This is a genomic window from Burkholderia sp. BE17 (assembly GCF_009362305.1).
Lineage (GTDB): Bacteria > Pseudomonadota > Gammaproteobacteria > Burkholderiales > Burkholderiaceae > Burkholderia > Burkholderia pyrrocinia_C.
Map to the genome: position 1 here is coordinate 1 of NZ_WHNU01000032.1, position 113,884 is coordinate 113,884.

89 protein-coding genes and 4 pseudogenes are annotated in these 113,884 nt (G+C 63.9%); 32 read left to right on the forward strand and 61 right to left on the reverse strand.

The genetic code is table 11. The features are described 5' to 3' along the window. Both GD429_RS25330 and GD429_RS40615 read right to left on the reverse strand, forming a co-directional pair. Nucleotides 1-132: pseudogene (locus tag GD429_RS25330) on the reverse strand (IS256 family transposase); the annotation flags it as partial. Nucleotides 133-230: 98 nt separating this feature from the next. After that, the gene (locus tag GD429_RS40615; protein ID WP_193727191.1) at nt 231-371 is read right to left on the reverse strand and encodes a hypothetical protein; all 141 of its coding nucleotides are present in this window, start codon (nt 369-371) and stop codon (nt 231-233) included. A gap of 222 nt (nt 372-593) precedes the next feature. Between GD429_RS40615 and GD429_RS42115 the strand changes: the two genes are divergently transcribed. After that, nucleotides 594-827 carry a chloramphenicol phosphotransferase CPT family protein gene (locus GD429_RS42115; RefSeq protein ID WP_227791745.1) on the forward strand — a complete coding sequence of 78 codons (234 nt, stop codon included), beginning with the start codon at nt 594-596 and terminating at the stop codon, nt 825-827. Nucleotides 828-904: 77 nt separating this feature from the next. Here GD429_RS42115 and GD429_RS25345 read toward each other — a convergent pair whose 3' ends face one another. Together GD429_RS25345 and GD429_RS25350 are read right to left on the reverse strand one after the other, a co-directional pair. Next, entirely contained in the window at nt 905-1,201 is a 297-nt protein-coding gene (locus GD429_RS25345; RefSeq protein ID WP_152860947.1) for a cupin domain-containing protein, read from the reverse strand. A gap of 104 nt (nt 1,202-1,305) precedes the next feature. Further along, the gene (locus GD429_RS25350; RefSeq protein ID WP_152860949.1) at nt 1,306-2,133 is read right to left on the reverse strand and encodes an SDR family NAD(P)-dependent oxidoreductase; all 828 of its coding nucleotides are present in this window, start codon (nt 2,131-2,133) and stop codon (nt 1,306-1,308) included. Between the two features lie 99 nt (nt 2,134-2,232). Here GD429_RS25350 and GD429_RS25355 point away from each other — a divergent pair, with 99 nt between their 5' ends. Then, complete coding sequence (locus GD429_RS25355) at nt 2,233-2,607, forward strand: heavy metal-responsive transcriptional regulator (RefSeq protein WP_152860951.1); 375 nt, start codon at nt 2,233-2,235, stop codon at nt 2,605-2,607. A 220-nt stretch (nt 2,608-2,827) separates the two neighbouring features. Here GD429_RS25355 and speB read toward each other — a convergent pair whose 3' ends face one another. Further along, entirely contained in the window at nt 2,828-3,796 is a 969-nt protein-coding gene (gene speB, locus GD429_RS25360; protein ID WP_152860953.1) for an agmatinase, read from the reverse strand. A 410-nt stretch (nt 3,797-4,206) separates the two neighbouring features. Here speB and GD429_RS25365 point away from each other — a divergent pair, with 410 nt between their 5' ends. The 5 genes from GD429_RS25365 (at nt 4,207) to GD429_RS25385 (ending at nt 9,492) form a co-directional block, all read left to right on the forward strand. Continuing rightward, a complete protein-coding gene (locus tag GD429_RS25365; protein ID WP_152860955.1) occupies nt 4,207-4,878 on the forward strand; it encodes a lysoplasmalogenase in 672 nt (223 codons plus the stop codon). A 246-nt stretch (nt 4,879-5,124) separates the two neighbouring features. Further along, nucleotides 5,125-6,717: a flavin-containing monooxygenase gene (locus GD429_RS25370; protein ID WP_152860957.1), complete on the forward strand. Its 1,593-nt coding sequence runs from the start codon at nt 5,125-5,127 to the stop codon at nt 6,715-6,717. 21 nt (nt 6,718-6,738) lie between these two features. Then, the gene (locus GD429_RS25375; protein WP_152860959.1) at nt 6,739-7,674 is read left to right on the forward strand and encodes an SDR family NAD(P)-dependent oxidoreductase; all 936 of its coding nucleotides are present in this window, start codon (nt 6,739-6,741) and stop codon (nt 7,672-7,674) included. Continuing rightward, nucleotides 7,671-8,576 (forward strand): metal-dependent hydrolase, encoded by a 906-nt coding sequence (locus GD429_RS25380; RefSeq protein ID WP_152860961.1) that lies wholly within the window; start codon nt 7,671-7,673, stop codon nt 8,574-8,576. The genes GD429_RS25375 and GD429_RS25380 overlap by 4 nt, the downstream gene beginning before the upstream one ends. A gap of 4 nt (nt 8,577-8,580) precedes the next feature. Then, nucleotides 8,581-9,492 carry an alpha/beta fold hydrolase gene (locus GD429_RS25385; RefSeq protein WP_152860963.1) on the forward strand — a complete coding sequence of 304 codons (912 nt, stop codon included), beginning with the start codon at nt 8,581-8,583 and terminating at the stop codon, nt 9,490-9,492. Here GD429_RS25385 and GD429_RS25390 read toward each other — a convergent pair. Continuing rightward, on the reverse strand, nt 9,447-10,007 hold the full coding sequence (locus GD429_RS25390; RefSeq protein ID WP_152860965.1) for a putative glycolipid-binding domain-containing protein: 561 nt from the start codon (nt 10,005-10,007) through the stop codon (nt 9,447-9,449). The genes GD429_RS25385 and GD429_RS25390 overlap by 46 nt on opposite strands. Nucleotides 10,008-10,095: 88 nt before the next feature. Continuing rightward, complete coding sequence (locus GD429_RS25395; RefSeq protein ID WP_152860967.1) at nt 10,096-11,640, reverse strand: Fic family protein; 1,545 nt, start codon at nt 11,638-11,640, stop codon at nt 10,096-10,098. 284 nt (nt 11,641-11,924) lie between these two features. On the opposite strand from GD429_RS25395, the gene GD429_RS25400 reads away from it, so the two are divergent. The 5 genes from GD429_RS25400 to GD429_RS25420 all read left to right on the forward strand — a co-directional run bounded on the left by GD429_RS25400 (nt 11,925) and on the right by GD429_RS25420 (nt 19,132). Next, on the forward strand, nt 11,925-12,818 hold the full coding sequence (locus GD429_RS25400) for an urea transporter (protein ID WP_152860969.1): 894 nt from the start codon (nt 11,925-11,927) through the stop codon (nt 12,816-12,818). Then, nucleotides 12,793-13,569 carry a class II aldolase/adducin family protein gene (locus tag GD429_RS25405; protein ID WP_152860971.1) on the forward strand — a complete coding sequence of 259 codons (777 nt, stop codon included), beginning with the start codon at nt 12,793-12,795 and terminating at the stop codon, nt 13,567-13,569. Before GD429_RS25400 ends, GD429_RS25405 begins: the two co-directional genes overlap by 26 nt. A 60-nt stretch (nt 13,570-13,629) precedes the next feature. Beyond that, nucleotides 13,630-13,818, forward strand: coding sequence for a 4-oxalocrotonate tautomerase (locus GD429_RS25410; protein WP_105392471.1), 189 nt, complete (start codon nt 13,630-13,632; stop codon nt 13,816-13,818). 106 nt (nt 13,819-13,924) lie between these two features. Beyond that, entirely contained in the window at nt 13,925-14,146 is a 222-nt protein-coding gene (locus GD429_RS25415) for a hypothetical protein (protein ID WP_152860974.1), read from the forward strand. Nucleotides 14,147-14,290: 144 nt separating this feature from the next. Continuing rightward, nucleotides 14,291-19,132 (forward strand): NAD-glutamate dehydrogenase, encoded by a 4,842-nt coding sequence (locus tag GD429_RS25420; protein WP_152860976.1) that lies wholly within the window; start codon nt 14,291-14,293, stop codon nt 19,130-19,132. 14 nt (nt 19,133-19,146) lie between these two features. Here the strand turns inward: GD429_RS25420 and GD429_RS25425 are convergent, their stop codons facing one another. The 6 genes from GD429_RS25425 to GD429_RS25455 form a co-directional block, all read right to left on the reverse strand. After that, nucleotides 19,147-20,007: a class I SAM-dependent methyltransferase gene (locus GD429_RS25425; protein ID WP_152860978.1), complete on the reverse strand. Its 861-nt coding sequence runs from the start codon at nt 20,005-20,007 to the stop codon at nt 19,147-19,149. Nucleotides 20,008-20,014: 7 nt separating this feature from the next. After that, entirely contained in the window at nt 20,015-20,365 is a 351-nt protein-coding gene (locus GD429_RS25430) for a VOC family protein (RefSeq protein ID WP_152860980.1), read from the reverse strand. 1 nt (nt 20,366) lies between these two features. Continuing rightward, nucleotides 20,367-20,543, reverse strand: coding sequence for a ribbon-helix-helix domain-containing protein (locus GD429_RS25435; protein ID WP_152860982.1), 177 nt, complete (start codon nt 20,541-20,543; stop codon nt 20,367-20,369). A gap of 119 nt (nt 20,544-20,662) precedes the next feature. After that, on the reverse strand, nt 20,663-21,493 hold the full coding sequence (locus GD429_RS25440; protein WP_152860984.1) for an arylamine N-acetyltransferase family protein: 831 nt from the start codon (nt 21,491-21,493) through the stop codon (nt 20,663-20,665). Between the two features lie 123 nt (nt 21,494-21,616). Next, the gene (locus GD429_RS25445) at nt 21,617-22,303 is read right to left on the reverse strand and encodes a hypothetical protein (RefSeq protein WP_152860985.1); all 687 of its coding nucleotides are present in this window, start codon (nt 22,301-22,303) and stop codon (nt 21,617-21,619) included. A gap of 273 nt (nt 22,304-22,576) precedes the next feature. Beyond that, nucleotides 22,577-24,061 carry an amidase gene (locus GD429_RS25455; protein ID WP_152860989.1) on the reverse strand — a complete coding sequence of 495 codons (1,485 nt, stop codon included), beginning with the start codon at nt 24,059-24,061 and terminating at the stop codon, nt 22,577-22,579. Nucleotides 24,062-24,430: 369 nt separating this feature from the next. Between GD429_RS25455 and GD429_RS25460 the strand changes: the two genes are divergently transcribed. Beyond that, a complete protein-coding gene (locus tag GD429_RS25460) occupies nt 24,431-24,865 on the forward strand; it encodes a universal stress protein (RefSeq protein WP_152860991.1) in 435 nt (144 codons plus the stop codon). Between the two features lie 622 nt (nt 24,866-25,487). Further along, complete coding sequence (locus tag GD429_RS25465; RefSeq protein WP_034180352.1) at nt 25,488-25,736, forward strand: hypothetical protein; 249 nt, start codon at nt 25,488-25,490, stop codon at nt 25,734-25,736. Between the two features lie 33 nt (nt 25,737-25,769). Here GD429_RS25465 and GD429_RS25470 read toward each other — a convergent pair whose 3' ends face one another. Further along, nucleotides 25,770-26,114 (reverse strand): hypothetical protein, encoded by a 345-nt coding sequence (locus GD429_RS25470; RefSeq protein ID WP_152860993.1) that lies wholly within the window; start codon nt 26,112-26,114, stop codon nt 25,770-25,772. A gap of 99 nt (nt 26,115-26,213) precedes the next feature. Between GD429_RS25470 and GD429_RS25475 the strand changes: the two genes are divergently transcribed. Both GD429_RS25475 and acnB read left to right on the forward strand, forming a co-directional pair. After that, nucleotides 26,214-26,687, forward strand: coding sequence for a nuclear transport factor 2 family protein (locus GD429_RS25475; protein ID WP_152860995.1), 474 nt, complete (start codon nt 26,214-26,216; stop codon nt 26,685-26,687). Nucleotides 26,688-27,442: 755 nt separating this feature from the next. Beyond that, entirely contained in the window at nt 27,443-30,028 is a 2,586-nt protein-coding gene (acnB, locus tag GD429_RS25485; RefSeq protein ID WP_152860997.1) for a bifunctional aconitate hydratase 2/2-methylisocitrate dehydratase, read from the forward strand. A 104-nt stretch (nt 30,029-30,132) separates the two neighbouring features. Here the strand turns inward: acnB and GD429_RS25490 are convergent, their stop codons facing one another. The 18 genes from GD429_RS25490 to GD429_RS25575 form a co-directional block, all read right to left on the reverse strand. Further along, a complete protein-coding gene (locus tag GD429_RS25490) occupies nt 30,133-30,546 on the reverse strand; it encodes a PPC domain-containing DNA-binding protein (protein ID WP_152860999.1) in 414 nt (137 codons plus the stop codon). Between the two features lie 128 nt (nt 30,547-30,674). After that, nucleotides 30,675-31,697, reverse strand: a complete 1,023-nt coding sequence (locus GD429_RS25495) for a 2Fe-2S iron-sulfur cluster-binding protein (RefSeq protein ID WP_152861001.1) — start codon at nt 31,695-31,697, stop codon at nt 30,675-30,677. A 13-nt stretch (nt 31,698-31,710) separates the two neighbouring features. Continuing rightward, nucleotides 31,711-33,378 (reverse strand): hydroxylamine reductase, encoded by a 1,668-nt coding sequence (gene hcp / locus GD429_RS25500; protein WP_321574865.1) that lies wholly within the window; start codon nt 33,376-33,378, stop codon nt 31,711-31,713. Between the two features lie 196 nt (nt 33,379-33,574). Beyond that, a complete protein-coding gene (locus GD429_RS25505; RefSeq protein WP_152861003.1) occupies nt 33,575-33,793 on the reverse strand; it encodes a DUF3079 domain-containing protein in 219 nt (72 codons plus the stop codon). A 200-nt stretch (nt 33,794-33,993) separates the two neighbouring features. Beyond that, nucleotides 33,994-35,394, reverse strand: coding sequence for an MFS transporter (locus GD429_RS25510; protein WP_111019989.1), 1,401 nt, complete (start codon nt 35,392-35,394; stop codon nt 33,994-33,996). Nucleotides 35,395-35,424: 30 nt separating this feature from the next. Then, nucleotides 35,425-36,669, reverse strand: a complete 1,245-nt coding sequence (locus GD429_RS25515; RefSeq protein WP_152861005.1) for an NAD(P)/FAD-dependent oxidoreductase — start codon at nt 36,667-36,669, stop codon at nt 35,425-35,427. Continuing rightward, complete coding sequence (locus GD429_RS25520; RefSeq protein ID WP_152861007.1) at nt 36,666-37,628, reverse strand: VOC family protein; 963 nt, start codon at nt 37,626-37,628, stop codon at nt 36,666-36,668. The genes GD429_RS25515 and GD429_RS25520 overlap by 4 nt, the downstream gene beginning before the upstream one ends. 18 nt (nt 37,629-37,646) lie before the next feature. After that, nucleotides 37,647-39,137 carry an aldehyde dehydrogenase gene (locus tag GD429_RS25525; RefSeq protein WP_105392105.1) on the reverse strand — a complete coding sequence of 497 codons (1,491 nt, stop codon included), beginning with the start codon at nt 39,135-39,137 and terminating at the stop codon, nt 37,647-37,649. Between the two features lie 89 nt (nt 39,138-39,226). Beyond that, entirely contained in the window at nt 39,227-40,042 is an 816-nt protein-coding gene (locus tag GD429_RS25530; RefSeq protein ID WP_152861009.1) for an aspartate dehydrogenase, read from the reverse strand. After that, complete coding sequence (locus GD429_RS25535; RefSeq protein ID WP_152861011.1) at nt 40,035-41,702, reverse strand: thiamine pyrophosphate-binding protein; 1,668 nt, start codon at nt 41,700-41,702, stop codon at nt 40,035-40,037. The genes GD429_RS25530 and GD429_RS25535 overlap by 8 nt, the downstream gene beginning before the upstream one ends. Continuing rightward, nucleotides 41,695-42,492, reverse strand: coding sequence for an SDR family oxidoreductase (locus tag GD429_RS25540; RefSeq protein WP_152861013.1), 798 nt, complete (start codon nt 42,490-42,492; stop codon nt 41,695-41,697). Before GD429_RS25540 ends, GD429_RS25535 begins: the two co-directional genes overlap by 8 nt. Nucleotides 42,493-42,568: 76 nt before the next feature. Further along, nucleotides 42,569-43,423 carry an IclR family transcriptional regulator gene (locus tag GD429_RS25545; protein WP_152861015.1) on the reverse strand — a complete coding sequence of 285 codons (855 nt, stop codon included), beginning with the start codon at nt 43,421-43,423 and terminating at the stop codon, nt 42,569-42,571. 79 nt (nt 43,424-43,502) lie between these two features. Next, nucleotides 43,503-44,399, reverse strand: a complete 897-nt coding sequence (locus GD429_RS25550) for an alpha/beta fold hydrolase (RefSeq protein WP_152861017.1) — start codon at nt 44,397-44,399, stop codon at nt 43,503-43,505. Nucleotides 44,400-44,417: 18 nt separating this feature from the next. After that, nucleotides 44,418-44,945: a cupin domain-containing protein gene (locus GD429_RS25555; RefSeq protein WP_152861019.1), complete on the reverse strand. Its 528-nt coding sequence runs from the start codon at nt 44,943-44,945 to the stop codon at nt 44,418-44,420. Between the two features lie 29 nt (nt 44,946-44,974). Further along, entirely contained in the window at nt 44,975-45,745 is a 771-nt protein-coding gene (locus tag GD429_RS25560) for an SDR family oxidoreductase (RefSeq protein WP_152861021.1), read from the reverse strand. Continuing rightward, the gene (locus tag GD429_RS25565) at nt 45,738-46,808 is read right to left on the reverse strand and encodes an aromatic ring-hydroxylating oxygenase subunit alpha (protein WP_152861023.1); all 1,071 of its coding nucleotides are present in this window, start codon (nt 46,806-46,808) and stop codon (nt 45,738-45,740) included. Before GD429_RS25565 ends, GD429_RS25560 begins: the two co-directional genes overlap by 8 nt. A 55-nt stretch (nt 46,809-46,863) precedes the next feature. Continuing rightward, nucleotides 46,864-47,175: a recombinase-like helix-turn-helix domain-containing protein gene (locus GD429_RS25570; protein ID WP_152861025.1), complete on the reverse strand. Its 312-nt coding sequence runs from the start codon at nt 47,173-47,175 to the stop codon at nt 46,864-46,866. 1 nt (nt 47,176) lies between these two features. Next, nucleotides 47,177-47,494 (reverse strand): non-heme iron oxygenase ferredoxin subunit, encoded by a 318-nt coding sequence (locus GD429_RS25575; RefSeq protein WP_006489883.1) that lies wholly within the window; start codon nt 47,492-47,494, stop codon nt 47,177-47,179. Between the two features lie 447 nt (nt 47,495-47,941). Between GD429_RS25575 and GD429_RS25580 the strand changes: the two genes are divergently transcribed. Beyond that, on the forward strand, nt 47,942-49,021 hold the full coding sequence (locus GD429_RS25580; RefSeq protein ID WP_152861027.1) for a porin: 1,080 nt from the start codon (nt 47,942-47,944) through the stop codon (nt 49,019-49,021). A 93-nt stretch (nt 49,022-49,114) separates the two neighbouring features. Here the strand turns inward: GD429_RS25580 and GD429_RS25585 are convergent, their stop codons facing one another. The 4 genes from GD429_RS25585 to GD429_RS25605 all read right to left on the reverse strand — a co-directional run bounded on the left by GD429_RS25585 (nt 49,115) and on the right by GD429_RS25605 (nt 52,398). Beyond that, nucleotides 49,115-50,008, reverse strand: a complete 894-nt coding sequence (locus tag GD429_RS25585; protein ID WP_152861029.1) for an IclR family transcriptional regulator — start codon at nt 50,006-50,008, stop codon at nt 49,115-49,117. A gap of 288 nt (nt 50,009-50,296) precedes the next feature. Continuing rightward, nucleotides 50,297-50,833, reverse strand: coding sequence for a type 6 secretion system effector deamidase TecA (gene tecA, locus GD429_RS25590; protein WP_227791742.1), 537 nt, complete (start codon nt 50,831-50,833; stop codon nt 50,297-50,299). A 410-nt stretch (nt 50,834-51,243) separates the two neighbouring features. Continuing rightward, a complete protein-coding gene (locus GD429_RS25600; RefSeq protein WP_034180396.1) occupies nt 51,244-51,450 on the reverse strand; it encodes a hypothetical protein in 207 nt (68 codons plus the stop codon). Nucleotides 51,451-51,792: 342 nt separating this feature from the next. Further along, nucleotides 51,793-52,398 (reverse strand): alpha-ketoglutarate-dependent dioxygenase AlkB family protein, encoded by a 606-nt coding sequence (locus GD429_RS25605; protein WP_152861030.1) that lies wholly within the window; start codon nt 52,396-52,398, stop codon nt 51,793-51,795. 222 nt (nt 52,399-52,620) lie between these two features. Here GD429_RS25605 and GD429_RS25610 point away from each other — a divergent pair, with 222 nt between their 5' ends. Next, the gene (locus GD429_RS25610) at nt 52,621-53,208 is read left to right on the forward strand and encodes a malonic semialdehyde reductase (protein WP_152861032.1); all 588 of its coding nucleotides are present in this window, start codon (nt 52,621-52,623) and stop codon (nt 53,206-53,208) included. 7 nt (nt 53,209-53,215) lie between these two features. Here the strand turns inward: GD429_RS25610 and GD429_RS25615 are convergent, their stop codons facing one another. Next, nucleotides 53,216-54,364: a metallophosphoesterase gene (locus GD429_RS25615; protein WP_152861034.1), complete on the reverse strand. Its 1,149-nt coding sequence runs from the start codon at nt 54,362-54,364 to the stop codon at nt 53,216-53,218. Between the two features lie 508 nt (nt 54,365-54,872). On the opposite strand from GD429_RS25615, the gene GD429_RS25625 reads away from it, so the two are divergent. From GD429_RS25625 to GD429_RS25650, 5 genes and pseudogenes are all read left to right on the forward strand, one after another. Further along, nucleotides 54,873-55,166 (forward strand): hypothetical protein, encoded by a 294-nt coding sequence (locus tag GD429_RS25625; RefSeq protein WP_152861037.1) that lies wholly within the window; start codon nt 54,873-54,875, stop codon nt 55,164-55,166. Next, nucleotides 55,163-56,212 (forward strand): multidrug transporter subunit MdtN, encoded by a 1,050-nt coding sequence (gene mdtN, locus GD429_RS25630; protein ID WP_152861039.1) that lies wholly within the window; start codon nt 55,163-55,165, stop codon nt 56,210-56,212. The genes GD429_RS25625 and mdtN overlap by 4 nt, the downstream gene beginning before the upstream one ends. Further along, a pseudogene (locus GD429_RS25635) lies at nt 56,193-58,276 on the forward strand (FUSC family protein). The gene mdtN and the pseudogene GD429_RS25635 overlap by 20 nt, the downstream one beginning before the upstream one ends. Beyond that, on the forward strand, nt 58,263-59,807 hold the full coding sequence (locus tag GD429_RS25640; RefSeq protein WP_152861041.1) for a TolC family protein: 1,545 nt from the start codon (nt 58,263-58,265) through the stop codon (nt 59,805-59,807). The pseudogene GD429_RS25635 and the gene GD429_RS25640 overlap by 14 nt, the downstream one beginning before the upstream one ends. Before the next feature lie 307 nt (nt 59,808-60,114). Beyond that, nucleotides 60,115-60,822 carry an MgtC/SapB family protein gene (locus GD429_RS25650; RefSeq protein WP_152861043.1) on the forward strand — a complete coding sequence of 236 codons (708 nt, stop codon included), beginning with the start codon at nt 60,115-60,117 and terminating at the stop codon, nt 60,820-60,822. Between the two features lie 42 nt (nt 60,823-60,864). Here GD429_RS25650 and GD429_RS25655 read toward each other — a convergent pair whose 3' ends face one another. Then, nucleotides 60,865-61,584, reverse strand: coding sequence for an autoinducer binding domain-containing protein (locus tag GD429_RS25655; protein ID WP_152861045.1), 720 nt, complete (start codon nt 61,582-61,584; stop codon nt 60,865-60,867). Between the two features lie 73 nt (nt 61,585-61,657). Here GD429_RS25655 and GD429_RS25660 point away from each other — a divergent pair, with 73 nt between their 5' ends. The 3 genes from GD429_RS25660 (at nt 61,658) to GD429_RS25670 (ending at nt 63,736) form a co-directional block, all read left to right on the forward strand. Continuing rightward, nucleotides 61,658-62,101 carry a DUF4902 domain-containing protein gene (locus GD429_RS25660; RefSeq protein WP_152861047.1) on the forward strand — a complete coding sequence of 148 codons (444 nt, stop codon included), beginning with the start codon at nt 61,658-61,660 and terminating at the stop codon, nt 62,099-62,101. A gap of 210 nt (nt 62,102-62,311) precedes the next feature. After that, a complete protein-coding gene (locus GD429_RS25665) occupies nt 62,312-62,920 on the forward strand; it encodes an acyl-homoserine-lactone synthase (protein ID WP_047902891.1) in 609 nt (202 codons plus the stop codon). Nucleotides 62,921-62,971: 51 nt separating this feature from the next. Beyond that, on the forward strand, nt 62,972-63,736 hold the full coding sequence (locus tag GD429_RS25670) for a hypothetical protein (protein ID WP_321574867.1): 765 nt from the start codon (nt 62,972-62,974) through the stop codon (nt 63,734-63,736). A gap of 199 nt (nt 63,737-63,935) precedes the next feature. Here the strand turns inward: GD429_RS25670 and GD429_RS25675 are convergent, their stop codons facing one another. The 3 genes from GD429_RS25675 to GD429_RS25685 form a co-directional block, all read right to left on the reverse strand. Next, nucleotides 63,936-64,226, reverse strand: a complete 291-nt coding sequence (locus tag GD429_RS25675) for a hypothetical protein (RefSeq protein ID WP_152861049.1) — start codon at nt 64,224-64,226, stop codon at nt 63,936-63,938. A gap of 245 nt (nt 64,227-64,471) precedes the next feature. Next, nucleotides 64,472-65,038 (reverse strand): GNAT family N-acetyltransferase, encoded by a 567-nt coding sequence (locus tag GD429_RS25680; RefSeq protein WP_152861051.1) that lies wholly within the window; start codon nt 65,036-65,038, stop codon nt 64,472-64,474. A 583-nt stretch (nt 65,039-65,621) separates the two neighbouring features. Continuing rightward, nucleotides 65,622-66,455: a hypothetical protein gene (locus GD429_RS25685; RefSeq protein ID WP_152861053.1), complete on the reverse strand. Its 834-nt coding sequence runs from the start codon at nt 66,453-66,455 to the stop codon at nt 65,622-65,624. Between the two features lie 499 nt (nt 66,456-66,954). Between GD429_RS25685 and GD429_RS25690 the strand changes: the two genes are divergently transcribed. After that, nucleotides 66,955-73,353 (forward strand): hypothetical protein, encoded by a 6,399-nt coding sequence (locus tag GD429_RS25690; protein ID WP_152861055.1) that lies wholly within the window; start codon nt 66,955-66,957, stop codon nt 73,351-73,353. Continuing rightward, nucleotides 73,350-77,654, forward strand: a complete 4,305-nt coding sequence (locus GD429_RS25695) for a hypothetical protein (RefSeq protein ID WP_152861057.1) — start codon at nt 73,350-73,352, stop codon at nt 77,652-77,654. The genes GD429_RS25690 and GD429_RS25695 overlap by 4 nt, the downstream gene beginning before the upstream one ends. A gap of 56 nt (nt 77,655-77,710) precedes the next feature. Here GD429_RS25695 and GD429_RS25700 read toward each other — a convergent pair. The 8 genes and pseudogenes from GD429_RS25700 to GD429_RS42120 all read right to left on the reverse strand — a co-directional run. Next, nucleotides 77,711-77,776: pseudogene (locus GD429_RS25700) on the reverse strand (H-NS family nucleoid-associated regulatory protein); the annotation flags it as partial. A gap of 833 nt (nt 77,777-78,609) precedes the next feature. Continuing rightward, complete coding sequence (locus GD429_RS25705) at nt 78,610-80,565, reverse strand: DUF3732 domain-containing protein (protein WP_152861059.1); 1,956 nt, start codon at nt 80,563-80,565, stop codon at nt 78,610-78,612. Then, nucleotides 80,565-81,074, reverse strand: a complete 510-nt coding sequence (locus GD429_RS25710) for a three component ABC system middle component (RefSeq protein ID WP_321574868.1) — start codon at nt 81,072-81,074, stop codon at nt 80,565-80,567. Before GD429_RS25710 ends, GD429_RS25705 begins: the two co-directional genes overlap by 1 nt. After that, complete coding sequence (locus GD429_RS25715; protein ID WP_152861061.1) at nt 81,071-82,234, reverse strand: ABC-three component system protein; 1,164 nt, start codon at nt 82,232-82,234, stop codon at nt 81,071-81,073. Before GD429_RS25715 ends, GD429_RS25710 begins: the two co-directional genes overlap by 4 nt. A gap of 401 nt (nt 82,235-82,635) precedes the next feature. Beyond that, nucleotides 82,636-83,313, reverse strand: a complete 678-nt coding sequence (locus GD429_RS25720) for an RES family NAD+ phosphorylase (protein WP_193727192.1) — start codon at nt 83,311-83,313, stop codon at nt 82,636-82,638. Between the two features lie 54 nt (nt 83,314-83,367). Continuing rightward, entirely contained in the window at nt 83,368-84,036 is a 669-nt protein-coding gene (locus GD429_RS25725) for a hypothetical protein (protein WP_152861065.1), read from the reverse strand. 11 nt (nt 84,037-84,047) lie between these two features. Further along, nucleotides 84,048-84,446, reverse strand: a complete 399-nt coding sequence (locus GD429_RS25730; protein ID WP_152861067.1) for a hypothetical protein — start codon at nt 84,444-84,446, stop codon at nt 84,048-84,050. Between the two features lie 262 nt (nt 84,447-84,708). Then, a complete protein-coding gene (locus tag GD429_RS42120) occupies nt 84,709-85,350 on the reverse strand; it encodes an NAD(P)/FAD-dependent oxidoreductase (RefSeq protein WP_415748956.1) in 642 nt (213 codons plus the stop codon). A gap of 204 nt (nt 85,351-85,554) precedes the next feature. On the opposite strand from GD429_RS42120, the gene GD429_RS42125 reads away from it, so the two are divergent. After that, entirely contained in the window at nt 85,555-85,809 is a 255-nt protein-coding gene (locus GD429_RS42125) for a helix-turn-helix transcriptional regulator (RefSeq protein WP_152861069.1), read from the forward strand. 562 nt (nt 85,810-86,371) lie between these two features. Here the strand turns inward: GD429_RS42125 and GD429_RS25745 are convergent. The 5 genes and pseudogenes from GD429_RS25745 to GD429_RS41270 all read right to left on the reverse strand — a co-directional run. Continuing rightward, nucleotides 86,372-87,017: pseudogene (locus GD429_RS25745) on the reverse strand (IS5 family transposase); the annotation flags it as partial. A gap of 86 nt (nt 87,018-87,103) precedes the next feature. Next, the gene (locus tag GD429_RS25750) at nt 87,104-88,153 is read right to left on the reverse strand and encodes an alpha/beta fold hydrolase (RefSeq protein WP_152861071.1); all 1,050 of its coding nucleotides are present in this window, start codon (nt 88,151-88,153) and stop codon (nt 87,104-87,106) included. Nucleotides 88,154-88,257: 104 nt separating this feature from the next. Continuing rightward, nucleotides 88,258-90,831, reverse strand: a complete 2,574-nt coding sequence (locus tag GD429_RS25755; protein WP_152861072.1) for a YadA family autotransporter adhesin — start codon at nt 90,829-90,831, stop codon at nt 88,258-88,260. A gap of 849 nt (nt 90,832-91,680) precedes the next feature. Then, complete coding sequence (locus tag GD429_RS25760) at nt 91,681-92,280, reverse strand: hypothetical protein (protein WP_152861074.1); 600 nt, start codon at nt 92,278-92,280, stop codon at nt 91,681-91,683. 2 nt (nt 92,281-92,282) lie between these two features. Then, nucleotides 92,283-92,678 (reverse strand): hypothetical protein, encoded by a 396-nt coding sequence (locus tag GD429_RS41270; RefSeq protein WP_227791748.1) that lies wholly within the window; start codon nt 92,676-92,678, stop codon nt 92,283-92,285. A gap of 21 nt (nt 92,679-92,699) precedes the next feature. On the opposite strand from GD429_RS41270, the gene GD429_RS41275 reads away from it, so the two are divergent. Then, nucleotides 92,700-92,858 carry a hypothetical protein gene (locus GD429_RS41275; protein WP_265334689.1) on the forward strand — a complete coding sequence of 53 codons (159 nt, stop codon included), beginning with the start codon at nt 92,700-92,702 and terminating at the stop codon, nt 92,856-92,858. 407 nt (nt 92,859-93,265) lie between these two features. On the opposite strand, the gene GD429_RS25775 is transcribed toward GD429_RS41275, so the two are convergent. From GD429_RS25775 to GD429_RS25785, 3 genes are all read right to left on the reverse strand, one after another. Then, nucleotides 93,266-93,940, reverse strand: coding sequence for an OmpA family protein (locus tag GD429_RS25775; RefSeq protein WP_321574869.1), 675 nt, complete (start codon nt 93,938-93,940; stop codon nt 93,266-93,268). A gap of 121 nt (nt 93,941-94,061) precedes the next feature. Further along, a complete protein-coding gene (locus GD429_RS25780) occupies nt 94,062-97,025 on the reverse strand; it encodes a YadA family autotransporter adhesin (protein ID WP_193727193.1) in 2,964 nt (987 codons plus the stop codon). 648 nt (nt 97,026-97,673) lie between these two features. Then, nucleotides 97,674-97,925 (reverse strand): IS110 family transposase, encoded by a 252-nt coding sequence (locus tag GD429_RS25785; RefSeq protein ID WP_227791743.1) that lies wholly within the window; start codon nt 97,923-97,925, stop codon nt 97,674-97,676. 1,247 nt (nt 97,926-99,172) lie between these two features. Here GD429_RS25785 and GD429_RS25795 point away from each other — a divergent pair. Together GD429_RS25795 and GD429_RS25800 are read left to right on the forward strand one after the other, a co-directional pair. Then, on the forward strand, nt 99,173-99,811 hold the full coding sequence (locus GD429_RS25795) for a response regulator transcription factor (protein ID WP_152861080.1): 639 nt from the start codon (nt 99,173-99,175) through the stop codon (nt 99,809-99,811). Between the two features lie 159 nt (nt 99,812-99,970). Then, nucleotides 99,971-103,585, forward strand: a complete 3,615-nt coding sequence (locus GD429_RS25800) for an ATP-binding protein (RefSeq protein WP_227791744.1) — start codon at nt 99,971-99,973, stop codon at nt 103,583-103,585. 67 nt (nt 103,586-103,652) lie between these two features. On the opposite strand, the gene GD429_RS25805 is transcribed toward GD429_RS25800, so the two are convergent. The 4 genes from GD429_RS25805 to GD429_RS25820 all read right to left on the reverse strand — a co-directional run bounded on the left by GD429_RS25805 (nt 103,653) and on the right by GD429_RS25820 (nt 113,428). Continuing rightward, entirely contained in the window at nt 103,653-105,338 is a 1,686-nt protein-coding gene (locus GD429_RS25805) for a S8 family peptidase (protein WP_152861082.1), read from the reverse strand. Between the two features lie 37 nt (nt 105,339-105,375). Further along, nucleotides 105,376-106,119 (reverse strand): response regulator transcription factor, encoded by a 744-nt coding sequence (locus GD429_RS25810; RefSeq protein ID WP_152861084.1) that lies wholly within the window; start codon nt 106,117-106,119, stop codon nt 105,376-105,378. 345 nt (nt 106,120-106,464) lie between these two features. Further along, nucleotides 106,465-107,202, reverse strand: a complete 738-nt coding sequence (locus tag GD429_RS40620; RefSeq protein ID WP_193727194.1) for a hypothetical protein — start codon at nt 107,200-107,202, stop codon at nt 106,465-106,467. Between the two features lie 313 nt (nt 107,203-107,515). Next, nucleotides 107,516-113,428, reverse strand: a complete 5,913-nt coding sequence (locus GD429_RS25820; RefSeq protein WP_321574870.1) for a YadA-like family protein — start codon at nt 113,426-113,428, stop codon at nt 107,516-107,518. Nucleotides 113,429-113,884 lie beyond the last annotated feature (456 nt).

The following is a 113,884-nucleotide window of genomic DNA, read 5'->3' on the forward strand; positions in this document are numbered from 1 at the left end:
CAGCATCAGATCCTGAACCTCGGTCGGCGTCATCGGCCCCTTGACCAACTGGTCCAGCAGTTCCTTGGGCAACTCAGGCAGCGGCCCGCGGGCCGCTGCCTGACGCGCTACGGTTTGCCTCTTCTTCTTCATCGGCATATCCATGACTTTTATACCTCATGATATGCCCCGCCCACGAAATGACGGATAGGTCCATGCGACGCCGACGATTTGCCTGGACAACGTCATCCTCAGCGCTTTTTTTGCCCTTCCGCAGAACTAAACCGCACGCTGGGCTGGACCGATTTGGAAGGTGACAAAACGGGCGGTGGCTTCTTCTGCTGCTTCGGTTTCTTTGCTTCGCGATTGCTGCGCAACTGACCTTTTGCCATCACACTACTCCAGTGGTATTAGTGCTCGACAGAAAGCTCGAGTACACAAGCAGTATGCGCTGATTTCAGCCCGCCGTCGCGAAGCGTGTTCACCGATCTGTCCGTAGCACAGCCCCGTTTTCGACTGACAAAACTATTCCGAGGCAAAAATGCTGGAGCCCGCCGAGCTTGCCGAGAAATTCCTCGGCGTACCCTATGAAGCGTTGGATGAACGCGCGAAGAATGTTTTTTTGTGCGCTCGAAGTTCTGATCGAGCGCGAACAGACCCACGGTGACCGCAGGATCGGACTGGCCGAGTCTCAATTTCACTCGATTCACGCTAACCGACACTACGACTACGTTGTGGACTCATCATCTTCGAACAGTGTTGAATGCGGTCAGCTGGTTCCGGAGTGGTTACCAACCCAACCGACACCTGCTGCATTCACGAAGATGCACCAGCAGGTTTTCCAGTAACTCAGATGGACAGGTGTGGGCCAGATGCCGTCAGTCGGCTGGGCCGCTTCGAAGCGGCCGTTCGTCCGTGCTTCCTCTCAAGCGCTGCCTTGGCGAATCTCCACCTCGATGAATACCACCTCGCGGTCGGTCGCGTTGACGACGTTATGTTCCACCCCCTTCAACCCAGCGTAACTTTGCCCAGCGCGCAGTTGCGACTCCCGGTTGCCGTGCGCTGTCTCGAGGAGAAGTTCGCCGTCCGTTTGCGGCACCACGACATAGTCATGCCCGTGAACATGCCAGCCGGTCTCGGCGCCGGGTGCGAATCGCCACTCAGTGACTATCACGCGTTCATTGAATACCTGCTGCGTTGGAACTGCCTGCGGACGATCCATGCGCGTTTCCTCTGCGAAGTGGGCAACGAGGTTAGTCGGGTATCCGCCGAAGACGATCTGCGGATCGCAACGTCGAGAGACTAGCATGTGGAAACAGCGCAACCCTACGCATTGGTATCTGTTGCCGCGAGAACCTGAACATCTCTTGGGCGAAGGATTCTTTCAACGAGCCGAGCCGACATCTGGCGGTTCAGTAGTCTCGGCAAATTCGCAAGCAGTCGATTTCGCGCCCCCACGACCCGACAGCTCAGATTGCGATCGAGCGCCCGCAACGCATCCTGCACCACGTTCGAGACCGGCATCGGCACGCCGACTGCAGCCTCCTTCGCGCCAACAACGTCGAAAAAGGCCGTTTGCGTCGCGCCAGGACATAGCGCGACGACCCGGATGCCCCGATGCCGGTTCTCGGCCCAAACAGCTTCCGAGAATGACAGGAGAAAGGCCTTCGTCGCGCCGTAGACGGCCATATACGGATCGGGCTGGAATGCCGCGGTTGACGCGACGTTGATGACTGCGCCATCGGATCGCGCTTGCATCCCCGGCAGCAGAAGATGAGTCAGCTCGATCGCGGCGATGCAGTTCACCAGAACTTCATCGCGCTGGCGCGTCAACGGAATCGTTTCGAAGCGCCCGTAAGCTGCGAAGCCCGCATTGTTGATCAGCACATCGACGAACGTGCCGGTCCCCTTCAGATGACGATCGATCGTGTTGACCGCGTCGGCCGCGCTCAGGTCGACCGTCAGAAAATCGGCGTCGCACGCATAGTCGCGTCGCAGTTCTGCGGCCAGATCGCGCAGCTTGTCGTGAGAGCGCGCGACCAGCAGGAGTCTCGCACCGCGTTCGGCCAACGCATAGGCAAACGCGCGCCCGATACCCGACGATGCACCCGTGACGAGTGCTGTTTTTCCGCCAAAATCGAAAGATTTGCTCATGGCTTGCTGATGAAGTGGAACCGGAGTTGCACTCTAAACCGTTGACTATAGGCAACGGTCAAGCGTAAATGACGCTCCACGACATTGATTGGAGAAAGCATGCGCATCGGCGAGCTATGCAAGCGGGCGGGTGTATCGCGCGACACCGTCCGTTACTACGAGCGCATGGGTCTGCTGGACAAAGCAACGCAACCTAACGCGACGAACACTTACAAGCGCTATTCAGAACTTTCGTTACAGCGGATTAGGCTGATCGTCCACGCGAAGGCGTTGGGCTTCACGCTGGCGGAAATTGGCGACGTTGTCCACGTATGGGAAAGTCCAGCGTTCGGTGTTGAGCAGAAGGTCGCGTGCCTGCAAGCAAAGCTCGCCGAACTCGATGCGAAGAGTCTCGCGTTGATCACGCTGCGAACAGGGTTGCTGAATGCGTTGGCCAAAGTTGGCGGCGATTGTGTCGAAGAAGAAATAGCGTGATGAGTCGCCGCCGTGCAAGTGTGGTGCTGCCTCGAACAGGAGCGTCAATGGCCGCCTTGATCGCGCGAGAGTCCGTTCGGGGTCGGACAGAGCCAACCACTGCAATCCGCGAAGCGCCCTGTTCTGCCGGCCCCACGAAACGTCACGCGCGGCGCATGAAAATAGGCCGGCGGGCACCCTGCCCGCCGGCCTTCTGCATTACGTGACCGCGCGCGCCGCCCTACTTCAACGCTCCCGCCACCTTCTTCTGCCGCCACAGACACAGCAAATCGCACGCAACATGCGCAGCGGCGATCGCAGTAATGTCCGCATGATCGTAAGCGGGCGCCACCTCGACAACATCCGCCCCAACCAGATTCACCGCCCCGAGCGCACGCACGATCGCGAGCGCCTGCGCGGACGACAACCCGCCCGCGACCGGCGTGCCCGTGCCGGGCGCGAACGCCGGATCGAGGCAGTCGATGTCGAACGTCAGGTACGCGGGCCGCGCGCCGACGATGTCGACGATCCGCTCGACCGCCGCGCGCGAACCATGATCGTGCACCCACGCGGCATCGAGCCGCTCGATCCCGAGAAAATCGTCGTTCCACGTGCGGATGCCGACCTGCACCGACGTTGCGGGATCGATCAGCCCTTCCTTCACGGCCTTGTAGAACATCGTGCCGTGATTGAGACTGTCCGGATCGTCGTCGGCCCACGTATCGCAGTGCGCGTCGAAATGGATCAGCGACAGCGGCTTGCCATAGCGCTCCGCGTGCGCGACCAGCAGCGGATATGTGATGTAGTGATCGCCGCCGAGCGTCAGCATCTTCGCACCCGAACGCAGGATCGTGCGCGCGTGCTCGACGATCGCGGGCTTGATCGACAGCGGGTTGTGCGCATCGAACCAGCAGTCGCCGTAGTCGACGGCCGCGAGATCGTCGAACGGATCGAAGCCCCACGGATACGGATTGAGCTCCGCGAGCTGCACGCTCGCCGCACGGATCGCGGCCGGTCCGAGCCGCGCGCCCGAGCGATAGGTGGTCGCAAGGTCGAGCGGCACGCCGGAAATCGCGACATCGACGCCGTCGAGCCCGCGTGAATAATTACGGCGCATGAACGACAGCACGCCCGCATAGGTGTTTTCGATCGAGGAGCCGTACGGCGTGGTGCGACGGATCGCGCCGTCGCCGTGGAGTAGTTCGGTCATGGTCGGACCTGTGTTCGTGGGGAACCGGCTCCGCCCCGCGCTGCATGGGCGCGCGGGCCGGACACGGCATGGATTCATCGGGCACGCACCGACTTGCGCATCCAGTCGCGCGGCCGGGCGGGACAACGACAACGGCAATGTCGCGGCGATCATAACAAGCCGAACTGAAGTCGTTGCCCCGGTTCAGCGGGGGCAACGTGTTGAAAAAATCCGGCGGCAACGCGCGCGCATCGTCACCCGGCAGCATCGGATCGCGGCGGCGGCGGGCACACACCTGCACGTGCCATCCCGACCGCGTCCTAGAAGGATTCGCCGGTTTTCGCGCGCCCTTTCTTCCGGATAATGGCCGCAGCCGCGCCCTCGACGGCACGCCGTCCACCGCAGACAACAACAAACTGGAGACACCCGCCTTGATCGCCACGCTTCCCGCCACCTACCGCCGGCTCTGGCCGCTCGCCGTCGCCGCCGCGCTGCTGTACGGGCTGTCGCTCGCCGCCGCGCCCTATCCGGGCCAGGCCGCCGCGAAAGCCGCGATGGGCATCCTGCTGCTCGCGGCGGGCAGCACCTGCGGCGCGGTGCGCGAACGCGCGTGGTTGTGCGCGGCGCTCGCGACGGCCGTGCTCGGCGACGTGCTGCTCGCGCTGCCCGACTGGCCGCTGTCGTTCGTCCTCGGCCTCGGCGCGTTCCTGCTCACGCATCTGTGCTATTGCGCGATTTTCTTCCGCTGGCGCGCGCGGCCGCACGGCTGGCGCATCGCCGCGCTGGTCGGGCTGTGGATTGCCGCGCCGGCGTTCTACCTCGCCTTCCTGCCGCACCTCGGCGAGCTGCTGGCGCCGGTCGCCGTCTACATGCTCGTGCTATGCGCGATGGCAAGCTTCGCGCTCGCCGCCCGCACGCATGGTGCGCAGGTGGCCGTCGGCAGCCTGATCTTCGTCGGCTCCGATACGCTGATCGGTGTCGGCCGGTTCCTCGGCGCTTTTCCGGGCATCGATTACCTGATCTGGGGCCTCTACGCGCTCGCGCAGGTCACGATCGTGGCCGGGGTTTTCCATGAGATAGCCGCCCGCCCGATCCGCCCCTGATTCCGTTTCAAACAGACCGCCGCATGCCGGCGGTCTCGTCCACCGCTGCTCTTGCCCCATCGACGGGCCTTTCCGCGAATTCCGCAATGCGGAAAACGGCCCGTTCCAAACCCCGCTCAGCCTTTTCCCGCCTGGTTTCCGGCCCTTAGAGCGCCGCTTCTAGCCTCTTGCGGTTTCCGGGCTCACCCACTATCGTTACATCAACCAATGTAACATTAAAAAATGAGCCAAATCGGAGACACCCGGATGAATGCTCGCACGTTGCCTTTCGGTCCGCCCGGCCACGACGGCCTGGACGAAACCATCGACATCGCCATCATCGGCACCGGCTTCGCCGGTCTCGGAATGGCGATCCGCCTGCGGCAAACAGGCGTGACCGACTTCGTCGTCCTTGAGAAGGCCGCGTCGGTCGGCGGCACGTGGCGCGACAATCATTACCCCGGGTGTGCATGCGACGTGCAATCGCACGTCTATTCGTTCTCGTTCGCGCCGAACCCGCGCTGGACGCGCATGTTCGCGCCGCAGCCGGAGATCCGCGCGTATCTGGAAGACTGCGTGCAGCGCTTCGGAATCGGCCCGCACCTGCGCCTGAACCACGAGCTGCAGCGCGCCGAGTACGACGAAGCCGCGCAACGCTGGCGCCTCACGTTCGCGAACGGCAAGCGGCTGTGTGCGCGCGTGCTGGTGTCGGGGATGGGCGGCCTGTCGCGCGCCGCGCTGCCGGCGATTCCGGGCGTCGAGAATTTCAAGGGCCGCGCGTTCCATTCGCAGCAGTGGGATCACGACTACGCGCTCGAAGGCAAGCGCGTCGCGGTGATCGGCACCGGCGCGAGCGCGATCCAGTTCGTGCCGCAGATCGCGCCGCGCGTGAAGGAACTCGCGCTGTTCCAGCGCACGCCGCCGTGGATCATGCCGAAGCCCGACCGCAACCTGACCGGGTTCGAGAAATGGCTGTTCCGCACGCTGCCGTTCACGCAGAAGGCCGTGCGCAGCGGCATCTACTGGATGCTCGAGTCGCGCGTGCTCGGTTTCGCTATCCATCCGTCGCTGATGAAGAACGTGCAGAAGCTCGCGCTGCGCCATATCCGCAAGCAGATTCCCGATCCGGAGCTGCGCAAGGCCGTCACGCCGAATTACACGCTCGGCTGCAAGCGCGTGCTGATCTCGAACGACTACTACCCGGCGCTGTCGCGCAAGAACGTCGACGTGATCACGACCGGCATCGACCATATCGAAGCCGACGCGGTCGTGACGACCGACGGCCGCCGCCATGAAGTCGACTGCCTGATCTACGGCACCGGCTTCCAGGTCGCCGATCCGTATCCGCGCGGCGCGATCGTCGGCCGCGGCGGCCTCGACATCGTCGACGCATGGCGCGACGGCGCGCACGCGTATCTCGGCTCGACGCTGCCCGGCTACCCGAACTTCTTCATGATCGTCGGCCCGAACACGGGCCTCGGCCACAACTCGATGGTGTTCATGATCGAGTCGCAGATCGAATACATCCTCGGCGCGCTGCAGGCGATGCACCGCGAGCGCGCGGATGCGATCGAGGTGCGCCCGCTCGTCGAGGCGCAGTTCAACAGCGACCTGCAGGGCAAGCTGAAGAAGGCGATCTGGTCGACGGGCGGCTGCAAGAGCTGGTATCTCGATCCGCGCACGGGCAAGAACACGACGCTGTGGCCGGGCTTCACGTGGCGCTTCCGCCAGGCAACCGCGCACTTCTCGATCGCCGATTACCACGCGTATCGCGCACCGCACGACACGATCGTGCGGCCCGTCGCCGCGCCCGCCGCTTCCGCTTCCGCTTCCGCTTCCGCATCCGCCGAAGCGGCCTGAGCCAGACAAGGAGCCAACGACATGAGAGATTTCGCCAACAAGGTCGCCGCGATCACGGGTGCCGGCTCGGGCATGGGCCGCTCGCTCGCGATCCAGCTCGCGCAGGCCGGCTGCCACGTGTCGCTCGCCGACAAGAACGGCGTCGGCCTCGCGGAAACCGAACGAATCGTCCGCGCGATCGCGCCGAACGTGCGCGTGTCGACGCGCGTGCTCGACGTCGGCGAGCGCGACGCGATGTTCGCGTGGGCCGACGACACCGCGAAGGAACACGGCAAGGTCAACCTGATCTTCAACAACGCGGGCGTCGCGCTGTCGAGCACGATCGAAGGGATGGAATACAGCGATCTCGAGTGGATCGTGAACATCAATTTCTGGGGCGTCGTGCACGGCACGAAGGCGTTCCTGCCGCACCTGAAGGCATCCGGCGACGGCCACGTGATCAACACGTCGAGCCTGTTCGGGATCTTCGCGCAGCCGGGCATGAGCGGCTACAACGCGACCAAGTTCGCGGTGCGCGGCTTTACCGAATCGCTGCGCCAGGAGCTCGACATGATGAAGTGCGGCGTGTCGGCAACCTGCGTGCATCCGGGCGGCATCCGCACGAACATCGCGCAGGCCAGCCGCGTGTCGAAGAACATGGTCGGCTTCATGGTCGCGAGCGAGCAGCAAGGCCGGGACACGTTCGAGAAGTTCTTCATCACGACCGCCGACGACGCCGCGCGCACGATCCTCGCCGGCGTGCGCCGCAACAAGCGCCGTGTGCTGATCGGCCGCGATGCGAAGGCCGGCGACTGGATGGCGCGCATCCTGCCGTCCGCGTACCAGGCGCTCGTCGTGCTCGCGACGCGCCGCGAGGCCGCCAGGGCCCGCCGCGACGCCGCCCGCGGCACGCCGGCGCCCGCACCGCTGCACGCAACCTACAACAATGCAGGTAATCAGGGAGGAGAACAATCATGACGACCCCGAACATGATGCCCGTGCGGCGCGACATCCGTTTCGCGCTGCCGCCCGAACGCGCGCGCGACTGGCACGTGCAGGGCGTGCCGGTCACGCACTTCATGAACGCGCTGTCGCTGCTGTTCCCGGCCGGCGAACGCTTCTTCATGGATTCGGTGCGCAACTACCGCGACCGGATCGAGGACCCCGAGCTGAAGAAGCAGGTGCTCGGCTTCATCGGCCAGGAAGCGATGCATACGCGCGAGCACATCGAGTACAACGACCTGCTGCAGGCGTCGGGCCTGCCCGCGCACAAGCTCGACAAGCGCCTGTGGACGATCCTCGGCTGGTTCAAGAAGGCGCTGCCGCATTCGATGCAGCTCGCGATCACGATCGCGCTCGAGCACTACACGGCGATCCTCGCGAACCAGTTGCTGTCGGGCCACGAGCACCGCATCGACGGATCGGTCGAAGGCTACCAGCAGATGTGGATGTGGCATGCGATGGAGGAAACCGAGCACAAGGCGGTGTCGTACGACGTATGGACCACCGTGATGAAGCCGGGCCTCGGCAGCTACCTGCTGCGCACGGGCACGATGCTGACGACGACCGTGTTCTTCTGGACGATCGTGTTCGACTTCCACGTGCGCCTGATGCGCGCACACCGTCGCGAACACGGCAAGTTCGGCGGCATGTGGTGCCTCGTGAAGTACCTGTACGGCCCGAAGCACGGCGTGTTCCCGAGCATCGCGCGCGAATGGCTCGACTACTTCCGCCCGGGCTTCCACCCGTGGGACCACGACAACCACCAGTACCTGCAGGGGCTCGACACGCTGCTCGAGAACATCGACGCGACCAACGCGCGCTACGCGGCGCAGGCCGCCCCGCGCCGCGTGCCGCTGCACCCGGTTGCGCAGGCATGACGCCATGGCGCGCGCGCACGAGATGCTGACCGTCCAGTCCGGCGACGTGAAACTCGCCGTCTACGTGAGCGGATCGCGTCGCGCGCCGCCGCTGATCCTCGTGCACGGCTACCCCGATTCGGCAGTCGTGTGGGCGCCGATCCGCGCACGGCTCGCGAAGCGCTACCGCGTGATCGCGTACGACGTGCGCGGCGCCGGCGCATCCGATGCGCCGCGCCGCCGTGCCGACTACACGCTCGCACGGCTTGCCGACGACCTGAAGGCGGTAGCCAACGCGACCTGCGGCGGCCGGCCGTTCCATCTCGTCGGCCACGACTGGGGCTCGATCCAGTGCTGGGAGGCCGTGACCGACCCCGCGTTCCGCGGCCGGATCGCGTCGTATACGTCGATCTCGGGCCCATGCCTCGATCACGTATTCCGCGCGAAGCTGCGGCTCAAGCAGAGCCTGAAATCGTGGTACATCGCGTTCTTCCACCTGCCGCTCGTGCCGTCGCTGGTGTGGCGGCTCGGCGGCGCGGCGCTGTGGCCGCGCTGGCTGCAGCTCACCGAACGCGTGCGCGCCGAGCGCGATCCCGTGCAACTGAAGAATGCGCTGAACGGCCTGCACCTTTATCGCGCGAACTTTCTCGCACGGGCACGCAAGCCGCGCGAACGGTACGCACAGGCGCCCGTGCAGATCCTGGTGCCCGTGCGCGACCGCTACGTGACGCCCGAGATGTCGATCGACCTCGACCGCTGGCTCGGCGACCACGTGCGCGAGGAGATCGACGGCACGCACTGGATCGTGCTGCGCCACCCGGACATGATCGCGTCGCGGATCGACCGCTTCGCGTCCGCGCAGGAGCGGCCGGCGGTCACGAACGCCGCGGTTCAGCGCACCGCCGGCGTCGGCAGGCGCCTGAACAGCGTCTCGTAGTCGACGACGAGCCCGTCGTCGTCGATGTCCATCTCGGCCGTGAAATTGCGGAAGATGCCTTCGTAGCGGTAGCGCCGGCCCGGCTCGATGCACGCGTAGGCCTGCTTGACCGGCGTGACCTTCAGGTCCGGCGTCGAGATATACGCGACGTCGATCGGCCGCCGCTCGCCGCGCGCGAGCCCGAGGCGGCCGATCGGCAGCGAATTCGTGAACGGTGTTGCCGCGATGTCGATGTCGACGCAGCCGTCGAGCGCCGGCAGCGCGCGGCCCGCGCCGTCGTGCCAGTGTCCTGCGCCGTCGCCGCGCAGTTCGAGCGTGCCGCCGCCCATCACCTTGAGCACCGCATACGTCACGCGCCAGTGCGGATCGCACTCGACGCGATACGCGAGCCCGTATGCGCGGCCGTACCGCTGGCCCACCACCGCGCTTTCGACGACGATTCCGCCGCCGCTCCGGTCGAACGTCAGATGTTCGACCCCGTCGCCTTCGAGCGACGCCCAACGCACTTCGCGCATCGTTCCGCCTCCCGGTTTACTCAATGCGGAGGATCGTCGCATACATCCTGACCATCCGGAATTTCATTGTCGGTAAATCCAATGCGCGTCATTCGTTGTCGAAGTTCATGTCCCTGCCTTCAAACGAGGACCGGATAGCTTCCACGACTCGCGACGCCCTGCGCTCATTCTCCAGCTGCGGATACTGCTGCTTCAGCTTGCCGGAGATTTGCCAGCCGTTTTCCTTGACAGAGCGGATGATACGGTCCGCATCCGGGCCCGGCATCTCGACGACCTCCTTGAGCCGCTCCTGGGCAAGCTGAAAGATCGTCAGCGTCCTGGCTTCATCGGCCATCTCCGTGCGAATCGTGTGCTCGACAACTCGCGCGGTATACAGGACGTGAGCCGTCAGATCCGGATAACGCCAGACGAAGCGCGCATCTTCGTAGTTGTCGAACACGAAGTTGCTCAGCGTCCCGTCCTCATAGGTCACCAGTTCTCCGAAACGATAGGACGTTGCATAGCGACGCATGAAGCAGCGAGAAAACACTTCGAGCGTGCGATCGTAACCGGCACGGAACTCCGTCGAACTCGTGATGGTTGCCGAGATCGGCAATATCACGCCATCCGGCACCGCCTTGTCCCGCACCAGAGAATCGTTGATCAGGAAGCGATGAATCCGGCCGTTGCCGTCACGCATAGGGTGGATATAAACGAAGCCGAACGCCAACGCAGCGGCACGTGCCAGCGGCTCTGCGCCTCGAGTCGCGGCCTCGAATTCACCGAGGCCCTCCAGCATCGCCGCCACGTCCTCGAACGCTGGGGCAATGTAATGCACGATGTTCTCGCGCATCGTCGCCTGCCCCACAAAGACCGGCGAACGCCGCAACCCCAAACCGAACGCATCGTGGCCCAGAATGCCGGCTTGCAGAGTATGCAGGCTACGGTCGCTTAGTGGAGCGTCGATACGGCCGCAGTATTGCGCGATGACATGTGCAAACCGCTGGATGCGGTCGGCCTGATCAGCCTCTTTCTCAATGAGAAAGCTCGCCCGCGACTCCTTGAACGTCAACCAGCTGGCTGTCCGCATCAGGATGTCAGCCCCGAAGACGCGATCCAACTCTCTCAATGCGGTGCCCAAATCGAACTGCAGCGCTGCCTGCACCGCCGCGGTTCGCCGAACCAGCGGGCAGAACGCGGGCGTGCCCGGCAAGTTGTCGTGCACGCGCCAACGGCGAACCCGAAGCGACTCCGTGCGGGTAAGGTATTCAGTCGGAGAAACGGCGTTGACATAGCCGCCGTTGGTCACGTCAGGCACATCCAGGCGCCTGCCTGTCAGCCACTCGTACAGGAAACCCGTGCGTCGGGCGTATTGGCCAAAGGGGGCGTTTCGGCACCACATTTCGATCGGTTCCGGTCCCACGGCTGCAAACAGGCGTGCAAAAAACTCGAAGTGAAGCTCTTCGTACTTGAGTCCGAATTCAAAATGGCCGGCGAAGTCGTCGGTGGGTCGATAGCTGGGCGGATACCGGTTTTCTACCAGCTCATCGGTCTCCCGGCTAGCACGCCCGGCGCCGATGACCGAATCGACACGCAGAGGTTGTGCGAGCGTAATACCGTAGCGAGCAGCCAGAGCCTTGAAGCCGACTTGCATGGAAAAATCTCCTACCGAGGCCGCGAAAATACTACCAATTCCCGGATCCTACCCGAAAACGCTAACGCGTTAGCATGCGCACGGAAACTCTAACGACGGCAAAAATTTGCTACCAAAATAGAGAAACCCCAAAAAAACGCTAATGCGCCTGACAAACGCATCTTGGACAACGCTTTCCGCCCCAATTCGGGGCGCCACCGACAAATCCTGACTATCCAGGATTCCCTATTCCGGTGCATGAAATTGTGTCCTATGCTCGCGGCTCGTCCTGTCCCGCCGCCATCATGCCTACCGCCCGCCCCGCCTCGCCGTCGATCGACCTGCGCATCCTGCTGCGCGGCATCGGGCAGATCGTGCTGCAGGCGAATGCGTTCACCGGCGCGCTGCTGCTCGCCGCGCTGGCGTTGACCGACGCGCGGCTCGCGTGCGCGGCGCTGGTCGGCTCGGCCGCCGCGAGCATGACCGCCGTGCTGTCCGGCGCCGAGCGCCGCGCCGTCGAACAGGGGCTGCACGGCTTCAACGGCGCGCTCGCCGCGCTGATCGCCGTGCTGATCGCGCCCCATCCGCTCGCCGCGCTCGCGCTGGTGCCGCTGGTCGCCATCGGCGCGGCACTCGTGCAGCGCGCGATGCGCGCCCCGCTCGCCCGCTGGCGGCAGTGCCCGTATTCGAGCCCGTGCCTGGCCGTTACCGCGCTGTGGCTGCCGTTTGTCGCGCCGCAGCATGCGAGCGACGCGACGGTCGGCGCGACACTGACGCTGTCTTCCGTCGCCGACGCGCTGCTCTCGGGCGTCGCGCAGACCACCTTCGCGCAAGGCGCGTGGGCCGGCGCACTGATCGTCGCCGGCATCGCAGCCGCGTCGCGTCGCGCGGCCGCGCTCGCGCTGGGCGGCGCCATCGTGTCGACCGTGCTGCTGCTCGCGCTCGGCGCGAACGGCGTGTTGTTTGCCGACGGCCAGCTCGGCTTCAACGGCGCGCTCGCCGCGCTCGCGTTGGCGCCGCGCGGCCCGCGCGCGGCGTTCGCGGCCGCCGCACTCGCCGCGCTGATCCAGTGGCTCGCGACGCGCGCGGGCATCCCCGCGTTCACGGCGCCGTTCGCGCTCGCGTCGTGGGTCACGGTGGCCGTCGCGCGCCGCTTCACCCTCGGAGAACCCGATGTCGTCATTCGCACACCGTCCTGATGCCGTGAAACCCGGCGGCCCGATCTCGGACGCCGAACGCCGGCTGCGCGTCGATCTCGCCGCCGCGTATCGGCTCGTCGCGCTGAACAGCTGGGACGACCTGATCTACACGCACCTTTCCGCGACCGTGCCCGGCGAGCCCGGCCACTTCCTGATCAACCCGTTCGGCCTCGCGTTCGACGAGGTCCGCGCATCGAACCTCGTGAAGATCGACCTGGCCGGCAACCGGATCGGCGACGGCGAACACGCGGTCAACGTAACAGGCTTCGCGCTGCATGCGGCCGTGCACGCCGCGCGCGCCGACGCCGTGTGCGTGATGCATCTGCACAATACGGCCGGCATTGCCGTGTCGATCCAGCGCGACGGGCTGTTGCCCGCATCGCAGCACGCGCTGCGCTTTCATGGCGACCTCGCGTACCACGACTACGAGGTGCTCGCGTTCTCGCCGGCCGAAGGCGCGCGGCTTACTTCAAGCCTCGGCGCGAAATCCGCGATGCTGCTGCGCAATCACGGCACGCTGACGGTCGGCCGCACCGTTGCCGAAGCCTATGTGCTGATGGATACGCTGATCAAGGCGTGCGACATCCAGATCCGCGCACAGGCAGGCGGCGGGCCGCTCGTGCTGCCCGCCCCGGCCGCCGCCGACCGCACCGCCGAACAACTGCGCGACGGCGGCGCAATCGAAGGCGAACTCGAATGGCCGGCGCTGCTGCGCCGGCTCGACCGGATCGATCCTTCGTATCGCGACTGACGTTGCAACCATGGCCGCCACCCGCGGCCGAATCGTTCAAACCCAACCGGAGCACCTGTCATGCCGACTTTCAATATCCAGCTGTTCGAAGGCCGCACCGTCGAACAGAAGCGCGAATTCGTCGAAGCAATCACGCGCGTCACGTGCGAGACGCTCGGCTGCGCGCCGGGCTCGGTCGACATTATTCTCACCGACGTGAAGAAGGAGAACTGGGCGACGGCCGGGAAACTGTGGAGCGACGAGGGCTGACAAGCGTCACCTCGGCGGACGGCGGAACCTGCCGGGCGATATGTGCTCGAACTGCGGTGACACCCGAACGAACGCACCGCACAAAACGGCACTCGATGGAGACCGCATGATCGAAGACAAACACATCGCCACGACGCTGAACGAAATGATCATGTCGATGGGCGCGACACTGGATCGATCGCTCCATCAGGTCAAAGAGACGTGCCCCGAGCACGAATTCGTCGCCTACCGCGAATTCGTGTCGCAGGTGCTGACCACGATGCTGGCCGACTTCATGAATCCGCTCTACGCAAGGCATCCCGACCTGAAGCCGCCGGAGCTGACCTGACCCGCCTCTGCAGCGCCCTGCGACGGGCGCTGCCCGCGGGCCTTCTCCCGCCTCTCCCGTTGTGCGCCCGCACATCGCTTTGTCACGCAATCGGCGCATAATGCCGGACAGACGCAGCAGCCAATGGCCACCCGGGAGACCGCCATGGAAGCGAAGAACGAGGAAGTCGTCGCACACCTGCTCTCCGACGTCGTCGAATTCGCGCGCGGGCGCCTGCCCGAAGCCACATTCCGGATCGTCGAACCTTTCCTGCGTCATTACTACGATTTCGTCGACGCCGACGATATCGAGAACCGCGGCATCGCCGATCTGTACGGCGCCGCGATGGCGCACTGGCAAACCGCCCAGAAATACGTGCCCGGCAGCGAGCGGCTGCGCGTGTACAACCCGATCCTCGAACAGCACGGCTGGCACTCCGACCACACGGTCATCGAGATCGTCAACGACGACATGCCGTTCCTCGTCGACTCGGTGACGATGGCCGTCAACCGCCTCGGGCTCGCGCTGCATTCGGCGCTGCATCCCGTGTTCCGCCTCTGGCGCGGCGCCAACGGCGGCATCGAGCGCGTCGACGCGGGCGGCGCGACGCCCGGCGACGGCCAGTCGCAACTCGCGTCGTTCATCCATTTCGAAGTCGATCGCTGCGGCGACGCGGCACTGCTCGACACGCTGCGCGAGGACATCGCGCGCGTGCTCGGCGACGTGCGCGCATCGGTCGAGGATTGGCCGAAGATCGTCGAGATCGCGCGCGCGACGATCAAGGACATGAAGGCGCGCGAATCGACCGCGGAAGACATCGAGGCGCGCGCGTTCGTCGAATGGATGGCCGCCGATCACTTCACGTTCCTCGGCCACCGCGACTACGCGCTGGTGTCGGATGGCACGGGCTTCGGCCTGCGCGGCATCGAGGGCACGGGCCTCGGCATCCTGCGCGAATCGCTGCGCACGTCGGGCGCGTCCGACGTGACGCCGCTGCCGCCGGCCGCCGCCGACATCATCACCGGCTCCTGGCCGATCTTCCTGACCAAGGCGAATTCGCGCGCGACCGTGCACCGGCCCGGCTATCTCGACTACGTGGGCGTGAAGCTCGTCGGCGCCGACGGCAAGATCACCGGCGAGCGTCGTTTCATCGGGCTCTACACGTCGACCGCATACATGGTGTCGAGCGCCGAGATCCCGATCGTGCGCCGCAAGTGCGCGAACATCGTGCGGCGCGCGGGCTTCCTGCCGAAGGGACATCTCGGCAAGACGCTCGTGACGGTGCTCGAAACCTATCCGCGCGACGAGTTGTTCCAGGCCGACGAAGACCAGCTCTACGACATCGCGCTCGGCATCCTGCGGCTGCAGGAGCACCAGCGCACGCGCCTGTTCGTGCGCCGCGACCGGTTCGACCGCTTCGTGTCGTGCCTCGTGTTCGTGCCGCGCGACAAGTACAACACCGACCTGCGCCGCCGCATCGCGAAGCTGCTCGTCGACGCGTACAACGGCGTGAACGTCGAATTCACGCCGCTGCTGTCGGAATCGGCGATCGCACGCATTCATTTCGTCGTGCATGCGGAGCCGGGCACGATGCCCGACGTCGATACGCGCGAGCTCGAGACGCGGCTCGTGCAGGTGGCGCGCCGCTGGCAGGACGATCTCGCCGACGCGCTGCTCGACGCGTTCGGCGAAGAGCAAGGCAACCGCCTGCTGCAACGCTATGCCGATTCGTTCCCGGCCGGCTATCGCGACGACTATCCGGCGCGCACGGCCGTGCGCGACATCGAGCTGATCGAGCGCGTGAAGGATTCGGGCCAGCTCGCGATGAACCTGTACCGGCCGATCGAGGCCGAGGCGCGCGCGTTCCGCTTCAAGGTCTATCGCTCGGGCGACCCGATCGCGCTGTCGCGCAGCCTGCCGATGCTCGAGCATCTCGGCGTGCGCGTCGACGAGGAGCGGCCGTACCGGATCCAGACGCAGGACGGCGCGCATGCGTGGGTGCACGACTTCGGGCTCGAACTCGCCGACGATACCGAGTTCGACATCGAGCGCGTGAAAGGCCTGTTCGAGGATGCGTTCGACCGGATCTGGAACGGCCGGATCGAGAACGACGACTTCAACCGCCTCGTGCTGCGCGCGCACCTGAACGCACGCGAAGTGACGATCCTGCGCGCGTATGCGAAATACCTGCGGCAAGTCGGCTCGACCTTCAGCGACGCGTACATCGAACGCGCGCTGACCGGCAATCCTGCGATCGCGCGCCAGCTCGTCGAGCTGTTCCTGCTGCGCTTCGACCCGCGCACCGGCGACGCGCGCGACGTGCAGGCCGAACGGCTGCTGAAGGCGATCGAGGGCGCGCTCGACCAGGTGCCGAACCTCGACGAGGACCGCATCCTGCGCCAGTTCCTCGGCGTGATCAACGCGACCGAGCGCACCAACTACTTCCTGCTCGACGCGAACGGCGAATCGAAACCCTACCTGTCGTTCAAGTTCAATCCGGCGAAAGTGCCGGGCCTGCCCGAACCGAAGCCGATGTTCGAGATCTGGGTGTATTCGCCGCGTGTCGAGGGCGTGCACCTGCGCGGCGGGCGCGTCGCGCGCGGCGGCCTGCGCTGGTCGGATCGCCGCGAGGATTTCCGCACCGAGGTGCTCGGGCTGATGAAGGCGCAGATGGTGAAGAACGTCGTGATCGTGCCGGTCGGCTCGAAAGGCGGCTTCGTCGTGAAGAACCCGCCGCCGCCGAGCGATCGCGAGGCGTGGATGCGCGAAGGCATCGCGTGCTACCAGACATTCCTGCGCGGCCTGCTCGACCTGACCGACAACCTGGTCGGCAACGCGATCGTGCCGCCGCCCGACGTCGTGCGCCACGACCCCGACGATCCGTATCTGGTCGTCGCCGCCGACAAGGGCACGGCCACCTTCTCCGACTACGCGAACGCGATCTCGCACGAATACGGCTTCTGGCTCGACGACGCGTTCGCGTCCGGCGGCTCGGTCGGCTACGACCACAAGAAGATGGCGATCACCGCGCGCGGCGCCTGGGAATCGGTGAAGCGGCACTTCCGCGAGATGGGCATCGATACGCAGACGACCGACTTCACGGTGGTCGGCGTCGGCGACATGTCGGGCGACGTGTTCGGCAACGGGATGCTGCTGTCGCCGCATATCCGGCTCGTCGCCGCGTTCGATCACCGGCACGTGTTCCTCGACCCGAACCCCGATCCGGCGGTCAGCTTCGCGGAGCGCCAGCGCATGTTCGCGCTCGAACGGTCGAGCTGGGCCGACTACGATCCGGCCGCGATTTCGGCAGGCGGCGGCGTCTATCCGCGCACCGCGAAGACGATCCCGCTGTCGCCGGCCGTGCAGGCCGCGCTCGGCATCGACGCGCAAGCGCTGCCGCCGACCGAGCTGATCCGCGCGATCCTGCAGGCGCCGGTCGACCTGCTGTACAACGGCGGCATCGGCACCTACGTGAAGGCCGCGCGCGAAACCCACCTGCAGGTCGGCGACCGCGCAAACGACGCGGTGCGCGTGAACGGTTCGGACCTGCGCTGCAAGGTGGTCGGCGAAGGCGGCAACCTCGGCTGCACGCAGTTCGGCCGCATCGAGTTCGCGCAGCGCGGCGGCCGCATCAACACCGATGCGATCGACAACTCGGCCGGCGTCGATTGTTCGGATCACGAAGTCAACATCAAGATCCTGCTCGGGCTCGTCGTCTCCGACGGCGAGATGACCGAGAAGCAGCGCAACGCGCTGCTCGCGGAGATGACCGACGAGGTCGGGCTGCTCGTGCTGCGCGACAACTACTACCAGACGCAGGCGCTGTCGATCGCGGGCCGCTACGGCGTCGAGCAGCTCGACGCCGAGGCGCGCCTGATGCGCTGGCTCGAACGCGCGGGCCGCCTGAACCGCGTGATCGAATTCCTGCCGACCGACGACGAAGTCGCCGAACGGCAAGCCGCGAAACTCGGCCTCACGTCGCCGGAGCGTGCGGTGCTGCTCGCGTACAGCAAGATGTGGCTCTACGACGCGCTGCTCGAATCCGACGTGCCCGAGGATCCGCTGGTCGCCGCGATGCTCGTCGACTACTTCCCGACACCGCTGCAGCAGCGCTTCAGCGAGCCGATGCGCCGCCATCCGCTGCGCCGCGAGATACTCGCGACGCACCTGACCAATGCGCTCGTCAATCGCGTCGGCTGCGCGTTCGTGCATCGGCTGATGGAGGAAACCGACGCGAAGCCCGGCGACATCGTGCGTGCGTGCATCATGGCGCGCGACGTGTTCGACCTCGATGCGGTATGGCGCGACATCGACGCGCTCGACAACCGCGTCGCCGACGACGTGCAGGCGCGCATGTTCGTCGATGTCGCGCGGCTGCTGGAACGCGCGGCGCTGTGGTTCCTGCGGCACCTGCAGTCCGGCGCGGTGGCCGATGGCGGCGTTGCCGAGCTGATCGCGCGCTGCCGCGACGCGGCGCAGCGGCTCGCGCCGCAACTGCCGTCGCTGCTGCCGGCCGACGCGCTCGAAGCGCTGTCCGAGCGGCAGCGCGTGCTCGTTGAAGCCGGTGTCGACAGCGCGCTCGCGGTGCGTGTCGCGAGCGGCGACATCTCGGCCGCGCTGCTCGACATCGCCGAAGTGGCCGCGACCTGCAATCGCAGCCTCGAACTCGTCGCGGGCGTCTATTTCTCGCTCGGCACGCTGCTCAATTACGGATGGATCGGCGAACGCGCGGCGACGCTGCCGACGCCGACGCACTGGGACATGCTCGCGCGCGCAGCCGCGCTCGCGGAAGTCGCGCGGCTGAAGCGCACGCTCGCGACGAGCGCGCTCGCCGAATCGCCGGATTCGACCACGCCGGAGACGATCGTCGGCGCATGGCACGAGCGCCGCGACGCCGCGCTCGCCCGCTACGAGCACCTGCTCGCTGACCTGCGCGCGTCGGGCGGCGCCAGCCTCGCGGTGCTGCTCGTGATCGTGCGGGAGATGGCCGTGCTCGAACGCGCATAACGGTTCGGGCAGGGTCAGACCGTCGCGACCAGCAGCTCTTCCGCGTTGTTCGGTGGCCGCAGGCCGTCCGTGCGATCGGCGAAATAGCGACGCGCCAGTTCCGCGGCCGATACGTGCGCGGCAGTCGCGAAGCCGGCCTCCAGCGCGAGCGCCTGGATCTGCGCCGGCATGAAGAAGCTGATGAACGGCGTGCCGCTCGCGCGCGCACCCTTTGCAGCCATTTCCAGCCCCGGGCGCACGTCCGGATCCGCGTTCTCCAGCGGCAGCAGGAACGTCATCGCGAGCGTCGAACCCGGCGCGAGCGACGCGACTTCGCGCAGCGCGGCCGCGTTCGCTTCGCGCGTCAGGTACATGCTGACGCCGGTGGATACCACGACCGCCGGCTTGCCGGCATCGAAGCCCGCGCCGACGAGCGCATCGCGCCATGACTGCTTCGCCTCGAAATCGACCGGCACGAAACGCAGCCAGTCGGGCACGCCGAAGCCGAGTTCGGTCAGGCGGCGCTGCTTCCATGCCTGCGGCGCCGGCGGATCGACCTCGAAGACGGTCAAGCGCGACGCCATCTCGGGCCGGCGCTGCACGAAACTGTCGAGGCCCGCGCCGAGAATCACGTACTGGCTCACGCCGCGCGCGGCCTGCTCGACCACGAGATCCTCGATGAAGCGGGCCCGCGCGACGATCGATGCGCGAAACGGCCGCGTGAACTGCGGATCCATATCGCCGCGCTGCTGCCAGCCCGGCGCCGGCGCGAGCAGTCGAAGCCCGACTTCGTCGGCGAGCACGTGCGGCGGCGCGTCGAGTTCGACGTGCAGCGCGCGCCACAGCGCGACGCGCGCGGCGGTGCTGTCGGGCGCGTCTTCGCGGGTATCAATCATAGCGGCCTCACGCGCGCTGCTTGCACGGCGCCTGCAGCCGCCATACGCGGCCGTCCGGGTCGCGCACGGTCATGTCGCGCGTGCCCCAGTGCGTGTCCTCGAACGGCGTGACGACATCGACGATCGGCTGCGACCGCACCGCCTGCTCGTCGGGCACCTTGAGCACGACCTGCATGTCCGGCGTCTCGCCCGGCGGCACTTCGGCGATGAACAGAAATGGGCCGTCGCCGTTGCGAAGCTGGCCCGAGTGGTGATCGGTTTCGAACTCCAGCGTGAAACCCAGCGCCTGGAAGAATTTCGCCGACTTGCCCCAGTTGTGCGTCGTCAGGTACACGGCTTCGATTCGCTCGGATGACATGTCACTTCTCCTTGGTGGAAGGTCCCGCGCCCGGCTGCGGCGCGGCCAGGTATGCGCGCAACGCGTCGGCCACCAGCGCGGACAGCGACTGCTCCGTTTCGATGGCGCGATGCTTGACCTGCCGGATCAGGCTGAGCGGCAGGTACACGTTGAATTGCTTCACTTCTTCGTCAGTCATGGAAGCTAGTATGCTAGCAAAATAGCAAATGTCAAATGCGGGCCGTGGAAAGCGGGATTCCTTGATCGGGCGCGGCCCGCCGCGCGGGCCGCCGGCTCGAACACCGTGGGTTCGCGTCGTTACTTCGCGGCGCGCGCCGCCAGCCGCGCAAACAGCGCGTCGAGATCGAACCCCGCCGTATCGATACCGATCGTGTCGCGCAGGCACGCGCCCCACGCGGCCGCGTCGTCGAACGTGACGGTGCGCCCTGCCCCCGCCGCGTCGCGCAGCGTCAGCGCGGTGTTGAGCAGCGCCGCACGGCCGTCCGGCAGCACGCGGCACGCGATCAGGTCGTTCACGAAGATCGATTCGGGATACGTCGACGTGAACCAGTTCGCGGCGTCGTAATCGATCCACTCGGCCGGCTTCAGCGAGAAACGGTAGGTGGTCTGCCAGCCGTCGGGGATCTCGAACTGCATGTCGAATTCGCCGTCGACCGGCGCGTCGATCACGCGAAACGCGCCGTGCGGCGTCAGTTGCCGCTCGCCCGGCACGAAGTGCAGCGGCGCGGTCAGCGTCGCGCTGCCGAAGCCGATGTCCGCGAGCCAGACCGCGCCGTCGAGATCGATGCGCAGCAGCATGTGCGTCTGCGCGGTGACGATCTCCGGCGGCCGCATCCAGCGCACGCGCGCGATCAGCGGCGTCACGCGAAAACCGATCGTCGTGAGCGCGGTGTAGAACAGCTTGTTGAGTTCGAAGCAGTAGCCGCCGCGGCGGCGCCCGATCACCTTGTCGACGATCGCGGGCAGGTCGAGCGCGACGCGCGCGCCGGTCAGCGGATTGAGGTTTTCGAACGGAATCGCCTGCGGGTGCAGCAGATGCAGCCGGCGCAGCACGTCGAGCGTCGGCTCGGCCGGGCCGTCGTAGCCGATGCGGGAGAAATAGCGCGAGAGGTCGAACGAGTCAGTCATGAACCTGCACCGATAAAAGGGACACGCCACGATAGCATCGTGCGAAATCCCCATGTTGTGCAGGGCGATTGTCCGTCGTCGCGCGCGATGCCGGCACCGCACCGCGCGCAGCACCGCGCAACGTTACGGCAGCAGCTTCAACGCGGACGACGCGACCGACGGCACCGAAATGCCCTGGCTCGTCGCGAACTGCACGGCCTGGCTGAGCGTCGCCGCGAGCGACTGCAACTGGCCCGGCGCGCTTTGCGCGATATACGACGCGGCCTGCATGTTCTGCGGATTCAGGCCCGACTGCAGCAGCGACGCGGCACTGGTCGAACCCAGATTTCCGAGCCCCGACTGCAGTTGCGAATACTGCGTGAGCCCCTGGCCGAGCGACGCGAGGCCGTTGCTGAACGCCTGCTTGTCGATCGGGCCGTGCGACGCGCCACCGCTCGCGAAAGCCTGGCCGAGCGCCTGCGACACCGACTGCTGCGCGCCGCCCATCTGCGACAGCGCGGCCGGCGTCAGCGCGTTGCCGCCGGCCAGTTGGCTCGCGGCCTGCTGCGCCTGCCCGGCCGCGCCGGTGAGCCCCATCGCCGACGCGAGCGACGACTGGCCGGACAGCACCTGCTGGTTCGCACCGACATACGCCTGCAGCAGTTGCGCGATGCCGCCCTGGGCGGGCGCCGCCTGTTGCTGGCCGCCGCCGAGCAGCGATGCGCCGAGCGACTGCAGATCGAGCTGCGCGTGCGCGGCGCCGCTCATCAGGATGCCGAACGCGATGCCTGCCGAGGCCAGATACCTGCCCGTCGCGCGAATGTGCTTCATGTGTTTCCCTCGTGCCGGAATGATTGAGGCCGATATTGTCGAAGCGCGCCGCGCGCCGCCGCAACGACTGAAACACATCGAAACGAAATCACGCCGCACGCCCGCTTGCAATTCCGCGATCGACGGACACGGTCGGACGGATTCATCCGCGTTTGCTGCGCGGTATCACGCATGTGCCGGAATTCGTTCTTCGGTTGCATCAATGACTGTGGGTTCCGGGCTCTGCGAGCGGTGCCGCAAAACGCATCGCAGCCGGGAAACGGCCGCGAAACGTTACGCAGCCATCCACGCCGGCAGCCGCCAGCCGACCCAGTCGGCCGCCTGCTCGTAGCCGCGCGCGAGCTGCAGCACGGCGAGATCGGCGCGCGGGCGCCCGATCAGCTGCATCCCCATCGGCAGCCCCGCGTCGTTGAAGCCGACCGGCACGTTGATCACCGGGCAGCCGGCCAGCGTCCAGGGCACGACCGTTTCCATCCAGCGGTGGTAGGTGTCCATCGCGCGGCCCGCGATCTCCTTCGGCCAGCGCTGGTCGACGTCGAACGGGAACACCTGCGCGGTCGGCGCCGCGATGAAGTCGTAGCGATCGAAGAAGCTCAGCACGGCCTGATGCCATGCGGTGCGCTCGACGCTCGCGTCGAACACGGCCGCGCCCTGCATCGCGAGCAGCCCTTCCACCTCGTAGATCGCCTCGGGCTTCAGCAGCGCGCGGCGCGCCGGGTCGCGATAGTGCGCCAGCAGCCCGCCGCCGGACAGCAGGTGCCGGTGCGCGAGCCACAGGCGCCAGATCCGCTCGGGCGCGAACGCCGGCAGCGCGGCATCGACGTCGCAGCCGATCTCGCGCAGCGTTGCCAGCCCTTGTTCGCACTGCGCGAGCACGCCGGCCTCGGTCGCGAGATATCCGTCCCAGTCGCCGACCCACGCGATGCGCTTGCCGCGCAGGTCCGCGTCGAGCGGCTGCGCGAACACGGCCGGATCTTCCGCAAGCGACAGCGGATCGTTGCGGTCGTAGCCGGCCTGGATCGCGAGCAGTTGCGCGACGTCGCCGACCGTGCGGCCCATCGGCCCTTCGATGCCGAGCTGCTGCACGAACACGTCGACGGCCGGCCAGCGCGGCACGCGCCCCTGCGACGGGCGAAAGCCGTAGATATTGCAGAACGCGGCCGGATTGCGCAGCGAGCCGCCGAAATCGCTGCCGTCCGCCACCGGCAGCATCCGCGACGCGAGCGCCGCCGCCGTGCCGCCGCTGCTGCCGCCCGCGCTCTTCGTCAGGTCGTACGGATTGCGCGTCGCACCATAAACCTCGTTGTACGTGTGCGACCCGAGCCCGAATTCCGGCGTATTGGTCTTGCCGATGAAGATCGCGCCGGCCGCGCGCATCCGCGCGACGCCGACGGAATCCGCCTGCGGCACGTTCTCGCGGAAGATCGGCGAGCCGTAGGTCGTTCGCAGCCCCTTCGTCATCGCCAGATCCTTCGGCGCCTGCGGCATCCCGTGCATCCAGCCGTGGTACTCGCCGCGCGCCAGCGCTGCATCCTTTTCCGCGGCTTCGGCGAGCAGCGCATCGCGCTCGCGCAGCGCTACGATCGCGTTGACCGCGCCGTTCACGCGCTCGACGTGGTCGAGATACGCGCGCATCGTCTCGACGCACGAAACCGCCTTGCCGCGGATCGCCGACGCGAGCTCGCCGGCCGACAGGCGCACGATCGGGTCGACGGGGATGGAAGCGGGAGCGAGAGGCTGCGGGGCGCCGTGCGGCATGCGAGGTCTCCTGGAATCGGATGGAATGGCAGGCCGCGTGTCAGCGGCGGTCGCTCCCGAACCGGCCGAGAGGGGCCGCGCCGCGGCCGATGCTTTACTCTACGCGACGCCGATTCGGCGACCTTCGATATTATCCGCCGCGATTCATTGCGGATCCGACTGAATCGGGGCAACGTGCACCGGGCCGCCCACGCAGGCCCGATCGATGAAATCGTTTATGCGCATAAACTAAAATTTCTTATATTTCTAATAGGCGCGACACGAGACGGCGCGCGTTAACGACATTTTTACGCGACCGCCCGATCTCTTTAGATTGCTCGTTCCGGCTGCGCGCTACGCTGGAAGCATCTCGCTTCCTGGACATCGTTCATGCTCAAGCTGCTGGTTCCGGTCGGTCACTCGCCCCGCTCGCTGCAGGCGGTTCGCCACGCGACATTCCTGTATCGCGAGCGGTGCGCGTCGGAGATCGTGCTGATCAACGTTCAGGCGCCGCTCGAATCGACGCGGCTCGAGGCCTATCACCCGCTGTCGCGGCTACGCTCGATCGAGGAGAAGTTCGCGTCCGACGACCTGGCCGCGGCGGAGCGGATTCTGCGGGAAGCCGGCGTCAAGTACAGCGTCGTGATGAAGGTCGGCCCGGTGGCCGATACGATCGCGGCCGTGGCGGCCGAGACCGGATGCGACGAGATCGTGGTCGTCGCGCCGAGGCACGATCCGCTCCATGCGCTGATGTCGGTGTTTCGCCGCAGCGTGATGGGCCGGCTGGTGCGGATTTCGAATGTGCCGGTGACGGCCGTGCAATGACAGCGTTGATGCGCGGCGACAGTCTCCAGACTGGCTGCACCGGCGATGGACGAATGAGCGGCGCGGTACGTGTGCGCGTTGCGCGCCGCACGCGCACCGCCCGTCACGCAGCACTTATTTGATGACCTTGCGCCAGAACACGAAATAGGCGGCCGCCGAGGACGCAACCAGCAGGATTGCCCACATCGGAGCGAGACTGATCAGCACGGAAGAGACGTTAAGCATTTGGATTCCTCACTATTTCGACAGCAATGTTCAACACGCACCTGCTTGCCGGAACCGATGCATTCACCAGTCATCACGCTCCGTCAAATCATGCATTCATGCTATCGCTTTGAGCGGCAGCGCGACCGTCCCCTCCCGCCCGTACCCTGACATTCGTCAAACTCGCGCGAATCACGCGCCTGTCGTGCCGAAATCCGTCGCGCGATCGCCGCGCTGCGTGCCCATCCTCGTCTGCCGGCCGCCAGCCTGAAAGTCCCTTCCTTTTGCACGCGAAACCACGAAAAACGTGACGGGATCACGCCGCCTGGCCACCGATTCAGCAGACGTTTACCGGGGGAACCCCCAAGTGCTTCGCCGAACGTGTCCGCGTTACGCTTGAGCGACGAGGAGACGAACCATGAGACGAGCCGTACATATCGCTGTTTTCGCGCTGCTGGCCTATCTCATTGCCGATCGCGCGATCCTGCATGCGCAGGGCCGCGACGCCAGCCCGCTTGCATGCGAACAGGGCGCCGCGCAGGTGAAGGCCGACGCGCTCGGCCGCGGCTTCGGCGAGGCGGCCGCCGGCAGCCAGAGCGAGGCGTTCATGTCGGGTTGCCTCGTGACCGGGCGAGGCAACCGGGACGTCGCGATGGCGAACCGTTGACGCGAATCCGGTGACGTTCCGGGCTCGTTCGAGTCAATTCCCGCTGTTTACCGTCATTTTCTCGATCGATGTCGCAACGGATGTCACGCTCCGGACGCCGTTCACGCTGAACGTCTGCTCGTGGCCCGTGTCGTCGCGGGGAAGACGCATCGACATCTGCGCCATCAGGCCATCCTTGCCGTAAGCGCCGAACCAGTCGACCAGCCTGCTGATGTAGCACGTGCCGTCGACATGAACCGGCATGTCGCGGACAATCTCGTACGCGTAGTGGCCGGGCCTATAGCTCATGTACTCGCTGCGATCGTCGCCTTGCACCGAAGGCGGAACCGGACACAGCGGCGTGTCGGAGCCGGCATCGCGCGCGCTGCTGTCGCTCACGTTGCGCAACGCCTGTTCGATTTCCGATACAGTAGCTCGCCCGCTATCGGGCCATCGCGTCGAGACGCCGCTTCATCTACAACAACAGTCAATCAAAAGATGAGTCACCCCAACACCGATTTGATCCAGCGTTTTTACACGGCCTTTCAGCAGCGCGACATCGACGCGATGCTCGCCTGCTATGCCGACGATATCGTCTTCGGCGACCCCGCGTTCGGCGAGCTGCGCGGCGAGCTCGCGCGCGACATGTGGCGCATGCTGGTCGCGCGTGCGCAGGAATTTTCGTTGACGTTCGGCGAGGTCGACGCGGACGAACAGACCGGGCGCGCGCAGTGGGTCGCGCACTACCGGTTCGGCGCGACCGGCCGCATGGTGGTGAACCGGATCGACTCGCGTTTCCGGTTCCGCGACGGGCTCATCGCCGAGCATCGCGACAGTTTCGACCTGTGGCGCTGGGCGCGTCAGGCGCTTGGGCTGAAGGGAACCCTGCTCGGCTGGACGCCATTCGTGCAACGCGCGATCCGCGCGCAGGCGCGGAAGAATCTCGACGCGTATCGGGCAAAGCGGAAATAGGACACGCGCCGCCATCGCTTCATCGTGGCGTCGATCAGGTCGCAGGCCATGTGCGGCCGAATGCCGGTCGGGTTCGTGAGACGGCACTGGCAATTCCAGCTTTCATCGGCTTCGGGATGCGGGCCGACGAGCCCGACTCGCCCTTTGCCGTAGCGGTATGTCGCTCGCGGCCGCGATATCGAGGTTCGGATAGGTCGCCAGCACGACACCTCCGGAACCGGCCCGAACGACCGGGAGCATCGCGCCGTCCTGGAAGTAGATCCAGCGCTTTTCGCCACGCCATACGACCGGCGTCGCCGTGTCCGCGATACCGTGAATCGTCGAGCCCGGAATCGAGACCAAGGGCGTCCTTGGCCGGGCACATGCCGTCATCCAGCGCAGCCCCGCACGGCCAGCCTCTGTTCCGCATAACGAAAACCGGCCCCGACAGGACCGATCTACCGCCAGCGGACGCCCCCAAACCGCAGCCGGGCAGCCCACCGCAGATCGCCTCCCCTCCAGCCTGCAGCCGCAAGAACCACACGAAATACCTTGCCCGCAAAGGCTCCCAGGCCACCCTCCGGAGCACGCACTGAAACGCCGACTCCCCCGTGCCGCCACGCTCCCCCGCGTCTTGCCCGCCAACTCTTATATAAGACATAAGACATTTGACGTTAAAGATCATTGAGATTAGAATCCCGCTCAAAGCAGTGCCTGGAACAGCCCCGGAGTGCCGGAACGGCCTTCCCCTCAAACGCCTATCAGCAGGTCTCCCCATGCTTGAAAACTTTCGTGCTCACGTGGCCGCCCGCGCCGCGCTCGGTATTCCTCCCCTGCCGCTGACGGCTCAGCAAACCGCCGAACTGGTGGAACTGCTGACGAACCCGCCCGCCGGCGAAGAGCAGACGCTGCTCGAACTGATCACCTACCGCGTGCCGGCCGGCGTCGACGAAGCCGCTCGCGTGAAGGCCGGCTTCCTGGCGGCCGTGGCCAAGGGCGAGACCGTCTGCCCGCTGATCTCGCGCGAACGCGCCACCGAACTGCTCGGCACGATGCTGGGCGGCTACAACATCCAGCCGCTGATCGAACTGCTGTCCGACGACGCAGTCGCGGCCGTCGCCGCCGACGCGCTGAAGAAAACCCTGCTGATGTTCGACCAGTTCCATGACGTGAAGGAACTCGCCGACAAGGGCAACGCGCACGCGAAGGCCGTGCTGCAAAGCTGGGCCGACGCCGAATGGTTCACGAGCCGTCCGGAAGTGCCGCAAAGCCTGACCATCACCGTCTTCAAGGTGACGGGCGAAACCAACACCGACGACCTGTCGCCGGCGCCCGACGCCACCACCCGCCCGGACATCCCGATGCACGCGCTGGCGATGCTGAAGAACGCGCGCCCGGGCATCACGCCGGAAGAAGACGGCAAGCGCGGCCCGGTCAAGTTCATCGAGTCGCTGAAGGAAAAGGGTCATCTGGTCGCGTACGTGGGCGACGTGGTCGGCACCGGCTCCTCGCGCAAGTCGGCCACCAACTCGGTGCTGTGGTTCACCGGCGAAGACATCCCGTTCGTGCCGAACAAGCGTTTCGGCGGCGTGTGCCTCGGCGGCAAGATCGCCCCGATCTTCTACAACACGATGGAAGATGCAGGCGCGCTGCCGATCGAACTCGACGTGTCGCAGATGGAAATGGGCGACGTGGTCGAACTGCGCCCGTATGACGGCAAGGCGCTGAAGAACGGCGAAGTGATCGCCGAATTCCAGGTCAAGTCCGACGTGCTGTTCGATGAAGTGCGCGCCGGCGGCCGCATTCCGCTGATCATCGGCCGCGGCCTGACCGCGAAGGCACGCGAAGCGCTGGGCCTCGCGCCGTCGACGCTGTTCCGCCTGCCGCACCAGCCGGCCGACAGCGGCAAGGGCTTCTCGCTCGCGCAGAAGATGGTTGGCCGTGCATGCGGTTTGCCGGAAGGCCGGGGTGTCCGTCCGGGCACGTACTGCGAACCGAAGATGACCTCGGTCGGCTCGCAGGACACGACGGGCCCGATGACCCGCGACGAACTGAAGGATCTCGCCTGCCTCGGCTTCTCGGCCGACCTCGTGATGCAGTCGTTCTGCCACACCGCCGCTTATCCGAAGCCGGTCGACGTGAAGACGCACCAGACGCTGCCGAACTTCATCAGCACGCGCGGCGGTATCGCGCTGCGCCCGGGCGACGGCGTGATCCACTCGTGGCTGAACCGCATGCTGCTGCCCGACACCGTCGGCACCGGCGGCGATTCGCACACGCGCTTCCCGATCGGCATCAGCTTCCCGGCAGGCTCGGGCCTGGTGGCCTTCGCGGCCGCCACCGGCACGATGCCGCTGGACATGCCGGAATCGGTGCTGGTCCGCTTCAAGGGCAAGATGCAGCCGGGCGTCACGCTGCGTGACCTCGTCAACGCGATTCCGCTGTACGCGATCAAGCAAGGCATGCTGACGGTCGCCAAGCAAGGCAAGAAGAACATCTTCTCGGGCCGCATTCTCGAAATCGAAGGCCTGCCCGACCTGAAGGTCGAGCAAGCGTTCGAGCTGTCGGATGCGTCCGCCGAGCGTTCGGCCGCCGGTTGCACGGTCCACCTGAACAAGGAACCGATCATCGAATACCTGAACAGCAACGTCACGCTGCTGAAGTGGATGATCGCGCAGGGCTACCAGGATCCGCGCAGCCTGCAGCGCCGTATCGCGGCGATGGAGCAATGGCTGGCCGACCCGCAACTGCTGTCGCCGGATGCCGACGCCGACTACGCGGCCGTCATCGAGATCGATCTCGCCGACATCCATGAGCCGATCGTCGCATGCCCGAACGACCCGGACGACGTGAAGACGCTGTCCGACGTGGCCGGCGCGAAAATCGACGAAGTGTTCATCGGCTCGTGCATGACCAACATCGGCCACTTCCGTGCGGCGTCGAAGCTGCTCGAAGGCAAGCGCGACATCCCGGTCAAGCTGTGGGTTGCCCCGCCGACCAAGATGGACCAGAAGCAACTGACCGAAGAAGGTCACTACGGCGTGTTCGGCACGGCCGGTGCGCGTACCGAAATGCCGGGCTGCTCGCTGTGCATGGGTAACCAGGCACAGGTGCGCGAAGGCGCGACGGTCATGTCGACGTCGACCCGCAACTTCCCGAACCGTCTCGGCAAGAACACGAACGTGTACCTCGGCTCGGCGGAACTGGCGGCAATCTGCTCGCGCCTGGGCAAGATCCCGACCAAGGACGAGTACATGACCGACATGGGCGTGCTCAGCGCCAACGGCGACAAGATCTACAAGTACATGAACTTCGACCAGATCGAAGACTTCAAGGAAGTGGCCGACACCGTGCAGATGTAAGCACGCTGCCGGGCTGCGGCGGGTCTTTCCCGTCGCAGCGACATGCAATGGCGCCGCAGGCTGAATGCTTGCGGCGCCATTTTTTTATGCGGCTCCGGCGACGCTCACACGGCATCGCCGCCCGGCTCGCGACGGATCACCAGCTCGTTGAAGCCGGTACCCGCATCGGGTTCGCGAGAGAAACGATGCTCGGGAAGCAGCGCGAGCAGGATCTCGGCGGTCGTGCGCACCACGCAGCCGCTCGCCACATGGCCGCCCGACACGCGGCCGCCCGCATCGGAAACGGACATGTGCAGGTGCGCGCCGTCCGGCGATACCGAACCGGCCAGCGTCAGGATTTCGAGGTCCCCGCGCAGCTCGGTCGGCAAGTCGGCGCCGGCAAAGCGCAACTGCGCGACGCTCAGGCTGCCGATGCCCTGGATCACGAATGCCGCGTGCGCACCGTGCGAACGCAACGCTTCCTCGACGGACGCGCGCAGATCGTCGCCGGGGGAAAGACGCAGAGGATGGGCTTGCATGGTCGATAACCCGCTGGTGGATCGTGGTGTCGACAAAGAGTACGTTCGGCCCGTGAATCCGGCAAGTCACCCACGCTCGGCAAAGCCGCCCTCGCGTCGCGACAACGCGCAGGCCTCCCCCGCCGGCGTCACCCGGTAAAACGCTCGCTCGCAAACTGCGCATCCGGCACGCCTGCCGCAACGGCCACGTCCCGCACACCCTGCACGAGCGGCGGCGGCCCGCACACGTAGATATCCGGCAGCGCTCCGGCTTGCGCAAGTGCCGCACGCAACGCGTCGACCGGCGTGCCTCGCAACCCGGCCCACTCCCCGCCGGGCCGCCATACGCAGAGATCGACCTGCAACTGCGGCAGGTCGGCCTGCAATCGCGTCAGCTCGTCGAGCATGAACAGTTCGCTTTCCTGATTGACGCCGAAGAACAGCCGCGCATCGGCCATCTCCTGATACTCGGCCATGCGCCGCAGCATCGACAGGATCGGCGCGAGCCCCGTGCCGCCCGCGACGAACCAGCGCGGCCGCAGGCTGTCGGCGAACAGCCCGAAGCCGCCCATCGGAACGCGCACGGTCAGCGGATCGCCCGGCCGTGCGCGCTCGCGCAGGTAGGTCGAGAACCAGCCGTCCGGCCGCAGCCGGATCAGGAACTCGAGGCGGCCGTCCCAGTTGCTCGTGTTCGCGAGCGAATACGGCCGGCGCAAGCCGCTGCCCGGCACCTCCAGCTCGGCGAACTGGCCGGGCTCGAACTCGACGGCCGAGCCGAATGCGTCGTCGGGTTCGACTTGCAACTCGACGCGCATCGTGTCGGCCGCGATTGCATCGAGCGCCGCGATCCGCGCGGTGCGCACGGGCACCGGATGCAGCAGCACCTTGGTCCGGTCGTATGGCGCGGCGACCCGAAGATCGCCGCGCGGCGTGGTCCGGCACAGCAGGACCGCGCCGCGCTGGCCGGCAGGCAGCACGCCTGCGCTGTCGGCCTGCATCTCGTACGCGCCGTCGACGACGGTCGCCTGGCACGCGCCGCAGCTTCCGCGCCGGCATTGCGACGGCAGCGTGATGCCGGCGTCCGCCGCTGCGGTGAGCAGATCCTGTTCGGCGTCGCATCCGAAGCCGAACTGCTCACCGTCGCGCGTCGTGATCTCGATTCGATAGGTCATCGAACGATCCCGTTCAAGCGGCCTTGCGCGCCAGCGAAGCGGCAAGATCTGCACCGGCGTCGCCGATCGGCTGGATGCCGAATTGCTCGACCAGCACCGCGAGCACGCCCGGCGTGACGAACGCCGGCAGCGTCGGTCCGAGGCGGATGTTGCGCAAGCCGAGCGCGAGCAGCGTCAGCAGCACGGCCGCCGCCTTCTGCTCGAACCACGAGATCACGAGCGACAGCGGCAAATCGTTCACGCCGCAATCGAACGCGTCGGCGAGCGCCGTTGCGATCCGGATCGCCGAATAGCTGTCGTTGCACTGCCCGACATCGAGCAGGCGCGGAATGCCGCCGATATCGCCGAACGCATGCCGGTTGAACCGGTACTTGTTGCAACCCAGCGTCATCACGACCGTATCGTCGGGTACCTGCTCCGCGAACTCCGTGTAGTAGTTGCGGCCCGGCGCCGCGCCGTCGCAGCCGCCGATCAGGAAGAAGTGGCGAATCTGTCCGGCCTTGACCGCGTCGATGACCTTGTCCGCGACGCCGAGCACTGCATGGCGGCCGAACCCGACCGTGATCGTCTCCTCCGGCGCCGTGGCAGGGAAACCGGGCAGCGCCTGCGCGGCGCGGATCAGCGTCGAGAAATCGTGATGCTCAAGATGGCGCACGCCCGGCCAGCCGACCGGCCCCGTCGTGAAGATCCGCTGCCGGTATTGCGGCATCGGCTCGATGATGCAGTTGGACGTCATCAGGATCGGCCCGGGGAAATGCGCGAAGTCGCTCTGCTGGTCCTGCCACGCGCCGCCATAGTTGCCGACGAGATGGGGAAATGCCTTGAGCACCGGGTACGCGTGGGCCGGCAGCATTTCGCCGTGCGTGTACACATGGATGCCCGTGCCGGCCGTCTGTTCGAGCAGCGCGTGCAGATCGCCGAGATCGTGGCCCGACACGAGGATCGCCTTGCCCGCCACCGGCGACACGCGCACGGCGGTCGGCTGCTGCGCGCCGAAGCGGCCGGTGTTCGCGCTGTCGAGCAGTTCCATCACCGTCAGGTTCAGCCGACCGAGTTCGAGCGCCTGCGCGAGCAGCGCGTCGACGTCGTCGGGGTCGCGCGCGAGAAACGCGAGCGCCGCTTCGACGCCCTCGTAGATGTCGTCGCGCTCGTAGCCGAGCACCCTCGCATGATGCGCGTAAGCGCACACGCCTTTCAGCCCGTACAGCACCAGCGCACGCAGGCCGACGATATCCGCGCCCACCTTGTCGAGCCCCGAGTCGATGCCGACGGCGGCGGCCTGTTCCAGCAGGCCGGCGAGATCGCCTGACGGCTGCCACATCGCGGGCCCGTGCAGCACGGGGATGACCGCTCCCATGGCCCGCGCCTTCGCTTCGCATACGGCCTTCAGGCGGTCGCGCGTCTGCGCCGCGTCGCGCAGCAACGCGACGAAGCGCGCCGCATGGAAGTTCACGTTGGTCAGCGTCGTGAACATCGCGTACAGCACGAACCGGTCGGCGTCGCGATCGGGGGCGCCCAGTGCGCGCGCGACCGCGCCGTATTGCGCAATGCCCTTTACCGCATGGACCAGCAGGTCCTGCAGGTCGGCCGTCGTTGCATCCTTGCCGCAGTTGCCTTTCGCCGATGCGCAGCCGGGCCGCGCGCCGGTCCGGTCGGTCTGTTCGCATTGATAGCAAAACACGGTGCTCTCCTTTGTCGATCATGGGGGCGCGGGTCGGCGCGAACGGCGGCGGAACGCGGGTTCCTTGTCGCCGGGCATCCCGCCCGCTTCAAGATGCGTTTCTTATGCATCTTTTTCATGATGTTTCGGCACGCGTTTCGCCACCGTGATGCAGATCAAGAAACGGGACGCTCGCCGGTGAGGCAACTTGTCGCTGTCACTGCTCGCCGGCTTCGGTCGTGTGTTCGTTTTCGGTATCCGCGCATTCGATGCCCCAGTCGCCGTATCGATACCAGTCGTCGCCGAGCAGTTCGCTCGGGTGCTGCGTGCGGCTGGAACCGTTGCCGCAACGCATCGCGTGCGCCGCGCAGTAGTTGTCGCAGCCCCAGCAGATCCTCTCCGGATGCACGGGGTGCAGCGGAAATTTCCTGGCCATCGCGCGTTGTCCTCCCGGTGTCGTTTCGTTCGCTACCGATCGACTCTAGTTCATCGATGCACACCGGCAATGCGGCATTCTTTCGCAGTGGCGATCGTGCGTCGGCTAGGCACGCCGCGCAACGCAATTGGATCGCCTCAAACAAAAATGCCCGGACATCGTCCGGGCATTTGCACATCGTCCGTTACCGCCGGCCGCGCTTACGCTTCGAGCGCCTCCAACACCTTCCCCTTCGTCTCGATCCCGACGAAGTGCACGGTCACCGCCGCGATCAGCGGCACGATGCCGATCAGGTAGAACGCGGGTGCGAGGTTCCCGCCGATGATCGCGTGCGGCACGACCATCGGTGCGACGAACGACGCGATCTTCAGCCATGCGCTGCCGAGCCCGCAGCCCGACGCGCGGATGCTCGTCGGATACTGTTCGGGCGTATAGACGTACGCGGTAATGAACCCCGACGCCATCAACCCGAGCGACAGCGAGCAGAAGACCGCGACGACATACACCGACGATGCGTGATAGATGCCCGCGAACGCCAGCGACAGCGCGCACAGCACGAACGACCACACGATCACCGGCTTGCGGCCGAGCTTGTCGACGAGCAGCGCCGACGCCAGCGACCCGAGCACGCCCATCACCGAACCGATCACCGCGAGGTTCAGCGCGAGTTGCAGCGGCGCGTGATAGAAGTTCTTGTAGATCGTCGGCAGCCACGTCGACAGCCCGTACTGGATGAACCCGCAGGTCGCCCACAGCGTCGCCACCGCGAGCGTGCGCTTGCGATACGCGGCGCTGAACAGGTCGCTCATCTTGCGCTTCGGATGCTGGCGCACCATCTCGTCGAACGCAGCCGCCTGCGTGACCGGCGGCAGCTCGCCGCGCACCGACGCCTCGAACACGCCGACCGCGCGCCCGGCTTCCGCGAGCCGCCCGCGCGATGCGAGCCAGCGCGGCGATTCCGGTACGAGGCGCGTGAGCACGAACGACAGGATCAGCGGCAGCCCGCCGACGAAGTACATGATCTCCCAGCCGAACCGCGGCACGAGCCACGCGCCGAGCGCCATCGACACCAGCAGGCCGATCGGGAACACGATCTCGTACAGCAGCACGAAACGGCCGCGGCCATGCGCGCGCGTGATCTCGTTGATGTACGTCGCGGCAACCGGCAGCTCGCCGCCGAGCCCGAGCCCCTGCAGGATCCGCAGCAGCACGAACACCTCGAAGGTCGGCGCGAAACCGCACGCGATGCTCGTGATGCCGATCACGGCCGAGCTCCACGCAATCGCCTTCACGCGGCCGTGCTTCTCGGCCAGCGCGGGAAACAGAAATGCGCCGATCAGCTGGCCGATCGCGCCGGACGCGATCAGCATGCCGATCTGCGTCGGCGACAGCCCCCATTTGTGAATCAGCAGCGGCAGCGTCGCCGCGATCGTGATCACGTCGAAGCCGTCGAAGAACGTCGCGGTGCCGATCAGCACGCGTGCGCGGATCTGCATCGCGTTGCCGGGAAGCCGCTCGAGCCGCGCGATGATCGCGCCGGGCGTGGAGGCGGCAGCTTCCATCGTGGCGCGACCGGCCACGACGTTGTCGAAAGTGCTCATGCGGGGTGTCTCCGTAGTCTCTCTGCCGGGTCAGGCAAGCGCTTTGGTCGTGTCTGCCAGGGCTTCCGTATCCACTGCCCGGCCCTGGTTCATCCACTTGCGCGCGAGCTTCAGCTCACGTGCGTTGTTCACGGCGATGACACCTCTCACATGCCCGTCGCCAAGGAAAAACAGCGTCGCGCGGCGCGCGGCGAGATCGCCGCGCACGACGAGCTGCGCATCGGCCGGCAGATCGCCGAGGATCTGCAGGTTCACGTCGTACTGATCGGACCAGAACCACGGAATCTCCGCGTACGGCGCGCGCACGCCGAGCACGGCCTTCGCGGCCGCGATCGCCTGGTTCTGCGCGTTGGCCCACGATTCGAGCCGCACGCGCCGCTTCAGCCAGCCGTTGTGATGGTTCGCGACGTCGCCGCACGCGAAGATCGCCGGGTCGCTCGTCGCGCCGAATTCGTCGACGACGATGCCGTCGTCGACGGCCAGCCCCGCATCGCTCGCGAGCGACGCGTTCAGCGCGAGACCGATGCCGGCCACCGCGAAATCGGCGTCGATCGTCGTGCCGTCTGCGAGCGTCGCGCGCACCTTCGATGCGTCGCCAGGCTGCGCATCGAGCGACGCGAGCGCCGCGCCGACACGCACGTCGACGCCGTTCGCGCGATGAAGGTCGAGCAGGAAATCCGACACGATCTGCGGCACCGAGCGGCCGCACAGGCGCGGCGCGCCTTCGACCACGACCGCCTCGACGCCGAGCTTGCGCGCGGTCGCCGCGACTTCGAGGCCGATCCAGCCGCCGCCGATCACGAGCACACGTTGGCTCGCGCGCAGCTTCTCGCCGAGCGCGGCCGCTTCGTCGAGCGTGCGCAGGTAGTGCAGGTTCGGCGTCCTCACGATTTCGTCCGGCAGGCGGCGCGACGTGCCGCCGGTCGCAATCACGAGCCGGTCGTATTCGATCTCGCGGCCGCTGGCGGTCGTCACCACGCGGCGCGCGCGGTCGATCGACGCCGCGCGTTCCGGCTGCCATGCTTCGATATCGAGCGCGTCGAATTCGTCCGGGCGCACGACGCGTACGGTTTCGATATCGGCGTCGCCGGCCAGCACGGCCTTCGACAGCGGCGGCCGTTCGTACGGCAGGTGCGGCTCGTCGGCGATCATCACGAGGCGGCCCGTGTAACCTTCCGCGCGCAGCGTCTTCAGCACCCAGCCGGCAGCCTGGCCGCCGCCGATCACGACGACCGTGCCGGGCGCGGGCTGCGCCTGCGTATTCGCTTCGGTCATGATTTCCGCTCCGTCATGAACTTGCCTTCCGGCGCCTTCGCGTTCTTCTGCCGGCGCGTGTTGCCGTCGAGGCCGCCGTCGACGGCCCATTCTGCAAACACGGTCGGGCCCGGTTCGAACTCGCGCGGCTGCCATTCGGGCGTCAGCACGTCCTCGTCCGCGTAGTACTCGATCAGGCCGCCGGCCGGATTCTGGAAGTACCAGAAGTACGCGGACGACACCGGGTGTCGGCCCGGGCCGAGTTGCGTTTCCCAGCCGCAGCGGTCGATATGCATGCCGCCGCCGAACACTTCGTGGATGTCGCGCACGGTGAACGCGACGTGGTTCAGGCCGCGCTTGCCATTCGGCAATGCGAGCAGGAACAGATCGTGGTGGCCGCCATGCGGCGCGCAGCGCATGAACGCGCCGCGGCCCGGGTAGCGATCGGACGTCTCGAAGCCGAGCAGCTCGTGATAGAACTTCACCTGTTCGTCGAGGCAGTTCGTGAAGAACACGACATGCCCGACCTCGACCGGCACCGCGCGTGCATAGATCGGGCTCGGCCGGTCGACGCGCAGCGTCTGGCCCCACACGTTCGACGGCGAGCCGGTGATGTCGAGTTCGCGCTTGCGCGTGACTTCGACGCGGATCGCCATTCCGTTCGGGTCGATACAGCCGACCGCATCGTCGTGCGAGTAATAACCGGGCTGGCCGGCGAGCTTCGTGCGCAGCGCGTCGAGTTCGCCCTGCGTCGCGACGCCCCACGTCACTTCGCGCAGCGTCGGGCCCGCTTCGAACGCGGGCGGCAGCGCCGGATCATCGGCGTTGACGGCCAGCACGGTGCAGCCGTTCATCGTCTCGAAGCGCGCGCGTGTGTCGTCGTGCGCGACTTCCTTCAACCCCCAGTCGGCGAAAAAGCGCCGGCAGGTCGCGAGATCGTCGACGCCGTACGTGATCTGCTCGATTCCCAAAATGCTCATTGCGTCATTCCCCTTCGCTCAGTTCGCCCACGGCAGCGGCGCGTCGTTCAAACCCCAGTAGAGGCTCTTCTGCTGCATGTACTCGCGGATGCCGAGACGCCCCTTCTCGCGCCCCATTCCGCTCTCCTTCCAACCCGAGAACGGCGTGGAGATCGAGAACAGCTTGTACGTGTTGATCCAGACGGTGCCCGTTTCGAGCGCGCGCGCGATGCGCCACGCGCGCTTGTAGTCGCGCGTCCAGATGCCGGCGGCAAGACCGAACACGCTGTCGTTCGCCTGCGCGATCAGCGACGCTTCGTCGTCGAACGGCATCGCGACGAGCACCGGCCCGAAGATTTCCTCCTGGCAGATGCGCGCGCTGTTCGGCAAGCCTTCGAGTATCGTCGGCTGGTAGAAGAAGCCGTGTTCGCGCCCATCGCCCGACGGCCGCTCGCCGCCGCACAGCAGGCGGCCGCCTTCTTCCAGGCCGAGCGCGACGTAGCGCTCCACCGATTCGCGATGCTTCGCGGTGATCAGCGGCCCCATCTGCGTATCGGGCCGCGTCGGGTCGCCCACGCGCAGCTTGCGTGCGCCCGCAACCAGCCGCTTCATGAATTCGTCGTACACCGCACGCTGCACGAACAGCCGCGAACCCGCGATGCACGCTTCGCCCGACGAGCTGAAAATGCCGTACAGCACACCGTTGACCGCATGATCGAGATCGGCGTCGTCGCACACGATCGTCGGCGACTTGCCGCCGAGTTCGAGCGACACGGGCATCAGCTTCTCGGCCGCGATGCGCGCGATGCCGCGGCCCACTTCGGTGCCGCCGGTGAACGACACCTTCTTCACCAACGGATGACGCACGAGCACATCGCCGATCACCGAGCCCTTGCCCGGCAGCACGCTCAGCACGCCCTTCGGCACGCCGGCTTCCTCGCAGATGCGCGCGAGCGCAAGCGACACGAGCGGCGTGACTTCGGCCGGCTTGAGCACCACCGCGTTGCCGCCGGCAAGTGCCGGCGCGAGCTTCTGCGCGTCGGACGCGATCGGCGAGTTCCACGGCGTGATCGCCGCGATCACGCCGATCGGCTCGTACACGCTCATCGTCAGGTAGTCGCCGCGCGACGGCGTCAGTTCTTCGTCGAGCGTTTCGAGGCAGGCCGCGAAATAGCGGAACGTGTTCGCGGCGCTGGCCACCAGCACGCGCGTCTCGCCGATCGGCTTGCCGTTGTCGCGGCGCTGCAGGTTCGCGAGCGCCTCGTGGCGCTGCATGATCAGATCCGCGATGCGGTACAGCACCTGCGCGCGCTGATGCGGCTTCAGCCCGGCCCAGTCGGCACGGCGCCATGCTGCATCGGCGGCTTCGACGGCTTCGGCCGCGTCTTCCGCGTTCGCCGTCGACACTTCCATGTTCACCGACTGGTCGGCCGGATAGATGCTGGCGTAGGGCGCGCCACGGCCGCGCCGCCACTCGCCGCCGATCAGGATGTTGCCGTCGGGTACCAGGCTCGTATCGAAAGGAGTCATGTCACAAGTTCCACAAATCTGTCTCTGCGCACCCGCCCTCGCCGTGGCGCGGGCGGACATTCAATAGTCCGAATCTCTCGAAGCGCCGCTCAGATCACGCAGCGGGCCGCGCGGTTGCGCAGCGCGCGGATCGCGCAAAACGCCGTCAGCGCGGACGTCTTCGGGTTGTCGGGCAGCGGCTTGCCGCTCATTTCCAGCGACATCTCGCCGAATGCGCCGCGCGCGGTGATGCGGTGCACGTTGCGCGCGACGGCCGGATCGGCGATCAGTCGCACGCGCGTCGCATCGAGGCCGAGGCCCGCGAGCGCAACGGTCGCCGCGACATTCGCGTTCTTCGGATACAGCCGCGCGGCGTCGCGCGCGGTGCCTTCGAAGATCACCTTCTCTTCGGCCATCGTGCGCAGGTCGCACAACTCCTCGGCCGGCGTGCCGAGCCAGCCGAGCGGCGGCTTGCGGCCGACGTACAGCACTTCGTCGAGGCCGCCCTGCTTCGCGGAAGCCAGCGCGTCGATGCCGCCGATCGCGCCGGACAGCAGCGTCAGCGTCGCGTCGCCTTCGTCGGCGGCCCGCGACAGCACGTCGAGCAGCGCGAGATCGGACAGCGCGCCGATCGATGCGACCGCGCAGTCGGTGCCGGCCTTCAAGAGCGGCACGACGTGATCGACGAGCGCACCGTGGCCCGCGCATTCGAGCGCGAAATCGGGGCGGCGGGCCAGTGCGTCGACCGACGACACGACCTCCACGGCACCGCCCAGCACGCTCTGCACCGCGGCGCGCTGGTGGTCGGGCACGATCACGTGCGCGATGCGCAGCGCCGCATCGTGCTCGACTGCGTGGTACACGGCCGCGCCGATCGCGCCGAAGCCGATCATCGCGACGTCGACGGGTGCGTGCGCGTTACGCATACTGGCGCTCCGTGGGCGCTTCCTTCTTCACCGGCGGGCCTGCGAACGACGAGGCGAACGAGCCGACCGACAGCATGTCGACTTCGACCATCACCGGCCCTTCCTTCGCCATCCCGTCGCGCACGATCGCTTCGGCCTGGTCGAGCGACGTGATCCGGTAATGCGTGAGGCCGAAGCTCGCGCAGAACTGCGCGAAATCGGGCTGGTGCAATTGCACGAAGCAGCGGCGGCCGCCGTAGTGCGCGTCCTGGATGTTGCGGATCACGCCGTAGCACTGGTCGTTCATCAGCACGATCATCACGTTCGCGTTTTCCTGCACGGCCGTCACCAGCTCGCCGACGTTGACCATCAGGCCGCCGTCGCCGACGAGGCAGACCGTCTTCGCGGCGGCGCCCGCCAGCGCCGCACCAATGCCCATTTGAATCCCCTGGCCGATGCCGCCGCCGAGCGCATGCACACCCGCGCGCGGTTCGAAGATCTTCAGCAGGCGGTTGCCCCACGTGCTGTTCGAGATCGTCACGTCGCGCACCCAGTTGTAGTCGCGGCCGACGGCGCCCTGCAGCGTATCGACGAGCTGCTTGTATGGCCCGAGGCCCTTCGCCACGTCGGCGACCGCCTGCTCGCGAGCCGCCGCGAGATCGGACGCGAACTGCGGATCGACCGACAGGCGGCCTTCGAGCAGGTCGGCCAGTTCGGCCAGCACGCGCTTCGAATCGCCGTGCACGAACAGCTCGTTGCGGTAGCCGCGGTTGTCCGCGAGCGCATCGGCATCGACGCGGAACAGCGGCTGCGGCAGCGCGAGCTTGTACTTCAGCGTCTCGTTGCCGCGCAGGCGCGAACCGACCACGACGAGCGCGTCGCAGGTCTTGTAGAACGCTTCGACGGACGCATGCACGTTGAACGCGCCGAGCGTCGCCGGATGATCCTCGGGCAGCACGCCGCGGCCCTGCACGCTCGTCACGACGCCGAAGCCGAGCTTCGCGAGGCGTTCGACTTCGTCGCGGGCGTGGCGCGCGCCGCCGCCGAGCCACAGCAGCGGGCGGCGCTTGGCCGCGAGTGCGTCGGCGAGCTTCGCGACGCGTGCGGCGTCATGCTCGCGCACCGCGACGTGCGCCGGCGCGAGGTCTTCCGGCCATTCGATTTCGGCGGCCTGGATGTCGATCGGAATCTCGACCGACACGGGGCCCGTCGGCGCGGTCTGCGCAATGCGTATGGCTTCGCGGATCGTCGGCAGCACGGTCTCGACCGTGCGCACGCGGAACGCGGCCTTCGAGATCGCGTCCAGCATCGTCAGCTGGTCGGGCGCCTCGTGGATATAGGCGAGATCCTGATCGAGGTACGGCGTCTCGATCTGCCCCGTGATGTGCAGCATCGCGGTGCCGGCCGTCAGTGCCTCGACCATCGCGCCGGCCGCGTTGCCCGCCGCCGTGCCGGTGCTCGTGAACGCGACGCCGAGGCCGCCCGACACGCGGGCCAGGCCGTCGGCCATGTTCACCGCGCCGGCTTCGCCGCGCGCGCCGACATAGCGGATGTTGCCGCGCGAGTTGATCGCGTCGAGGATCGGCATGTTGTGGATCGAGATGACACCGAATGCGGTTTTCACGCCGCACTGCTCGAGAAAGGCGGCAATCAGCTCGCCAACCGTGGTTTTTTTAGACATGGCGTGCAAAGCCTCCAGAAACGTCGATATGGCTGCCCGTCGTGTAGGACGACAGATGCGTTGCGAGATAAAAAAGTGCCCAGGCGGCCTCGTCGGGCTTGCCGAAGCGATTCAGCGGAATGTTCTTCTTGCGCGCGAGCGCACCCGTCCATTCCTCCCAGCTTTCGCCGGGTTGCGCCTGCGCTTCGTAGCGGCGGCGCCACTGGCCCGACTCGACGATGCCGATCAGGATCGAGTTCACGCGGATGCGCTGCGGCGCCAGTTCGGTCGCGAGCGACTTCACGAGGCTCAGCACGCCCGCGCGCGCCGACGACGTCGCGACCATGTGCGACTCGGGCTGCAGCGCGAGCAGCGAGTTCACGCAGGTGATCGTCGGCGCCTGCGCGTCGCGCAGCAGCGGCAGGAATGCGCGCGTCGGGCGGATGATGCTGAAGTACTTCAGTTCGAGCTCTTCGCGCCACGCGTCGTCGGTCGTGTCGGCGAAGGTCGACACGCGGCCCTGGCCTGCGTTGTTCACCAGCATGTCGGCACGGCCGAAGCGCGCGGACACCGCCTGTGCGAACGCGGCCACGTCGGCCTCGTCGAGCACGTTGCAGCGCTCGGCGAGCAGTTGCGCACCCGGATATTTTTCGCCGAGCATCGCCGCAGCGCGTGCGAGGCGGTCGCTGTCGCGGCCGCAAATCGCGACCGATGCGCCGGCCTGCAGGAACCGTTCGGCCGTCGCGAGGCCGATGCCGGACGAACCGCCCGTCACCACCGCAACCTGCCCGGTCAGATCGATCTCAATCATGTCAATCCTCGCCGGGCCGTCCCAAGAGGATTGACCGCCCCTTCGGGGGGCAGCGCGAGAAGCAAGCGTGGGGGTCTCATTTCAATCCTAACGCCTTCATAAACGTGTGCTCGTCATCCGAGCGGTAGTTGAGCCGCCGCGACAGTTCCGCCGCCGCGCGCTGCACCTTGTCGATCAGCCCGTCCGCGATCAGCGCCGCGTCGATCTCCGGCCGCGGCACCGTCACCGTGATGCACGCGACGATCTTCTGCGTCTCGTTGCGCACGGGCACCGTGACCACCGAAATGCCGCGCTCGAACGACGAGTTGCTGACGCCATAGCCGCGCAGCGCATCCTCGCGAATCACTTCGTATAACGCATCGACCGTCTCCGGCGTCGCGCTCGTCATCCGGTTCAGCGTGCCTTCCGGATACAGCGAGCGCAGCTCCTTCAGCGACAGGTCGCCCATCAGCACATGGCCGTGCGTCGTCGCATACGCTGGCAAGCGCGTGCCGACGTTCACGCGGATCGAGCTGAACACCGGCGACTGGCTCTGCGCCTTCGCGACGAACACGACGTCGCGGCCATCGCGGATCACGATGTGCGTCGTGAAACCGGTCGCGTCGCGCAGGCTCTCGATCACCGGCAGGCCGAGATCGGTCAGCTCCAGCGAGCTCAGGTATTCGAAGCCGAGCCGCAGCACGGCGATGCCGAGCTTGTAGTTGCGATCCTTGTCCGCGCGCTCGAGGAAGCCGAGCGATTCGAGCGTCTGCAGCAGACGGAACACCGTCGTGCGCGGAATGCCGAGCCGCTTCGACAACTCGGGCGCACCGAGCACGGGCTCGCGCGGCGAGAATTCGGCGAGAATCCGCAGCCCGCGTTCGAGGCCCGGCACCACGTAGCTGGCTTCGGCCTTGCCGTTTTCGGGTTCTTGTTGCAGCGGGTCGCTCATGATGTCTCCCGCCGGGCCGCCCCAAGGGAGGCATCCGCCCCCTCGGGGAGCAGCGAACGAATGTGATCGTGGGGGTCGTTCATACCAGCCCCCACTGCGTATCGCACTGACGGCAGAACGTGTCGATCAGTGCGGAATAAACGGCCGGCGCTTCCACGTACCCGGCATGACCGGCTTGAGGAATCACCTGCAGCCCGACGTGCGCGGCCGCGGCGATCCGCTCGCATGCGGCGGGCGGCGTGATCGCGTCGTTCGCGCCGACGGCCACGGCCGTGCGGCCGCGAAAACCGGCGAGATCGGTCGCGAGGTCGGCGTTCGCGAGCAGATGCGTGGCCTGCGCATAGCCTGCCGGCACGATGCGCGCCATGTTCCAGCGCACCCATGCACGCGCATCCTCGCTCGCGAAACCGGACAGCATGTTGCCGCTGCGCTGCTCGGCGAGCCCGGCCGGACCGAGTTCCGCGAGCATCGCGAGTCGCGCGTCGCGGCGCGATTCGCGCGTTTCGGCGGGCGCGCTGCCGTAGCCGCCCGCGGGCGACACCAGCAGCAGGCCGGCGATCCGCGCGGGCATCACGCGGGCAAGACCGCCCGCGACGATCGCGCCGAGCGAATGCCCGACCAGCACGCAGCGTTCGATGCCGAGTGCCTCGAGCCACGCGTTCAGCGATGCCGCGTAATCGGCGGCGGCCGGCGACGCGCCGTGCACGGGCGTCGACGCGCCATAACCGGGCGCATCCCACGCGAGCACGCGCCGCGATGCACCGAGCGTGTCGAGCTGGCACACCCACGATGCGGCGCCCGAGCCGATCCCGTGCAGCAGCACGACGGGCAGCGCGCGGCCCGCATGCTGCGCGCCGGCCTCGCGATAACCGATCGTGCCCGCCGCGCCGGCCGCGCAACGCTGCTCGGGAAACTGCCCGAGCAGCGCTGCGAATGCCGCGGTGCGGTCGCGTTCACGTTTGTCGATGACACTCATTGCTTCACCGGCTCCGTCTCAACGCTTGATCTTCGCGAGCGGCGAATCGGGCGGATACGTCGGCGTGATCGGCTTCGGCGAGCCGAGCATCACGCACATCAGCGCGTCTTCCTCGCCGATGTTGATTTCCGTGCGATATACGCCGGGCGGCACCGAGATCAGGTCGCGCTCGCCGAGGATCGCCTCCCACGTCTGCCCGTCGCGCTCGCAGATCACCTTCATCTTGCCGCGCAGCACGAAGAAGATTTCTTCCACGTCGATGTGGATGTGGCTCGGGCCGATGTTGCCGGCCGGGATCACCATCGTCGAGAACGTGAAGTTGCCGGCCGGCACCGTGTTGACGTCCTTCGCGACGCCCGTGCCGCCGGTGCCGACATAGCGCATCTGCGCACGGCGGTACTTCGAGTCGTAGTCGGCCTGGAACTTCAGTGCGTCCCAGTCGTAGCGACGCGTCGCGTAGCGCGCGACGCGCCCTTCCATCCAGTCGTTGAAGCTTGCGCCTTCCGGCTGGTCCCACGACTTGCGTTCGAGATCGGCGTCCGCCATCGTCAACTCCTTCATCAAGGGTGAAAACATCAATTCATTACGAAGCCGCCGTTTACCGGCAGCAGTTGGCCCGTCACGAAGCGCGCGCCGTCCGACAGCAGGAACAGCACGGGGCCCGTCACGTCGTCGGGCACCTGCGCACGCGTCAGCGCGCGGCCCTGCATGTAGAACGCGTGGCGCTCGGCCGGCACGTAGGCCGTCGCCTCGACTTCGGTCAGCCCCGGCGCGATCGCGTTGACCGTCACGCCGTGCGCGCCGAACTCGCGCGCCTGCGCATGCGTCATCGCAATCACCGCGCCCTTGCTCGCGACGTACGCGAGCAGCTTCGGCGCACCCCACAGCGCGGTGTCCGAGGCGAGGTTCACGATCGCGCCGCGGCCCGACTTCGCGAGGTGCGGCAGCGCCGCATTGCTCACGAGCCACACGCCGCGCACGTTCACGTTCATCACGGCGTCCCACGTCGCGACGTCGAGCTCCGTCGACAGCTTGCCGCCCGAGTTCGTGATCGCCGCGTTGTTGATCAGCGCGTCGATGCCGCCGAGCGCCGCCGCGCCCTGCGCGACGAATGCGTCGACGCTCGCCGGATCGGCCAGGTCGAGCGCGAAGAAATGCGCAACGTGGCCGGCTCCCGACAGTTGCGCGGCAAGCGCACGGCCTTCGTCGGCCAGCACATCGCCGAACGCGACCTGCGCGCCCGCGGCGACGAGCGCCTTCACGAACGCCGCGCCGAGACCGCGCGCGCCGCCGGTGACGAGCACACGGCGCCCCGCGAGCGGCACGACCGGTGCGAGCTCAACCATTCGCGGGCTCCGAAGCGGCTTGCGCCGCGCGATGCGCGTCGAGCGCGGACAGGTGTTCCTGCGCACGCTGGCGCAGCATCCGGCGCACGCGCGTGATGCCGACGTCGTGCTGGTACAGGTATTCGTGATCGCGCGCCTGCGGCGCGAGGCTTTCGAGGACGTAGCGGTCCTGCTCGAGCACGTCCCAGTGCAACCCTTCGAGACGGTTGCGGTACATGAAGCGCCACACGTCGCGCTGCCAGCCGCTGACCTTGCGCGTGCGCCAGAAGTAGACCTGGCAGTTGTCGCCGTCGACCGGCGTCGCGAAACCGATGATCCCGAAGTTGCCGCCCGGGCCGAACTTCTGCTTGTACGGAATCGCGAGACGCATCCACAGGCAGCCGGTTTCGCCGAGCTCGACCCAGTCGAAGTTCACGTCGCGCTGGCCGATCTTCTCGAACATCAGGCCCGTTTCCGTCTTGCGCACGCGCATGTCGGCCTGCTTGTCGCCTTCGGCCATCGAGTGCGACGTCGCATGCAGGTACGCGCCGTGCATCGGGTCCATCACGTTGTCGATCGCGTACTGGTAATTGCACTTCCAGTTCGACACGCACAGGAAGTGGCCGTACTCGTCGGCGACCAGTTCCTCGGGCAGGTTCAGCGGCGCCGGCTCGCCGTGCGCTTCGTCGCCGAACCACAGGAAGATCGCGCCGGCCTTCTCTTCGACCGGATAGGACTTCACGCACTTCGTGCCTTCGAGCGGGCAGTTCGACACGGCCGGCACACGGTTGACCGTGCCGCCGCCGTCGACTTCGATGCCGTGATACCAGCAGGCAATGCTGCCGCCGAGGTTCCAGCCGAGCGACAGCCGCGCGCCGCGGTGCGGGCAGCGATCCTCGAGTGCGTGGACCTTGCCCTCGTGATCGCGCCACAGCACGATCTGCTCGGACAGGCGCGTGAGGCCGACGGGTGCGTTCGACACCTGCCAGCTCGGCGCGACGGGATACCAGTAGTTCTTGATGCCGCGGTCGAGATAGTCACGGACCGGGTCGTGTTGGAAAGCGTGTTGTGCGGGGGACGTCATCAGTGTGCTCCGGATGCGGTTGTCGTCGGGTCGGCGGATCGCGCGCTCGGCGCGGTCATTCCGCGAGCGCGGCCATTTCGGCGCGGAAGCGCTCCGGTGTCCACGGCGAGCCATCCGGTGCGCGGAAGCCGATGCGGTTCAGGCCCGCGACGACGTCGTCCAGTTCGGTCGCGCCGGCTTCGAACACGCGTTCGAGCGCATCGCCGAGGTCGTTCTCGTACTGGGTCGGCTCGGCCTTGCGGTTCTGCCAGATCCGGTTCTCGACCTGACCGGGAATCTCGATCTGCCCCTTGCCGGCGACGTTGTTCGGCTGTGGCGCCACCCACGGCTTCAGGAAGGGATTGAAGTTGACGGTCGCTTCTTTCATGTCATTCCACCTTGATCTGGATTTCCTCGCCGGCGAGGCGCACCGCGTACTGCTTCAGCGCGCGTCCGCCCGGACCCTTCAGGCATTCGCCCGTCTTGATGTCGAACACGGCCTCGTGCAGCGGGCATTCGACCGTGCCTTCGTCGACGAACCCCTGCGTCAGCAGCGCGTACGCATGCGGGCACACGTTCTCGAGCGCATACACGTCGTCGCCGACGCGATAGATCCCGATTTCGACGCCGTCGGTCCGCTTGAACTCGATCGGCGTGTCTTCCGACAGCGCGCCGGCGTGCCCGGCGCAAATCCATTGTTCAGACATCTCACACCCTTCCTTCTGATCGACTCTCGGTTTGTTCCTTGCTTGTTCCATATTAGGAACATCAGTTTATGGATGGTGATTATAGGAGCGACTTTCCACGAGTAAAACAAAAAGCTGCATGCCCTAGGGAAAACACCGACCACCAGGTCAACCATTACCCCCGCCTACCCCATCAAATGTAATTTATTGTTTTGTAGCGGGGAGTTATGCCCTTTTTGCAGATGCCCCGCGCCGTCGACGCGCATCGTCCCGGAACCCATCCGTCCCGAAAAGTTTATTTTTGACCACGCTCGTGACACCTCTATACTCCATTCCATCAGAGGTACATTGTTCCTTGTATGGAACATATGAAATGCCCACCCGGCGGTGAAACACGCGTGACGGCCGGCCGTCCCCGCGCATGCCGCCACGGCACGTTTTCATCAGGTTGGAGAGTCAGGAGATCAAATGGTCAAGCAAGCGGTAGCAGCAGCAGTCATCGGGATGGGTGCGATGTCGGGCGCGTGGGCGCAGAGCAGCGTGGTGCTGTACGGCAGCCTGGATGCGGGTGTCGCGTACGTGAACAACGTCGGCGGCCATGCGAAGTGGGCAATGATCCAGGGCAACACGCAGCCCGATCGGTGGGGCCTGAAAGGCAAGGAAGACCTCGGCGGCGGCCTGTCGGCGATCTTCCAGCTCGAAAACGGCTTCTATACGAACAACGGCCAGTTCGCGACCGCGAACACGATCTGGAACCGCGCGGCGTACGTCGGCCTCAGCTCGGACCGCTACGGCACGCTGACGCTCGGCCGCCAGACGCCGCTGTCGTTCGACTATCTCGATCCGCTCAGCACGGCCTACCTGGCGCTGAGCTGGTACGCATTCCACCCCGGCAACATCGACGGGCTCGCCGCGACCGGCAACGTGCCGTACAACAATTCGGTGAAGTACCGCTCGCCGACCTACGCGGGCTTCTCGGCCGCGGCGATGCTGGCGCTCGGCAACACGACGAACTTCTCGACCGGCAAGTCGGTCGGCGTCGCGCTGAACTATGCGAACGGGCCGTTCAAGGCGTCGGCCGTCTACTCGAACGAGCACGACCGCTCGATCCTGATCGGCCAGACGGGCATCGCTTCGTTCCAGGGGCAGAACACCGCGAACGGCTATATCGCGAACAAGGTCGAGAACATCGGCGCAGGTGCGTCGTACCAGTTCGGCGACTTCCTCGTGCATGGCCTCTACACGCGCACGAAGATGCAGTCGAACGGCCATTCGGATACATTCCAGAGCTATGACGCGGGCGTGAACTACCGCAGCAGCGCGTTCAACACGATCGCGGGCGGCGCGGCGACCACGACGCTGGCCGGCCGCCGCTGGACGCAGGTCGAGCTCGGCGACATCTATGCGCTGTCGAAGCGCACGCAGCTCTATGCGAACGTGTTGTACGAGCACGGTTCGGGCGGCGCGAAGGCCGCGTTCTTCACGGCCGGCGTGTCGAGCACCGCGAACCAGGTGATCTTGCTCACCGGGATCCACCACTCGTTCTGAGCGGTTTCACGCGCTCGGCGCCTGAAACGACAAGAGCGGCCCGCGGGCCGCTCTTTTCCTTTGGGATGCCGGATGCGTCGCGCCGCTTGTACGTCAGAACATCGCGACCTTGTGGCGCGCGTGCGCAAACGTCGGGTCGCTTTCGAGCGGACGATAGTTCAGGCGCTGCGACAGGTCGACAGCCGCACCGCACACGGCTTCGACGAGCCGCTCCTTCTCGCCGGCCTCGCCGATCTCCGAGCGCGGCACCGTCGCGGTGATCGCCGCGACGATCGAGCCCGAATGATCGCGCACGGGCGCGGTCACGGCCGAGATGCCGCTCTCGAACGCCGCCTCGCTGACCGCATAACCGAGCCGTGCGTACTGCCGCACGCGCTCGTACAGTTCGTCGACGGTGCCCGGCGTGCGCTCGGTGAACTGCTCGAGCCGCTTTTCCGGATAGAGCTGGCGCAGCGCGTCGCGCGTCAGGTCGCCCATCAGCACGTGGCCGTGCACGGTCGCATGCGCGGGCAAGCGCGTGCCGACGTGCACCTTCACCGAACCGAACATCGATGTGTTGCTCTGCGCCTTCGCGACGAACACGACGTCGCGCTGGTCACGGATCAGCAGGTGCGTCGAGAAGCCGGTGGAATCGCGCAGCCGTTCGAGCACAGGTGCGCCGAGATCGGTCAGCTCGAGCGAGTTCAGGTATTCGAAGCCGAGCCGCAGCACGCCGACGCCGAGCCGGAAATAGCGGTCGCCGTTCACGCGTTCGAGAAAACCGAGCGCTTCGAGCGTCTGAAGCAGGCGGAACGTGGTCGTGCGCGGGATGCCGATGCGCTTCGACAATTCGGGCGCGCCGAGCACGGGCTCGCGCGCCGAGAATTCGGCGAGGATCCGCAGCCCGCGTTCGAGCCCCGGCACCAGATAGGACGAGGCGCTGCCGGACGATTCGTCGTCGCCGGCAGCGGCGGGATCGGGTGCGTCGCTCATCGTTGTCTTGACCATGTGGACATGGACGGAAGGAAATCAGTCACGAAACAGGTCATGGATTGTCGTGGATATTCAGTCATGCTACTCCAGCGCGCACGCAGGCTCGCACCCGCGCGTTTCGCCGCGACGCGGCATGCGCGTCCGCGACCTCATGCGGAGTCATTCACGGTCGAGAGAATAGCAGCGATGGACAGCGCAACGCCATGCCGAAATCGCCGGACGGCGGGAAGACCGCCGCCAGGCTGTTGCCCGCGTCGGGCGGCTGAAAGACGGCGAACGGCGCCGTATTCGACGCCGCGTCGCCTACAGGCGCGACAGGTGGACCCGGAGGTTCGCGCGATCGAACGTGAAGCCGCCGGCCGCATCCTGCTCGAGCACCCGTGCAAGGTCGACGGCATACATCCATCCGCTGCCCAGACGGCCACCGTTCACGGCCCGGATCCGGCTGCCGCCGACCGCGATCGCGGCATGAAACACATTGCCGCCGCGGGAAAAACCGACCGCGGTTCCCGCCGGAATGCTGGCGCGCCCGTCCCACTGATCGCCGGTCTCGAAGTTGAATCGCGTCCTCCAGTGCTGGCCGATCGTGTCGAGCAGCGTGCCGGGCGCGATCATCGCGTCGCCGCGCAGCAGGTACCTGACATAGGCCGCGGCATCGTAGCAGACGCCGCCGGACACATACTCGTTGATGTCGGCCATGCCGTACATCAGCGCTTGCGCATGTTTCTGCTTTTCGGCGAAGCCGGATTGGGCGACATGGCCGCCTAACTGGGTCAGTTGCATGGGTAGGTCCTTTTGAGGAAGAAGGGTATCGTCGTCCCGCCAACGCAATAACCTCATATCTTATTACGATATCCGCCGGCAGCGGCCGGCCCGGGCGTCACGGCGCGCCGCCGACGCCGGTGCGGCGGCCGCCGCGTCAGGATTCGGCGCGAGCCGCAGGCGCACGCGCAACGGCTGCAGCATGTCGGGCGGCGGCTCGGCCAGCGGGCCGCCGGCCGTGAGCAATTGCCGCAGCGCCGCCGTCCGCGTCGGGATCGCCCAGCGACGCGAATTCGACGCGCGCGACGGCGCCGTTCGCGCCGATCCACGCGCGCACGACGATCGCGGGCGGCGGTGCGCCGGCGCACCGCATGCGGTATCGCGCGATGTGCGTGTCGCGGTAGAGGGAAGACGGGAACCGATCGGGGAAAAAACGGCGGGCAGCAGGCGGTGAATGCGATCCCCGGGCGGGGATCGACACGACGGCGTCAGGCCGTCACGGCGGCGTCATACTCGGCGCGGGCAAGCTGGCCGGCGGCGTAAGCCTCGGCTTCGCCGCGAAAGCCTTCCCGGCTGAATGCAACGACTTTCACCCCGACGCCGGTCGCCCGCTTCACCGTCAGCGCCCATTGCCATCCGCCGTCTTGTTCGAAGACGTGCAGCGAGGGTTCGAAGGAAGGGTCGAGTACGGTCACGCGTTATGCTCCTGCCCCGTTGCGCGTTGCATCGGCAACGCATGGGGCATGTCGAAAAGATCGCGCCGGTATGCGACGCGTTTCAGCCATTCGACAGTCTAGTCAATGATTGTTGCGACGCACCATCAGAGGTTTCACTCATCTATCGGTACCCGGCGGTTGATCGAATATGCCTGAAACCCATATGGGACGGGCCTCAGAGCTGCTTCAGGCCGCATGGAAAAACGCTCATGCGGCAACGTGCCGCACACGCGATCAATTGCTTGCATCGGTCGGTCGTGGGTCGTAAAAACGGGGCGGGAACCGCCTGGCCACCCGGGCACCGCTTGTGACGACAGACTGCTACCGCCCCGTATCGTCCGGCATCACGCGCCGGAATGTCAGGTTGACGCGCTCGCCCTGCACGCTCGGCGCCTTCGGCACGCGATGCTGCCACTCGGACTGCGTGCGCCCGCGCATCACGAGCAGGCTGCCGTGCACGAGGCGATACGCATGCGTGACGCCGGTCGCGCGATGGCGAAGATCGAACACGCGCATTGCACCGAGGCTCACCGACGCGATCACCGGCGCATCGCCGAGTTCGGGCTCGTTGTCCGCGTGCCAGCCCAGGCTGTCCTGCCCGTTGCGGTAGCGATTGAGCAGCACGCTGTTGAAGCGCGCGCCGCACGTCGCCTCGACCGCGCGCTTCAGGTCGAGCACGGTCGGCGTCCACGGCGCCGGCACGTTGCGGATCCCCGAATACACGTAGACGGCATCGGGTTCGCCCTGCCACGCGGTGAGCCTCGGCAACGGAATGCGTCCGCGCGGCGTGCGGATCGTGTCCTGCCGCCACGCGACCTCGTCGATCAGCGCGGCCAGCGCGCGGTCGGCGTCGGGCTGCGCGAGCCAGTCCGGGTACCAGTCCACGTCGGGCGCGGGCGTGTCAGCGAAGAGATCGGGCGTCGACATGTCGGGAGGAAACGGGCGATGACCGGGGCGAACAGTGCATGTCTGCATACTAGCCAACGGCGCCGCGCGCCGCCATGCGCTGTCATTCGCCGCTGAAAGGAAACCGCCGCTTGCGCATCACGCTATCATCGCGGCGTGTTGCGATGCGCCCCGCCGAGGGGTGCCGCTTTCTTCCGCCATGCCGGCCGGCGCGACCCGGCCGCTATCTTTCCGGATCCCATCATGACGACGCTCTCCGATTCCGCCCTCGATCAACTGTTCCTCACCGCGCGCACGCACAACGCGTGGCAGGACAAACCCGTCGACGACGCGCTGCTGCACCGGCTGATCGACCTGACGAAATTCGGCCCGACGTCGGCGAACTCGAGCCCCGCGCGCTTCGTGTTCGTCAAGTCGCCCGAGGCGAAGGCGCGCCTGAAACCCGCGTTGTCCGAAGGCAATCTCGCGAAGACGATGGCCGCGCCCGTCACCGTGATCGTCGCCATGGATTTCGCGTTCCACGATCACCTGCCGCGCCTGTTCCCGCACGCCGACGCACGGAGCTGGTTCGCCGGCAACGATGCGCTGATCGAGGCCACCGCGTTCCGCAATTCGTCGCTGCAAGGCGCGTACCTGATCCTCGCCGCACGCGCGCTCGGCCTCGATGCGGGCCCGATGTCGGGCTTCGACAACGCGAAGGTCGATGCCGAATTCTTCGCGGGCACTTCGATCAAGAGCAACTTCCTAGTGAACCTCGGCTACGGCGATCCGACCGGCCTGTTCCCGCGCAGCCCGCGCTTCGACTTCGACGACATCGCCCGCATCGAGTGACGGCTCGCTAGCAGCCGCGCGTCAGCCGGATCAGCGTGATCTCGGACGGCACGCCGAAGCGGTTCGGCGGCCCCCAGTATCCGGTGCCACGGCTCGTATAGAGCCACAGCTCGCCGAAGCGGCTCAGCCCGCCGATCACCGGCTGCTGCATCCGTACGAACGGCGGCCACGGCAGGAACTGGCCGCCGTGCGTGTGCCCCGACAACTGCACGGTAAAACCCGCGCGATTCGCGGCTTCCGCGCTGCGCGGCTGGTGCGCGAGCAGGATCTTCGTGCCGACGTCGCGCGGCGCGCCGGCCAGCGCCTGCTCGGGGTCGCTACGATGCGCGGGATCGAACCCGCCCGCCGTGAAGTCGGTCACGCCGGCGAGCACCGCGCGCGCGCCGTCGTGCTCGATCAGCACGTGCTCGTTCAGCAGCACCGTCAGCCCGATGCGCCGGAATTCGTCGATCCACGCGTGCGCGCCCGCGTAATACTCATGGTTGCCCGTCACGAGAAAGCTGCCGTGCCGCGACTGCATGCGGCCGAGCGGCGCGGTGTGTTCGCGCAGGCGCTTGACCGAACCGTCGACCACGTCGCCCGTCACGACGACGAGGTCGGCATCGAGCGCATTCACCGCGCGCACGATCCGTTCGATATAAGGCCGCTTGATCGTCGGCCCGACGTGGATGTCGGACAGTTGCACGATCGTCAGCCCGTCGAGCGCGGCCGGCAGCCCCGCGACCGGAATGGACACGCGCTTGACCGCCGCCGTGCGGCGCGCGCCGACAAACCCGATCGCGGTAACGAGCACCGCGGCCGCCAGCACGCCGAGCGCCGTGTCGGCCGCGGCGCCGCTCCACGCGCCGTCGTGCCCGAGATGCCGCCACGCGAACACGCCGAGCAGCACGAATTCGCGCAGGAACGTCAGTGCGAGCAGCGACGAGAAAAATCCCATCACGAGCGAGCCGGCCCAGCCGGCCACCGTCGCGGCCCAGCCTTCGTCGAAGCGGCGCGAGAACATGCCGACCGGAATCAGCACGACGAAGCTCGCCAGCACGAGCGCCGCGATCGTGCGCGCGACCGGCGACTCGAACGCGTCGGGAATGATCCGCATCCCGACATACAGATGGAACAGCACGCCGATTGCAATGAACCGGACAAAGAAACTTCGCATGGAGCGCTCACCTTCGTTGCGATACGGCTTCCGCGATGCGTGTCGCACGAGGCCGTGACGCCCCGTGCCGCGCTTCGCGCCATACGTACGATGGTACACAGATCCCGGCAGCGACGACCGGTCGCGGCCACCGGTGGAGGCTCGCGCGGCTTCGCGCAATAATCCGCCGTTTCCGGGCCGATTCCGCCGCATCAGCGCGGCAAATTTCGCCAGCCCTCTTTCGTCTTACGATCCTTTACAGTCCGTTAGCAACCCTACACGAGCTTGCACTGGCAGAATCGCGGCGGTCCGGCCGCCTCGCTGTCGAAACGCGACGCCGGACGGGGCCGCCACGACCGCCAGCGCGGCCGCGACCGGCCACGGCCCGTGCCGCCCCTGCGGGGCGGACGGCTGGCGATCCGCATCGCGCTGCTTTATTATCGGCCCCGTATCTCGGAATCGTCGTCGCGGCGACGAACCGCATTGCGCCGCGCCCGGCATCCACCCCCATCGTCGAGCTCGTCACACCATGAGAAAAACAACGCCGCGCGCGCCCCTGCGCGTCGCCGCCGTCCTGGCGCCAGCCCTGCCGCTCGCGGGCTGCGCATCCCACGGCGCACCGTCGTACGTGCTGTTCGGCGCGTATTTCCCACTCTGGCTCGTCAGCGCGATCGTCGGCATCGTCGGCGCGATCGGCGCGCACCGCGTGTTCGTCGCGACCGGCTGGGCCGCCACGGTCCCTTACCAACTCGCCGTCTGCACCGCGATCGGGCTCGTGATCGCCGTGATCGTCTGGCTCACCGGCACGGGGCCGTTCGCATGAAAGCCGCCGGAACCGCCCGTCCGTCCGTCAAAGGCCGCATGATCGCGCTCGCGATCGTCGCGCTCGGCATCGCGGCGCTCGCGTATGCATACCACCGCACGACGGCCTACCCGTCCACCGACGACGCGTCGATCGACGCGGACGTCGTGCATGTCGCGTCGCCTGTCGGCGGGCGCATCGTGCGGCTCGCGGTGCATGAAGACCAGCGCGTCGCGAAAGGCGACCTGCTGTATGAAATCGATCCCGTGCCGTACCGCCTGACGGTTGCGCAGGCGCAAGCCGATCTCGAGCTCGCACGCGCATCGCTCGACACGCGCCACCGTTCGCTGATCGGCGAACGCTCGAACGCGGCGGTCGCCGCCGAGCAGGTCAAGCGCGCGACGCAGAACGCCGATCTCGCGACGCGCGACGTGAACCGGCTCGCGCCGCTCGCCGCGCAGGGCTACGTCAGCGCGCAGCAGTTCGACCAGGCGAAGGTCCGCCAGCGCGACGCGGCCGTGTCGCTCGCGCAGGCGCAGGAACAGCAGCGTGCGTCCGCTCGGACGATCGGCGACGACGCCGACGCGATCGCGACGCTGCATGCGCGCGAGGCCGCGCTCGCCCGCGCGCAGCATGCGCTCGACGATACGGTCGTACGCGCGCCGCACGACGGGCTCGTGACGGGCCTGACCGTGCTCGCCGGCGAAACCCTCGCGCCGAACCAGTCGATCTTCACGCTGATCGACGCGAGCGAATGGTTCGCCGTCGGCAATTTCCGCGAGACGTCGCTGAACCGCATCGAGGTCGGCGACTGCGCGACCGTCTATTCGATGATCGACCGCAGCCGCCCGATGACGGGCAAGGTCGTCGGCATCGGCGCGGGCATCGCGGACAGTGCTCGCATCAACCTGCCGCGCTCGCTGCCGATCGTGCAGAACTCGGTGAACTGGGTACACGTCGCGCAGCGCTTCCCCGTGCGCGTGAAGCTCGACGAACCCGACGGCAAGCTCGTGCGCGTCGGCGCGAGCGCGATCGTCGAGGTCCGGCATGGCTCAGCCTGCCGCTGACGTCCGGTCGCCGGGCCCGCGCGAAGTCCTGCGGCTGCTCGCGCCGTTTCCGGGGCGCACCGCGATCGCCGTGCGCGTCGCGCTGATCTGCGCGCTGGTCGTGCTCGTGACGAGCGGCTACGGCACGCCGGAAGCCGCGATCTCCGCATATGTCGTGTTCTTCCTGAACCGCGCCGACCGCGTGACGAGCGTCGTGCTCGCGGTCGCGATGCTGCTGCTCGTCACGGTCGTCATCGCGCTCGTGATGGGCGTCGCGATCTTCAGCATCGACTATTCGATCCTGCGGGTCGCCTGCATGACCGCGATGTCGATCGGCCTGCTCTACCTGACCTCCGCCAGCAAGCTGCGCCCCGTCGGCGCGATCCTCGCGATGATCGTCGGCTTCGGGCTCGACCAGCTCGGCCTGGCGCCGTTCGGCGAAGCCGCGACGCGCGCGCTGCTCTATGCGTGGCTGATGGTCGCGATCCCGGTCGGCGTCGCGATCGTCGTCAACCTGCTGATCGCACCGTCGCCGCGCAAGCTCGCGCAGGCACAGCTCGCGAAACGGCTGCGGCTCGCCGCGCGGCGGCTGCGCGGCGACGACGGCGATGACGGCGGCGGCGACGCGCGCGCCGCGTTCGAAGCGAGCCTGCGCGAAGGCGACAAGCAGTTGCTCACGTGGGTCAAGCTGTCGAAGCTCGAAGGCTCGTCGGCGGCCGCCGACGTCGTCGCGCTGCGGCAAGCCATCGCATCGAGCACCGCGCTGCTCGTCGCGGTCGCGCTCGCCGACCGCGAACCCGCTGCGCGGCTGCCCGACGCGTTTGTCGAACCGATCGCGACGACGCTCGACGAGATGGCCGCCATCCTCGAACGCGGCGGCTATCCGGTCGACGTGACGCTCGCGCTGCCGGCGGCCGATGCGCTGCCGCCGCTCGCGCGCGTCGTCGCGACGGATCTGCACACGGCGATCACGCACTTCGCGGAACCGGCCGCGACCGACGCACCGGCCGATACGGTCCACGCGCACACTGCCGACACGCCGGCCGATGCGCCTGCAGAACCCGCCGCACCGCCTGCGCCGCCGCCCCCGGCCGCGGCTTCTTCCTGCCCGACGCACGCACCAATCCCGACCACGTCCGCTATGCGCTGAAAACGACGGCAGCGGCGATGTTCTGCTACCTGCTGTACTCGCAGCTCGACTGGTCGGGTATCCATACCTGCTTCATCACCTGCTACATGGTGTCGCTCGGCTCGACGGCCGAAACGGTCGAGAAGCTCACGCTGCGCATCGCCGGCTGCATCGTCGGCGCGCTGCTCGGCACCGCCGCGCTCGTGTTCGTCGTGCCGTCGCTGTCGTCGATCGGCGAGCTGATGGCGCTCGTGTTCGCCGGTGCATGGCTGGCCGCGTGGGTCGCGTTCGGGTCGCCACGGATCGCATACGCGGGCTTCCAGGTCGCATTCGCATTCTTCCTGTGCGTGATCCAGGGCGCGGGCCCCGGCTTCGACCTGACGCTCGCGCGCGATCGCACGATCGGCATCCTGCTCGGCAACGTGGTCGTGTATCTCGTGTTCACGCGCATCTGGCCCGTCAGCATCGGCAAGCAGATCGACACGGCGCTCGCGGCGCTGCTCGACCAATGGCGCCACCTCGCGCAGATCGCGCAGCCGGCCGAGCGGCGCGCGCTGGCCGCCGAGGCGTTCGCACGCCACGGCGCGATCGCGCAGGAGCTCGGCCTGATCCATTACGAACCGTCGTGGGTGCGGCCGGCCGCCACGTGGCTCGCCGCGCGACGGCGCGCGCTCGCGGAACTCGGCGCGCTCGAAGGCCCGCTGTTCCTGCTCGCCGAACGCGCACCGGGCGACGCGGCGATCGGCGCGCGGCTCGCACGCGTGGCCGACCTGCGCGACGACGAAGTCGCGCATCATGCGGAATCCCCCGCGCCGCCGGCCCCACCCCCGAATGCCGCTCCCACCGACCCCGCACGCCACGCGCTGCTGAACCTGATCGACACGCGGCTCGCGCACATCGCCGACGCCGCCCGTCAAGCCACACCGAAGGAGCCTGTTCCCCATGCGCCTACCTGAACCGCCGGCCGCCTCGATCGCCGCCGCCGCCCTCGCGACCGCCGTCGCGCTGGCCGGCTGCGCGACGTCGTCGATCGATCTGGCGCCGGAGGCATCCGACCGCCCGTGGCAGCCACAGACCTCGGCCGCGGGCGACATCGTGCCCGCACCGCCGCGCGCGACCGCGCAAGGGGTGCACGACTACACGCTGCCGGCCACGCCCGCGCTCGCGTCGGTGTCGCCCCCTGCCGCACTCGATGCCGCGCATGCGTACACGCTGCCCGAACTGATCGACCTCGCCGAATCGTCGAACCCGCTGACGCGTATCGCATGGAACGACGCGCGCAACGCGGCGCTCGCGGTCGGCATCGCGAAATCCGCCTACCTGCCGAAGCTGTCGGCAACGGCCATGGGCGCGTACCAGGCGAGCCACGGCTCGACGTCGACGATACTCGGCGACTCGTCGAGCGACACGACCGTGCACGGCACGATCTCGGCGCTGTCGCTGCAATGGCTGCTGTTCGATTTCGGCGGACGCGCGGCGCGCGTCGAAGCGGCCGAACAGGCGTCGATCGCGTCGAACGTCGCGTTCACGGCCGTGCACCAGCAAGTGATCCACGACGTGACCGTCGCGTACTACCGGTACGAAGCCGCGCGCTCGCGCGCACTCAGCGCGCAGCAGGGCCTCGCGAACGCGGACTCGATCCTCGCGGCGTCCCGCGCGCGGCTCAAGCATGGCGTCGGTACGGTAGTCGAACTCGCGCAGGCGACGCAGAACCGTGCGCAGGCGAACCTCGCGCTCGTGCAGGCGAGCGGCACGGAGAGCGACAGCTACCTCGACCTCGTGTCCGCGCTCGGCATCTCGCCGCTGTCGAAGCCGACGATCGCCGCGCTGCCGAAACGGCCGCTGCCGCCGGCGCTCGGTTCGTCGGTCGACGCGATCGTGTCGGACGCGATCGCGCGCCGCCCCGACCTGCAGGGCGCGTTCGCGCTCGAAAAGGCCAATCGCGCGAAGATCAAGGCCGCCGAAGCCGCGTTCATGCCGAAGATCTTCCTGTCCGCTTCGACGTCGTACGCAAGCGGCGGCACCGCCATCACCGCACTGCCGGCGATCGGCGACCAGGCGCCGACCGTCAACCTGAACGGCAGCCGCTACGGCGGCGGCGTGTTCCTCGGCGTGACGATCCCGCTGTACGACGGCGGCCTGCGCTCGGCCGTGCTGATGCAGGCGCGCAACGATGCGCAAAGCGCATCCGCGCGTCTCACGCGGACCAAGGAAGAAGCCGTTCGCCAGGTCGTTGCCGCGCAGAACGCGGTACAGACGAGCCTCGCGTCGCACGACGCCGCAAAGGCGCTCGTCGATGCCGCGCAGACGAGCTACGATGCGGCGCTGACCGCGTACCGGAACGGCGTCGGCTCGGTCACCGATGCGACGATCGCGCAAAGCCAACTGCTCGCGGCGCGGAATGCCGAGGTCGACAGCTACGCCGGCGCGCTGTCGGCGGCTGCCGCGCTCGCGCTCGCAACCGGGACGATCGGCTCGGCGCAGTAGCGCAACCGCCGCCCGGCGGTTGACGCATGCGCACGCCGCCCACTAGAATGCCGCCCATTCTTCCTTCAGGAACCATCGTGGACAGTTGCAGCACTCCGTTGCGTGCGCCGCTTGCCGCCTGAACGCCTGTCCGACGCAGTTCTCCTGCCCCGGCTCGCGTTCCGCGAGCCCGCACGCCTACCGTTTCACACTGAATGACGCATACGCGCGGTACAGTACCGCGCGATGACGGCTATCGTCGCGTCGCCTTCGGCATTGCGCCGCAGCGACGCGAGCCGGCATGCGCGCCTTGCACGGCAGGACAACCATGACTTTCGATTTCGCACTCCGTCTTTTCACTGCGTTCGCCTGCGGCGTCGCGATCGGCCTCGAGCGCCAGATGCGCCAGCGCACGGCAGGCCTGCGCACGATCACGCTCGTCGCGAGCGGCGCGTGCCTGTTCGTCACGCTCGGCGTGCTGACCGGCAACGGCGTCGCGGGCGTCACGCAGATCGCCGCGTACGTCGTGTCGGGCGTCGGCTTTCTCGGCGGCGGCGTGATCATGCGCGACAAGGGCTCGATCCAGGGCATCAACACGGCCGCGACGCTGTGGTGCTCGGCCGCCGTCGGCGTGCTGGCCGGCTCCGGCCATTACGTGCCCGCGCTCGCCGGCACGGGCGTCGTGCTGCTCACCAATACCCTGCTGCGCGGCGTCAGCCAGGCAATCAACGCGACGCCCGTGTCGAACGCCGATCTCGTGCGCGAATACCAGATCACCGTGATCTGCCTGGCCGCCGACGAAGTGCACATCCGCACGCTGCTGTCGAACTCGATGTACGCGAAGCCGCTGTCGTTCCAGAGCCTGACGAGCGAGGACGTGCCCGACCAGCCGGACCGGCTGAAGGTGACCGCGACGCTGAAGCTGCATCCGAAGGATCAGCAGAAGCTCGAGCAGATCGCGAGCCGGATCAGCATGGAGAAGAGCATTTCCAGCGTGAGCTGGACCGCGAAGGAAGCGGAGCCGATGATGGAGTGAGCGGCATGGCGGCAGCCGGATTCGCCGCCGCCCTCGCCCGCGTCACGGTGCCTCGATGAGCCCGGCCGAGATAGCCTTGACGACCGCCTGGACCTTGTTCGTCGCACCGAGCTTCTCGAGGATGTTGTTGACGTGGAAGTTGACCGTCCGCTCCGAGATGCTGAGGATCTGGCCGATTTCGCAGGCGGTCTTGCCTTCGGCGGTCCAGCACAGCACCTCGCGCTCGCGCGCGGTCAGCGCGACGCCCGCCGCTGGCGACAGCTTCGGCACCATGAAGCGGCTCATCAGCGAATGCGACAGGTTCGCGAGCCAGTTCGTCTGCAGCGTCAGCATGTTGATCTCGGCCGGCGTCAGCCGGTCGGCGTGGCGCGCGATGCTCAGCAGCCCGAACGCACCGCGGGCCGCCCAGCTCGACTGCGCGACACCCACCGACAGCCCGAATTCGCGCGCGTCCTGCCACAGCGGGTTCGGATCGATCCGGTCGACATCCGGCCAGACGATCATGTTGGTGCTGTGCGCGCCGTCGCGCACCGTCGAATCGATCTCGATGTAGTTCCGCGCCTGGTAGTGCGCCATCCAGCCGTCCGGATAGGTATCGAAGATCGCGACCGACGGCTTCGACACCGGCAGCGGCACGCGAATGCCGTAACAGCAGTATTCGAATCCCAGCCGCCTGGAATAGGCAGCGATCCGCTGGAAGAGCTGCTGCTCGTCTTCCGCGGCGCTGAATTGTTGATAGGCATCCTGCCAGCGCAGTTCCATTCGTTCTCCGACAACGTCACGCTGTCATACTTGTCAGGTGCCAGCTCCGGTTCGAGGCTGATACATTCCGCGCATGACTTCACCTTTGCTGCACCCGGTCTCCGGCCCGTCCCCGGACGGCTACGTGCGCCTGTCAGAAGGCGCAATGGCCGCGCTTGCGCTCGACCATGTCACAAGCGGCCTCGATGCATCGCTGCTTGCGGAACTGCGCGACAACGCGATCGACGCGCGCCTCGCCGGCTATACCGAATGGCAGCGCACCGCCCGTGCCGGCGTCGCTTACGTGACGGTCGGCTGGGACTGGTACCTCGAACGCGCAACAGGCGCGTTCGTGATCGCCGGCGGCGACGTCCGCAGCAACGTAATGGCCGTCGACGCCACGGGTACCGACATCGGCATGTTCCGCACGACCGCCGCGCTCGCCGCACGGCTCGCCTGTATCGACTGGCCCGCCGCGGTCGTGTCGGCCCTGCTCGGGCGCAACGACGCCTATCATGCCGGTCCGACGCTCCAGTGACAACCGGTCGCGCATTCATCAGACCATTTCCGCGATGCTGGCGCTCTTTATAAGCAAAAGCGGCCAGCTTTTCAATCCCGTCGATCAAGAAACCGTTACCACGTCCCAAATGGCGTCTTTACGCCGCCAACCTGTAAGAGTTACCAGTTACCGCCTCCTCGTGCCGCGCGATGTAATGCACGCATACAAAAGCACAAATCCGAGGACACCATGCGGACCTTCGTTCACGAGGAAGGGCGGTTGCCACACGAACTTGCAGCGGATCTCGGGCGCTATCGGCGCCGCGTGTTCGTCGAACAGCTCGGCTGGGCGCTCCCGTCGGCGAACGAATGCTTCGAGCGCGACCAGTTCGATCGCGACGATACCGTCTACGTGTTTGCGCGAAATGCCGGCGGCGACATGTGCGGATGTGCGCGCCTGCTGCCCACGACGCGCCCGTATCTGCTGAAGTCGCTGTTCGCCGACCTGATCGCCGAAGACATGCCGCTGCCGCAATCGGCGGCCGTCTGGGAGCTGTCCAGGTTCGCGGCGACCGACGACGACGGCGGGCCGGGCAATGCCGAATGGGCCGTGCGCCCGATGCTCGCGGCCGTGGTCGAATGCGCGGCGCAGCTTGGCGCGCGGCAGCTGATCGGCGTGACGTTCGCGAGCATGGAGCGGCTGTTCCGCCGGATCGGCATACACGCGCACCGTGCAGGCCCGCCGAAGCAGGTGGACGGACGCCTGGTGGTCGCGTGCTGGATCGATATTGACCCGCAAACGTTTGCGGCGCTAGGAATCGAGCCGGGGCAGGCAGCCCGGCAAGCCATCGCCGCCTGAGCCGGAACGCGCGTTTCCGTCCGGGCGGCATCGTAACGAAGGAGAACCAACGTGGACCAGTCTCAGGTCTTTCGCGCGATGATGCCCGGGTTGACGAGCGCCAACGGCGCCCGCATCGCGGTCGCCTATCCGTCGTTTCCCAGGCCGCTGCCGCTCGTGCGGCTCGACCGCCGTGGGCTCGTGTTTCGTGCTGCCGGCGTCGCGCCGCTCGTCTGCGGGCTGCCGCGCGCGGCGACGCTGCTGGTCGCGGACGAGCCGCTCTGCTCGCTGCGCCTCGTGATCCGTAACATCGCCCCGGCCGGCGACGGCCGCCACGACCTGACGATGCAGCCGTCAGGCGCCGCCGGCGACGAATTGCTGTGGCATGCGCTGCGCGACCACGCACCGTACCGGCAGATTCAGCATCCGCTCGCGCCCGTCGATGCGCCCGTCGCCGCGGCCAGCGAACCGCACGCGACGGCCGGTGAAGCCGGGCCGCGCCCGGCGCGCCGCGCGGCGTTCCGCCTGCCGTGCCACAGCGACGCGCTGTTCTTCGCGGACTGGCTCGAATATCACTTCGACGAGTTGCGCGCACTGTCGCAACAACACGGGCCGCAACTGCAGCTCAACCAGCTCGAGCGGAAAGTTGCCGACGACGAGGTCGGCGTGCGCTTCGTCTACGACATCGACGGACACGCGACGCGGCACGCGCTGACCGACTGCGCGCGCGAGGCCTGTGCGTGGATCGAGACGGAAATGCGCGACAAGTACGCGCTGCCTGTCGCGCAGGAGCGGTTCGGCGCGCTTGCCGCGCACGCGCGGGCCGGCGGCATGTGAATGCGGTACGGCCGCGTCGCGCGATGCGGTCGGCACGGCAGCGAGTTGCATCGATACAACGGGGGCTTTCCAACCCTCGGGTTTTCCCTTAAATTTACGTCTGTCTCCTCCATGTCTCCAAACATGGATTCAGCCCGCTCAAGCAGCGGGCTTTTTCTTGCCTGCGCGAATTGCGGGGACACATCATCTTCCGTCCCGACTAACCTGCCGGACGCACGCCGGCGGGCCGCAACCAGTAGTGGTGCACCGCAAATACCAGCGCGACCGCCACGACAAGTGCCAGCAGCAGGTACAGCCAGCCTTTTCTGGTCATCGGCAGGTCCGCCAGGGCATCCAGGTCGCCTGCCAGGACCATCATCGCAGCCACCCCCAGCCCGACCAGCACCATCGTCCCCGTTGCCACCCATCCAAAGGCCGCCTCCAGCACGGCCGCCCATCGTGACTGGCGGTAAGGTCCGGCAACCGGCCGACGAAGATCGGGCTTACCCATTCCTCACCTCCCGGACGGCATACGCGTATCCGCACATCGGCCGGCAGGCTCCGTCGAAGGCGGAAATTCGAAAGTTTTCCGGACGAGCGGCCACGGCGATGCGGTTCGCGCATTCGATCTCAAGCGTCATGTTTTTTCTTTCGTGAGCCGATGTTCGACGGTTCGTTCGGCCAGAACGAATCCACATTTACCGGATCGTGCTGCAAAACGCCGCTTGGCGCTGACTGGCACGCGCACGTTAGCCGTTACGCGCCGGCGTCGCCACCGGGGCGCGCGACATACACGACGTGCCGCCGCAGCGCATGCCCTTCGGGCAACGCGGGATGATAGAAATCGCACGCGGATTCGCGCTGCATGCCGAGCCGCTGCATCACGCGTTGCGATCGCAGGTTGGTGTCGGCCGTCCATGCGAAGATCTTGCCGAGCCCGATCCGGTCGAATCCGTCGACCAATGCCGCGGCCGCCCCTTCGGCAATATAACCATGCCCCAATGCGTGACGCGCCTGCCGCCACATGATCTCGATGCACTGCGCCATCGGATGCGTTGTGTGCACTTCGTGCGACAGGCCGCAGAGCCCGACCAGCTTCGTGTCGGCGCGACGCACGACCGCCCACGTCCCGAAACCGTGCGCATCGAAATGCGCTTCGAAGCGCGCGATGACGTCGCTCGCCTCGTCGACGGACATCGGGCCGCGCGCGAGCCACGCGGTCAGGTCCGGGTGCGCATGCATCGCCGCAAGCGCGCCCGCGTCCGCCGATCGCCAGCGACGCAGCGTCAGGCGTTCGGTTTCGATCTTCAGTGGCGTGGTCATGGGTGACGCGGATCTACGGGCGGCGACGCAACGCAGGTAACGTCACGAAGCCGGATGCAGAACGGATGAAGGGGAAATCGAGATCGTCGCGTCAGCCGGTGACGATCGGAACAACGAAAAACGGGCGCCAGTGCGCCCGCTGCGATTACTCGTTTTCTTCGAAGTAGTGAATTGGCGTTGCGGGACATGCTTCTGTAGACGAACCTACGCCCAAACCTACGCCAGGCCACATCGTAATTCTTTGGCACATTAATGTTGCGTTTCGGCAACAAACGAAAATGAAAGGGCTAGAGATGGTCTTCGCCGCGCTCAAACCGTGTAGAACTTCATCAAAGTTGCGCTACCGCAGGCTAGCCAAGAGTGCGAATCGGGTCTTCGTGATCTTAGCGCTGGCCAATGTCTGGTCCTCTCGCACGCGATTGATGCCACAGGTGCGCCGCAATGGGCTTAATGCGGGCAAAACGTCCGCGGACGATACCCGAAAGGAAAAAAATCAAGAGGATGATACTCGGCTTCACGCCCTGAGCACAGCAACTCGTTGATGTGCCGCATATATAATGCCTTGTTCAGCGTTGCCCTAATGTCACTGAATGCGCGTATTGGCAGGAACGCAGTGATAAAAGCCACAGAAACTGCTGTAAGGCCCTCTGTTGCACGTTCTCGGATCGGAGATCAATTCGCCTGCGTTGTCGGTATTTCTCGCGGGCGTCTGTCCCGGCTTATGCGACCACTTTGTATTGCTGTCTTGTCGATACCAATGAAAGTCATTTCCCGGCCAGATCACCAAGGCAACGTAATGTCCCTGGGCTGGGGGGCTTGCCGGGGACGCGACGGACGTCAGGCCATCGCGTTGAGCTGCGCTTCCGATATTGCCGCAGTCCAATGACGTAAACGTTGTACCGCTACCTCTGCCTGGCTGAGCGATCGTGTTGGTGATCTTGTCGTTCGCGTAGTTATAGCAATTGTTCTTCATTCGGATGTTGGGATCGTTGTTCCACTTTCCCGGATCGTAAGGAGGAACAAGGGTCGGCCCGATTGGGGTATTCAGTGGCTTGATGATCCCGCCCGACAGCGCACTCCTGACAACGTGCCGGACATCGTCGGAAATGGCGTTCCCGGCGGTTCCCAGCAGCCATTCCTCCAAATCCGCGTCGTTCGTGATGCGGTTCAAATCGAATCGGTCCCGATCCACGATGCCGCCGTGGATATAGATAAGCGGATCAAGTACCTTTTCCCGTACCGAATTCACTGAGAATCCTCGGTATCCAAGACTTCCCACCAGACCCGAAGGCTTGAGCAAGGTGGTATTCGGAATCCTGTTGATCCTATCGGCAAGCTCGAGCGCTTGATCGTCCGACAACTCCCACGCAGGATCAGGGCGGCCAGAGAAGATGTGCAGTGTGACGGTAACGGACATTGCCTTTCCTCATGATTGAGCGAACGGATGGCGCGCGAGACCCCGAAGTGAATCTCGTCTTCGGAATGCTTTCACGCGCAGAATACCAAACGGAACGGATTCTCTGCATCATCCGCTTGAATGATGTCCTGAATACAAAAACGGCGGAAGATGATCTCGAGCCTTGCCTCTTGCACCTGCAATGCCTTGTAAATGTTTGCTTATTCATTCAGTGTCAGGTTTTATCCGAAGGACTGACATTCGGGAAAATCCTAGGCGTTGCGCGAGCAATTCAAAATATTTGATACCTACGTTCTGCAGTATTCTTTCGACGAAATTGCGATCGATTTCGCCATCCCTTGAGTGTGGGGTCGCTGCAGGACGTAGAGTTGACCCTGTAGTCCCGAAATGCAAGGTGCCCGGACAAGTTCTCGATGTTCATCCCCGTACGTCACCGTGTGCGATGCACGGATTGCCCCGTACGGCCGTTGCGCAACCGTTCATACCCGACTTGGGGGGGATGATGGGTGAGAAGCGTCTGAACCTCACGCCGGTAATTCGATGTCTGCAATCCACCGCGTCGCAAGGCGTCTCCGCCAGCGACGCCGATCCGTCACTTTCCCACGATGTCCCGCGTAGCCCGGCCCGACGACGGTTTCTTTGGCAATCCGCGGCGCTGTGCGCCTCCTCGGCGCCCGTCACCCTCACGTCACACGCCACTTCGCGTTTCACGCCAGCTGTCGTAGCACGCCGTACCGCCAGTGGATTTGCGTTCATCTCCCGAGCCCGCGTCGTGTGGGCTGCCGACGTGGACTGGTTATCGCCACAGCACGCTTGCCGGGTTGTCAATACTCCGACCTACGCCGACGTGTCGTTACCCGACGCCTCGCTGCCCGGGTTGTCGACGCCTTGTGCACTGTCGCTGCGCGTTGCGCGCGTCAACGATCGCCTGTGCCTCGAAGTTCGCCATGCGATGGTCCGCGGTGCGGCATCGGTGGATCTGGATGACTGGATCGACGGCCGCGCGACGCTTTCGCTCGGTAACCTGACCGACATCCCTCGCTTTGCCGTCTTGAGTGGACTGGACATCGAGTGGCCGCCAAGGCCGCGCGCCGATCTTCTGCCCAATCTCGGCCTGAGGTTGCAATCAGCCTCAGGGTTTCACGTCGCAGCGCGTCAGATGACGGGGCAGTTCGAGGTATGCGTCATCGGTCCGATCACTAACGACGACGACCGCCTGATCCCAGGGACGGCGCCGCGCGCCGCGCATCTGACGATGGATGCCGGTACGGCGGGTGGCGGTACGGTACGGCCACACGTGTCGGGCAGCGCGCTGCAATGCGCACCATTCGACACGTCGCAGGTTCGATTCGAACTTGTCGAGCAGCCCGCGCGACAAGTTGCGGTCGCCTGGCTGGCCAGTGCAGACGCCCCTACCCGACTCCACACGTCGGCTTCCGGATGGTCGCCGGAGCCGCATATCACCCTGTCGGCTGACGAGGTCTCCTATGCGCGCGTCGTTTCCGATGCCCCTACGGCGCTGCTCGTCGCCACCACGAATCAGGTGGCCTTGCAGGCCGAGAATCTCGCGCTCACGGGACAATGTGTCGACTGCCACCCGCTGGTGCTCGCAGAGAATACGCAAGGACAGGCGCTGCAGCGTGCAGTCGTCTGGCGAGAAGGCGCGCTGATCGATGCGGACGGCATTGGCGTTCAGCTGCACTTTCTGGAGGGTAGCTCGCCCCCTCAACCCGACGCCATCTCGAAACTGCTGGACGCCATCCCGTGGCATCGCAAGCGGATTTCGCTCGCCAACGTCGTCATCGAGTTCACGCGCCCCGAGGACGGCCTCTGGCTGCGCGCTTCGTTGGACGGGTTCAGCCTCGAAAGGCAAGTTGGCCGCTTCGTGATTTCGCTCGACGGCAGTCGCCGTGTCGACAGCGTCAGGGCCCCTCCATTGCTGCATTTACGCTTGCCTGCGCAGTCGTTCTCGGAACAGGCGTTCTATCGATCGCCACCGAGGGTCGCGCCCGTATCTCCCGCTTCGCTGTCGAACGGCAATGATGCCAACGCGGATCAGACAGGCGGTGCCAAGAGGGTGTGCAACCGTCCAGCCCCGGAGCCAAGCGGCGACGAAAAGGTGCCCAATGCACTGTCGGCATTGCGTGTTGCTGGCGACTCGGTGCTGCGCTTCACCTTGCGTGAAGGGCAAGCGCGCAATTTCGAACTTTCGCTCGCGGCCTTACTGGATAGCAAGCGGTGGCAGTTCCACGTCGCCCCTCGCGCGCAAAGCGAGGAACCGAAATGGCGCGCCCTATCCAGTGTCGTAGGCGACGCCTCATTGGAAAATTTCACCGACATCGAATTGCCGTGGCGCATACATATATCGCCGAACGAACTGGCCCGCATGGCGTCCTCCCCTCGACGACTGACCAGCGACAAGACGTTCACGCCACTGTTCTATCTGCGCCCTTACGCATTGCCGGGCGGCGGCGCCCCCACTCAGGCGCGGACCGACACCAGCGCGACCGACTTGCCACTGCGCGCCATCGCATCAGCAGATCACGGCAACGAGCGATGGCAGCATTTTGACGCGACCCAGACAGACGCGAGCGCGAAGCCACCGACCGACCCCATACGTGCCGCACTCGATCAGCAGGACCGCAACGAACTGGTCTGGCTTTCCGGGCGATGGGGGCAGCCAGCCATCCCGGGTACCGCCAACGTCGATGGTCAGCACGGCCTCTACGTGCCGCAGCCGATCCAGGCGCAGCGGCTCTTGCTGACGGCATTCGGGGCTTCCCTGCGAAGCGACAGTCGTTGGGACCCGCCTGCATTGCAGCTCGACAATGGCACGACGCTGGGCCTGCATGTCACCGCCTGGAAGCATATCTCGACGCTCGGCCGCCCTCAGTTCGACAGCGTACTCCATCGCGGTTATCTCCTGCCCTTCGGGTTTCGCATCTCGGTCATTGTCAAGACAACGTTCGAGACCGAATGGCACACGGACCGTGGTTATCTGGTTTTGCCCGTGCAGCGCTATTTCGTGCGAGTGGAGGACCCTGTAAAGGCGTTCCCGTGCGAGGTCGGCCAGCCGCTCGAAAGTCTGAATGGGTGCTTCCAGCCGGAGCGCTTCGAGATGACGCTGAAGGGCGATCTGCAGATCGACGCGCCAGAGACGTGGGACATCGAATGTCTAGGGCTGGACGCCTTCTGGATCTGCGCGCCGTCACAGTCTCGTGACAAGGACATCCGCTATCCGTTCGAGCTTCGCATCGGTGGCGACGGCACCGGCACGATACCGATGGCATTCGTCGGAAACAACGTCATCCACGATCCAACGAACCTAGATAACGTCGTTCGCGCTTTCAACGAAAAAGGCGCTGCACTAACCACCCAAGGGGCCAGGATCACCTTCGCGCCGTCGCTGCGCTACGGCGATACCCGACTGATCACGTACTCTGCAAACCTTCACGCGGTTGTCAATCGCGCGATGGTGAATTCGGCGTTGCTGGAGGCGCACCGTCAACCGCCCTTCTACCCGGTGCTGGTCGACGCGGATGTCGAACTGGATGCCATTCAGCGCGTCTCTGGACAATCGTCGCCGCAGAAGACCCGGGGCACGTACGCGCAACTGTATCGGGCGGTAGGTTTCACCGGGACGACGGCCTCCCTTGACAGCCAACGACGCGCCGCTGCTGGGACGCAGCCCGTCAATCCCGCTGAGGTTTTCCTTTCGTTTGTCACCCCGGTCGCAATGAGTTTTACCGGTAAGGGGCAACGCTCTGGCGGCGTGGCTACCCCTAACATGTCGGCTAACGCTCTATCTCGTAGCAAGGGGCTTCTCGCCGGCTTTGCGGATGCAGTCCCGGCACCGGACACAGCCCCTGCGCCCGCCACTCATGGGGAAACGTCGACAGGGGCTAACCCGTCGGGTGCCCCCGCCGCACCGCCTCCTCCGGGCGATTGGGCATCGTCATCATCGCAAACGCTCAGTGTCGCCAATCCGTTTGCCGTCGACGCCAAGCTGCTCGGGATCATCCCCCTGCGAGAAGTCTTCAAGATCGTTGGCCTCGACGATCTGCCCAAATTCGTCGATTCGATCGAGGAGTCGATCAGCGCGCAATCCGACAAGCTGGCGCCGAAGCTGCGAGAGTTCGGTGCTCGGGTAAGCAATGCTGCGGCGCGAGTGCACAATACGCTGAGCGACAACAATCAGGCATCGTTTGCGAACACGCCCCAAGGGGCGCAGCTGCTCTCCGCCGTCGCCGCGCTCGAACAGGCGGGCAAACAACTCGCGAACAGTCAGGAGACGGTCCCGGGCTTGTTAGAGCGTACCGCCGCACTGACACAGCAGGTTCGCCAGATCGACGTCGCGTTGCGAGACATTGCCGCGCACCCGGAAGCCTTGCTGCATCTCAAGGAAATCGAAACCCTGAAGGCGACGTATCTCGACCCGATATCCGCCGCCGTAACGACCGTAGCGAGCGCCATACGCGCAGAACTCGAGCAGGCCTGCAACGAGGCAAAGCAACAGTTGGCGTCGGTCGTCGCGGTGTTCGAAGATCGTGCGTCGGCGGCATATGCTGAGTTGTCCGACGCGTTCGCGAATCAAGTCGTGGCGTACGCCATCGCCCACCGCAATGACTTGAGTGCCATCGAGGCATCCGTGACGGGAATCAACGATGCGCTCGCACAACTACACACATTGGTCCGGTGCTATCAGAACTACTACGTGCGAGGTTTCGGGCTTCCCGAAGCGATCACTCATTTCAAGAGCAGCGGGCCGACACAACAGGTCTATAGCGCACTGAGCGCAGTGCGCCACGACGTTGCCAAGCTTCAGAAGACCCCCGCCAATGCCCGTGAGCTGTGTAAAGCGGTCGTCGCCGCAGCGCTGGCGCTGGAGGACGTGTGGAATCGCCACAAACTCGACGCGCCGGTGGCGGCGAAAGCGTGCGCCACCCCGTTCGAGGCACTGGGCAAGCATTTGCGCGAGCTCGTCGTGTCGGGGCACACCGGGGAGGTCACCGACGCCATGCTGCTCGCTCCTGTGAACCGGGCGCATCAAGTCCTGCTGGAAATGCTTGCGGCCCTTGAGGTCATGCCGGACGCATGGCGGCGTGAGGCGGCTTACACGAAAGCGCGCGACGGCATTCAACAGGCGATCACGGGTCTGAAAGCGACGATGACTGCACTTGGGAACGATCTCGACAGCCTTCGGAAAGCACTGGTTGACCCGGCCCTGGCAACATTGCCCGGCACGGTGATTACGACTTACGTCGATCAAACGGCCGACGCGTTGAGCGCCGCGGTAAAAGCGGCGACTGGCGACGCCATGCAGATCGAGCGTTGCGCCCTCGCGATGTGCGAAGCCCTGGGTAATCTGCTCGATGTTCGCTTTTCCGATGCCTCGGCGGTAAGTGCAGATCCGTATCGCGCCTTGTCGGCGCCGACGGCAGGCCAGTTCAGGCAAGCCATCATCGACACCGACGCTGCCCTGCGGCACGTCGCGCAGACGGCGTGGAAAAGCATCGCGGTGATTCTCGACGCTATCGCGAGCAAGACGCCGGACTTCAGTCCCGAGTTGTGTGCGCTCATCGGCAAATCCCTTAAGACCCAAACGGTACACATCGTCCAGCATGTGCAATCGCTATCGGATGCGTACCACAAGGCCGCCGCCCTTCCCGGCGATCCGGATACCCCGTCGCTCATCGCGCTGAGCAAAAAGCTCACGGATCCGCAAGACAACCTGCTCACGGAACTCCAGACCTGGGGCCGTCTGCTACAGCAGTTGCCCGCGCAGATCGAAGCACGCGTGTTGGAAATGATACGCAATGAGGTAAATGCCCTGCTGGCGCTCGTCGTGCCGGCCCGCATCGCCGCGACACTGGATGTCGAGCGGGAGATCGGTGGCTACGACAACGTGTTCGTCCCTCATCATCACGGCAATGCCAGGCTGAAGCTCAACGCCGCCGTGGAGACCGACCTGATCACGCGCAGTACCGCCAGCCGTTTCGAGGGGGCACTGACAAACTTCGAGATCAACCTGTTCGACATGGTGACGCTGGGTGTCACCCGCCTCGCCTTCTCGGCAGTCGACGGCCAATTCCATTTGGAGGCGCCGCAGATCGACGGCACCACGATTAATAGCCCGCTTGATTTTCTGAAGGGGCTGGACGCATGGGTCAACGGGGCGAGCGGCCCCTTCGTTCTGCCGATGCTCTACGGCATCAAAGGGGGATATCGCATGTCGGGCAGCGATATCCAGTTGGGGCCGTTGACCATCCTCAACTTCACCTTCGAGGCTGCGATCGCGTTGCCGTTCGACGACCGTGCTGCCATCTTCTCCGTCGCCGTGGGCAGCCAGGAGATGCCGTGTCTCGTCAGCGTGCCGCCCTACGGCGGAGGCATGTATTTCGAGATGCAAATGGCGGGCACCCGGCTCGTAGGGTTGAGTGCCGCGATGGAGTATGGCTTGGTGGGAGGCTTCAGGCGCGGGCCGGTGAGTGGTGCCGGACGGATCGTCGTGGGAGTCTACTTCGCGCAGAACGCCCAGGGCGCGCTGGTACAGGGCTATTTCTACGCGGGCGGGCATGCCAGCATCCTTGGCATCGTGTCGGTTTCCATCGATCTGCGCGTGAGTCTGACATACCAATCAGCGGGGGCAGTCAGCGGCGTCGGCCGCTTCTCCGTCTCGGTCGGCGTAGGCATCTTCTCGTGGACGCTCCGCTATTCGGTCGAGTATCACACCTCGACGCGCGAGGCAATTCAGGCGAGGGCGCAAGGCGAGTCGGCCCCGGCGAGCGAACCGGCCCCCGTCGACAATGTGCCATTGGACGTCAAGCAGAACTGGGACGCCTACCGTTCCGCCTTTGCCCTGCAGGATTTGCCGCCTCCCGGAGACAGTCACAGATGAGCGAGACGATCGATTTGCACGACGGGCGCTGGATCGTCATCCCGAAAGGCTTCGAGGGCTCGGAAACCCTGAAGGTCACACTTCAGTGGTTGCCCCCCGAGATTGCGCAAATGGAGAAAGTCGACTGGCCGAAACCCTCGGAACAGCCGGCGTTCACGGTGTTCGTGCGCATCGCCGCCGGCGTCAATCCCGGCACACAGAGACAACAGGCTGCGTTGCCGTGGCCGTCAGCGCCGGACGGCGACGTCTGGCAAGCGGCGTTTGCGTCACCGCCCTGTGAAGCCCCTGCCGTCGCCGTGCTGACGGAGCCAAAGGTCCACAAGGATCCCGGGCAGGCCGATAGCGTGCCCGAGCCGGCCAGTCTCGGCTGGCAGACCCACGCGCTCGTGCAAATGCTGGAGGGCGCATCGAACGCTATGTCGACCGTACATGACCAATGCATGCAGGTCGCTGCCACGCTGCATGACACGCGAAGCGTGGCAGCCCGGAGCCTACCGATGCGGCCTTCGATTTCCGGTCGCAGCATCGTGTCCACAGTGCCCGGTATCACGCCCTTGGGAACGGCTTTCGGCACGCTCTCACTTGCCGACGAATCGCACGGCGTACTCAAGGCAACCGCCAGCGCCATCCTGAATACCTACCTTCCGGGAGAGTTGTCCGCGCTGGAACTCGAACGCTGGGTCCGTCGACTCGATTCGGACACGGTGCAGATGAAGGCCGAACCACGCGTCGCGAATCTCTTCAATCAGCTGAAAACGGCCTACAGCGAGTCCGCCCCGAGAGGGAACAAGGCCACCGGCGCCAAGGCGGAGGGTTGGCAGGCGATCGCCGCGGTCGAGGCAACAACGGGCGTATCGTACGAATCGCTTTACGCCATCGCCAAACGGCTGTCGCGCCCCCCGCAGGATCAACAGCCCCTTGAGGTCAAGGTCGATCCGGTCAATATGCAGATCGTCGTCGAAGAGGCGATCGTCGGCATGGCGCCCTGCGATACGAAGCATCTACAAGCCATGGACGACCCGCCGCCGAATCGGCTGGCGGCTATCGGGCACGCGTTCACCTTGCAGATGCGGCTGGGCATGCTGACGGATCATCAATTGTCGCTCGCCCCGTTTCCGAATGCACTCGCTGCGCGCGACGCCGGGCAACCCTTCGAAATCGCGGTGCAGCCATCGTTCGTCCAGTCTCCTCCAACGGTCTGGACACGGGTGGGCAAGGACGGTTGGCCTGCCGATGACGATGCGAAAGCCGACGGCTACATCGCCATGTCGTCGGGGTTGATGGACCTGAGCAACGCGCGGCTAACCAACGTGGAGTTGCGTCAGAGCCTCTTGCACGTCGTTGGCGCCGTCAAGACGACGACCAGTCGTCTGGATTATGCCTTGCACGCGCCGGATGACAAACAGCCTCTCGACACCGAGTTTCTTACCCGCTTCAAATCGGGGCCGTTGTCGCTACATATGCACGGCATGGCCAGGCGAGGTGTGATGCAGCAGGGGGCATCCGCCAGCGGGAAAGAAACCATCTTGACGCTGCAATCGCTTTTGATCGGTGTACGCCCCGAGATATGTATCTCTAAGGCGTGGCGGGCCCTGCTGTCGAGACGCCTGAAATACCGTCTCAATGAGGTGCTCCTGACCGACATTCCCGGTTCCGATGCTGCGACTCGGGAAGACGGTTTCATTCCGTTCAACAGGATGTCTGCCGCACTCGGTGAGACCTGGGTCGCGGACGACGAGCTGTTTGCATGGAGTGGCTGGAACCCTGCTGTCCCCGTGCCCGGAGCAGATACCGCCACAGACAAGCACTGCGCGCTGCGTGCGGAAGTCTCTCCCATTCCCGAAAGTAATCCTGTCTTCCGATATGGCCTTTGCGTACATGCCCGGGTGCGTATGGTGATGCGCGACGGCACCTGTCTGCCGCACACTCACGATTCGACAGACGTCGACATGAAGCACGTTCTGGGGACCCAGCTTCTGCGCTACGAGCCACTCAAAGCGCCGGCGGTGTTGCTGAACAAGGCGCCCGTGCCCGCTCGTGGCCTTCCGCCGGAGACGTTGACACGCGTTGTCCTAAATTCTGGCAACGACTCATCGTCGACACGGCAAAAAAGTGTCCGATATTGGCTACCTGGGGAGATCAACGACTTATTTGAACTAGATCGACATGGCGCATTTGATACCGGGCGCGTGCCTCGCGACAGCGCGTTCACCGCGTACGCCCGCACGGCCAAAGGCTTCCCGACTATCGATGTGACGGATTCCACTTCGGTGCGAAAGCCCGCCGATGCGGCTTGGGACAAGAGACGCACACCGTCCGCGTCTCGCTCCGGGTTGCCAGTGTTTGTGCACGGCGCCAACGACCGTTCCTTGCCCTATCATCCCGACCCGCTGGTGTCGGCGCTCGTCGTAGCGTTGGCGCGCAAATCGGCGGACGGACAGTGGTGGCCGATCGTACTCGACGGCCGTGGTATCTGTTGCATTCATACGTTCTATCCCAGCGCGCGCCGTTGGCCGGAGGCAGTCGCACTACGGGTGGAGTTCGATGGCACGACCACGTCTGGTATGCCGGGGCTGCGGTACCGTCGCCTAACGGGGGCAATTGATGAAGCATTGCTTCAGGTGGCCGTACCTGCCGGTGAACAGTTCAGCCTGGTTGCCTGGCCCATTGGGCAGCCGGAAGATCTGAAAGCCAAGCATGCCTACGGTGTGTTGGGTGCGCATTGGGATGCCCTGCTCGCCCGGGCGTCCGATCATCAGGATGGGTTGCCATTTCCGCCGCAAGGTATCAGCAATCTGCTTAGCGAGACGTCGGTGATCGACGTCGATCATTTTGTCGCCGTGCCACCGATGGCCCAACTGTTTGCGGGTGACGCCAAGATCGCATTTGTGCGAGCGACTGGCACAGTGCACCAGCCGTTCGCCTTCCGTTTGAGGGCATCCCCCGGCTCGGTGGGCGGGCTAAATGTGCTCGCTCGTTGGGTCGACCCGATCGACGATCCAACAATCGGCCCTCCCGTCGAGCTTCCCGCCCGTCCGGCTGCCGACGACGTCCACTACGCCACGGCGCCGAACTGCCCGCAAGCGGTCGTCATGGACGCATCTTCGGCGTGGCATCGCGCCATTGACAGCGCGTTGCCCGAAATCCGGGTAAATACGCTGAAGCGTCCCGATATCGAGGTGCCCGGTCAGGGATGGATCAACGGCGAATTCGCACTGCCCGACGGCAAGCATCGTTTTGTACGTTATGTACCGGTCGCCCATAATGCCCTGCCGGCGACCGAAGGCGTCACGCCCGAACGGATTGTCCTAAAGCGAGATGGGCGAGGCGTTGTGGTCAACGTGCTGGCGAGCGTACCGCCAGCGGCTCCGGTGGTACGAGACATCTTGCCCGCGTTTCGCTTCGCCCGGTCGCAGCAACCCGATTTTGTCAGGAGCGACCGGCAAACGGCCCTTACGCTGAAACTGGAACGTGGATGGTATTCGTCAGGGCCGGGCGAACTTCTGGCCGTCTTCGTTCAGCGGAACGGAAGCGTCGATTACCCGGGCATGACCGTGGGACCGTTGCGCATATCGTCATGGGGTGCCGACGCCACGCGTGCCGTCGATGGGAAAATCAGGCAACCGCTTCTGGCACGACATTTCCTGCCGGCGTCGCGTCGAGTGGCGACGATACCCGACAACGAACATGTCGAAGCGGTGCTTTACGAACCGGATTTCGACGTGAGCAGCGATGCCTGGCGGGTGGACATATCGCTCGATGTCCCGCCCGACGCTACCCAACCGTTCGTTCAGCTCGCCATCGCACGTTACCAGCCTGACGCGATTCCCGACGCGCTGTTCTCCCCGGTGACGATGGTCGACTTCATTCAGTGGCAGGATCAGCGTTCCGTAAGCGTAATCACCGAGGTCGGCGACCCCAGTCGCTACAACGTCGTCGTATGGGGCCCGCCGATGGAGACGCAAACGTTGAGCGATCGCGAGCTTACGCTTCAATTGGAAACGGCGGCTCCGGGATATGGCCCGGCGATCTGGCAACGTGCTGGCGAGCCCGTCCGAATGAGCGGTAGCATCGATGCGCAACGCGGTCTCAGTGTCTGGCGAAAGCAGCTATCGATAACGCACGCGCAGCAGCGTTTCAGAACGCGTATCTGCTTGATGGAGCGCGGACGCTTTGTGAGCGGATTCGACGCCGCCGCAGAAAAGGTATCCGGCCCCGTATTCTTTCTTGAGCAGTTGGAGTTTGGGCAAAACGCGGTAGGGTTCATCCCGGTTAAGCCGAACGCGCGCAAATTGGGATAGTGAAAAAATGGGGAGTGCGCCGACTCAATCCCTGCCGCACTTTGCCTCCCTTGTTGAAAACTAACGATCATATGGGCAGGAGCGCGACCACGTCCGCTCCACGTTTCACCAGTCTTGGGGTTCCGGTACTTCGCAGTTGTTGATTTGCATCACGTGACATGTTTCTGCCTACGAACCTACGTCGAACCTCATCCTAATTCCTAGGCAAATTAACGTGCGTTTCGGCAACGAAAGAAAACGGAAATGCTGGAGGGGCATGACCGGACAAGCTGCCACCAAATTGAGAGCGTGCAGTCACGATCCAATACCCACTCGATTGTCAATCGATGGACTGAACCTTTGCGGAGACAGCGCTTACACGCGGTCGCGTAGCAACGATACCGTCAAAGATACCGAAGAATCCGGTCGGCTGTTGCCGGTACCGGAGAGACCGCACCGGAAAATCAAGGCATGTTTTGTTGAAGATCCACGAAAACCGCACATCCCGATGACGGCCTTTGTAGAGATACCGTCATCGATACCGTCGGGGTCACGCACGGGATCGCGAAGACTGCTACATGCGCTTGTCCCCGCTAAGAGACGGTTTCAAAAAGACGCGTAGCTACCCGTGATTTACCGTGCCAATCCGTGCAGCGCGCCTTGGGGGTCTTGTGAGCAAAAACCCCGAGCACATCAAGTTCACCGCTTTGCAGGTACGGACGCCACTCCAGTACCAGCTTCTTGGGCAGTTGCAAGACTAACCGTGCCACTTCCGCCACTTCCCCGTTCCAAAAACGCGATTCTGCTGTGTACGGCAGTCTCGTATTGCCTTCTCGGCAGCCGCGATTAGTGCAGACGGAACTTTCATGAACGTTCTGTAGGTATTCAGTCAGAGTAAGCTCGGGAAACCTTTCCCTCGGCCACCAGTCATCACTTGCTTTTAGAACGGCTATCCCAGTCAATGTTGTCGTGCCCCTCAAAGCCATGCCGCCGGCACCAAGCCTTGTCCTCGCCACTCTTCGATACGGACGACGTTTGCCAATCCGCCCCAGACCTCCTCATCGGCGTGATCCAGCACGATGACCTGTAACCGACCCGTGGTCTTTGCAATGATGTTGTCCAGCAGTGTAAACACCTTCCGCACCGCATCTACGTCCTCATTACCCCATTGCGGGTCTAGGTTCTCTCGCGACGCCTTTCCCGCTCGCAGCGTCGGAAAGTAGACTTGGCTAGGTTGATCGTAGATGAGCAAACCCGGTACAGGATGATTTGGCTTGCTAAGGAAATAGCCTTGCAGCGCAAGGGTCAGTGCCACATGGTATGCAAGCCAGTTTGCGCCGCTACCAATCTCCCAAAGGAAATCATCGCGTGTACCGCGAATCACCTTTACCGTCAGATCCTGGACATTGAGTCGGATTGGGGCATCCGGCCACTCGCCATCAAGCTGTGGAACCAGCCGCGAACAAATCGCCTGGATCGTATCCAGCGCGTTTTCCGTTTTCCGACCGATTTCGTGCTCGGAGATCAGCTGATTCAAGGCCTCAATTTGAGTCCTCAGCGATAAAATTTCCTCGTTAAGTGCCGAAGACGTATCCAGCGTTTCGTACAGCCTGAGCGCTTCTTCCAGGCGACCAAGGAACCGTGAGATCTCCTCCCCACGTGTCGTCACCTTGCGCGCGGCTTCCGACTGACCTTCCAGTGTTCGTATTTCTTGCCGTACTGCCGCAAGATCCGCGAGGATTTTATCCACGGCTTCGCGCTGACGAAGCGTTTCTCGTCCGAGAGATTCCGTCACGCCAGGATGCGATCGTAGCCGAAGTTCTATGCCATCAAGCGCGTCACAGAGCTGGTCAATGCGCGCTCTTCCCGCATCGCTCGGCTCCAGCACCGCCGCAGGCCGATCAGACACGAGTTGGCGAATCCACTTCGACAATTCCAACCGGTCACGCTGGACCTGAAGGCCATTCCGAAAGGTATCGCTGCTTTCATCGAGACGCCGTAGTTCGTGCAACCGGCTACGAGACTGATTGAGATCCATCACAAGCTTGGACTCGGCGGTCCGCAACTCGGTGAGGCGCCCCATTATGACGTCCATCGAGGCCAAGGTTGGGGCCGCAACTTGGGTGTCGCTTTGCATTGCGGCTTTAAGCAGGTCCACTATCGATGGCCAATCGTTCGGGACCGCGGTGTCCGGCGGCAATAGTCCATACTCAATCGCCAAACGGACCCAAGCAAAACCTTCTCGCTGCCAGGAAGCGCCGGAAGCCTGTCGCGCCTTCAACTCGCCCTCTTTGCGGCGAAGCAGCCGCCCGATGCGATCCAACTCGTGGCGTGCTTGCAAGAGCTCCGGGCTAATTGCACCTAAGACGTAAGGAAAAATCGTTTTTAGCTTTTCGCGATGCTCCGTCGTATCCGCCTTGAAGAACATCACATCAGGATTCGCGACGATGTTTTGGGGCTGAAATAGGAAAGCCATCAGATCGCGAAAACTTGGTCGTGACTTGAACCGGTCTTCACTACCCGGCTCAAATTGCAGGTTTGACAGTCCGGCAAGGCGATTCAAGACTGCCTTGACGTAGTCAACCGTTTGGTTCTTCTCCAGGATGACAGCGGGTGGCTCAACTGCCACGTCCTCCAACAGCAACATGTCACCAGAAGCCTTCAGATCTCCGGGCTCCCGGCGGGCAATCAACTTTTGCCCCTCAAGGGTATCGACCAGCACACCAAACCAAGAACAGCTTTCGCGAATCACACCCACCGGGATCGCGCACTTTTCCGACCCGAGACAGTAGTCAACTATCGGAATCACCGACGACTTGCCGGTCTTCGACGCTCCGCTGATAACATTGACAACGCCGGGCTCAAATTTCACGATACGTGGTTCGCCGCCACGGCGCGGCCATAAAATGAGTTGTCGTAGCTGGAAATACATTAGAATCCCACCTTCAGTGTGTGAGCCACCTGCTGATCGGTGAGGCTGGAAAACCAGTAGCCAATCCTTTCGCTGGCGAGTCCGAGGCGTCGAATGCGCTCCGGCAATACAGGTGTGCGCAAATCGTCGTATGGGGTACTTGCCCACATCGTGGCCGTCATCGGATCGATCCGAACCAAACCGGACTGCTCCGCAGACATAAGCGAATCTAGGGTTAGCCTTCTCAATGACAATGCTCGACCGTGAATAGCAACAAGCTCTTCCCGCTGATCCCCAAGCTTGCCGGCGAACAGATGCAATCCGGATCCCTTCTGCGTACGCAACACCATCTCCAAGGTTGGGCTATACAGAATCAGCGGCAAAACAAGAAATGCCAAGGGCAGCGTCGCTGCATGGCCGTCACGATCTTGATATCCAAGGGCAAACTTCCAAAGCGCATAGGCACCCAGCGCCTCGTTTTGAACCAGCGCAGCCTCGCTCAGGCGGTGTAGTTGAACGATTTCGCTCACGCCTCCTCCTCGTCATCCAGAAGGGACTTGTGCTCCGGATGCCAGCCAAGCTCCCGCTTGTTCGCCAGATCATTGAACGCACCATGAGTGAAATAGTCCGGCACCGTGCGATTGCCTATTGGCACCTCCAAAACCGAGCATCGGCCATAGACGAGTCGACCCTGCACACCCCCCGGCTTGTCGGAATGAAGATCCTTGACCTCGTTAGCAAACGCTTCGTGTCGTCGTAGCAACGAGTCTTCCCAATCGTTAAAGGTGTCGTCATAGATAAATCCAGCTTCGGCCCACTTCGCCTTATCGCCGGACGTTCTCATGAGGTCACTGGCCGCACGAAGCTGCTGCCTCTCCGTGGCTTCGATTAACTGAAGTTGCCGTACAAACGTTGGTCTACTTGTGAGTACGGCCTGCGTCTCAATCGTCGTGGGCACTGCGGATAGCGAAGCGAGATAGCCCGGCATGTTGTTCTGCTGAACGAAAGCCTGAAATCGCTTCCGAAACTCTCCGACGCTGATCTGGGCAGGCTCGCCAGCACGGATGAGACGGTCCGCCCAAGCCTGCGCCATCCCAATCGCGGCTTCGCAAATGATATCGATTGATCCGACCGGAATAGTGGGTGCCAGTAGATCACGCAGTGGCTGTATCGGATCGACATCACTGCTCAGAATCGAAGTCTTGCAGATAACCTGATTGCGAAGAACCGCCTCCACGTCAAGAAACTGCTGCACATAGGGCAGGCACTTCGGCGACTCGGCCTTCTTGCCGAGTTTGTCTTTGACCAATTTGAGCAACTGGTCCACTGCATCCGCAGACGTTGCGTCATGAATAGCGGAGCTCAGCTTTCCCGACTTCGGCGGCGTCACGTAGAGGTGAAATGTTGCTTTGCCCCCGTCCACCTTCTTGGACTCGATCACCGCAAGCCAATTTGCAATAGTCTTCCAAAGGTCCTCTGACCAATCAGACAGAGCATTATGCGAAAGCGCGCTCTTACATTGCTCCAATAGCACATTGCCATCGGTGTAGTGCACCGCGACATCGTCCAGAAGTTCTAGCGAAACGCTAGCACCTAGCGGGCTGCTGAGGAGGTAATAGCAAAGCCGGACTGGCTGCAGCGCAAAGCCCAGATAAGGGCCTGGCGCGCTATGCTTGACCAATGACGTCATTCGATCGGCCCCAAGTCTGTGCAACTATGGAGCGCTACCCACCGGTAATCCGTCAATGCCCTCATCATGTTCCCCGAATTTCAGCGCAATTCAACCTTGGACTACGCTGCACGTTTTGTTATGCATAGGGTAGCAGTAACGAATCACTTGGGTTAAGCGCGAAATATAGGGTAACCACTAACGCCCTGCTCCCCCGCCATTCCCACGTCGAGCCTTCGACGCATTACGTACATACGTTGCGACGCGACAAGCGTGACCTGCCATGCGAGTGCCTGCCTTTCAATGGCAAACCTTTCCTCGAACGGCTTGAGCATGTGGCGAATCAAAAAGGTCGATCAATCACTTAAGCCGCTGCCGGGGAAATCGATAACTGACTTCCCCGTGCGCCCCAAACGCAAACCCTATTCGCCAAATGACACGGTCGGATCAGGCACATCTGCGCGGAGCGAATCGCTCTGCAGCAACGCGTATTCCGAACTGTCTTTGAAAGGCTGGCTTTCGAGCACCGCACCTTGTCGCAGTTCGTCCAATAGATCGCTCCGGATCGCCATCGCCAGCCTGCCGCGCATCCGCCTCGACGGATACAGGAATCCGTCCGGCATCCTCTTCGCCTCGCATTGCAGCATCGCTTGGCGGAGGTTGTAGCCAATCCAGTGGCACGCTTCGTGGTCCCGCGAGGAGATCGTGTCGAAAATGCCGAGCTTACTGCACGCTTCGCCGCTCAAATCCCATAGCGCCAACTCTCGGGTGAGTGTGAATCGTCCGAGAACACCCCGCTCGACTGCTACGGGGTCAAGAAAGAATCCACCTGCAGCCATCGCATCGGATTTCGCGAACTGACTTTCCCAGATGGCAGTCGCCATATCGTGCGCGAGATACAACCAACCAAACGGCAACGCCCCGTTCGGCACGCGTAGTGCTCTCGGGGGCCCGAAACGATGGGCTTTCGTCAGCGCGTGGGGCAGGAGGTACTCCTGACCCCACGCCGCACGACAATACAACGTGCCGACCGGCTGATGCACCACGGTGCTTTCCAGCGCCGTGGTCAATGCGGCAACAGAAGGAATCTTGCCCTTCAAATAGTCCGGTGGTTTCGGTGACGGATCCGTTCTTAATGACATTCGCCAGGCCACTCAATCGGACATGCTTTGCCCCGCCTCCCTCGCAAGATCAAGAACCCGCTTCAGTCTCTCCGTGACCGGAAGTGACAACATCCGCGCCTGTTCGGGCGGCACGTCGTGCCGGGATTCGAACGGTAGCCCAGCGAGTACTTCCGCCGGCGACAACTCGTTCAACTCATCTTGCTCGGTGACAAAAAAAGCATGTAGTTCAAACTGCATCACTCCACGCAGTTCGGCGATGACTTGCGGCAGAAGACTGGGAACCGGATCGACAAATTGCCACGCCGGAAACATGCGGCCATTCTTTTTCGCTCGCGGCATCACGCAGTAGACCTTTCCATCCTTGTCATAGCGATACAAGGTCGTCAGTGCGCTCAGCTTCTGCCGTGCCACTACCTCTGCAGGACTCAACATGTCTACTGGTAGCGACGGGGGTCGCCTCCCCCCCAACGCCGCAGCATCGTCGGACACCAACCAATCCTCCAAGCGCCGCTCGAAGACTTTCAAGGCGACACTCCAGATTGGCCTATCCGCGAGTCCCGGCAACTGATCGGACAACTCCACCACCAGGGAGGAAGCCATCTCTCTGATCAGCTTATGGGGATCGCCGCGATAGTTTCCATTGACGACGGCCCGTACCTCTCCGTTCGTCGCTACGCGCTTTTTCGATACCAGTTCCATATGCCAATTCCTCACGCAAGCCGGGGCGGCGCGCCAATCGGCGCCACCAAGCGCATGCTGGCGGCCGCACTACGCGTCACCTTTGCGATCACCGCGGGAAGCCGGCCGATACCGCCTTCATTGAAGGCACGCGTGCGCCGCTCACGCCCCCATCGCCGCAAGATCGCGGCCAGTGCCAGTTTCTCGGCCATGCGTTGATGAGCAAACGCCACGCTCGCCTGCTGAGCAAGCAGCGTCTTATACATCGACTCGAGCGTTTCGCGCAGTTCTTTGGCCGTTACCAGCGGATTCTGCAAAACCTGCGACACATCATGCCGATCGAGAATGACCTGAACGCGCTTTAGCGAGATGCGCAGCATCCTGGCCTCTGCGTCCGTGATGGCAGTAATTTCGTCGTCCCAGTTCAGCATTTCGCCCCTCGCTTGGGCCAAGATCATGGGACCAGCTTACACCACTTTTTCCACTTTTCCCATTTTTTTCAAATCTCCCACGCGAGCCCGTCGAAATCTTAAGACCCCATTAAATAAAAGGGCCTGATTCAACTCAGGCTCCGTCCATCGAAGCCATTCCCCGCTCAAGCGCTAGCATGCCCGCCCGCGCAAGCAAGCTGCCTTCTTCTGCTGGCGTCTGAACGACTACCCTGACCCGCGCCGGGTCACCCGGGAGAACGACTCATCGGAATCCCAATACATCACGCAATCGATACCAGCCCATCGCAAGCACCAACGCCGGCATGCGCAAAAGCGCGCCACCCGGGAAGTCGCGGTGAGGGATTCGCGCGAACAGCTCGAAGCGACTCGTCTGGCCATTAATGGCCTCCGCAATCACCTTTCCTGCAAGCGCGGTCACATTCAACCCATGCCCGGAAAAACCTTGTGCGAAATAAATCGTCGGCCGCACACGACCAAAATGCGGCGCCCGGTTCATCGTGATGTCAACCAAGCCGCCCCATGCGTAGTCGATGGCAACGTCGGCCAACTGCGGAAAGGTCTTCAACATGTCCCGTCGCATGGCTGCGCCGAGATTTCGTGGCGGCAATGTCGAATAACTGACCTTCCCTCCCCAGATCAGCCGGCTACCCTCGAGACAGCCCTGGACCCAGCGCACGGCAACGATCCCGATCCGCTCGATCCGCGCGAGCAGACCACACTCCTGATCCTCATCGCAGCCGCCGCGCGCGCCGGCAACCTGGATCCCGCCGCCATCGAACGCGCCACCGACGACCTCGGCGTGACGTTGTCGCGCCGCACCATCAATAAACATCTGGCTCGGATCCGCGACGCTATCGAACATCGGCGAGACATTAGCCGCCATCCCGACTGAAACAGCGCCGCGCGTCGGACATCTCCCGATACGGCGTCAACTGCTCCATCAGCATGTGCGGTGAAATAGTCAAATCCGTACTATTTCACCGTGCTACAGCACTCCGTCCGCCGAGATGTCGCCCAAACTGAATGCGTTGTGCATGCAACGACATTCTGCGGCCTGACCCGCACTGATCCTCATCGGAGTAAGCCCATGACATCCAGCCTCCACGGTCCAGCACTGCCCCACGCCCTCCAGCAGTTCGACCAGTTGCCTAACGCTGCCTATGTTGATGTACGGACTGTCGCCGGCTTGTTCGGCATCTCCGTCCCGACCGTTTGGCGACTCACGCGATCAGGCAAGTTGCCAGCCCCTCAAAGAATAGGTGCCTCGACCCGCTGGAGTGGGGCCAACCTACGCGTCACATTGGCAGCCGGCACACGCCAGAACATCGACCCTGACTCCTGAGCAAGCTCACCGGCAGAAACCCGCTCGCCCACGGCGCGATGCGCAATGCTTAATCCTCTCGCAAAAATAGCAAATAACAGCATTCGGCCGCCACAATAAAAAATATCGCCTATCTAGCGCCATCGCGCATATAGTCTCCTTGCCCTATATTTTTCGAGCGATCCGTACTCTAACGCCCCCCATCAACATGTTGGTCATGGAACGCGCACGATCGATGGATCGGCACGCGCTATATCCCTCTGAGAAACCTTCTTGAGTCGATTCCGACCGCTCTGCTGGATTCTCCCCGTCGACACATCACCCCGGACCGTACATCGGTAGTAGTGCATGCACGGGGCCCGTATCCATTTTCGATATGGTTGGTTAAACTAATCAATCACGACTCATTTAACTTTGAATCGTGGCTGTGCTGCGAGCCAATGCCCGCAAGGCTTTTCGCTCCGGCCCTCTAAAACGAAACTCGCGCCGACTCGCTCGAACACTAAATAAACACTAAAAAGCGGGAGCGACGAAGCTGCACGACTCCCATGTAGAATCCGGCACGCTCGCCACCTTAGAGTCGCTAACACAAGCCATCAACGAAGCGAGAACAGATGACGACAGCAGCAAGGGAAAGCAACGCAACCTGAATGTCGAGACGACGCTCGAATCGAATGCGCAGTGTGCCGAAGCCAGCAAACCAGGCATGCGTGGGCTCGACTACCCAGCGATGCCGTCCGAGCCGCTCCGTGCTTTCCACACGTCGACGAGCGATACGGGCCATGATGCCACGCTGCTTCAGGTAACGCCAACAGCGAGCAAAGTCGTATCCCTTCGGGCGTTTGCGGGGCTCGCCATTCAGGCCCGACACTGCGGGAATGGCATCGAGCGTGGACTCGACTGCCGTCGAATCGTGCCGGTTGGCCCCCGTGACCGTGACGCCCGGCGGAATCCCTCGCGCATCTACGACGATGTGTCGTTTCGACCCGAGCTTGCCCCGGTACGTCGGGTTGGGGCCGGTTTCCAGCCCCCGGGGGGCTGGAAACGCTGGCGCCATCGATGCTTGCCCGCTCCCAATCAATCTGATCGTGCTCACGCAACCGGCGAAGCATCGCCAGATGCAGCCTGGCCCACACACCTGCCGCCTGCCAATCCCGCAATCTTCGCCAGCAGGTCATACCGCTGCCGTGGCATGCGCGCGTTCGACGATCCAGCAATATTTGCCAAGGCTGCTGCCATGTTCGGCACGGCGCCTGGCGATCACCGGCTCGCTATTCTCAACGAGAACTCAGGTCATACTCAGCGCTTGCGTGCGTCACTGCGGACGCACCGCCTCCAGCCCGTCGAGCAGCGCCTTGTGGAACGCGTCCGGATCCTGGATCTGCGGTGCATGCCCGAGCGCCGGGAATTCGACGAGCTGCGCGCCGGGAATCGCGGCCTGCGTGCGTTTCGCGAGCTCCGGGTAACGACCGAGCTTCGCCTGGATGTCGGGCGGCGCCGCCTCCTTGCCGATCGCGGTCGTGTCCTTGTCGCCGATCAGCAGCAGCGTCGGCACGCGGATCGCGCCGAATTCGTAGACCACGGGCTGCGTGAGGATCATGTCGTAGATCAGCGCGGAGTTCCACGCAACCGCGTCGCGGCCCGCGCCGCGATACATGCCGGCGAGCATCTGCACCCAGCGCTCGTATGACGGCGACCACTTGCCCGCGTAGTAGGTCGCCTGCTCGTAGCGGCGAATGCCGTCGGCGTTGGTCTTCAGTTCGCGCGCATACCAGTAGTCGACCGACAGCGGCGGCACGCCGAGCGCCTTCCAGTCCTCGAGGCCGATCGGGTTCACGAGCACGAGCTGGTCGGTCGCCTTCGGATACATCAGCGCGTAGCGGATCGCGAGCATCCCGCCCGTCGAGTGGCCGATGATCGTCGCCGACTTCACGCCGACCGATTCGAGCAGCGCGTGCGTGTTGCGCGCGAGTTGCTGGAAGCTGTACTGGTAGCGCTCGGGCTTCGACGACTTGCAGAAGCCGATCTGGTCCGGCGCAATCACGCGAAAGCCGGCTCGGCTCAGCACGCCGATCGTGTCCTCCCAGGTCCCCGCGCAGAAGTTCTTGCCGTGCAGCAGCACGACGGTGCGGCCGTTCGGGTGCGCGGGCTGCACGTCGAGGTACGCCATCTCGAGGGTTTCGCGCTGCGACACGAACGCGTATTCGTGCACGGGCGCCGGATACGCGAACCCTTCCAGGCGCGGGCCGTACGCGGGCCCGTCGTTGCCGGTGCTCGCCGGGACGGTGGCCGCGACTGCAGTCGCGCATACGGCGGCAACGGCCATACCAAGCACAATCGGAAATTTCTTAAAAATTGAGAACATATAGACTCATCAAAGATCAGCTTCATGAAGCTAGATGAGGAAATACCACCATCGGATTTGAGTTACTGCTCACGATCTCGCTCCGGACGCCTCATCTCGGTTGCTCACCACACGAAGCCGGCGCCGACACCGCCCGCCACGGTCCCTCGCGTGTTTGTCGAGCCGGACGCCTTGAAGATCCAGCGACCCGCATAGGTGGACAAACCCACTGCAAGCGCGGACTGACCGGCATACGTCCCCCCCCCCACTGCCACGACGCTCTTGCCTGGCGCGGGCGCCTGCGGCAGCGACGCGATGGCCACCGCCGACGCCGTGCCGCCATTCGCATCCGCACGATCATGCTCGACCTGCGACCGCAAGCCGCTCACGGAGTCGTTGAGCTGCTGGACGTTGACCGCATCCGTCGGTGCAACGCCGGCCGACACGTTGGTCAACGTGCGGGTCGTGCCAGTGGCGCTGTTGCCGAACGACACGCTGTTGTCCGCCTCTGCGACCGAATCCGCACCGATTGCAACGCTGTTATTGCCCCACGCTGTCGCACCTTGACCGATTACCGTACTGTTCTCGCCGCGAGCTGATGTAGCTTGCCCGATCGCGGTGCTATTGATTGCATGTGCATCAGCCCCCGCGCCAATCGCCGTCCCGCCCGACGCTTGCACCGCCGAGTTCGCACCGAGTGCCACGGTGTTTCCGGCGTCGCCGTCGACCGTCGAACCCGAGCCGGCTGCCACATTGTTGGCGTCGCTAAGCAGATTGGCCATCGTCACGACCCGGCCATCACCGCCCTCGGTTTCGATCTTGCTGACACGATGGTCCATCGTACCGAAGCGGTTTTCAACGTCGCTTCGCAGTTCAGATAGCTGGCCGTAGTTCACTGCGTCGTACCGGCTCTTGCCGTCGGCCACATTGGAGAGCATCACCGGTGCTACCGACGGCCCGCCCAGCGTCACCGAACCGTAGTTCGGCTTGCCGTGCGAATCGAGGTCGTAGCGCACCGCCAGCGAATCCGTCGCACCATACGCCGCACCATACGCCGCAGCCGCCTGCACCGCCTCCGATATCGTCGTGTACTTGTGGCCGCCCACTTCAATCGGATGAACTGCAATGTGCCCGTTTTCATCGACCGTCGCGCCGCCCCCGATCGCGCTCGCCAGGCTCGTGGCCGCGCCATGCAGTTGCGCCACGTTCACGGCGTCGGTGTCTTGCGTACCCGCCGCAACGTTGACGATCTGACGCTGAAGGTCCTCCCGCTCATCCCCCACCGAAACGGTATTGACGCGCGTGGCGACAGAATCGGCACCCAGCGCCACCGACCATGTCGCGCCCGCTGCCACGCGGGCACTCCCCCCGAATGCCGAGCCGTTTCTTACATCAACGATCGCGTGGTCCCCCACGGCGACAGGAGCAGCAACGTAGCGCGACCCCGACGCGGCGGCCCGAGCCCCTTCGCCAATGGCAATGGCACCCGCCAGCCCTTCCACGCCGGCTTTGGCATCCTTGCCGATCGCAATGGTGCGCGGCGTTGCATTCGCCCCCTTGCCGATCTGCACCCAGTCGTTATCGCCGATCCTTGCGATAGCGGCGTTCAACTGCTCGGACGTTGCCGCCTCGATCACCTTGCCCGTCCGCTTGTCCACCAGGCCGGATTCGACAAAATCATCTTGCAGCTCGTCTACGTTCGTTGCAGCCGTCGTCACGCGGTCGTCCAGATTCGACATCGCATCGCCAACGTTGTGCGTAGTGCTCTTGCCGCCGTCCAGCGAGTACGTCGGTGCCGTCACCTTACCTGCGGCGTCCACCGTCGAAGTGCCGCCCAGCGCGCTCGCCACACTCTTCGACTCACCGTACAACTGCGAACCGTTCACAGCGTCCAGGCTCGTCGCATTCATCGCGCCGGCTGAAACGTTCTTCAGCGCCGTACCATTCTTGCCAGACAGCGTAACCGCACTCTTGGCCTCATCGTCGTACTCGACCGCATTCGGATCGGTATCGCGACCGATCTCCGCTGCGGCCGAAATCGCATCACCGACGTTACCGTAGGTGATGTCACCGACCTGGTACTTCGGCGCTGCAATTGTCCCATTCGGATTCACCTTTGCGCCGCCCCCAAGGGTATCGACCGCACTCGAGAGTTGGCTGACGTTGACCGCATCGGTCGCTTGCCCACCTGCCGCAATATTGGTGATTCTGGAACCGGAAACATTGATCCCCTGAGTGGACGACAAGACAAGCTTATTGCCAGCAATCGTTGTGCCTTCGGCATCGATCACCATCCGGTTCGCGCTTAAAGGGTCGTCGCCATAAAAAAGCCCAGCTGATTTATTCCCCGCCCATACGCCAGACCACGCAATATCGGTCGTCCCGTTTCTGGATGTGAGGTAGGCAAAACTTCCGCCCGCCATCTGAGACAAATGGGTTCCACGCACGCCACTGGCATTCGCGTTATCCCATCTAAGACAATCGCGAACTGATTTATCGCCATTAACACACCTGCTAACATCGGATGCTTCATATCCGACATATGGGTCATCAGGCATTGCACCTGCGCGCGCATCAGATGAAAACAGCACACCGCCTCCGATGCCCGCGGCGGTGACCAATACGATGGAAACCTGAAACATTTCACGCACCGCCGCATGCAGCACCGCATCCGAAACAACCTTACATCGCTTGCTCATTCTTTCCTCTAAATCTCAACGCAACCTAAAAAATCTACTGGATATCGCCACCAATTAATTTATGATTACAAACCTGATTTATTGGCATTTTCACGTCACAGGCGCACACTGACGCACGAGAAATTTACGCACTTGCGTCAATTTGTTTGCGCCAGGCGGATCTGTAGAATCCGTGTAGTTTCCAAGCACCCTCTTCAATCGATTCACCATCCGCAGCATGCACGTCATCGTTTCGAGTGAGCGTCGCCTGCCGGTCGAACAACAGATTACCCGTATCGAGAATAGATTATCAACAATTAATTAATAAACCGTTGTAATTTAGGCTATTGGAGTTAATTCCAGAATTATCCGGTGGCGTTTTTCGGGCGGGCACGCTGCGATTTATTTTTGGGTTATGCGTGCATCGAGTGGGGGACGCAATGACTCGGATGACGTTTCATGGGTACGCGTCATTTGAAGGCCGTATGGGCCGCGGAATCGGTCCACGATTGCGCTCGCAACCCGCCCTTGCGGACGTACCGACGATGAAAGCTGACACGACCGACCTCGATTCGCGAGCCCGGAAGGTGACGCACGTTTCGCAGCACGGCAAAGGATCAGTCGAACCTGATCGAAAACGCCCGCCGAAGTCCTGGACGCACACCTGAAATCTGTGCGGATAGTTGCATTGCGACGACGGTTGGTTGATTAGAACCTGGAAGGGCAAGCGCATTGATCAAATGCACCTGAGAGAACCCGCGCTCGGGAGCGCCTGGATAGCCACGACTGGATCGTCCCGCCGTTTCGATCGCCTGCGCGCCCGCGCGATACGCAAGATCAGCGCCGCGGAATCGCGCGTATCGCGTTCCTTCAAAGCTTGAGCAGCGGTTCTAGCTGCGACGCACGTTCGACCAATCGCCAGCGTGCCGGATCCACGGCTTCCGGGACGGCATCGGTCAGTACGCAGCCAGGCCGGCCACCGGGGAAACGTTTCCCACGACCCTGCACCATCAGATGATCTCGTCCATCGGACCAGCGAGATTCCGCCACGGTAAAGTCCACCTGTCCGTCCTCCGCCACCGATGCGCGCACGCCCGTAGCGGCCAGTGCGCGGTCGAGCCGGTATGTCAGTGCGGCCCGGTCACGCCAGAGCGCGTCGAACGTCTCGATGTGCGCAACGGCGTCGCAAGCATCGCGCTCGGCACCACTCAGCATTGCGCTGATCGCGCCCTTCAGCCCGCGCAGTTGCCCGGTTGCCGTCTCGACGAACGCCAGCGTACGCTGCGCGGCCATGACCTCGGCATTCAGTAGCACCTGTCGCGCAGTAAAAGCCGTCGTGGCGCCCGGTGCGCGCACTGCTTCGATCGCCCTGGCCGGCCGGACCAATGGCCGCAGCCCGGCCGGCGACATCGCGGCCGGTACAACAGCCGCTTTCGTACCAGCGCCGCGCCTCGCCAGCTGCATGCGCATCGTCACACCGGTCGACCGGGTAGCCGGGAATGCGTGCGGCGGATCGCATCTCCATGAGCGCGGCCTCGGATGACGTCGACCAGCGACAACTGCTTCATGCGCCCGTAAATATGGTACGAGCCTTTAATTGCCGTGAGGTAGTTGTTGAGCTGGTCCGTCGCCTTGGCGAAGTCCAACTCCCCCACCAGGCTTACCGCCTGTCCGTTGGCGATGAGCTGTGCTGCGTGGTTTTCGCTCATCAGGTCCAGCGGGTTCCGGGCGCCGCCCAGTTCCAGCTTGACGGCGGAACTCGAGAACATCCTGCTGGGCGCGCTGAGCCGGGCCGAACAATCGGGCACGCGTGCGCCGCCGGACAACTTTCCGGTCGAGCGAACGTGCTCTCGCAGTTGCAAACGCATATGCCGGCCGTGGTCGAGCAAATGAAACAGATGGGTGCGGCCCCCGTGCTAATGGTGGTACCGCGTATCCGACCGATGCTGGCACGCTACGCCAGGCTGTTCTCGCCGTGCCTGGCCGTGCTGTCGTACAACGAAATCCCCGAAAACAAGGAAGTCAGCATCGTCGGCTCGCTGGGTTGAGGCGGGCGCTCCTGACCTGTGCATCCTGTGCAGGGTTATATGCGGCAAGCGTGACGCAAATGGAACGCAAAAAAACCTCGCTCCTGAGATAGCAAGCGAGGAAAACTCCATCAGAGACACAGAGGCCAGAACCCCGGATTCCAGCCCCTCAATCAATTTTTCACGGCAGGCACCCCGTCACAATCAGCGCAATCCTATTTTTTTATAAGCGCGATCCAAGGGCTTGCAATGACGCCGTTGACCTGCCTGATTTCTTCGGACCGTTTCAATTGTGGAGGGGGCCCGCGAACTTTGACATAGCCAACATCGCGGGTGCCGGGCCCCGGTGAAATGGCATCGAGAATACGCGGAGGCCCGGCCGGTCAAGGTCGTCGAAGCAGGCGCGGGGAGCGCCCGTGGCCGGCTGCTCAGTGTTGCAACGAGATTTCGACGCGGCGGTTGCTCGCACGGCCTTCGGCCGTCGCGTTGGACGCGACCGGATCGGCGCTGCCGCGGCCCGTGACCGACACGGCTTGCGCTTTCAGCCCGTGCGCCTTCAAGTAGCTCGCGACGGTTTGCGCCCGGCGCTTCGACAGCGCGAGGTTCGATGCGTCGCTGCCGGCCGAATCCGTATAGCCGGTGACCGTGACCTGTGTATACGTACGGTCTTCGCGTTCGTTCAGCAGCTTGTCGAGCGATGCGTGTGCGGCGGGCGTCAGCGTGGCCAGGCCCGTCGCGAACAGCGTGTCGCCCGCGAGGTTCACGTGTTCGACCGCGGCGGGCGCGGGTGCCGGTGCGGGTTCGGCAGCCGATGCCGCTTCGGCCGGCGCGGCGCCGCACTGGAACACCAGCGTCGCGGGATCGGATTTGTCGCGCAGCGCGCGGGCCGAATCGACGACGCGCACCGGCTGGTCGCCGCAGATCTTGCGGGCGGCCTTCATGCAGGTCTGCGGGCCCGACAGCAGGCCGTGGCAGTCCACCTGGAACGTGCGCATGCCGTCACGCGGCTGCAGTTCGGAGGCGCTGTAGGTCGGGCCCGATGCGGTCGAGCACGCGGCGAGCGCCATCGCCGACAGGGCGAGTGCGAAAGCGAGTTTGTTCACGGTTACGTCCTCAAAACTTGGGTTGACCGAAACCCGCCACGCGTCGCGCGGCGGACTCGTCCTGCCGTCGGGGCCGCGTTCCGTCCGGCTGGGGAGCCGGGCGGCATGGCGGCGCGACGGGTTACTTCCATTGGTACAGCATGCCGGCGCCGATCACCTTCTGAGCGCCGCTGAAGCCGCCGTTGATCGACGCCTTCAAGTTCTCCGTGAGGCGCGCCTGCATGTTGACCGCCATCGCCTTCTGGCCGAGGAAGGTCGACGTGCCGACACCCATCCCGAAGTTGGCGTCGCGATCGAGCTGCGGAACCGACGCCATCGCGCCGACGGCCGCGATACCCTGCTTCGCCATCTGGTCGGTCTGCTGCAGTTGCGAACCCAGCATGTTGATCTGCGTCTGCTGGTTCGACAAGGCCGACGACAACGTCGTCTGCACCTGCGTCAGCTGGTTCACGTTGACCGCATCGGTGCCTTGCGTACCCGGTGCGACGTTGATGATCTGACGCTGCTGCGTGTCGCTGCCGACCGACACGACGTTCTGGCGGCCGCCGTCCGTCGAGTTCGCGCCGATCGCCACCGAGTTCGAGCCGGCGGTGACGGTCGGCTTGTCGCTGCCGGTGCCGTTCAGGTCAGCCGAGATACCATTGCTGTTCGTCGTGCTCGAACCAGCGGACAGAGGGCCGATACCGATCGACGTACCGCCCGAAGCTTGCACCGTGGAATTCGCACCGGTAGCCACGGCATTGCCGCCATCGTCGCCGATCGTCGAACCCGGGGCAGTCGCAACGTTGTTTGCGTCGTTGCCGAGATTGGCCTGCGTCACGCCTCGATCATCACCGTCCGAATCATCGCCATCGGTTTCGATCTTGCTGGCACGATCGTCCATCGTGTCCAAGCGGTTTTCCAAATCGCTTCGCAGTGCAGATAGCTGGCCGTAGTTCACCGCGTCGTACCGGCTCTTGCCGTCGGCAACGTTGGTGAGCATCACCGGCGCCGAAGCCGGCCCGCCCAGCGTCACCGAACCGAAGTTCGGGTTGCCGTGCGAATCGAGGTCGTAGCGCACCGCCAACGAATCCGTCGCACCATACGCCGCAGCAGCCCGCACCGCCTCCGATATCGTCGCGTACTTGTGACCGCCCACTTCAATCGAATCAACAGTGATCCGCCCGCTTTCATCAACTACCGCACCGCCTCCAATCGCGTTCGCGACACTCGTGGCCGTATTGTTCAGCTGCGAGCCGTTCACCGCATCGGTGCTCGTCGCGCTCACCGCGCCGGCCGCCACGTTCTTCAGCGTCACGCCATGCTCGCCGGACAGCGTGATCGCGCTCTTCATTTCATCGTCGTATGCAATCACATCCTTGTGAGCGAGGAGACTGGCCACCAGCAAGCTGTGTCCCGACTTCAGATCCGACGACAGCTTCTTGGTCTGGTCTGACACCGCTCCCATCGCTTTCTTCAGCTGATCCAGGTTGACTGCGTCGGTACCTTTCGTACCCTGCGCCACGTTCGAAATACGACGTTCAAGACCCGAGTCGCCCACCGACACCTGGTTCTCGTCGGTAGCGACCGAATTGAAACCGATCGCGACCGATTTGAGCCCGTTAGCACGCGAACCGCCGCCGAGCGCCAGCGAGCCGTCCGCTGTCGCGTTCGCACCCGAGCCAATCGCTACGGTATTCATGCCCACCGCGTTCGCGGCCACACCCTCCGGCCTGATCTTGATGGAGGTCATGGAAAGGTTGATATCGTCCAGATCGTCTCGTATCGGTTGCAATTGACCGACGTTCACGGCATCGGTATCGGCAACGCCGGCCGCGACGTTCTTCAGCGCCACGGGCACTGCCGCGCCCGCGCCACCCAACGTCACCGAGCGTCGATCCGCCGTGTCGCCTGACTGTCGGTCATACGCCACCACCTCAGTCACTAGGCCCGTCCTCCTGTCCACCAGACGGGAATGAGCAAAATCGTCTTGCAGGTTCTCGATGCTTTCCGTATTCGCCGTCATGCCCGCGGCAACCTCATTCAACTGCTTCACGTTCACGGCATCGGTGTCTTGCGTACCCGCTGCAACGTTCACGATCTGACGCTGAAGATCGCCCCGCTCATCTCCTACCGAAACGGTGTCGGCACGCGTGGCTACGGAGTCGGCACCCAGCGCTACCGACCATGTCGCGCCCGCTGCCACGCGGGCACGCCCCCCGAATGCCGAGCCGTTTCTTACATCGACAGTCGCATGGTCCCCCACGGCAACAGGAGCAGCAACGTAGCGCGACCCCGAAGCGGCGGCCCGAGCCCCTTCGCCAATGGCAATGGCACCCGCCAGTCCTTCCACACCGGTTTTGGCATCCTTGCCGATTGCAATGGTGTTCGGTGTCGCACTCGCACCCTCGCCGATCTGAACCCAGTTCTTTGCGATCGCGGCGTTCAACTGATCGAACGTTACCGCTGCGATCACCTTGCCCGTTTCCTTGTCCACCAGACCGGAATCGACGAAGTTGCGTTGCAGTTTGTCCACGCTCGTTGCGTTCTTCGTCACGCGGCCGTCCAGATTCGACAGGGCGCCGTCAATCGTGTGAACGCTGGTACCCCCGACCGAATATGCCGGCTCGATGAACGTTCCGTCGGCATTCAGGGCAGCGCCGCCGCCCAACGCGCGGGTCACACCGGAAAGCTGGCTCACGTTCACCGCATCCATACTCTGCGTGCCGGCAGCGACATTGACGATCTGGCGCTGTCCGCCATTGTGCTCATTCCCTACCGATACGGTATTGGCACGCTTTGCCACCGAGGCGCTACCGAGCGCCACCGCCGAATCCGCGTCGGCATTCGCGCCCGCCCCTAACGCAATCGCCCCTACGCCTGTTGCTGCCGCCGCGCGCGCATCACCGTCGGTCATCTTCAGATAACGCGATGAAAATAGATCCGTACGGGTCACGCCCTCGACCGACAGATTCTTGTTGAGTGTCGCATTGCCTCGTATCGTGGTGTCGGAAAAATAACCGCCCCCGTTCACATACAAGTTTCCGCCGAGAGAAAGGTCGGTCGGATCGCCATAAGCGTCTCCACGAGGGTTAAAAAAAAGCACCCTATTTTTTTGTGTGGCTTTGTCTTCTGATCTACAAAAGTCACCGGACTTCGAGCTAGAAGGATCGTACCCGTTGTCGTAGAAGTAAGAGCAACGAGAATCAGTTCCATTATTGACATAAATCCCCCCCGCAGGCTCCGCAGCTGCACCATTACTCGCCAATGCAGCAAACACCGCAGCCACCATTAATACCGCCACACGCAATGACTCGCCCCCATTTCCATCCACCCCACTTGACACAGACACAACAACTCGCCTCACCGCCTTTCTGTCGAGAACTGCTCGATACATTTTATTAATCCCCAGAACATCAAATTATTGAAAATCAACCACACGACAGGGTGCACCATTCCATCAATAAACAACAGACCCTCAAAAGACTTCCTAAAATTAAATTTGTTTCTCGACCAAACTGAACCTCATCCAATCAGCGCCACCATTTGCGCCGACCGGGCTTCACCACTTGCGGCACGGCAATCATCGATGACGAGATAAAATCAACCACCCATAACCCTTTCTCTATCGAATGAGAATATTGGCGCAGCGTATGAGGCGGAAATATTACGAAGCACATCTCCATCAAACGGAATGTGTTCTTTACTTTCTGCAGAGTAAGCTTTGTCCACGATTCGCGTAAACGGGAATTTTCTAGATGGCGTCGCCCGAGATTCGGGAGCATCGAAGCACGCGGGTCAATCCCGCGCCATAGGTGCCGGTCCCATCTACGCCGGCGCGGCGCAGATGGCCGAACGAATTCGCCCAGCTCACCAGGTTGAGATATCCTGCCGTATCGGTCGATATCGACAGTGTTCCAAGAAGTTTTCCCGTCTCACTAATCACAGCCCCGACATGCGCACCCAGATGCGTGTCGACGCCCAGAATCACTTCGTTTTGTTCCATGCGAGTTTTCGTCGTAGTGGGCGCATCGCCAACCCCACTCGCTAGACAGGACACTCACGGTGCAGAACAAAGCTCCTATCAGGTCACAAACGCTGGGTCCGGAACGCTCGGGAAACGCCGGAGTCCGACCGACAGGTCAACGCCAGGGCAGCTCGGCCAATCCCAATACGGGTCAGATCGGTCCGACGTTCGAGGCGTATTTTGGACTAAGTGTCTCAACAATTTCCTTTGCGACTCATCGAGCAGCACATGCCGTAAGCGGCCAGCTTGCGTTGGAATTCGTGACTCGCGTACTGGGCGGATTCAACTGGTCGTCGCAACACCTTAATCCAGAAGGTGTTTCATGGGTCGCCCATCGAAGTGGATACAACAGTTGACGGGGCGAGGCGCGTGAAATCCGAGACTACCGCATCCACAAATCGGTATTGGGCTCCGGACGCGTGAGGTTTGCGCCGATGAGTCGAGCACACGCTGCGCGGCACACTACTTGCACTGAAGCCGCCGCACATCCGGCGACGCCTTCTCCTTCGCGGCCTGTTGCAAGCAACAACGTCGTTGCGCCTTGCGTGACGAGCCCTTCGTTAATCAACAGCCGTGCCGATACAGTCCAGCAATGGATGAGCCGTTACATCATCGACCGGCCACTCAGCGGGGCACACAGAACGTTGATGGCTATCCAACGGAGTGAACATGGATTGATGCCGAATCTCCGCAAGCACAGTCATCAAGACGCGAAATCCCCGTCCTCTCGCAACTCGTGCATTACGTCATCGCCATTCACGACGCCGGCAACGAGAAACACACTCACCAGCAAGAATTCCGAATCCGTGTCCCCCAACCTCCGCGCGGCTGATTCGATATGACGATAGTCATCTGGATGCACGTCCACGACGATAGCCGCGCATTCCACTCGATCTTTCTTTTAATTTACTCAGCGGCACCCTTAAGGCCTTCTCCGACATTATCGCATGCAGAAATACCCCAGAATCGCGCCGTAACAGTCAGCATCTTGATTGCAACAATTTTCACAAAAACACTATCCCTATAATAAAAAATCCACCATAAAATCACACATCACCACCTAATCCGCATAAAATTTTAAAGCACCATGAATGCCATAGCATATCAGACAATTCCTATTTTCCTGGATATTTTATAGGCCACATCTAGTTTTATCTCCCGGAGAACCCAAACGCTCTACCCGCTTGATACACTTCGCCGATATTTGAGTGGGGGGAGATTCTGAAATGGCTTTGCGCGTTGTGCTTGCGGACGACCATCCAATCATGCTGCTCGGCTGCCGCCTGCTGATCGAGCAGAATGGCATGGACGTCGTGGGAGAGGCTCGCAACTCTAGTGAATTGATGTCAATCCTGGCACACGTCGCCTGCGATGTCGTGATCACGGATTTCTCGATGCCCACCGGACGTACCGACGGATTGGCAATGCTGTCCGCCATTCGACGAGAACACGCAACCCTGCCCGTCATTGTGCTCACGAACTTGGCGAATGCCGGCTTGTTGCGTGCGATGTTGAACGAAGGCGTACGGGGTATCGTTGAAAAAGGAGCGGAAAGGAACGAACTATTCACTGCCGTTCGTACCGCGCTGAGAGGCGCCATTTACATCAGTGTCAAGCTGCAACGCGAATTGACAAAACTCGGTTTGACCGAGACGGAAAGCCAGCGGGCTGCGAGCCTGACGCCGCGTGAGCTGGAAGTGCTACGGCTGCTTGCCAGCGGGAAATCCCCGACGGAAGTCGGCCAGATGTTGCATCGCACCATCAAGACGGTCAGTTGGGCCAAGATATCGGCAAAGCGCAAACTCGGCCTCAAAAGCGATGCCGAACTCTACGGGTACGTCGTTAACCTCGGACTCAATGGCTGACAGTGCTTGCCTGAGCACGGCTGCCATCATGCGTGGCGTATGGCCTGGGAGCAGGTGCCATGCCAGCGCAAACGACAAGGCCCACAGCGAACCCAACTGAAATGTACGCGCGCCGCATAGGCCGCAGCATCGCAATCCCCAGCGCACGGTACGTCAATCTTGAACAAGACTTTCTGGGTCAGCCGCCGGTTGATCTGCATCATTGCCATAGTCGCTCTGACTACGTGCCCAATCGACTCCGGAACAGCTGACAATGTTGAAAAATCGATGCTTCGGTTGACGCAATACTGGCCGACAAAGGTCGTGTTGCCAATGCGAACGCATGGCACGATCGACCGTTTGGCGCTCACCTCGGACGATCGCAAGTGGCTGGCTTCGCTTCCCCCGATCAAACTGGGCATTGACCCCGAATGGGCGCCCATCGCCTACATTGACGTAGACGATCGCCCGAATGGCATCGTCGCAGACTACCTGGAACATATCTCGACATCACTAGGCATTCGCTTTGCCCTCGTGAAAACGAATTCGTGGGCGGAAACCTTGTCGCTCGCACAATCGGGTCAACTGGATGCCGTCGCACCGGTCAATACGCCGGCCACCCGTAACAACGTTTTGCTCTATAGCACTCCGTTTATCACCCTCCCCGACGTCATCGTCACCCGCCCTCACGCGTCGCCCCAGGGTATCGTCGATCTCGCCGGCCGCCGGATAGTCATCTCCGATCCCAGCGAGCTTCCCGCCACGATACGGCGCCAGATGCCCGGCGCTGAAATTACCGTGGCCGCGAATGCCTATCAAGCGATGAAAGCAGTAGCGGAGGGGCGTGCCGATGCCTATGTCGGAAACGCCGCGATCGTCGATTTCGACATCCGGAACTACTTTCCCGGCGTTCTCAAAATCGTGTCACCGGCCAATATCGACAGCAGGCTGAGTATTGCAATCAACCACCGTTACGCCCGGTTGGTTCCCTTGATCAACCGAGCGATCGCTGCGATCCCGCCAAAGGAACGGCAACGCATTCGGAGCCGGTGGCTTTGGCCTCGATATTCGGCCGGCCTGCCGTGGAGAACGTTCGAGCTTACGGTGCTGGGTGCCGCGATCATATTGGCGATCGTTATCACCGCATACGTCCGGCTTCGTCATGAGGTTCGTCAGCGGCTGGCGGCCGAACATGAGCTGGCCGATCAGCTCAGCTTTCGCGAAGCGCTGATGGAGTCCCTTCCGTATCCGCTGGTCGCCAAAGATAGCACCAACCGATATATTGCGATCAACCTCGCTTATGAAACCGCATTCTCGGTCAAACGCGAGGATTTGATCGGTAAGACGATTCTTGAGGCGTCACCGCTGGAACCCGCATGGAGTACTCAAATCCACGCGATGAGCGAGGAAGCTCAGGATCGGAAACAACCCCATCATGGCGAGCTTGACCTCATGGATGGCAACCAGAAGCAGCGATCCTGGCTGTACTGGATGCATCCTTTTCAATTGCCGAGCGGAAAACCGGGCGGCCTGCTGGTCACGTTGGTCGACGTCACAACCATTCGCAACGCGGAACAACATGCACGCGCTTTGGACCAACGATTGAGGCGCGTGACCGCCCATCTCCCGGCGGTCGTCTTCGAACTTCGTCGCACACCCGATGGTGCGCTACGCTTTCCTTATGTGGGTGGTAATACCCGTGCCCTGTGGGATCTGGATGCACAGACGATGGAAGCCGATGCCCTGACGCTGCTTTCACGTGTTCACCACGACGACCGATCTCTTATCAAATCGGCAGTCAGATACTCGGCGCGGACCATGAAGCCAGTCTCCATCGATTTTCGCTGCCTTTCCCATGGACGCGAGCGCTGGATTCATGCGGAAGCAACGCCGCAAACCGAGCGCGACGGGACGATATTCTGGAGCGGAGTCTGGTCGGATGTCACTGACGCCAAGGCGCAAGCCAAAGAACTGGCCCGCGCGAAAGAAGCCGCCGAAATAGCGGCAGCGTCAAAATCGAGATTCCTGGCCACCATGAGTCATGAGATACGCACACCGATGAACGGAATCATTGGGATGCTCGAGCTACTGCGCCACGAGTCGTTGAGCACCAAGCAGCAGCGCATGCTTCACATGATCGGTGAATCCTCGATGACCTTGATACAGATTCTCGACGACGTTCTCGATTTCTCGAAGATCGATGCCGGACGGCTGCAGATCGTGACCGAACCGACCGACCTGCGCGCGCTCCTGGACGGCGTCAGTGCCGTAGCAGCCACGCTGGCCCACGACAAAGGCCTCATCGTTCGCAATTTCGTGAGCAACAGACTTGCCGCCGAGTTGGAGACCGACGGCCTGCGTCTTCGCCAGGTTCTCTTCAATCTGTTGAGCAACGCAATCAAGTTCACGGAAAACGGGGAGGTCGGCATCAGTATCGAGGTCATGGACTACCGCAAAACGTGCCAGCGTGTTCGCTTCACGGTACATGACACCGGCATCGGCATCACGCCGGAGCAACTGCAGTGCCTGTTCACCCCTTTCGCACAGGCCGATACTTCAATCGCACGCCGCTTCGGCGGCACTGGCTTGGGATTGACCATCTGCAAACGCCTGGTCGAACTGATGCACGGAACCATCCACATTAAAAGCACTCCCCGCGTCGGGACGCGGATCATTGTCGAATTCGATCTGAACGTACACCTCCTCGTTCGCGCCACGCCGCTGGCAGGCAAGCAGGCCCGTATCGACTTACCGGACATCGCGCTTGCCACCGCACTACGCGAACTCCTGGTGCCTCTCGGTGTCATCGCCACCGGATCCGGTTCGCAGGCAGACCTGCACTTTGTCGACGAAAGCCGACTCGACAATATCAGTGACGATGGAGCGGTTATCGGACTTACGGACGAGCCCATCCCGACGGGCTACGAGATCGCACCTGACGGCAGGCGTCGACTTAGCCACAATCCGCTGACGTACGCCGCAGTCGAAGCACTTTGCCTCCATATCGTCGATTCCCCTCGATTCACCGAAACCGCTGCCCGTCTGCCGTCCATTGAGTATCAACCGTCAGGAATTCGAATTCTTGTCGTCGACGATCATCCGGTCAATCGCCTCGTCATCGAGGCACAACTCGAACGGCTCGGTTATACCGCTATCGCGGCATCCAACGGCATGGACGCACTCCACGTACTGGACGATTCCGATATCGCATTGGTACTCAGCGATTGCGCAATGCCGGGCATGGACGGCTACGAGCTGGCAAAGCGCATCCGCTCACGGGAGCACCGGTCGCGGCATATCCCCATTCTTGCCTTGACGGCCAACGCATTGCCTGACGAAGCGATCCGGTGTACGGAAGCCGGCATGGACGGCCTACTCGTCAAACCGACCACGTTGGCGGTGCTGCGCGAACAGCTGACGCACTGGATAGCAATTTCGCCGTGCCAGACACGAACAGACGCCACGCACTGGCTTGCGCCGCCCCAGTCGCCCGAAGAGGGCACACACTTGGCGACGTTGATACAGGGATTCCTGATCGAAACCACGAAGGATATTGCCCTCCTTCGGGCCGCGGTAGCAAACGGCAACGCGGTGGCCGCGGCCGATCGTATTCACCGCATCGCTGGCGCCAGTAAATTGTTCGGCTCGGACGTCCTGGCCAATTATGGCGAAAGCTTGTCAACCCGGCTTCGACTGAATGGGGTGGCCGGTCACGAGGCGGCACTGGCGGCCTTTTACGCACAAGTCGAGCAACTGGTCACCAGGCTCAACACCTTGCGGGCGGGATCCACGTAAACAAGTCGGCTCCCTGCCTGCAAAATCGGACGAGGCAGCGCCATTCAACCAGACATCATCCCCTTCACTATTGGCCACCGCTATTTCGTTCGGCTGCAGCGGCCGATACGGCGGCTTGCGCATCAAGTATCCCGCGCCCAGGCGGAATCACCCTGCACGATCGTGTCGTCGACACGATCGACGTAAAACGGGCGGTGCGTTTCAGAATGCTCGCGACTTCAGAGGGGGTCAACCAGGGATTGGTCGCCAACATCAGCGACACCACGCCAGACACCTGTGGTGCCGCCAGGCTGGTGCCATGCATGTAGCCATAAGAGGCATCGGCCGGTGCTTGCTTCCCAGTATTCGACAACGTCCAGATCTTCGTCCCCGGTGCGCTCAGCGTCACGCGTGGATGCGTATTGCTGTCGGACACGCGGCGACCGGTCGGATCGCTTCCCGCCACGGATATAACGCCCCGACAATTCGCCGGTGCATCGATCTCGTTGACACCATCGTTACCCGCAGCGGCAACAACGGTCACACCTTGCTCAACGAGATCGTCGACCGCCTCCTGAAATGTTCGACTGCAAACACCGACAGAGCCAAGGCTCAGATTGACCACCTTTGCCGGATGCGGATTTTCAGGCACACCGACAACCGGCAGCCCCGCCGCCCATCGCATCCCGTCGACCACATCGCTCGTTCGCCCTCCGCCCTTTCCGAGCACGCGCACCGGCAAAATTCTCGCTTGACGACGATCTTCCCAACCGTTCATGCTCATCGTTGCCGCCACAACGCCGGCGACGCTCGTCCCATGCCAACTGCTGTTCCGCACGGTTTGCGCAAATGCACCTGATTCGTCCTGGCCAATCCAGTCACCGGGATCCTGAACATCCGAACCTCGGCCGCTGCCATTCTCCGCGAAGGAATCGGTCACGAAGTTGTACCCGGGAAGCAGATGAGAAACGAGGTTCGGGTGAGACGTCACACCCGTGTCGAGTACGGCAGTTACCGCGCCCGGCACGCCTTGCGTGACACGCCACGCCTGGTCGATCCTGATCCCGGCGTCGACGTTGTGCAAATACCAGGCATCGCGATGTTGTACGTCAGGCTGTTCGATGGCGGACGACTGTACCTTGTAATTCAATTCCGCGTATTCGATTTCGGGTTCCTGCGTCAGTTCCTCGACAACACCCGCAACCGAATTCGCGGCAGTCGACACCTCGACAACAGCAGCACCGCCTGACATCGGACGCTTTACTGAAAGCAAATCGCCCGACGTGCCGTCACCGATCGCGCTGCTTCCGAGCGGATGCAACAACATGGCTGCATGACGCCGATTGATGCGCTCGACCACTCGGTCGAGCCGCTCCCGGTCATGCATGCCACCTTCCATCATGACGCTGTAGTCCTGCATTTCGCCGGACGATTTCCGCATCTTAACGATGACCTCGTTGCCATACGGCGTCCCTGCGCGGATCGACGGCGACGCGACCGATGTGTCGTCGGCAAAACAATGCCGATACCAGGTATTGTCATCCTCTCGAGTGCTGTTATTTCCTGCCCACTCCTCACCTGTCGTTGTTTCGGAAATCGCGTTGCCGCGTTCTTGCCCCTGCCCACCGCCTCCTTCCCCGGAGTCGCCACCGCATGAAGAAAGCAATGTGGCAACCATCACGAAAGCCGGGCACAACGGCGCAAGCCTCTTACAATTTTCAATCATATCGAACTCGAAACCTAAATTTAAAAATGGATTGCTCGGCCCTTTCATCCCCGAAAATCATCGTCAGTAGACCAACGGGCCGCAATCAAAAAGATCGAGTCGACTGATGCTGCCAAAGCATATCTCTCACGGCGTCCACCAGATCGATATCGGTCTTCACGCCGAATTTCCTCATTGCATTGGCTTTCTGAGTACTGATTGTCTTTCGACTTCGACGCAGTTTTTCCGCAATTTCCCCCACTGCCATTCCACGCTCAAAGAGCCGCACTACATCCAGCTCGCGCGGCGACAATAGATCGGCTCGCGTGTGCCGGCCGCCATCTCGATTGAAATCGCAAAGTACTTCTCCCGCTATGTCCGGATCCACATACCTTTTCCCGCGCATGACTTTCTCGACAATCTTCGGCAGGAAAAGTGAGTCGTCGCTGGACTTCACGACGAATGCCGAGACACCATTTTTCAGCGCGCGCCGAATGGACAGTCCATCTCGCAATTCGGCTAGAAGAACAATCTTCACATTCGGGTGATTTCTCCGAATGCTTTCAAGCATCCTCATTCCATCCGGTTCCGGATCATCGCCAAAGGAATAGTCGCAGATCAACACATCGCACTGGTAACTCGTCAGCAGCGACGCCATACCGGACAACGTGTTCGTTTCGGCAACGATCTGCATATTTTCCACGCTTGAGAATATGTAACGCAGCCCCTGCACGATCATTGGATAAGCGTCCGCGACGACAATATTTATTTTTCGCGCCAAAAAGAAACCATCCGATCCAAACTCGGAAGAAGGCAAACTCAAATAACTCTCTCGATCAATCAAGCTCATTGAGAAAATTCCAAACATGACTATCAAAAAATCGCCTCGAGGACGCGTCCGCGACGACAAAATTTATCAAGTCACTGCGACATCGCGCCATTCCGAACTGGAAATCCCGAAAAAACAGCTACGTGAAATCCGATGCCTTGAACGATAGCGCTCGACTCCTCCTTAAGGGACTAGAAAATTCTCATCGTCTGAAAAAAAGCATGTTGTTCGCGCATCATTCGATGCACGAACAACATGGCGCTCGAACGAATGGCATTGTCCGGTCGCGCGCGATGAGTCGCACGCTTGTTGAATAAATTCTGGATCGCAGAGATTTCGCTCGAACGCCGAACGCTTCGCACGTCCTCAGTACGAGATCAGGCGCGGATGCTCGGTGGAGTTGAAGTAAAACTCGCCCTCGGCTGGATTGGACGCGAGCGAGGGCGCGGTATCCCGCGTTGCTTCACGCCATCGCGCAAATTCTGCGTCAGTCATGCCAAGCACGTCGGCCACACTCTCCGCCAGGACGGAATGCACCACCTGGTGTCGCTCACTCGTGCGAGCCGTCTGCACTTCGGCAGGCCGATGGGTTTGGCGAGACGTCACCGAGGCCTTCGGCACGATAGCGTCAGGCACCGGCTCGAGATGAGTCTTCCCATTCTTCGGAATAGTCCCCATATCCCCTCCCACCTTCACGACGCGCGAATCCGACGCGTCAACGACGGACCTATGCGTTGGCGCCGGCACCGATGCGACCGAGATTGCGCCTCGGTAAATGGTATCGGGGGATGGGAGTGCGCTCTTGTTTTCGAGCATATGTGTCGCGATGCTGCACAACGCCGCAAACGCGAGACCGACAGCGAGCATGCTCCTCGACGGACGGTGAGACGAATTCTGATTCAGCCATGCACGATTGTCGGATCCAAAATCTGCGGCGCACGTTTTTGCTTGTTGAGGCGCAGACCCATGCGGGCAAAAGTCGAACACGCGCAGCCCGGGTCTCCGACTTTTCACGAATGCCTTACGGCGCCGGCCGTATGGTGGCGGCACCTCGGAAAAGGGATCGACGAGCGGCAGCGCGAAACGACCGGTGATGTCCTGCATATCCGTATATAGGCGACGAAATTTACCAACACTTGACGCGCCGCCTCGCCCTTCCCTTGATTTGAATGGAAGGCCGAGTATCGCTGTTGTTCTCGATGATCGCAAATCAGCCAAGGATGAATCAGAGCAGTGCGCGCGTCAGCCGATTCCCATACTCGATCGAATATCCATCGAATGGATCCGTAATTACTTACGTAACCACTATATCCGTAGCCGGAACCTCGTCGAGCATGCTCGTGTATGAATAAAAAGACCTGCAAATTGCAGATCCGGCAAAACCGGAGCGGGTTCCCCCACTCCGCCAGTCAGGCAATTACCACTGATACGACGCACCCATGCCAACGGTGTTGCCGCCGCTCGACAAGCCCACGCCGGCCTTCATCTTCAGGTTGTTCGTAATGCGGGCTTCCCCGCCAAACGCAATCGCCTGATAGCCCTTGTAACTCGCGCTGCCGATCCCGAACGATAGCGTCTTGCCAGGGTCGACCCCCGGGATCATCGTCAACGCCGTCGCCGCTGCAATGCCCGAATAAGCATTGCGCGACACACCGTTGATCTGGCCTTGCATATCACCAACCGCCCGGTCGAGCTGCCCCTTGGTCGCCGCATCCGACGCATTCACGCCATCCGCGATATTGACGATCCGACGATTGCCCTGGTCGGAACCGTCACCGAACGAGACCGTGTTGTCCTTGTCCGCGACGGAGCCCGCACCAATCGCAACACTATTGTCGCCCCGAGCCTTCGAGCCCTGACCGATCACCATGCTGTTCTCGCCGCGAGCCGATGAGTCATGCCCGATCGCGGTACTGTTGGCCGCATGTGCATCCGCGCCCGCGCCAATCGCCGTGCCGCCCGAGGCCTGCACCGCCGAGTTCGCGCCGATTGCCGTGGCGTTGCTAGCATCGTCCTTGACTGTAGAGCCCGAGCCGATCGCAACGTTATTGCTGCCATTGCCCGAATTGGCCGGCGTCATCGAGTTACCCGCGTCGCCCGAACCGCTGATGACGTCACTGCTGACCGTACCGCCGCCTTCACCGCCCGAACCACCGCCCGTGATTTCGATCTTGCTGACGCGATCATCCATCGTGCCCAGGCGGTTTTCGAAGTCGCTTTGCAGCGACGACAACTGGCCGTAGTTCACTCCGTCGTACTGGTTCTTTCCGTCGGCAACGTTGGCAAGAGTCACCGGCCCCGCCGCCGAGTTACCCAGCGTGACGGAACCGTAGTTCGGGTTCCCGTGCGAATCGAGGTCGTAGCGCACCGCCAGCGAATCCGTCGCACCATATGCCGCAGCCGCCTGAACCGCCTCGGACACCGTCGCGTACTTGTAGCCGCCCACTTCAATCGAATGGACGGAAACTTGCCCGTTTTCATCGACTGTCGTGTCGCCGCCGATCGCGTTGACGACGCTCTGAGCAGTACTGTGCAATTGCGATCCGTTCACTGCATCGAGGCTCCCGGCCGTTACCACGCCGTTCGCGACATTATGCAGACCGACGGCTGTGCCGACTGCGCCCAGCGTGATCGACGCACGATTCGACGAACCATCGTCGTTGCGATCGTAAGTCACCATCGCGACCGGCTGACCGGTTATCGGGTCAATCAGGCCACTGTTCGAGACCGCGTCCTTAAGCTTCGAAATATCGCCCGTATTGGCCGTGACGCGCCCGTCCAGGTTGCCAATCGCCGCACCAATGCTGTTCACCGTCACATCGCCGCCCGCGAGCGAGTAGCTTGGCGCGGAAATCGTGCCGTCCGCACCCACCGCAGCGCCGCCGCCAAGGGCGTCGGCCACGCTTTGCGCCGTGCCGTGCAATTGCGAGCCGTTCACCGCATCCGTGCTCGTCGCATTCACCGCGCCTGCCGCCACGTTCTTCAACGCCGTACCGTTCTTACCAGACAGCGTGATCGAACTCTTGGCCGCATCGTCATAAGCGACCGCATTCGGATCCGTACCGCCACCACCGGCCTCGGCCGCTGCCGTAATCGCATCACCAACGTTTCCATATGTCTTGTCGCCCACGCGGTAGGTCGGCGCCGTCACGCTGCCATCGGCACCGATGCCCACACCTCCGCCCAGGGCTGTCGCGACACCGTTCAGTTGGCTGACGTTCACCGCATCCGTGCTCTGCGTACCCACCGCGACGTTCACGATCTGGCGCATACCGGCCACGCCACCACCTACCGAGACGGTATTCGCTCGAGTCGCTCTAGAACCCGTACCCAAGGCCACCGCGCCATTCGCGCCCCTGTCGACGAGCGTATTGGCACCGAGCGCCATTGCGCTGGTGACGCCCGTATCAACCGTCGCGCTCGTGCCCAATGCAATACCGTTGGTCGATCCGACCAGGGCCTGCGCGCCATCGCCGATCGCAATCGCGCTCCGGCCCAGTGCGTACACATTGTTGTTACCCACCGCAATCGCGTTATTGGCATTCGCCTTCGCCTGCGAGCCAATCGCAAGCGCCTTCGATCCACTGGTCGTGACCTCTGAACCGATCGCCACCGAGTACCGTTGATCCACACCCGTTTGCGCTTTGTTGCCAATCGCCACCGAACTGTCCGAGTTCGCAACGCTTCGCAGGCCGATTGCAACGGCGTCCGCACCGGCTGCGCCCGAACCCACCCCAATCGCTGCGGCAGTCACGCTCGTCGGATCGCCCTCACCGATGCTTGCACTGTTTGGAAGGCTGCCGTCCGCGCCCATGCCGTCGACCGCGACGAAACCGCCCCCTACGTTCTGATCAGCAAGCATATTCAGTCGTGACCGCAGTTTCGATTGCTCAGTAGAAACACGCGATTTCAGCGTTCCCAGTGCTTCATACAGTTGCGAACCATTGATTGCATCCGTACTCCTCGCCGAGATGTCCCCCTCTTTCACGTTGACGATTTTTCTCTCGGCGCCTACGTCACCGACCGATACCGTCATTGCCTGGTCCGCGACGGAATTCGCGCCGATCGCAACAGATCCGGACTGCTGGGCACGTGCACCTGAGCCCAGCGCCAACGAACTCTGACCACTAGCGGCAGCCCGTGAGCCAATCGCGACAGCCTGGTTACCAAGCGCGTTCGCTGGCGCACCGGTCGCCTTGACCTTGATGTACTTCAAATCGATCGTACCGTCAGCCAGTTCGCGCTTCACATTCGACAACCCCGTGTTCAATTGGCCAACGTTCACTGCGTCCGTGTCAGCAACGCCCTCCGCCACGTTCTTCAACGCTACCGGGCTCTGCGCATCCGTACCGACCAGCGTCACCGAACCACGATCCACCGTGCCGTCCGCCTTGCGGTCATACGTCACTGCCGCAATCGCCTTGCCCGTCTTCTCATCCACCAGCCCGGAGTTCGCCAGATCATCCTTCAGGCCAGCAACGTCCGATGCATTCGTCGTCACTCGACCGTCCAGATTCGACACCGCCTCGCCAACGTCATGTGCCGTCGCCGTCCCGCCGTTCAGCGAGTATGTCGGCACCGTTACCTTGCCATCCGCACCCACCGTCGAGCCGCCGCCGAGCGCAGTCGCCACGCTTTGCGCCGTGCCGTGTAACTGCGAACCGTTCACCGCATCCGTGCTCGTCGCATTCACCGCGCCTGCCGCCACGTTCTTCAACGCCGTACCGTTCTTACCAGACAGCGTGATCGAACTCTTGGCCGCATCGTCATAAGCGACCGCATTCGGATCCGTACCGCCACCACCGGCCTCGGCCGCTGCCGTAATCGCATCACCAACGTTTCCATATGTCTTGTCGCCCACGCGGTAGGTCGGCGCCGTCACGCTGCCATCGGCACCGATGCCCGCACCTCCGCCCAGGGCTGTCGCGACACCGTTCAGTTGGCTGACGTTCACCGCATCCGTGCTCTGCGTACCCACCGCGACGTTCACGATCTGGCGCATACCGGCCACGCCACCACCTACCGAGACGGTATTCGCTCGAGTCGCTCTAGAACCCGTACCCAAGGCCACCGCGCCATTCGCTCCCTTGTCGACGAGCGTATTGGCACCGAGCGCCATTGCGCTGGTGACGCCCGTATCAACCGTCGCGCTCGTGCCCAATGCAACACCGTTGGTCGATCCGACCAGGGCCTGCGCGCCATCGCCGATCGCAATCGCGCTCCGGCCCAGTGCGTACACATTGTTGTTACCCACCGCAATCGCGTTATTGGCATTCGCCTTCGCCTGCGAGCCAATCGCAAGCGCCTTCGATCCATTCGTCGTAACCTCTGAACCGATCGCCACCGAGTACCGTTGATCCGCACCCGTTTGCGCCTTATTGCCAATCGCTACCGAACTGTCCGAGTTCGCAACGCTTCGCAGGCCGATTGCAATCGCGTCCGCGCCAGCCGCGGCCGAACCCACCCCAATCGCTGCGGCAGTCACGCTCGTCGGATCGCCCTCACCGATGCTTGCACTATTCTCCAGGCTACCATCCGAGCCCATTCCCTTGACCTCGACGAAACTCGGTGCGGTCTGCACACCGACAGCGAGCGTGTTGGCGACAAGCAATCCCTTACGCGACTTCAAATCCGTCGACAGCTTGTCGGTCCGCTCGGACATCTTTTCAATGGCCTCGGTCAACTGGTCAACGTTGACCGCATCGGTCCCTTGAACACCGTCCGCCAAGTGAGAAATGCGACGCTCATGGCCCAGATCACCGACCGAGACTTGGTTAGCCTCGTCCGCAACGGAGTTGAAACCGATCGCCACCGAGTTGAGCCCGCTCACACGCGCCCCCGTGCCAAACGCCAACGCCCCGCTTGCCGATGCGTTAGCTCCCGAACCGATGGCAACAGAATTCGCGCCCGCAGTCACGGCAGCAGCACCTTTCGCCTTGACCTTGATATAGCGCATTTCAAGCGAACCGTCCGCAAGGCCGCCCGTGATGTCATCACGCACCTTGTTCAATTGCGCGAGGTTGACCGCATCCGTGACATCGGCGCCTGCTGCAACGTTCTTAAGGCGCACGTGACCCGATGCCGAGGCGCCGCCGAACGTCACACTGGCGTGTTTTGCATCGTCGTATTTCACGCCATCGCCATCAAGCGAAGCGTCCGCCAGCGCTTTTTTCATCTGCCCGTAGTTCACGGCATCGTTTGATTCGGTTGCGTCGGCGACATGGGTGATCTGGCGCTTCAGCGATTCGGAGCCGACGGAGACTTCGTTGCCTCGCTTCGAAACGGAGTAGGAACCGATGGCGACCGAGCCGGCCTTCTCAACTCCCGCGCTCCAGCCGACAGCGATCGCGCGCGCCGCCTTGGCACTGGCCCTGCTCCCCAACGCGATCGAGTCGTCACCGATCGCCTGAGCTCCCTTGGTCGAATCCCCGCCGATGGCAATCGAATGCTCCCCACCGGCCACGGTTGCAAGCCCGGGCGTGCCGTCTCCGCCGCTACCCAGCGCGACCGAACCCGCGCCCGCAGCCGTGGATCCGATTCCAATCGCAGTACTACCCGTGCCGGAAGCTACGTTGTAGAGCCCCATCGCAGTCGCCCCGGCCCCGGCCGCATCGTTCCCGATCCCACTCGCGGTCGAACCTGCCAGCCTAGCCTTGTTCTGCATCCCCGTTGCCGACGACCCCGTACCCAGCGCCTTGTTTCCACATCCGGCCGCAAACGAGTTGAACCCCCATGCAACGGTGGCCTGATCACTCATCGGGTTCGTCGCTCCACCTCCCGTGATGTCGGGATTATGGTCGTAGTAACCAACTTCGACACCGTTGATTGTCGTTGGCGCAGGCCATGCGTTACCGGGATTAGTGACCTGCGAGGTCATTCCAAGCAACCAGCCCAGATTCGCCTTGCTCATTACCAACCGCCGGCCTGACAGACTCAAGCAATCGTCATCGCCCGTTATGGCACTCCCCTGAGGGCCAGCTCCGATATAGCTCTTGCCCAACCCTCCAGTCGTATAACTCGTACCCCCGGCTTGCTGCGACCCTCCGCTGGATCCACCTGCAATCACGGTACCGGCCCAAACCCCGCCGGATGGCATCGCAGCCGCAGCGACCACGCCCGCCGTCACCAGAGCGACCTTTCGGCCATACGCATGCGTGGCCCCCTTTCGGTTTCTCCGCGAAGATTGCCCGCCCTTCCGAGATTTCGCGACTTCAGAAGCCACCGCCCAAGTGCCGTTGGACGCGTTCCACACCACCTTATATGATTTGTTCATCATGTTCCTCAATCTCAATACAAACTGGCGCTTCGCCACTGAAATGACTCGCCACATCTACCAAACGATCGATTCATACGACCATCTACCTTCCGATCGATTGCTCGCACGCATTGCACATGCGGCATCTGACATACATCACCAAGATCCGACAGACCTCACATCGGCATCCTTATCTTTCGATATCATGCGCGATGATCAATAGTCCGATAGAAAAGAAGAGACGATTATCCTTTCGGGCGGCACTTTTCCACATAGGGCTTCGCCGGAAAACGGAGGCCCAGCGTCCTATTTTCTTTAACCGAAATAGGCCGCAGCCTACCCCGACAGCCAACCACGCGATGCCCCTGCCTCGATCCCACGTACAGCAAGACGTTTGATAATTTTGAGGCTGGCCCAATTTCCGTCCCAGTCTTAATTGGAAAATTCCGGCTCTTCGGGGCGGGCCGAACCGGCCCGATCGGTGCACTGGCGGGCGAATTCCGCCGGTGTCATCCACTGCAGCGCAGAGTG

Bases quoted from the DNA above. Each gene is read 5' to 3' on its own strand.
- mdtN (WP_152861039.1), top strand. From the start codon at position 55,163: ATGAAAGCCGCCGGAACCGCCCGTCCGTCCGTCAAAGGCCGCATGATC.
- GD429_RS25560 (WP_152861021.1), bottom strand. From the start codon at position 45,745: ATGGTTGAGCTCGCACCGGTCGTGCCGCTCGCGGGGCGCCGTGTGCTC.
- GD429_RS25355 (WP_152860951.1), top strand. From the start codon at position 2,233: ATGCGCATCGGCGAGCTATGCAAGCGGGCGGGTGTATCGCGCGACACC.
- GD429_RS25380 (WP_152860961.1), top strand. From the start codon at position 7,671: ATGACGACCCCGAACATGATGCCCGTGCGGCGCGACATCCGTTTCGCG.
- GD429_RS25615 (WP_152861034.1), bottom strand. From the start codon at position 54,364: ATGCGAAGTTTCTTTGTCCGGTTCATTGCAATCGGCGTGCTGTTCCAT.
- GD429_RS25660 (WP_152861047.1), top strand. From the start codon at position 61,658: ATGACTTCACCTTTGCTGCACCCGGTCTCCGGCCCGTCCCCGGACGGC.
- GD429_RS25440 (WP_152860984.1), bottom strand. From the start codon at position 21,493: ATGACTGACTCGTTCGACCTCTCGCGCTATTTCTCCCGCATCGGCTAC.
- GD429_RS25605 (WP_152861030.1), bottom strand. From the start codon at position 52,398: ATGTCGACGCCCGATCTCTTCGCTGACACGCCCGCGCCCGACGTGGAC.
- GD429_RS42120 (WP_415748956.1), bottom strand. From the start codon at position 85,350: ATGGCGGCTAATGTCTCGCCGATGTTCGATAGCGTCGCGGATCCGAGC.
- GD429_RS25525 (WP_105392105.1), bottom strand. From the start codon at position 39,137: ATGACTCCTTTCGATACGAGCCTGGTACCCGACGGCAACATCCTGATC.
- GD429_RS40615 (WP_193727191.1), bottom strand. From the start codon at position 371: ATGGCAAAAGGTCAGTTGCGCAGCAATCGCGAAGCAAAGAAACCGAAG.
- GD429_RS25430 (WP_152860980.1), bottom strand. From the start codon at position 20,365: ATGTCATCCGAGCGAATCGAAGCCGTGTACCTGACGACGCACAACTGG.
- GD429_RS25695 (WP_152861057.1), top strand. From the start codon at position 73,350: ATGAGCGAGACGATCGATTTGCACGACGGGCGCTGGATCGTCATCCCG.
- GD429_RS25665 (WP_047902891.1), top strand. From the start codon at position 62,312: ATGCGGACCTTCGTTCACGAGGAAGGGCGGTTGCCACACGAACTTGCA.
- GD429_RS25550 (WP_152861017.1), bottom strand. From the start codon at position 44,399: ATGAGTGTCATCGACAAACGTGAACGCGACCGCACCGCGGCATTCGCA.
- GD429_RS25675 (WP_152861049.1), bottom strand. From the start codon at position 64,226: ATGGGTAAGCCCGATCTTCGTCGGCCGGTTGCCGGACCTTACCGCCAG.
- GD429_RS25760 (WP_152861074.1), bottom strand. From the start codon at position 92,280: ATGCGCATGCAGCTGGCGAGGCGCGGCGCTGGTACGAAAGCGGCTGTT.
- GD429_RS25375 (WP_152860959.1), top strand. From the start codon at position 6,739: ATGAGAGATTTCGCCAACAAGGTCGCCGCGATCACGGGTGCCGGCTCG.
- GD429_RS41275 (WP_265334689.1), top strand. From the start codon at position 92,700: ATGAAACAGATGGGTGCGGCCCCCGTGCTAATGGTGGTACCGCGTATC.
- GD429_RS25690 (WP_152861055.1), top strand. From the start codon at position 66,955: ATGATGGGTGAGAAGCGTCTGAACCTCACGCCGGTAATTCGATGTCTG.
- GD429_RS25535 (WP_152861011.1), bottom strand. From the start codon at position 41,702: ATGTCTAAAAAAACCACGGTTGGCGAGCTGATTGCCGCCTTTCTCGAG.
- acnB (WP_152860997.1), top strand. From the start codon at position 27,443: ATGCTTGAAAACTTTCGTGCTCACGTGGCCGCCCGCGCCGCGCTCGGT.
- tecA (WP_227791742.1), bottom strand. From the start codon at position 50,833: ATGAGGTTATTGCGTTGGCGGGACGACGATACCCTTCTTCCTCAAAAG.
- GD429_RS25580 (WP_152861027.1), top strand. From the start codon at position 47,942: ATGGTCAAGCAAGCGGTAGCAGCAGCAGTCATCGGGATGGGTGCGATG.
- GD429_RS25370 (WP_152860957.1), top strand. From the start codon at position 5,125: ATGAATGCTCGCACGTTGCCTTTCGGTCCGCCCGGCCACGACGGCCTG.
- GD429_RS25495 (WP_152861001.1), bottom strand. From the start codon at position 31,697: ATGACCTATCGAATCGAGATCACGACGCGCGACGGTGAGCAGTTCGGC.
- GD429_RS25420 (WP_152860976.1), top strand. From the start codon at position 14,291: ATGGAAGCGAAGAACGAGGAAGTCGTCGCACACCTGCTCTCCGACGTC.
- GD429_RS25810 (WP_152861084.1), bottom strand. From the start codon at position 106,119: ATGAGCTTGATTGATCGAGAGAGTTATTTGAGTTTGCCTTCTTCCGAG.
- GD429_RS25465 (WP_034180352.1), top strand. From the start codon at position 25,488: ATGAGACGAGCCGTACATATCGCTGTTTTCGCGCTGCTGGCCTATCTC.
- GD429_RS25725 (WP_152861065.1), bottom strand. From the start codon at position 84,036: ATGGAACTGGTATCGAAAAAGCGCGTAGCGACGAACGGAGAGGTACGG.
- GD429_RS25540 (WP_152861013.1), bottom strand. From the start codon at position 42,492: ATGATTGAGATCGATCTGACCGGGCAGGTTGCGGTGGTGACGGGCGGT.
- GD429_RS41270 (WP_227791748.1), bottom strand. From the start codon at position 92,678: ATGCGTTTGCAACTGCGAGAGCACGTTCGCTCGACCGGAAAGTTGTCC.
- speB (WP_152860953.1), bottom strand. From the start codon at position 3,796: ATGACCGAACTACTCCACGGCGACGGCGCGATCCGTCGCACCACGCCG.
- GD429_RS25795 (WP_152861080.1), top strand. From the start codon at position 99,173: ATGGCTTTGCGCGTTGTGCTTGCGGACGACCATCCAATCATGCTGCTC.
- GD429_RS25410 (WP_105392471.1), top strand. From the start codon at position 13,630: ATGCCGACTTTCAATATCCAGCTGTTCGAAGGCCGCACCGTCGAACAG.
- GD429_RS25715 (WP_152861061.1), bottom strand. From the start codon at position 82,234: ATGACGTCATTGGTCAAGCATAGCGCGCCAGGCCCTTATCTGGGCTTT.
- GD429_RS40620 (WP_193727194.1), bottom strand. From the start codon at position 107,202: ATGCAGGACATCACCGGTCGTTTCGCGCTGCCGCTCGTCGATCCCTTT.
- GD429_RS25545 (WP_152861015.1), bottom strand. From the start codon at position 43,423: ATGAGCGACCCGCTGCAACAAGAACCCGAAAACGGCAAGGCCGAAGCC.
- GD429_RS25415 (WP_152860974.1), top strand. From the start codon at position 13,925: ATGATCGAAGACAAACACATCGCCACGACGCTGAACGAAATGATCATG.
- GD429_RS42115 (WP_227791745.1), top strand. From the start codon at position 594: ATGTTTTTTTGTGCGCTCGAAGTTCTGATCGAGCGCGAACAGACCCAC.
- GD429_RS25755 (WP_152861072.1), bottom strand. From the start codon at position 90,831: ATGAGCAAGCGATGTAAGGTTGTTTCGGATGCGGTGCTGCATGCGGCG.
- GD429_RS25405 (WP_152860971.1), top strand. From the start codon at position 12,793: ATGTCGTCATTCGCACACCGTCCTGATGCCGTGAAACCCGGCGGCCCG.
- GD429_RS25685 (WP_152861053.1), bottom strand. From the start codon at position 66,455: ATGTCCGTTACCGTCACACTGCACATCTTCTCTGGCCGCCCTGATCCT.
- GD429_RS25565 (WP_152861023.1), bottom strand. From the start codon at position 46,808: ATGACGTCCCCCGCACAACACGCTTTCCAACACGACCCGGTCCGTGAC.
- GD429_RS25585 (WP_152861029.1), bottom strand. From the start codon at position 50,008: ATGGTCAAGACAACGATGAGCGACGCACCCGATCCCGCCGCTGCCGGC.
- GD429_RS25785 (WP_227791743.1), bottom strand. From the start codon at position 97,925: ATGGAACAAAACGAAGTGATTCTGGGCGTCGACACGCATCTGGGTGCG.
- GD429_RS25610 (WP_152861032.1), top strand. From the start codon at position 52,621: ATGACGACGCTCTCCGATTCCGCCCTCGATCAACTGTTCCTCACCGCG.
- GD429_RS25510 (WP_111019989.1), bottom strand. From the start codon at position 35,394: ATGAGCACTTTCGACAACGTCGTGGCCGGTCGCGCCACGATGGAAGCT.
- GD429_RS25650 (WP_152861043.1), top strand. From the start codon at position 60,115: ATGACTTTCGATTTCGCACTCCGTCTTTTCACTGCGTTCGCCTGCGGC.
- GD429_RS25570 (WP_152861025.1), bottom strand. From the start codon at position 47,175: ATGAAAGAAGCGACCGTCAACTTCAATCCCTTCCTGAAGCCGTGGGTG.
- GD429_RS25490 (WP_152860999.1), bottom strand. From the start codon at position 30,546: ATGCAAGCCCATCCTCTGCGTCTTTCCCCCGGCGACGATCTGCGCGCG.
- GD429_RS25555 (WP_152861019.1), bottom strand. From the start codon at position 44,945: ATGGCGGACGCCGATCTCGAACGCAAGTCGTGGGACCAGCCGGAAGGC.
- GD429_RS25425 (WP_152860978.1), bottom strand. From the start codon at position 20,007: ATGATTGATACCCGCGAAGACGCGCCCGACAGCACCGCCGCGCGCGTC.
- GD429_RS25505 (WP_152861003.1), bottom strand. From the start codon at position 33,793: ATGGCCAGGAAATTTCCGCTGCACCCCGTGCATCCGGAGAGGATCTGC.
- GD429_RS25455 (WP_152860989.1), bottom strand. From the start codon at position 24,061: ATGCCGCACGGCGCCCCGCAGCCTCTCGCTCCCGCTTCCATCCCCGTC.
- GD429_RS25395 (WP_152860967.1), bottom strand. From the start codon at position 11,640: ATGCAAGTCGGCTTCAAGGCTCTGGCTGCTCGCTACGGTATTACGCTC.
- GD429_RS25625 (WP_152861037.1), top strand. From the start codon at position 54,873: ATGAGAAAAACAACGCCGCGCGCGCCCCTGCGCGTCGCCGCCGTCCTG.
- GD429_RS25435 (WP_152860982.1), bottom strand. From the start codon at position 20,543: ATGACTGACGAAGAAGTGAAGCAATTCAACGTGTACCTGCCGCTCAGC.
- GD429_RS25350 (WP_152860949.1), bottom strand. From the start codon at position 2,133: ATGAGCAAATCTTTCGATTTTGGCGGAAAAACAGCACTCGTCACGGGT.
- GD429_RS25400 (WP_152860969.1), top strand. From the start codon at position 11,925: ATGCCTACCGCCCGCCCCGCCTCGCCGTCGATCGACCTGCGCATCCTG.
- GD429_RS25820 (WP_321574870.1), bottom strand. From the start codon at position 113,428: ATGTGGCGAGTCATTTCAGTGGCGAAGCGCCAGTTTGTATTGAGATTG.
- GD429_RS25520 (WP_152861007.1), bottom strand. From the start codon at position 37,628: ATGAGCATTTTGGGAATCGAGCAGATCACGTACGGCGTCGACGATCTC.
- GD429_RS25575 (WP_006489883.1), bottom strand. From the start codon at position 47,494: ATGTCTGAACAATGGATTTGCGCCGGGCACGCCGGCGCGCTGTCGGAA.
- GD429_RS25345 (WP_152860947.1), bottom strand. From the start codon at position 1,201: ATGGATCGTCCGCAGGCAGTTCCAACGCAGCAGGTATTCAATGAACGC.
- GD429_RS25445 (WP_152860985.1), bottom strand. From the start codon at position 22,303: ATGAAGCACATTCGCGCGACGGGCAGGTATCTGGCCTCGGCAGGCATC.
- GD429_RS25390 (WP_152860965.1), bottom strand. From the start codon at position 10,007: ATGCGCGAAGTGCGTTGGGCGTCGCTCGAAGGCGACGGGGTCGAACAT.
- GD429_RS42125 (WP_152861069.1), top strand. From the start codon at position 85,555: ATGACATCCAGCCTCCACGGTCCAGCACTGCCCCACGCCCTCCAGCAG.
- GD429_RS25515 (WP_152861005.1), bottom strand. From the start codon at position 36,669: ATGACCGAAGCGAATACGCAGGCGCAGCCCGCGCCCGGCACGGTCGTC.
- GD429_RS25640 (WP_152861041.1), top strand. From the start codon at position 58,263: ATGCGCCTACCTGAACCGCCGGCCGCCTCGATCGCCGCCGCCGCCCTC.
- GD429_RS25705 (WP_152861059.1), bottom strand. From the start codon at position 80,565: ATGTATTTCCAGCTACGACAACTCATTTTATGGCCGCGCCGTGGCGGC.
- GD429_RS25460 (WP_152860991.1), top strand. From the start codon at position 24,431: ATGCTCAAGCTGCTGGTTCCGGTCGGTCACTCGCCCCGCTCGCTGCAG.
- GD429_RS25805 (WP_152861082.1), bottom strand. From the start codon at position 105,338: ATGAAAGGGCCGAGCAATCCATTTTTAAATTTAGGTTTCGAGTTCGAT.
- GD429_RS25475 (WP_152860995.1), top strand. From the start codon at position 26,214: ATGAGTCACCCCAACACCGATTTGATCCAGCGTTTTTACACGGCCTTT.
- GD429_RS25750 (WP_152861071.1), bottom strand. From the start codon at position 88,153: ATGTTCTCAATTTTTAAGAAATTTCCGATTGTGCTTGGTATGGCCGTT.
- GD429_RS25655 (WP_152861045.1), bottom strand. From the start codon at position 61,584: ATGGAACTGCGCTGGCAGGATGCCTATCAACAATTCAGCGCCGCGGAA.
- GD429_RS25730 (WP_152861067.1), bottom strand. From the start codon at position 84,446: ATGCTGAACTGGGACGACGAAATTACTGCCATCACGGACGCAGAGGCC.
- GD429_RS25530 (WP_152861009.1), bottom strand. From the start codon at position 40,042: ATGCGTAACGCGCACGCACCCGTCGACGTCGCGATGATCGGCTTCGGC.
- GD429_RS25680 (WP_152861051.1), bottom strand. From the start codon at position 65,038: ATGACCACGCCACTGAAGATCGAAACCGAACGCCTGACGCTGCGTCGC.
- GD429_RS25385 (WP_152860963.1), top strand. From the start codon at position 8,581: ATGGCGCGCGCGCACGAGATGCTGACCGTCCAGTCCGGCGACGTGAAA.